The organism is Sphingomonas sp. CFBP 13720 (assembly GCF_014842075.1).
In the GTDB taxonomy this organism is placed as follows: Bacteria; Pseudomonadota; Alphaproteobacteria; order Sphingomonadales; family Sphingomonadaceae; genus Sphingomonas.
Genome location: NZ_JACYVA010000001.1, coordinates 740860 through 854892, shown reverse-complemented (window position 1 = coordinate 854892; position 114033 = coordinate 740860). Strand labels below are relative to the sequence as shown.

The 114033-nt window shown below is 65.7% G+C and carries 107 protein-coding genes and 2 pseudogenes (2 of these 109 cut by a window edge); 55 read left to right on the top strand and 54 right to left on the bottom strand.

Going from position 1 to position 114033, the window contains the following annotated elements:
* Together IFT55_RS04105 and IFT55_RS04100 are read right to left on the bottom strand one after the other, a co-directional pair.
* Positions 1-271, bottom strand: the beginning of a protein-coding gene (locus IFT55_RS04105; RefSeq protein WP_192089295.1) for a glycosyltransferase family 2 protein. The gene continues 500 nt to the left of window position 1, outside the view; only the first 271 of its 771 coding nucleotides appear in the window; the start codon lies at positions 269-271; its stop codon lies off the left edge, out of view.
* The gene (locus IFT55_RS04100; protein WP_192089293.1) at positions 268-1323 is read right to left on the bottom strand and encodes a glycosyltransferase; all 1056 of its coding nucleotides are present in this window, start codon (positions 1321-1323) and stop codon (positions 268-270) included. The genes IFT55_RS04105 and IFT55_RS04100 overlap by 4 nt, the downstream gene beginning before the upstream one ends.
* A 98-nt stretch (positions 1324-1421) precedes the next feature.
* Here IFT55_RS04100 and IFT55_RS04095 point away from each other — a divergent pair, with 98 nt between their 5' ends.
* Both IFT55_RS04095 and IFT55_RS04090 read left to right on the top strand, forming a co-directional pair.
* Positions 1422-2201, top strand: coding sequence for a glycosyltransferase family A protein (locus IFT55_RS04095; protein WP_192089291.1), 780 nt, complete (start codon positions 1422-1424; stop codon positions 2199-2201).
* Positions 2202-2203: 2 nt separating this feature from the next.
* Positions 2204-3193 carry a hypothetical protein gene (locus IFT55_RS04090; protein WP_192089289.1) on the top strand — a complete coding sequence of 330 codons (990 nt, stop codon included), beginning with the start codon at positions 2204-2206 and terminating at the stop codon, positions 3191-3193.
* Positions 3194-3199: 6 nt separating this feature from the next.
* On the opposite strand, the gene IFT55_RS04085 is transcribed toward IFT55_RS04090, so the two are convergent.
* A complete protein-coding gene (locus tag IFT55_RS04085; RefSeq protein ID WP_192089287.1) occupies positions 3200-3655 on the bottom strand; it encodes a hypothetical protein in 456 nt (151 codons plus the stop codon).
* A 77-nt stretch (positions 3656-3732) separates the two neighbouring features.
* Positions 3733-3906, bottom strand: a complete 174-nt coding sequence (locus IFT55_RS04080; RefSeq protein WP_192089285.1) for a hypothetical protein — start codon at positions 3904-3906, stop codon at positions 3733-3735.
* 172 nt (positions 3907-4078) lie between these two features.
* On the opposite strand from IFT55_RS04080, the gene IFT55_RS04075 reads away from it, so the two are divergent.
* The 3 genes from IFT55_RS04075 (at position 4079) to IFT55_RS04065 (ending at position 8287) form a co-directional block, all read left to right on the top strand.
* Positions 4079-6937, top strand: a complete 2859-nt coding sequence (locus IFT55_RS04075; RefSeq protein WP_192089283.1) for a M16 family metallopeptidase — start codon at positions 4079-4081, stop codon at positions 6935-6937.
* A gap of 11 nt (positions 6938-6948) precedes the next feature.
* Entirely contained in the window at positions 6949-7251 is a 303-nt protein-coding gene (locus tag IFT55_RS04070) for a hypothetical protein (RefSeq protein ID WP_192089281.1), read from the top strand.
* Positions 7252-7693: 442 nt separating this feature from the next.
* Positions 7694-8287: an opacity protein gene (locus tag IFT55_RS04065; RefSeq protein WP_192089279.1), complete on the top strand. Its 594-nt coding sequence runs from the start codon at positions 7694-7696 to the stop codon at positions 8285-8287.
* A 115-nt stretch (positions 8288-8402) separates the two neighbouring features.
* Here IFT55_RS04065 and IFT55_RS04060 read toward each other — a convergent pair whose 3' ends face one another.
* Positions 8403-8711, bottom strand: a complete 309-nt coding sequence (locus IFT55_RS04060) for a hypothetical protein (RefSeq protein ID WP_192089277.1) — start codon at positions 8709-8711, stop codon at positions 8403-8405.
* A gap of 189 nt (positions 8712-8900) precedes the next feature.
* Here IFT55_RS04060 and IFT55_RS04055 point away from each other — a divergent pair, with 189 nt between their 5' ends.
* A complete protein-coding gene (locus IFT55_RS04055; RefSeq protein WP_197976329.1) occupies positions 8901-9188 on the top strand; it encodes an HNH endonuclease in 288 nt (95 codons plus the stop codon).
* A gap of 675 nt (positions 9189-9863) precedes the next feature.
* Here the strand turns inward: IFT55_RS04055 and IFT55_RS04050 are convergent.
* Together IFT55_RS04050 and IFT55_RS04045 are read right to left on the bottom strand one after the other, a co-directional pair.
* Entirely contained in the window at positions 9864-10913 is a 1050-nt protein-coding gene (locus IFT55_RS04050) for a ribonucleotide-diphosphate reductase subunit beta (RefSeq protein ID WP_192089275.1), read from the bottom strand.
* A 133-nt stretch (positions 10914-11046) separates the two neighbouring features.
* Positions 11047-11244: a hypothetical protein gene (locus IFT55_RS04045; RefSeq protein WP_192089273.1), complete on the bottom strand. Its 198-nt coding sequence runs from the start codon at positions 11242-11244 to the stop codon at positions 11047-11049.
* 53 nt (positions 11245-11297) lie between these two features.
* Between IFT55_RS04045 and IFT55_RS04040 the strand changes: the two genes are divergently transcribed.
* Entirely contained in the window at positions 11298-11573 is a 276-nt protein-coding gene (locus IFT55_RS04040; RefSeq protein WP_192089271.1) for a DUF2171 domain-containing protein, read from the top strand.
* Between the two features lie 236 nt (positions 11574-11809).
* On the opposite strand, the gene IFT55_RS04035 is transcribed toward IFT55_RS04040, so the two are convergent.
* Positions 11810-13696 (bottom strand): ribonucleoside-diphosphate reductase subunit alpha, encoded by a 1887-nt coding sequence (locus IFT55_RS04035; RefSeq protein ID WP_192089269.1) that lies wholly within the window; start codon positions 13694-13696, stop codon positions 11810-11812.
* Between the two features lie 404 nt (positions 13697-14100).
* Here IFT55_RS04035 and IFT55_RS04030 point away from each other — a divergent pair, with 404 nt between their 5' ends.
* A complete protein-coding gene (locus IFT55_RS04030; protein ID WP_192089267.1) occupies positions 14101-15690 on the top strand; it encodes an amidase in 1590 nt (529 codons plus the stop codon).
* A 28-nt stretch (positions 15691-15718) separates the two neighbouring features.
* Here IFT55_RS04030 and IFT55_RS04025 read toward each other — a convergent pair whose 3' ends face one another.
* Positions 15719-16123: a DUF4345 domain-containing protein gene (locus IFT55_RS04025; RefSeq protein WP_342029225.1), complete on the bottom strand. Its 405-nt coding sequence runs from the start codon at positions 16121-16123 to the stop codon at positions 15719-15721.
* Positions 16120-16581 carry a DUF2721 domain-containing protein gene (locus IFT55_RS04020; protein WP_192089265.1) on the bottom strand — a complete coding sequence of 154 codons (462 nt, stop codon included), beginning with the start codon at positions 16579-16581 and terminating at the stop codon, positions 16120-16122. The genes IFT55_RS04025 and IFT55_RS04020 overlap by 4 nt, the downstream gene beginning before the upstream one ends.
* A 428-nt stretch (positions 16582-17009) precedes the next feature.
* Between IFT55_RS04020 and IFT55_RS04015 the strand changes: the two genes are divergently transcribed.
* Positions 17010-20180, top strand: coding sequence for an ATP-binding protein (locus IFT55_RS04015; protein WP_192089263.1), 3171 nt, complete (start codon positions 17010-17012; stop codon positions 20178-20180).
* Positions 20181-20187: 7 nt separating this feature from the next.
* On the opposite strand, the gene IFT55_RS04010 is transcribed toward IFT55_RS04015, so the two are convergent.
* Positions 20188-20814, bottom strand: coding sequence for a response regulator (locus IFT55_RS04010; RefSeq protein WP_192089260.1), 627 nt, complete (start codon positions 20812-20814; stop codon positions 20188-20190).
* A 386-nt stretch (positions 20815-21200) separates the two neighbouring features.
* Here IFT55_RS04010 and pncB point away from each other — a divergent pair, with 386 nt between their 5' ends.
* From pncB to IFT55_RS03985, 5 genes are all read left to right on the top strand, one after another.
* Positions 21201-22505, top strand: a complete 1305-nt coding sequence (pncB, locus tag IFT55_RS04005; RefSeq protein WP_192089259.1) for a nicotinate phosphoribosyltransferase — start codon at positions 21201-21203, stop codon at positions 22503-22505.
* A gap of 138 nt (positions 22506-22643) precedes the next feature.
* Positions 22644-23543, top strand: a complete 900-nt coding sequence (gene ubiA, locus IFT55_RS04000; protein WP_192089257.1) for a 4-hydroxybenzoate octaprenyltransferase — start codon at positions 22644-22646, stop codon at positions 23541-23543.
* A 38-nt stretch (positions 23544-23581) separates the two neighbouring features.
* A complete protein-coding gene (locus IFT55_RS03995; protein ID WP_192089255.1) occupies positions 23582-24928 on the top strand; it encodes a TldD/PmbA family protein in 1347 nt (448 codons plus the stop codon).
* Positions 24921-25706, top strand: a complete 786-nt coding sequence (locus IFT55_RS03990; protein ID WP_192089254.1) for a 3'(2'),5'-bisphosphate nucleotidase CysQ — start codon at positions 24921-24923, stop codon at positions 25704-25706. The genes IFT55_RS03995 and IFT55_RS03990 overlap by 8 nt, the downstream gene beginning before the upstream one ends.
* Positions 25707-26013: 307 nt before the next feature.
* The gene (locus IFT55_RS03985; RefSeq protein WP_192089252.1) at positions 26014-26754 is read left to right on the top strand and encodes an energy transducer TonB; all 741 of its coding nucleotides are present in this window, start codon (positions 26014-26016) and stop codon (positions 26752-26754) included.
* Positions 26755-26776: 22 nt separating this feature from the next.
* Here the strand turns inward: IFT55_RS03985 and IFT55_RS03980 are convergent, their stop codons facing one another.
* Genes IFT55_RS03980 through IFT55_RS03970 form a run of 3 tightly spaced genes read right to left on the bottom strand, consistent with a single transcriptional unit; the run spans position 26777 to position 29051 of the window.
* Positions 26777-27109 (bottom strand): hypothetical protein, encoded by a 333-nt coding sequence (locus IFT55_RS03980; RefSeq protein WP_192089251.1) that lies wholly within the window; start codon positions 27107-27109, stop codon positions 26777-26779.
* Between the two features lie 43 nt (positions 27110-27152).
* Positions 27153-27851: a hypothetical protein gene (locus IFT55_RS03975; protein ID WP_192089249.1), complete on the bottom strand. Its 699-nt coding sequence runs from the start codon at positions 27849-27851 to the stop codon at positions 27153-27155.
* Positions 27852-27854: 3 nt separating this feature from the next.
* Positions 27855-29051, bottom strand: coding sequence for a toxic anion resistance protein (locus tag IFT55_RS03970; RefSeq protein ID WP_192089247.1), 1197 nt, complete (start codon positions 29049-29051; stop codon positions 27855-27857).
* Positions 29052-29467: 416 nt separating this feature from the next.
* Here IFT55_RS03970 and typA point away from each other — a divergent pair, with 416 nt between their 5' ends.
* The 3 genes from typA to IFT55_RS03955 all read left to right on the top strand — a co-directional run bounded on the left by typA (position 29468) and on the right by IFT55_RS03955 (position 32436).
* Positions 29468-31312, top strand: coding sequence for a translational GTPase TypA (gene typA, locus IFT55_RS03965; protein ID WP_192089246.1), 1845 nt, complete (start codon positions 29468-29470; stop codon positions 31310-31312).
* A gap of 372 nt (positions 31313-31684) precedes the next feature.
* Positions 31685-32068 carry a hypothetical protein gene (locus IFT55_RS03960; RefSeq protein ID WP_192089244.1) on the top strand — a complete coding sequence of 128 codons (384 nt, stop codon included), beginning with the start codon at positions 31685-31687 and terminating at the stop codon, positions 32066-32068.
* A gap of 77 nt (positions 32069-32145) precedes the next feature.
* On the top strand, positions 32146-32436 hold the full coding sequence (locus IFT55_RS03955) for a DUF3297 family protein (protein ID WP_192089242.1): 291 nt from the start codon (positions 32146-32148) through the stop codon (positions 32434-32436).
* Here the strand turns inward: IFT55_RS03955 and trhO are convergent.
* The 6 genes from trhO to IFT55_RS03925 form a co-directional block, all read right to left on the bottom strand.
* Positions 32367-33368 (bottom strand): oxygen-dependent tRNA uridine(34) hydroxylase TrhO, encoded by a 1002-nt coding sequence (gene trhO, locus IFT55_RS03950; RefSeq protein ID WP_192089241.1) that lies wholly within the window; start codon positions 33366-33368, stop codon positions 32367-32369. The two genes, IFT55_RS03955 and trhO, sit on opposite strands and share 70 nt — an antisense overlap.
* On the bottom strand, positions 33368-34174 hold the full coding sequence (locus IFT55_RS03945) for a LytR/AlgR family response regulator transcription factor (protein WP_192089239.1): 807 nt from the start codon (positions 34172-34174) through the stop codon (positions 33368-33370). The genes trhO and IFT55_RS03945 overlap by 1 nt, the downstream gene beginning before the upstream one ends.
* Entirely contained in the window at positions 34171-35271 is a 1101-nt protein-coding gene (locus IFT55_RS03940; protein WP_192089238.1) for a sensor histidine kinase, read from the bottom strand. Before IFT55_RS03940 ends, IFT55_RS03945 begins: the two co-directional genes overlap by 4 nt.
* A 149-nt stretch (positions 35272-35420) precedes the next feature.
* Positions 35421-37967, bottom strand: coding sequence for a TonB-dependent receptor (locus tag IFT55_RS03935; RefSeq protein WP_192089723.1), 2547 nt, complete (start codon positions 37965-37967; stop codon positions 35421-35423).
* Between the two features lie 148 nt (positions 37968-38115).
* Positions 38116-40263 carry an NAD-dependent DNA ligase LigA gene (ligA, locus tag IFT55_RS03930; protein ID WP_192089236.1) on the bottom strand — a complete coding sequence of 716 codons (2148 nt, stop codon included), beginning with the start codon at positions 40261-40263 and terminating at the stop codon, positions 38116-38118.
* Positions 40264-40324: 61 nt separating this feature from the next.
* Positions 40325-42304: an EAL domain-containing protein gene (locus IFT55_RS03925; RefSeq protein WP_192089235.1), complete on the bottom strand. Its 1980-nt coding sequence runs from the start codon at positions 42302-42304 to the stop codon at positions 40325-40327.
* Between the two features lie 174 nt (positions 42305-42478).
* Here IFT55_RS03925 and IFT55_RS03920 point away from each other — a divergent pair, with 174 nt between their 5' ends.
* Positions 42479-43999: a fumarate hydratase gene (locus IFT55_RS03920; protein WP_192089233.1), complete on the top strand. Its 1521-nt coding sequence runs from the start codon at positions 42479-42481 to the stop codon at positions 43997-43999.
* 265 nt (positions 44000-44264) lie between these two features.
* Here IFT55_RS03920 and astD read toward each other — a convergent pair whose 3' ends face one another.
* Positions 44265-45689 carry a succinylglutamate-semialdehyde dehydrogenase gene (gene astD, locus IFT55_RS03915; RefSeq protein ID WP_249403547.1) on the bottom strand — a complete coding sequence of 475 codons (1425 nt, stop codon included), beginning with the start codon at positions 45687-45689 and terminating at the stop codon, positions 44265-44267.
* 36 nt (positions 45690-45725) lie between these two features.
* Positions 45726-47231 carry a protein adenylyltransferase SelO family protein gene (locus IFT55_RS03910; protein WP_249403546.1) on the bottom strand — a complete coding sequence of 502 codons (1506 nt, stop codon included), beginning with the start codon at positions 47229-47231 and terminating at the stop codon, positions 45726-45728.
* A 17-nt stretch (positions 47232-47248) separates the two neighbouring features.
* Here IFT55_RS03910 and IFT55_RS03905 point away from each other — a divergent pair, with 17 nt between their 5' ends.
* The 3 genes from IFT55_RS03905 to IFT55_RS03895 all read left to right on the top strand — a co-directional run bounded on the left by IFT55_RS03905 (position 47249) and on the right by IFT55_RS03895 (position 50815).
* Positions 47249-48127, top strand: a complete 879-nt coding sequence (locus tag IFT55_RS03905) for an alpha/beta fold hydrolase (protein ID WP_192089232.1) — start codon at positions 47249-47251, stop codon at positions 48125-48127.
* Complete coding sequence (locus IFT55_RS03900) at positions 48124-49260, top strand: glycosyltransferase (RefSeq protein WP_192089231.1); 1137 nt, start codon at positions 48124-48126, stop codon at positions 49258-49260. The genes IFT55_RS03905 and IFT55_RS03900 overlap by 4 nt, the downstream gene beginning before the upstream one ends.
* Before the next feature lie 151 nt (positions 49261-49411).
* Positions 49412-50815, top strand: a complete 1404-nt coding sequence (locus IFT55_RS03895; protein ID WP_192089229.1) for an NAD(P)H-dependent flavin oxidoreductase — start codon at positions 49412-49414, stop codon at positions 50813-50815.
* A 53-nt stretch (positions 50816-50868) separates the two neighbouring features.
* On the opposite strand, the gene IFT55_RS03890 is transcribed toward IFT55_RS03895, so the two are convergent.
* Positions 50869-51177, bottom strand: a complete 309-nt coding sequence (locus IFT55_RS03890) for a hypothetical protein (RefSeq protein WP_192089228.1) — start codon at positions 51175-51177, stop codon at positions 50869-50871.
* A gap of 14 nt (positions 51178-51191) precedes the next feature.
* On the opposite strand from IFT55_RS03890, the gene IFT55_RS03885 reads away from it, so the two are divergent.
* Positions 51192-51872 carry a glutamine amidotransferase gene (locus IFT55_RS03885; RefSeq protein WP_192089226.1) on the top strand — a complete coding sequence of 227 codons (681 nt, stop codon included), beginning with the start codon at positions 51192-51194 and terminating at the stop codon, positions 51870-51872.
* Positions 51873-52151: 279 nt separating this feature from the next.
* Here the strand turns inward: IFT55_RS03885 and IFT55_RS03880 are convergent, their stop codons facing one another.
* Positions 52152-52997, bottom strand: coding sequence for an NAD(P)H-binding protein (locus IFT55_RS03880; protein WP_192089225.1), 846 nt, complete (start codon positions 52995-52997; stop codon positions 52152-52154).
* A gap of 79 nt (positions 52998-53076) precedes the next feature.
* Between IFT55_RS03880 and IFT55_RS03875 the strand changes: the two genes are divergently transcribed.
* A complete protein-coding gene (locus IFT55_RS03875; protein ID WP_192089224.1) occupies positions 53077-53469 on the top strand; it encodes a winged helix-turn-helix transcriptional regulator in 393 nt (130 codons plus the stop codon).
* A 365-nt stretch (positions 53470-53834) separates the two neighbouring features.
* Here the strand turns inward: IFT55_RS03875 and IFT55_RS03870 are convergent, their stop codons facing one another.
* Positions 53835-54836, bottom strand: coding sequence for a 2-hydroxyacid dehydrogenase (locus IFT55_RS03870; protein WP_192089223.1), 1002 nt, complete (start codon positions 54834-54836; stop codon positions 53835-53837).
* Between the two features lie 99 nt (positions 54837-54935).
* On the opposite strand from IFT55_RS03870, the gene IFT55_RS03865 reads away from it, so the two are divergent.
* The 5 genes from IFT55_RS03865 to IFT55_RS03845 all read left to right on the top strand — a co-directional run bounded on the left by IFT55_RS03865 (position 54936) and on the right by IFT55_RS03845 (position 60965).
* The gene (locus IFT55_RS03865) at positions 54936-55415 is read left to right on the top strand and encodes an SH3 domain-containing protein (RefSeq protein WP_192089221.1); all 480 of its coding nucleotides are present in this window, start codon (positions 54936-54938) and stop codon (positions 55413-55415) included.
* Between the two features lie 30 nt (positions 55416-55445).
* Positions 55446-57665, top strand: coding sequence for a S9 family peptidase (locus tag IFT55_RS03860; RefSeq protein WP_192089219.1), 2220 nt, complete (start codon positions 55446-55448; stop codon positions 57663-57665).
* Positions 57666-57737: 72 nt separating this feature from the next.
* A complete protein-coding gene (locus tag IFT55_RS03855; protein WP_192089217.1) occupies positions 57738-59102 on the top strand; it encodes a DUF418 domain-containing protein in 1365 nt (454 codons plus the stop codon).
* A gap of 66 nt (positions 59103-59168) precedes the next feature.
* Positions 59169-60194 (top strand): aspartate-semialdehyde dehydrogenase, encoded by a 1026-nt coding sequence (locus IFT55_RS03850; RefSeq protein WP_192089214.1) that lies wholly within the window; start codon positions 59169-59171, stop codon positions 60192-60194.
* An 87-nt stretch (positions 60195-60281) separates the two neighbouring features.
* Entirely contained in the window at positions 60282-60965 is a 684-nt protein-coding gene (locus tag IFT55_RS03845) for a methyl-accepting chemotaxis protein (protein ID WP_192089212.1), read from the top strand.
* A 288-nt stretch (positions 60966-61253) separates the two neighbouring features.
* On the opposite strand, the gene IFT55_RS03840 is transcribed toward IFT55_RS03845, so the two are convergent.
* Complete coding sequence (locus tag IFT55_RS03840) at positions 61254-61961, bottom strand: YitT family protein (RefSeq protein WP_446740700.1); 708 nt, start codon at positions 61959-61961, stop codon at positions 61254-61256.
* A 53-nt stretch (positions 61962-62014) separates the two neighbouring features.
* Between IFT55_RS03840 and IFT55_RS03835 the strand changes: the two genes are divergently transcribed.
* Complete coding sequence (locus IFT55_RS03835; protein WP_192089208.1) at positions 62015-62776, top strand: alpha/beta fold hydrolase; 762 nt, start codon at positions 62015-62017, stop codon at positions 62774-62776.
* 108 nt (positions 62777-62884) lie between these two features.
* Here IFT55_RS03835 and IFT55_RS03830 read toward each other — a convergent pair whose 3' ends face one another.
* Positions 62885-63553 (bottom strand): glutathione S-transferase family protein, encoded by a 669-nt coding sequence (locus IFT55_RS03830; protein ID WP_192089206.1) that lies wholly within the window; start codon positions 63551-63553, stop codon positions 62885-62887.
* Between the two features lie 76 nt (positions 63554-63629).
* Between IFT55_RS03830 and IFT55_RS03825 the strand changes: the two genes are divergently transcribed.
* Positions 63630-64244: an exopolysaccharide biosynthesis protein gene (locus tag IFT55_RS03825; protein ID WP_192089204.1), complete on the top strand. Its 615-nt coding sequence runs from the start codon at positions 63630-63632 to the stop codon at positions 64242-64244.
* Between the two features lie 15 nt (positions 64245-64259).
* Here IFT55_RS03825 and yihA read toward each other — a convergent pair whose 3' ends face one another.
* The 6 genes from yihA to IFT55_RS03795 form a co-directional block, all read right to left on the bottom strand.
* The gene (gene yihA / locus IFT55_RS03820; protein WP_192089202.1) at positions 64260-64931 is read right to left on the bottom strand and encodes a ribosome biogenesis GTP-binding protein YihA/YsxC; all 672 of its coding nucleotides are present in this window, start codon (positions 64929-64931) and stop codon (positions 64260-64262) included.
* Positions 64928-66625 carry a membrane protein insertase YidC gene (gene yidC / locus IFT55_RS03815; RefSeq protein ID WP_342029222.1) on the bottom strand — a complete coding sequence of 566 codons (1698 nt, stop codon included), beginning with the start codon at positions 66623-66625 and terminating at the stop codon, positions 64928-64930. The genes yihA and yidC overlap by 4 nt, the downstream gene beginning before the upstream one ends.
* Positions 66626-66644: 19 nt before the next feature.
* Positions 66645-66857, bottom strand: coding sequence for a membrane protein insertion efficiency factor YidD (yidD, locus tag IFT55_RS03810; protein WP_192089718.1), 213 nt, complete (start codon positions 66855-66857; stop codon positions 66645-66647).
* 56 nt (positions 66858-66913) lie between these two features.
* The gene (gene rnpA / locus IFT55_RS03805; protein WP_249403545.1) at positions 66914-67195 is read right to left on the bottom strand and encodes a ribonuclease P protein component; all 282 of its coding nucleotides are present in this window, start codon (positions 67193-67195) and stop codon (positions 66914-66916) included.
* Positions 67196-67251: 56 nt separating this feature from the next.
* On the bottom strand, positions 67252-67386 hold the full coding sequence (gene rpmH, locus IFT55_RS03800) for a 50S ribosomal protein L34 (protein ID WP_192089196.1): 135 nt from the start codon (positions 67384-67386) through the stop codon (positions 67252-67254).
* A gap of 98 nt (positions 67387-67484) precedes the next feature.
* Positions 67485-67730, bottom strand: coding sequence for a hypothetical protein (locus IFT55_RS03795; RefSeq protein WP_192089194.1), 246 nt, complete (start codon positions 67728-67730; stop codon positions 67485-67487).
* 108 nt (positions 67731-67838) lie between these two features.
* Here IFT55_RS03795 and IFT55_RS03790 point away from each other — a divergent pair.
* The 3 genes and pseudogenes from IFT55_RS03790 to IFT55_RS03780 form a co-directional block, all read left to right on the top strand.
* Positions 67839-68483 (top strand): annotated as a pseudogene (locus tag IFT55_RS03790) (magnesium chelatase domain-containing protein); the annotation flags it as partial.
* 91 nt (positions 68484-68574) lie between these two features.
* The gene (locus IFT55_RS03785) at positions 68575-69213 is read left to right on the top strand and encodes a hypothetical protein (protein ID WP_192089191.1); all 639 of its coding nucleotides are present in this window, start codon (positions 68575-68577) and stop codon (positions 69211-69213) included.
* Between the two features lie 6 nt (positions 69214-69219).
* Positions 69220-69984, top strand: a complete 765-nt coding sequence (locus tag IFT55_RS03780) for a hypothetical protein (RefSeq protein ID WP_192089189.1) — start codon at positions 69220-69222, stop codon at positions 69982-69984.
* A gap of 15 nt (positions 69985-69999) precedes the next feature.
* Here the strand turns inward: IFT55_RS03780 and IFT55_RS03775 are convergent, their stop codons facing one another.
* The 5 genes from IFT55_RS03775 to IFT55_RS03755 all read right to left on the bottom strand — a co-directional run bounded on the left by IFT55_RS03775 (position 70000) and on the right by IFT55_RS03755 (position 75778).
* Positions 70000-70575 carry a recombinase family protein gene (locus IFT55_RS03775; RefSeq protein WP_192089187.1) on the bottom strand — a complete coding sequence of 192 codons (576 nt, stop codon included), beginning with the start codon at positions 70573-70575 and terminating at the stop codon, positions 70000-70002.
* Between the two features lie 615 nt (positions 70576-71190).
* The gene (locus tag IFT55_RS03770; protein WP_446740699.1) at positions 71191-71751 is read right to left on the bottom strand and encodes a virion core protein, T7 gp14 family; all 561 of its coding nucleotides are present in this window, start codon (positions 71749-71751) and stop codon (positions 71191-71193) included.
* Between the two features lie 756 nt (positions 71752-72507).
* Positions 72508-72690, bottom strand: a complete 183-nt coding sequence (locus IFT55_RS03765; RefSeq protein ID WP_192089183.1) for a hypothetical protein — start codon at positions 72688-72690, stop codon at positions 72508-72510.
* Positions 72691-73071: 381 nt separating this feature from the next.
* A complete protein-coding gene (locus IFT55_RS03760) occupies positions 73072-73848 on the bottom strand; it encodes a hypothetical protein (protein ID WP_192089181.1) in 777 nt (258 codons plus the stop codon).
* 352 nt (positions 73849-74200) lie between these two features.
* Positions 74201-75778, bottom strand: coding sequence for a recombinase family protein (locus IFT55_RS03755; protein ID WP_192089179.1), 1578 nt, complete (start codon positions 75776-75778; stop codon positions 74201-74203).
* A 65-nt stretch (positions 75779-75843) separates the two neighbouring features.
* On the opposite strand from IFT55_RS03755, the pseudogene IFT55_RS03750 reads away from it, so the two are divergent.
* Together IFT55_RS03750 and IFT55_RS03745 are read left to right on the top strand one after the other, a co-directional pair.
* Positions 75844-76719, top strand: a pseudogene (locus IFT55_RS03750) (YifB family Mg chelatase-like AAA ATPase); the annotation flags it as partial.
* Between the two features lie 60 nt (positions 76720-76779).
* Positions 76780-77223: a DUF805 domain-containing protein gene (locus IFT55_RS03745; RefSeq protein ID WP_192089177.1), complete on the top strand. Its 444-nt coding sequence runs from the start codon at positions 76780-76782 to the stop codon at positions 77221-77223.
* A 42-nt stretch (positions 77224-77265) separates the two neighbouring features.
* Here the strand turns inward: IFT55_RS03745 and IFT55_RS03740 are convergent, their stop codons facing one another.
* The 9 genes from IFT55_RS03740 to cyoA form a co-directional block, all read right to left on the bottom strand.
* Entirely contained in the window at positions 77266-77631 is a 366-nt protein-coding gene (locus IFT55_RS03740) for a hypothetical protein (protein ID WP_192089175.1), read from the bottom strand.
* An 11-nt stretch (positions 77632-77642) separates the two neighbouring features.
* The gene (locus tag IFT55_RS03735) at positions 77643-79139 is read right to left on the bottom strand and encodes a L,D-transpeptidase family protein (protein WP_192089174.1); all 1497 of its coding nucleotides are present in this window, start codon (positions 79137-79139) and stop codon (positions 77643-77645) included.
* Between the two features lie 114 nt (positions 79140-79253).
* Positions 79254-79790, bottom strand: coding sequence for a response regulator transcription factor (locus IFT55_RS03730; RefSeq protein WP_192089172.1), 537 nt, complete (start codon positions 79788-79790; stop codon positions 79254-79256).
* A complete protein-coding gene (locus IFT55_RS03725) occupies positions 79787-81082 on the bottom strand; it encodes an ATP-binding protein (RefSeq protein WP_249403544.1) in 1296 nt (431 codons plus the stop codon). Before IFT55_RS03725 ends, IFT55_RS03730 begins: the two co-directional genes overlap by 4 nt.
* Before the next feature lie 10 nt (positions 81083-81092).
* Positions 81093-81779, bottom strand: a complete 687-nt coding sequence (locus tag IFT55_RS03720) for an SURF1 family protein (protein WP_192089171.1) — start codon at positions 81777-81779, stop codon at positions 81093-81095.
* Entirely contained in the window at positions 81776-82138 is a 363-nt protein-coding gene (gene cyoD, locus IFT55_RS03715; RefSeq protein ID WP_192089169.1) for a cytochrome o ubiquinol oxidase subunit IV, read from the bottom strand. Before cyoD ends, IFT55_RS03720 begins: the two co-directional genes overlap by 4 nt.
* A complete protein-coding gene (gene cyoC, locus IFT55_RS03710) occupies positions 82138-82764 on the bottom strand; it encodes a cytochrome o ubiquinol oxidase subunit III (protein WP_192089168.1) in 627 nt (208 codons plus the stop codon). The genes cyoD and cyoC overlap by 1 nt, the downstream gene beginning before the upstream one ends.
* Before the next feature lie 2 nt (positions 82765-82766).
* Positions 82767-84767, bottom strand: a complete 2001-nt coding sequence (gene cyoB, locus IFT55_RS03705) for a cytochrome o ubiquinol oxidase subunit I (RefSeq protein WP_192089166.1) — start codon at positions 84765-84767, stop codon at positions 82767-82769.
* A gap of 10 nt (positions 84768-84777) precedes the next feature.
* Positions 84778-85932, bottom strand: coding sequence for a ubiquinol oxidase subunit II (gene cyoA, locus IFT55_RS03700; RefSeq protein WP_192089165.1), 1155 nt, complete (start codon positions 85930-85932; stop codon positions 84778-84780).
* Positions 85933-86064: 132 nt separating this feature from the next.
* On the opposite strand from cyoA, the gene IFT55_RS03695 reads away from it, so the two are divergent.
* Complete coding sequence (locus tag IFT55_RS03695; RefSeq protein WP_192089164.1) at positions 86065-87393, top strand: MFS transporter; 1329 nt, start codon at positions 86065-86067, stop codon at positions 87391-87393.
* A gap of 5 nt (positions 87394-87398) precedes the next feature.
* A complete protein-coding gene (locus IFT55_RS03690; protein ID WP_342029220.1) occupies positions 87399-88628 on the top strand; it encodes a hypothetical protein in 1230 nt (409 codons plus the stop codon).
* A gap of 4 nt (positions 88629-88632) precedes the next feature.
* Here the strand turns inward: IFT55_RS03690 and IFT55_RS03685 are convergent, their stop codons facing one another.
* A complete protein-coding gene (locus IFT55_RS03685) occupies positions 88633-89310 on the bottom strand; it encodes an SDR family NAD(P)-dependent oxidoreductase (protein WP_342029219.1) in 678 nt (225 codons plus the stop codon).
* Entirely contained in the window at positions 89307-89813 is a 507-nt protein-coding gene (locus IFT55_RS03680; protein WP_192089161.1) for a DUF427 domain-containing protein, read from the bottom strand. The genes IFT55_RS03685 and IFT55_RS03680 overlap by 4 nt, the downstream gene beginning before the upstream one ends.
* 63 nt (positions 89814-89876) lie before the next feature.
* Here IFT55_RS03680 and IFT55_RS03675 point away from each other — a divergent pair, with 63 nt between their 5' ends.
* The 4 genes from IFT55_RS03675 to IFT55_RS03660 all read left to right on the top strand — a co-directional run bounded on the left by IFT55_RS03675 (position 89877) and on the right by IFT55_RS03660 (position 93052).
* Positions 89877-90611, top strand: coding sequence for an NUDIX hydrolase (locus tag IFT55_RS03675; RefSeq protein ID WP_192089159.1), 735 nt, complete (start codon positions 89877-89879; stop codon positions 90609-90611).
* Complete coding sequence (locus IFT55_RS03670; RefSeq protein WP_192089756.1) at positions 90608-91348, top strand: extensin family protein; 741 nt, start codon at positions 90608-90610, stop codon at positions 91346-91348. The genes IFT55_RS03675 and IFT55_RS03670 overlap by 4 nt, the downstream gene beginning before the upstream one ends.
* A 45-nt stretch (positions 91349-91393) precedes the next feature.
* On the top strand, positions 91394-91876 hold the full coding sequence (locus IFT55_RS03665; protein ID WP_192089157.1) for a GAF domain-containing protein: 483 nt from the start codon (positions 91394-91396) through the stop codon (positions 91874-91876).
* Positions 91877-91984: 108 nt separating this feature from the next.
* Positions 91985-93052, top strand: a complete 1068-nt coding sequence (locus tag IFT55_RS03660) for an RcnB family protein (protein WP_249403543.1) — start codon at positions 91985-91987, stop codon at positions 93050-93052.
* Here the strand turns inward: IFT55_RS03660 and IFT55_RS03655 are convergent, their stop codons facing one another.
* Both IFT55_RS03655 and IFT55_RS03650 read right to left on the bottom strand, forming a co-directional pair.
* The gene (locus tag IFT55_RS03655; protein WP_192089156.1) at positions 93053-94342 is read right to left on the bottom strand and encodes a M20/M25/M40 family metallo-hydrolase; all 1290 of its coding nucleotides are present in this window, start codon (positions 94340-94342) and stop codon (positions 93053-93055) included.
* A 410-nt stretch (positions 94343-94752) separates the two neighbouring features.
* Entirely contained in the window at positions 94753-95208 is a 456-nt protein-coding gene (locus IFT55_RS03650) for a universal stress protein (protein ID WP_192089155.1), read from the bottom strand.
* A 125-nt stretch (positions 95209-95333) separates the two neighbouring features.
* Between IFT55_RS03650 and IFT55_RS03645 the strand changes: the two genes are divergently transcribed.
* The 6 genes from IFT55_RS03645 to IFT55_RS03620 all read left to right on the top strand — a co-directional run bounded on the left by IFT55_RS03645 (position 95334) and on the right by IFT55_RS03620 (position 100592).
* Positions 95334-96638 carry a pyruvate dehydrogenase complex dihydrolipoamide acetyltransferase gene (locus IFT55_RS03645; protein WP_192089153.1) on the top strand — a complete coding sequence of 435 codons (1305 nt, stop codon included), beginning with the start codon at positions 95334-95336 and terminating at the stop codon, positions 96636-96638.
* On the top strand, positions 96639-96857 hold the full coding sequence (locus IFT55_RS03640) for a hypothetical protein (RefSeq protein WP_249403542.1): 219 nt from the start codon (positions 96639-96641) through the stop codon (positions 96855-96857).
* A complete protein-coding gene (locus IFT55_RS03635) occupies positions 96847-97239 on the top strand; it encodes an acyl-CoA thioesterase (RefSeq protein WP_192089151.1) in 393 nt (130 codons plus the stop codon). The genes IFT55_RS03640 and IFT55_RS03635 overlap by 11 nt, the downstream gene beginning before the upstream one ends.
* Positions 97240-97385: 146 nt before the next feature.
* Complete coding sequence (locus tag IFT55_RS03630; protein WP_192089149.1) at positions 97386-97658, top strand: hypothetical protein; 273 nt, start codon at positions 97386-97388, stop codon at positions 97656-97658.
* Positions 97651-99063: a dihydrolipoyl dehydrogenase gene (gene lpdA, locus IFT55_RS03625; RefSeq protein ID WP_192089147.1), complete on the top strand. Its 1413-nt coding sequence runs from the start codon at positions 97651-97653 to the stop codon at positions 99061-99063. Before IFT55_RS03630 ends, lpdA begins: the two co-directional genes overlap by 8 nt.
* Positions 99064-99158: 95 nt before the next feature.
* A complete protein-coding gene (locus tag IFT55_RS03620) occupies positions 99159-100592 on the top strand; it encodes a porin (protein WP_192089709.1) in 1434 nt (477 codons plus the stop codon).
* Between the two features lie 9 nt (positions 100593-100601).
* Here IFT55_RS03620 and IFT55_RS03615 read toward each other — a convergent pair whose 3' ends face one another.
* The 3 genes from IFT55_RS03615 to IFT55_RS03605 all read right to left on the bottom strand — a co-directional run bounded on the left by IFT55_RS03615 (position 100602) and on the right by IFT55_RS03605 (position 102997).
* On the bottom strand, positions 100602-102053 hold the full coding sequence (locus IFT55_RS03615) for an AMP nucleosidase (RefSeq protein WP_192089144.1): 1452 nt from the start codon (positions 102051-102053) through the stop codon (positions 100602-100604).
* A gap of 68 nt (positions 102054-102121) precedes the next feature.
* Complete coding sequence (locus IFT55_RS03610; RefSeq protein ID WP_192089143.1) at positions 102122-102424, bottom strand: hypothetical protein; 303 nt, start codon at positions 102422-102424, stop codon at positions 102122-102124.
* A gap of 90 nt (positions 102425-102514) precedes the next feature.
* The gene (locus IFT55_RS03605) at positions 102515-102997 is read right to left on the bottom strand and encodes a peroxiredoxin (RefSeq protein ID WP_192089141.1); all 483 of its coding nucleotides are present in this window, start codon (positions 102995-102997) and stop codon (positions 102515-102517) included.
* Between the two features lie 115 nt (positions 102998-103112).
* Between IFT55_RS03605 and IFT55_RS03600 the strand changes: the two genes are divergently transcribed.
* The 8 genes from IFT55_RS03600 to addB all read left to right on the top strand — a co-directional run.
* Complete coding sequence (locus IFT55_RS03600; protein ID WP_192089140.1) at positions 103113-103673, top strand: YqgE/AlgH family protein; 561 nt, start codon at positions 103113-103115, stop codon at positions 103671-103673.
* Positions 103674-103789: 116 nt separating this feature from the next.
* Complete coding sequence (gene ahcY, locus IFT55_RS03595; protein WP_192089139.1) at positions 103790-105199, top strand: adenosylhomocysteinase; 1410 nt, start codon at positions 103790-103792, stop codon at positions 105197-105199.
* Positions 105200-105422: 223 nt separating this feature from the next.
* On the top strand, positions 105423-108440 hold the full coding sequence (locus IFT55_RS03590) for a TonB-dependent receptor plug domain-containing protein (protein WP_192089138.1): 3018 nt from the start codon (positions 105423-105425) through the stop codon (positions 108438-108440).
* A 131-nt stretch (positions 108441-108571) separates the two neighbouring features.
* Positions 108572-110923 carry a sensor histidine kinase gene (locus tag IFT55_RS03585; protein WP_192089137.1) on the top strand — a complete coding sequence of 784 codons (2352 nt, stop codon included), beginning with the start codon at positions 108572-108574 and terminating at the stop codon, positions 110921-110923.
* Entirely contained in the window at positions 110920-111366 is a 447-nt protein-coding gene (gene tsaE / locus IFT55_RS03580) for a tRNA (adenosine(37)-N6)-threonylcarbamoyltransferase complex ATPase subunit type 1 TsaE (RefSeq protein ID WP_192089136.1), read from the top strand. Before IFT55_RS03585 ends, tsaE begins: the two co-directional genes overlap by 4 nt.
* Complete coding sequence (locus tag IFT55_RS03575) at positions 111351-112322, top strand: aminoglycoside phosphotransferase family protein (protein ID WP_192089135.1); 972 nt, start codon at positions 111351-111353, stop codon at positions 112320-112322. The genes tsaE and IFT55_RS03575 overlap by 16 nt, the downstream gene beginning before the upstream one ends.
* A complete protein-coding gene (locus tag IFT55_RS03570) occupies positions 112319-113074 on the top strand; it encodes a nucleotidyltransferase family protein (protein ID WP_192089134.1) in 756 nt (251 codons plus the stop codon). The genes IFT55_RS03575 and IFT55_RS03570 overlap by 4 nt, the downstream gene beginning before the upstream one ends.
* On the top strand, positions 113067-114033 hold the 5' end (the start) of the coding sequence (gene addB / locus IFT55_RS03565; protein WP_192089133.1) for a double-strand break repair protein AddB. 2060 nt of this gene lie beyond the right edge of the window; the window shows 967 of its 3027 coding nt (coding positions 1-967); the start codon lies at positions 113067-113069; its stop codon lies off the right edge, out of view. The genes IFT55_RS03570 and addB overlap by 8 nt, the downstream gene beginning before the upstream one ends.

Below are 114033 nucleotides of genomic sequence, written 5' to 3'. Positions count from 1 at the left end.
TGTCGGCGTCGCCGAACGCGACCAGCTCGGTGGTCAGATGTGCCATCGCCGTCTCCAGCGCATGGATCTTGCCCGGACGCGCTTCGTGCAGCAGCACGGTTTCGATACCGGGCGCGGCAAAGGCGGCGGCGATATCGGGCGAAGCGTCGGTCGATCCGTTGTCGATCAGGATCAACCGCATCGGCTCACGCTGCGCCGCCAGCGCTGCCAGCGTCGCGGGCAGGAAATCAGCCTCGTTGTAATAGGCGATGACGAACGTCCAACGGTTCATTGGGCAAGCGCCATCAACAAATCGCACGCCACCGCCGACGAGCGCGGCCCGTGCGTCGCGACCGCATGCGCGCGCGCAGCCACGCCCATCGCCGCCAGCCGCGGGGGTTGGTTCAGCAGATCGGCGACGCGCGCGCGATAATCGCGATCGCGCAGCAACAGGCCGCAATCGGGTGGAATCACATCGGTCCCGATCCGGTCGTCGAACGCCGCGACCGGCAGTCCGCACGCCATCGCTTCGGGAATGGCACGCGGGAAATAATCGCGGCGGCCGGCATGCAGGAACATCCGCGCCTGCGTCAGCATCGCCGGAACCTCCGCATTGGGGACATGGCCCAGCCAGTCGACCTGCGGATAGCGTCGTCGCAGTTCCGCCGCCTGCGGTCCGTCACCGATTACCGCCACCCGGTGCCGATCCGCGAGGGCCGCAATCTCGACGAAGCGCTTGTACGGCGTAAGGCGGCTGGTCGCGATCACGTCCCACCGGGGCGGGGCGGGGCGGGGGGCGAAGCGATCGGTATCAATCGTCTTGGGCAGTCGCTGCATCCGCGCCGCTGGAACCGGCCGCCGCCAGAACCGCGGAAACGGGTGGGCAAGCGCCTGTTCCTGCACGGTCGTTTCAGGGAAGACGAAGGCCGCGTGGGATACGATCCGGCTCCAGTAATCGCCACCGATGATGACCGCGAACCGCCGCCTGTCGGGACGCAACACCCGGTCGAATAGGTCATACCCCGCGCCGCCGTTGCTGCCGACCAGCACGAACAGATCGGTCGGGTCGGCCCGCGCGGCGGCGATCATCGTCTCGCTGGTCTGCCGACGCGTAGGTATCGCTGGATCAGTGGGTGCGAACAGACGGATTGGATAGGGCGCGATCCCCGGAAGTGCCGAGACGGTGTCGATCGGCGTCCGTGCCAGCCCCCATAATTCGACATCGACGCCGCGTTCGGCGAGGATGCCGGGCATCCGCCGGTCGCGATTGTCCCAACGCAGCCATTCCGCCAGATCGGCGACGCCATGATGTGTGGGATAGGTGAGGACGAACCGGATGCGCATCGCGAAGCCGGGCTACCAGCGGCGGCGACCGGACGCTACCCGGTTGTCGCACGCGGCCCGAGTTGTCGCCGCGCGCGTCCCCCGCTAATGCAATTGCGATGAACTGGTCCGACAATGGCGCGCGTGTCAGCTGCCTGATGGTGACGGCGAATCGCGCTGCTCTGGCGCGGCGTGCGGTCGATTGTTTCCTGCGCCAGCGATGGTCCAATCGCGAACTGGTGGTCGTGGACGACGGCGATCAGGATTATGGCGCACTGTTCGTCGATATCCCGGCGGATCGTATTCGCTACGAACGGGTTCCCAAGACCCCGGACGTGACGCTGGGCGCGCTGCGCAACCGCACGCTGGACCTCGCGCGCGGATCGATCGTCGCGCAGTGGGACGATGACGATTGGTATCATCCCGACCGGCTGACGCGACAGATCGCCATGCTCGACGTGGGCAGGGATGCGTGTGTGCTGCGCGGTACGCTGATGCATCTGGATGCGCCGCGTTGGTTCGATCACCCCTATGTCGGGACACTGGAGCCCGGCGTGCCGGGCAGCATCGTCCACCGTGCCGACCCGGCGGTGCGCTATCCCGAAAAGCGGCGGGGCGAGGATACCGACTTCCTGCACCACTGGTCGCGCGACCGCATCGGCGTGCTCGACGCGCCGGGGCTGTTCGTTCGTGCCTTTCACGGGGCCAATACGTGGGAACGGACCCATTTCGAGCGCCGGGTACGTAACAACCCCGCCGCCGCGATCGAATATTGGCTGCGCGCGGTGCTGCCGGGCGGGATCTGGCGACATTCGCGTTTCCGGCTGGACACGGAGACGCGCGCTGCGTTCGATCGGTTTGTCGCCGATTCGCGTGACGCGGGCGTGTTCCCTGTATGACCATGGCCGACCGTATCGATGCGTTGCAGCGCTGGTCCGACACCCCGGCCGCCAAGCGTCTGGGCAAAGCGCTCCGCATGCTGTTTTTCGTCGGCATCCTGTTGTGGCTGGTGCTGAAGGTCCGTGCGATCGGATGGGGGAACGTCGCCGCCGCGCTGCCACGGACGCCATGGTTCTACCTGTTGTTCATCATGATGTTCCTGGCGCTGCCGGTTTCGGAAGTCTGGATATTCCGATTGCTGCTCGGTCGCCGCGTGCCGGGTGCGTTGCCGGTGTTCATCCGCAAGCGCGTCTTCAATTCGGCGTTCGTCGGGTATTCGGGTGAACTGTACCTGTTCGTTTGGGCGCGGCAGCGGCTGGGGATGCCGGCGAAGACGCTGCTGCTGGCGATCAAGGACAATGCGATCCTGTCGGCGCTGGCATCGGCGTCGATCACGTCGGCGTTACTGTGCGTGTTCATGGCCAGCGGACGCGCGAAATGGATCGCTGACTGGCTGCAGTCGTCCGGCGGTGTCATGATCGCGGCGCTGCTGGTGGCGGCGTTCCTGACGCCGTTGCTGCTACGGTTGCGCAGCCAGATATTGTCGGTGCGGTGGCAGACGGCGGCGACCGTCCTTGGCATCCATGTCGCGCGCATCCTGATCGTCGTGCTGTTGCAGGCGACGCAGTGGGCAGTGGTGCTGCCCGCCGAACCATGGACGGTGTGGATCACCTTCCTGACCGTTCAGATGGTCATCAGCCGCCTGCCGCTGGTTCCCAATCGCGACCTGTTGTTCCTGTCGGCCGCGCTGGAGATGAGCCATATCGTCGATGGGCCGCGCGCCGCGATGGCGGCACTGCTGCTCGCGGGCGGCGCGCTGACGCAGGGGAGCAACCTGTTGTTCTTCGTCCTGACCAGTTTCGAACGGCGGCGCAGCGGCGTGCCGGTGGCCGAACCCGACGCCGCGTTCGAAGATGTCGTCGCGACGCCGGCCGTACCGCCCGCTATCTAGCGATCGTCAGGCACTCTGCCGCGCGCAGATGAAGCGCGAGAGTTCCTGTCGCAGGGGAAGCCCTTCGGTCGAGCGTAGCGGGCCGTCATGCGCGGTATCGGTTTCGACACGGACGCGCGTATCGGCGACCCCGACGACATGGAACAACTGCCGGTCGCAATCGAGTTCGGTGCGGGCATAGGCGACACGTTCGCCGCGCTGCTGGCGCAGGATGGCGATGGTGGTGCCGGCGACGGTCCGGCGCTGCCGCAGCAGTTCGTATCGGGACTTCGGATCGGACGGTGTCGGTATCACCGTTCCTTCCAGCTTCAGCCGTTCGTTACCATCCCCCGCCACGTCGGTTTCGACCAGATGGCGCAGGTCGACCCGATTGCCTTCGCCCTCCGCGACCGCGTCCGTCGATCCGGCATTGCCGCATGCTGCCAGAAGGGCACACATCATGGTCGCAAAAATGGGGCGCATCGGCATTCCTCGCAGCTGTTTGATCTAAATGCTGCGACACGGAACGATCGCGACCGCGATGCGATCCATGATAAGGGTCAGCGGGACCGGATCAGTTGCACCGCGCCGATGACGCCGATCGCCATTGCGGCAAGGATAATAGCGCCGGTTTCTTCCCATCCGATCGCCAACAGGCGTTCGAAGCGGTCGGTTCGCACCAGCGAGCGTAGGCTTTCGATCGGGGTCATCATGATGCGGTGCAGCATAGCCACTTGGCTTCGAAAAGGAACCGTTTTTCGTCGTATCGGCGAAGCCGTTGGCCGCACTGTCAATTCCTCGCCGACAGCCCGTTCTCGGGTCAAAGCGCCTGCATTCGCCGCTTGCATGGTATCCACCGAAACCATAGACCTTCGCCATTCCGTTTATCGATACATAGGGGTCTGCATGTTTCGTACCGTGGCATCCGTTCTGCTGGCCTCCACCGCGCTCGCGAGCGCCCCTGCGCTGGCGCAGCAAAAGCCCGCTGCTCCCGCGCCGCTGAAGGCCGCTCCGCTGTCGGCGCTCGTCGCACCGGTGAACATTCCGTACGAGAAGTTCACGCTGCCGAACGGGCTGACCGTCATCACCCACACCGACCGCAAGGCGCCGATCGTCGCGGTGTCGGTATGGTACGATGTCGGGTCGAAGCACGAACCGGAAGGCAAGACGGGTTTCGCGCATCTGTTCGAACATCTGATGTTCAACGGTTCGGAGAATGCGCCGGGCGACTTTTTCGATCCGCTGCGTTCGATCGGCGCGACCGACCTGAACGGTACGACCAGCTATGATCGCACCAATTATTTCGAAACGGTGCCGCGTCCGGCGCTCGACCGCGCGCTGTTCCTCGAAAGCGACCGCATGGGCTATCTGCTCGGCGCGGTGACGCAGGACGTGCTCGATGAACAGCGCGGCGTGGTGCAGAACGAAAAGCGGCAGGGCGACAACCAGCCCTACGGCCTCGTCAAATACAAGATGACCGAAGGGCTGTTCCCGGTCGGCCATCCGTACCGCCATTCGGTGATCGGTTCGATGGCCGATCTGGACGCAGCCAGCCTCGACGACGTCAAGAACTGGTTCCGCAGCCATTACGGGCCGAACAACGCGATCCTCGTGCTGGCGGGCGACATCGACGCGAAGGAAGCGCGGCCGCTGGTCGAGAAATATTTCGGGTCGATCGCGAAGGGGCCCGAATCGGTCCTGCCGACGATCGCCGTGCCGACGCTGGCCGCGCCGGTGCGCGAGGTGATGAAGGATCGCGTCGCCGCGACGATGGTCATGAAGACGTGGGCGGTGCCCGGGCTGAACGACCCGGACGCACCCGCGCTCGACGTCGCGATGTCGGCGTTCGGCGGGCTGGCGTCGTCACGGCTGGAAAACGTGCTGGTGAAGCGCGAGAAGCTGGCAGTGCAGGTATCGGCGGGCGTTCAGTCGCTGACGCAGGCTGGCCTGCTGGTCGTGCGTGCGATCGTGCGGCCGGGTGTGGACGCCGCGAAGGTCGAGGCGCGGCTGGACCAGTTGATAGCCGAGTATCTCCGCACTGGTCCGACCGCCGACGAGGTCGCCCGCGTTGCTGCGACCAGCGCGTCGGGCACGATTTCGGGTCTGGAATCGGTCGGCGGATTCGGCGGCAAGGCCGTAACGCTGGCATCGGGCGAATTGTTCGCGGGCGATCCGGGCTTCTACAAAAAGGAGCTGAACGAGCTGGCGACGATGACGCCCGCACGCGCCCAGGCGGCGGCGGTGAAGTGGATGTCGCGACCCGGTTACACGCTGATCGTCGAACCCGGCGCACGCGAAGGATATGAGGAGGCCAAGGCCGTCCCGAAGGTCGCGGCGGCGCCCGCTGCACCTGCAGCGGCGCAGGCACCGGTCGCCGGCACGCGCGGCACGATGCCGACGGTCGCCGACGTCAGCGCGCTGCAGTTTCCCAAGGTGACTCGTTCGCGCCTGTCGAACGGGATCGAGCTGGTCTATGCACAGCGGACCGCCGTACCGGTGACGCAGGTGTCGCTGGCGTTCGATGCGGGCGTCGCGGCGGACGTGACCGGCAAGTTGGGCACCGCCGGCATGACGCTGACGCTGATCGACGAGGGAACCACCACCCGCGATTCGATCGCGTTGAGCGAGGCGAAGGAACGGCTGGGCATGTCGTTCGGCGGCGGTAATTCGCCTGATCAAACGACGCTGGGTTTCACCGTGCCCAGCGCCAATCTGAACAGCGCGGCGATCCTGTTCAGCGACGTGTTGCGCAACCCCGCGTTCGATCCCGCCGAAATCGAGCGGGTGCGCGGACAGGTGCTGGCGGCCATCGCACAGCAGCGCACCAACCCGCAGGGGCTCGCCGACATGACGCTGCCGCCGCTGTTGTACGGACCGCAGTCGCCTTATGCGAAGCTGGCGGCGGGCGCGGGCGACCCGGCGGCGGTCGCCGCACTGACCCGCGACGACCTGATCGCATGGCGCAACGCGTGGTTGCGGCCGGACAAGGCGAAGCTGTTCGTCGTGTCCGATCGCCCGCTGGCCGAGGTGCAGGCCGCGATGAACGCAGCACTGGGCAACTGGACCGCGACCGGTCCGGCGGGAACCAAGACGTTCCCGGCCGCCGTGACCACCGCCAGCCCGCGCATCGTGCTGGTCGATCGGCCCGATTCGCCGCAATCGCTGATCGTCGCCGCACAGTTGACGCCGATCAAGGCGAAGTCGGACACGCTGGCGGTCACCACCGCCAACACCGTGCTGGGGTCGGGATTCCTCAGCCGGATCAACATGGATTTGCGCGAAGCGAAGCACTGGTCCTATGGCGCGCGTGGCGGGTATCAGCTGATGCAGGGCGCGGTCCCCTATATCATCAACGCACCGGTACAGGCCGACAAGACGGGCCCGGCCATCGCGTCGCTTCGCGAACAGATCAGCGGCTATCTTGGTAAAAACGGCACGACCCCGGTCGAATTCCGTCGGACGATCGACGGCGAAACCCGGCAGCTTGCCGGTACGTTCGAAACCGCCGGCGCGGTGCTGTCGGCGATGCGCAGCAACGACTTCCTCGGTCGCCCCGACGATTATCAGGCGACGTTGCCGCAGAAGTACCGTGCGCTGACCGCCGCACAGCTGGACGCGGCGGCACGCGCGGCGATCGACCCCAACCGCTTCGTCTATGTCGTGGTCGGCAACGCTGCCACCGTCCGTCCGCAGCTTGACGCGCTGGGTCTGCCGGTGGAGGTGGTATCGGCGACCCCCGCCGCGACGACGGCAGGCGGCAAGTAAGGAGAGCGATCATGGCGAATGTGGACGGAAGCTGGGATACGGTGACCAAATCGCCGATGGGCGACCAGAAGGCGACTCTGACCGTCAAGAGCGACGGTAACAGCTTGACCGGGACCTATTCCGGCGCGCTGGGATCGACCGCAATCACCGATGGCAAGGTCGAGGGCGATACGCTTAGCTGGAAGGTGTCGATCGTGGTGCCGATGCCGATGACGCTCGATTGCGAAGCGACGGTCGAGGGCGACACGATCAGCGGAACCGTCGGCGCGGGTGCGTTCGGCAGCTTCCCGATGGCCGGATCGCGCGTCGGCTGACGATACCGGGGGAGGGTATGTCGCCGTGCGGCGTCGTACCCTCCCTTTGCCATTACAGCGGGCGTGCTCGTCCGCCTGTTCCGGTCCGGCGAAGATGCGCATTTGGCGACGCATCCTGCCGACAACGCCGTACGCCGCGTGGACCTGCACCCGATATGCTGCATGACGGCAACATATGTGACGTTTCGGTCGGGCGTGATTGACTGTCCCGTCCGGCCGTAACTGCGCGGGTTTCCGCCATGGTTCGACCGTAATCATGGCAAATCCGCCCTGCTTCGTTCATGTCGAGGCAAGATACCGTTGCTGCGTTGCAACACTCGGCTATTTCGTATGCAAAATGACTGAATCATTGCAACAACCCGGGCCGAAAGTGGTTCAGAGGGTCCACGGACGAACCGACGCGCTTTCGATGTCGGGCCCGTAAACGCTGATGAGGTCTTTTATGCGTACGCTTTTCGCCGCTGCCGTTGCAGTCGCCGCTCTCACCGCCGCTCCCGCATTCGCGCAGGACGCCGCTCCCGTCGTCGAGGCGCCCGATGGCACCAGCGGCATCGGTTTCGAGCCGTACGTCGCGGTTCTGGGCGGCTGGGAACAGTTCGATTCCGAAGTCACCGACGCCGGCATTCCGCTCGCCCCGCGCACCAACAAGCTGAACGGCAGCCTCGTCGAAGGCATCGTCGGCTTCAACGTACCGCTGGGTCCGGTGTTCGTCGGTGCCGAAGGTTCGGTGTCGAAGGGTATCTCGGGCGACATCGATTGGCAGTATGGCGCAGCGGGCCGTTTCGGCGTGCGCGCCGGTGACTCGGGCCTGCTGTACGGTAAGGTCGGGTATCAGTGGACCAACTTCGCGGTGCTGGGCAACGACAGCCGCGACTACCACGAAATGACCTACGGCCTCGGCTTCGAAGTCGGTCCGAAGGACATCGGTCTGGGCGGCATCACCGGCAACTCGGGCGTGCGTCTGCGCGGTGAAGTGTCGACCTTCGGTTCGGCACACAGCTTCCGTCCGATGCTGGGTCTCACCACCCACTTCTAAAGGCGTGACCGGGCGGGTCCAGCGTAACCGGACCCGCCCCTGTATCTGCGTAGCAAAAAGGCTCCGGGCGGCGACGCCCGGAGCCTTTTTCGTTACGCCACGGTGCGGGGAGGAATTATTCCTCCACCGTTACCCGGCCGCGGCGAATGACCATGCCGCGCTCGGCCATTTCCTTGCGGAAGTCGTGGCGCGCATCGGCGACCTCGCGACGATATTCGTGCCACGCATCCTCGCGCGACGCTGCGTCGTCGGCCCGCGCCAAATCCTTGCGCAGCTCGCGCTTCGCCTCGGACAGGTCGGTCTTGTAGTCGAGATAATAGGGGTTGGCGTCCGAATAGACCGGCACCGAACGCGGACGCGCCATCGACGGCGTGGTGGTGGCGGCAATCGCGGCAGCGGCGATCAACAAGGTCCTGATAGTCATGGCGCGCATACTCCGTTGAATAATGTCGGTCGTATCAACCGACGATTGCGAACGGCGTTCCTTCAACCGCAGTTCAGGTGAACGGTCGATGAAACAACTGCGCGATGTGCCACGTTATACTGGCAGGATGCGGAGCGGACGGTGACAGGACGGGTGCGGCGAAAGGCAGGACTGGCGACAGCACAGGCGTTGGCCGATCGACCGGTGCCATCCAGTGTCTGCGCGCTGTGCGGTCGTCCGCTCGGCAACCGGACCGAATGGCACCATCGCGTGCCCAAGAGCGAAGGCGGACGCGAAACCGTACCGCTGCATCCGGTATGCCACCGCACGATTCATGCGAACGCCAGCAACGCCGAACTGGCGGGGCCGCTCGCCGATCTGGACACGTTGCGGCAGGTGCCGGGCGTAGCGCGGTTTCTGACATGGGTGGCGGGCAAGCCTGCCGACTTTCGGGTGCCGGTTCGAAAGCGCAACTAGCCCATGATGCGGGCTAATTCTCCGTCTATGGTCTCAATCTCACGGTCCAACAACGCGTCGGAAACGTTGGTCGGGCTCCAGAATGCCTTTGCTCCGTGCGCATCTAATATGCCGAAACCTTCCGTACTATTGCCCCGATATGCTCGACGTAGAAGTATAATACCGGCTCCCGCCTTGTCACGATTCAGTCGTGGATCCTTCCGCGGGTAAACGGCGATAACTTTCCTCTCGGAGCCAGTTTCCAAACCGATTTCCGGTTCAATATGTACCGAAAATTTTCCGAGTGGAGATCGCCAAACTCCTCTTGATGGCGCAAAGCGAGCGCCCTTTTGCTTATCAAGCCAGTTCGCGGCATTCTCGAAGATATCGACATTATGTGCAATAGCGTTCGGTGGAGCAATCTTAGCAATATCGGAAGCAACGCGTATCCGATCTAATCCATGCGCTGCGTACTAGAATATGCCATCTCGGGAGGATCGGTAGAAGTCAAATCCGCCGGGCGTTGCATATCCCTCTAGCTGACGAATCTTATCGCCGGTATCAAGCGTCAAAAATTTCAGGAACGTTGAAAAATGCATAATAACCGGCATGCGAGTTTCCATTCCTGAAAGACCGATAGTTATTGCTTGGCGTCAAGTGCGAGGGCCAGCTTAGGCGGGCCCTCGCCGGTGCGGCTTACTCCGCTGCCACGCCCCCGAACATGTCGCCCATGCCGCTGGCTTCCTCGTTCGCCGGGGCGATGATCTTCGCCTTCTGGCGCTTGTCGAAGCCGTCCCAGACCTCGTTCCAGTTGCCGCGGGTCGCCGCTTTCGAATATTCGGTCGCGCGCTGTTCGAAGAAGTTGGCGTGCTCGACCCCGTTGAGCAGCGGGGCAAGCCACGGCAGCGGATGCTCCTCGATCAGATAGATCGGCTTCATCCCCAGCTGGCCCAGCCGCCAGTCGGCGATGTAGCGGATATACTTCTTGATCTCCTTGGCAGTCATGCCGTGGACCGGCCCCATTTCGAACGCCAGATCGATGAAGTTGTCCTCCAGCCGGACCGTCGTCTGACACATGTCGGCGATGTCGTCGCGCACCGACCGCGTCATGCAATCGCGTTCCTTGCAGAAAGCGTGGAACAGCTTGATGATGCCTTCGCAGTGCAGGCTTTCGTCACGGACCGACCACGACACGATCTGCCCCATGCCCTTCATCTTGTTGAAGCGCGGGAAGTTCATCAGCATCGCGAACGACGCGAACAGCTGCAGCCCTTCGGTGAAGCCGCCGAACATGGCCAGCGTCTTGGCGATATCCTCGTCGGTATCGACGCCGAAATTCTGAAGATAGTCGTGCTTGTCCTTCATCTCGCTATATTCGAGGAAGGCGCCATATTCGCTCTCGGGCATGCCGATCGTGTCGAGCAGGTGGCTGTACGCGGCGATATGCACCGTCTCCATGTTGGAGAAGGCGGCAAGCATCATCTTGACCTCGGTCGGCTTGAAGATCCGGCCATATTTCTCGTGATAGCAGTCCTGTACCTCGACATCCGCCTGGGTGAAGAAGCGGAAGATCTGCGTCAGCAGGTTGCGTTCGTGCGGGGTCAGCTTCTGCGCCCAGTCGCGGCAATCCTCACCCAACGGCACCTCTTCGGGCATCCAGTGGATCTGCTGCTGACGCTTCCAGAAATCGAACGCCCAGGGGTATTCGAACGGCTTGTACTGCTTGCGGGCTTCGGTGAGCGACATGAGGATTACTCCGGGAAAACTGAAAAAATGTAAACTGGTGGTGCTACCGTGCGGACGGGAATGTGGAATTGCGGTCGTCGTCGCCTGTGGCGGTGGACCCCGGTCTTCGCCGGAGTACGGCAGGGGTGGTGCCTCACGCCGACCCCCACGACCATTGCGCGACGCCGAATATGGCGAGGATCAGCCCAAGGGCCAGCCCCATCATCCCGACCATGCCATGGGCATAGCGCGACTGCGGCGTGGGTCGCGACCGCAACCGCGCGAGCAGCCACACGCCACCGCCCGCCGCAACCAGCGCGACGAACAGCATGATCGCGACATTCATCGTCATGCGACCAACTCCGGCACTGCGCGTTCCATCGCCGTACCCACAGGAGAACCACCATGGCCGATCTGAGCAACATCAACGAACATGCCGAAGTCATCGGCGCCGACGGCGTCCATGTCGGCACCGTCGACCGCGTCGAGGGCGACCGCATCAAGCTGACCAAGAAGGACAGCGGCGCGGAAGTCGAAGGAGCCGAAAGCGCACATGCCGGTCATCACCATTATATCGACGGCGGCCTCGTCGCCGAGGTCGAGGGCGACACCGTCCGCCTGAGCGCCAATGCCGATGTCGCAGTGACGTTCGAAACCGAGGAAGGCGGTTCGGACGTCTAAAGTCGGGAAAGGACCGGAGTGGCGGCGGTTGCCGTCGCTCCGGTTCGTCTCCCCATCCGTCACCCCAGCGAAGGCTGGGGTCCTTCCGTCGCGAGGCGAGCGCCCTGCCGCGAGCGATGCCAGCCTGCGCTGGCATGACGAGCGCGGCGAAAAGGCAACTGCGGCCAAGCCGTCAGACGGGATCGCTACGCGACCCCGCTGTCCGCCCGTTGCTTCCGCAACGGGCGTCGGTCCGCTTACTGACAGGCCAGACATTCGTCATAGTCGGTCGTCTCGCCCAGATCGAACTTCGCCAGTTCGGACGTGTTGTCCGCTTCCACCCCGCCGGCGAAACCGGCGCGCTGCACCGACTTCGACCGTAGGTAATAGAGCGACTTGATGCCCAGTTCCCATGCACGGAAATGGAGCATCAGCAGATCCCACTTCTCGACGTCCGCCGGGATGAACAGGTTGAGCGACTGCGCCTGATCGATGAACGGCGTGCGGTCGCCCGCCAGTTCAAGCAGCCAGCGCTGGTCGATTTCGAACGAGGTCTTGAACGTGTCCTTTTCCTCGACCGTCAGGAAATCGAGATGCTGGACCGATCCGCCGCGTTCGAGGATCGTGTTCCACACCGCATCGCTGTTCTTCGACTTCGCGATCAACAGCTTTTCGAGATACGGATTCTTGACCGACCACGATCCCGACAGCGTCTTGTGGGTATAGATGTTCGCCGGGATCGGTTCGATGCACGCGCTGGTGCCGCCGCAGATGATGCTGATCGATGCGGTCGGCGCGATCGCCATCTTGCACGAAAACCGTTCCATCACGCCCATATCGGCCGCGTCGGGGCACGGGCCACGTTCGTTGGCGAGGTGCATCGACGCCTCGTTCACCTGTGCGCTGACGTGACGGAAGATGCGCAGGTTCCACGCCTTCGCCATCGCGCCTTCGAACGGCAGGCTGCGTGCCTGCAGGAACGAATGGAAGCCCATGACGCCAAGACCGACCGAACGCTCCCGCGATGCCGAATAACGCGCGCGCGCCATTTCATCGGGTGCGCGGTCGATATAGTCGGTCAGCACGTTGTCGAGGAAACGCATCACGTCCTCGATGAAGCGCTTGTCGCCGTTCCATTCGTCCCAGGTTTCGAGGTTCAGCGACGACAGGCAGCATACCGCCGTGCGGTCGTTGCCGAGATGATCGGTGCCAGTCGGCAGCGTGATCTCGCTGCACAGGTTCGAAGTGGATACCTTGAGACCCAGATCGCGGTGATGCTTGGGCATCGCGTTGTTCACATGATCGCTGAACACGATGTACGGTTCGCCGGTGGCGAGGCGGGTTTCGACCAGCTTCTGGAACAGCGACCGGGCATCGACGACCGCGCGCTGCGATCCGTCCTTGGGGCTGCGAAGCACCCATTCGGCACCGTCGCGCACCGCTTCCATGAACGCGTCGGGGATCAGCACGCCATGGTGCAGGTTCAGCGCCTTGCGGTTGAAATCGCCCGAGGGTTTGCGGATTTCGAGGAACTCCTCGATCTCCGGGTGGCTGACGTCGAGATAGCATGCCGCCGACCCGCGACGCAGCGACCCCTGCGAAATGGCGAGCGTCAGCGAATCCATCACCCGGACGAACGGGATGATACCGCTGGTCTTGCCGTTCAGCCCGACCGGTTCGCCGATGCCGCGCACGCTGCCCCAATAGGTGCCTATGCCGCCGCCGCGCGATGCCAGCCACACATTCTCGTTCCACGTCTCGACGATGCCTTCGAGGCTGTCGGGAACCGAGTTGAGATAGCAGCTGATCGGCAGGCCGCGTCCGGTGCCGCCGTTCGACAGCACGGGGGTGGCGGGCATGAACCACAGTTTCGAGATATAGTCGTACAGCCGCTGGGCATGGGCCTGATCATCGGCATAGGCCGATGCGACGCGCACGAACAGATCCTGATAGGATTCGCCTGGCAGCAGATACCGGTCCTTCAGCGTATCCTTGCCGAAGTCGGTCAGCAGCGCGTCGCGCGAATGATCGACGTCGACGGCATAGAGCTGGACGTCGACCGTCTTGCTGTCGCGCGGCGCGGCCGGTGCGGCGGCGGGGGCTTCGACCGGCAGGTCGAGGGTGGGGGCGCTGGTTTCGTTCATGTCTAAATCCCTGAAGTCCATCCCGATTCCCTGTTCTTCATACGTTCTTGTCATGCCGGCCGCCAGCATCCTGCTGTCCCCGGTCGATAAAACGCCAAAACCCGTACGATGTCCGGTCCAGCCGCACGTCATGGATACACCATGTAGCGGCTGATCGAGAACGTTACCCACAAGACTTAGTTGCCGAACGGGTACGGATGCAAGCGGTCCGCTATGCCCCGATATCGGTATCGGATGCCGCAAACGGACGCGACGCGTGGGACTTCCACGCTTTCCGATCCGCGCAAGTCCGGAATTATTTTTTTCGCATCGGACGGTGCTGCGATGAGTCGATATCGACATATTGCATCCGTCGCCCGACTGCGCTCCAACCGGATCGGACCGGTGGAACAGGATTGCAATCGATGCGGCAAACGGGGTGGATGGCGGCGATGGCCGTGACGGTGGCTGCCCCGGTGGCGGTTCCGGCGGCGGCGCAATCCGGGCCGGTGGTCGAGGAACGCGGCGCGGCGCAATCGCTGTCCGACATGGCCGCCGGGCACACCACGGCAGAGGCGCTGACCGCCGCCTATCTCGCGCGGATCGCCGCGATCGACCGGCGGGGGCCGACGCTGCGCAGTGTGATCGCGATCAATCCCGACGCGCTGGCGCAGGCCCGCGCGCTGGACGCCGAACGCCGCGCCGGACGGATTCGCGGCCCGCTCCACGGGCTGCCGGTGCTGGTGAAGGACAATATCGAAACCCGTGAGAACGCGACCACGGCGGGCAGCCTCGCGCTACGGGACAATCGCACCGGTCGCGATGCGCCAGTCGTCGCCCGGTTGCGCGCGGCGGGCGCGGTGATTCTCGGCAAGACCAACCTGTCGGAATGGGCAAACATCCGTTCGAGCAGTTCGATGAGCGGCTGGAGCGCGGTCGGCGGACTGGTGCGCAATCCCTATGCATTGGATCGCAGTGCATGCGGGTCGTCTTCGGGAACCGGGGCCGCGATCGCCGCCAGCCTTGCCGCGATCGGGGTCGGCACCGAAACCGACGGGTCGGTCGTCTGTCCGGCGGCGATGAACGGTCTGGTCGGGCTGAAACCGACGATCGGCATGGTCAGCCGTGCGCGGATCGTGCCGATCAGCCATAGTCAGGATACCGCCGGACCGATGGCGCGCGACGTGCGCGACGCCGCGCTGCTGTTCGCGGCGATGGTCGGCAGCGATCCGGCCGATCCGACCACAGCGGGCGCCGATTCCCGCCGGCGCGACTATGCCGCCGGACTGTCGGCGAACGCGCTGAAGGGCGCACGGATCGCGGTGCTGCGGCCCGACATGCCCGATGCGCTGGCCGTCGTGTACGCTCGCGCACTCGACCGGCTGAAAGCAGCGGGCGCGATCCTGATCGACGTGAAGCAGCCCGACCTGCCGGGGCTGGGCGAGGCGGAGTTTACCGTGCTGAAGGCGGAGTTGAAGGCCGATCTGAACTCTTATCTAGCCACCACGCCGCGCACGGTGAAGACGCGGACGCTGGCCGATGTGATCGCGTTCAACACCCGTAACGCCACCACCGAAATGCCGTTCTTCGGACAGGAAACGTTCGTTGCGGCGCAGGCGATGCCGGAGCTGGACGACCCTGCCTATCGCGCGGCGCGCGCGAATTCGAAGGCCCAGGCGGCAGGGGCGATCGACGCGATGCTGGCCACGGCCGGAGCGACGCTGCTGGTCGCGCCGACCTATGGCACGCCGTGGCTGTCCGATCCGGTGCAGGGCGATCACTTTTCCGGCCCGTCGGCCAGCGAACTACCGGCGGTGTCGGGCTATCCGCATCTGACCGTGCCGATGGGACTGGCGCGTGGGCTGCCTGCCGGCCTGTCGTTCATCGGCCCCGAGTTCAGCGAGGCGCGGTTGCTGGGAGCCGGCTATGCGTTTGAACAGGCGGCGCGGGCGCGGGTCGCGCCGACGTATCGCGCCACGGTCGATGCCGGGCCGGCGCTGAACGGCACGCGCTGATCGCTGCGCCCGGCGGCTGCGGCGTACGTCATTCCCCGCGCATGCGGTACAGGTGCGCCACGCGCGTCTGCCAGCCGAGAATTGCGGGGACCACGCCCAGTTCGATCGCCAGCCCGGTCACATGCCCGATCGACGGCGTACCGATCTGCGACAGCGACACCAGCCGCGCCAGCCCGCCCACAACGACCATCGCGCCCAGCAGGCGCAACCGCCCGCTCTTGCGCTCGATCGCCGGCACGCAACTGGCGAAGCCCAGCCCCATCACTAGGAACAGCCCGGAAAGATACCGGAAATGGCTGTCCATATCGACCGCCGGAGCGGGTTGCAGCCAGCGCGCGCCCAATGCGATGCCGGTGATCGACGCGGTCAGCGGCACGATACAGGCCAGTGCGACAGCAAGCTGCAACAACGTGCGTTCGCGTCGCAGCGTCACTGTCGCGTCCTCTCCAGCAGTTCGGCACGCACGCGGATGGCGCGTACCGACATGCGCACCTCGACCAGGAACCACATCAGTCCGCCGATCAGCAGCACCATCGACAGGATGAACGCAATCGCCACCGCCTTGCCCAGCCGCAGGTCGAGCAGTTCGGCGGTGAACAGCATCGCGACGACGCAGCAATTGGCGACGGCGGCGAGCACTACCAGAAACACGGCGGTATTGATGACGTGGATGCGGCGGTCGAGCAGGCGCAGTTCGAACACGTGCCGCTCATGCTCCGGCCCGATCGAGGCGGGATGCAGCTTTTCGAGATCGCGCGCGCGATCGACGATCCGTGCCAGCCGCCCGACCATCACGTTCAGAATCGCACCGATCCCGGCGAGCAGGAACACCGGCGCGATCGCGGTCTGGATCGTCTTGGCGACGGTCGACAGGACGGGGGCGAATTCCATCGCCCGGCTATGCCGTTCCCGGCTCCCGGCGGCAAGCGGTACGCGCCAGCGACGGCAGTGAGCGTTTGCAGGCGATGCGAAGTCCGGCGCCAACGTTCCATGACAATGCGCGTCCGGTCCGCATCGTACGGTCCGTGCGGGCACCCGTCGCGACACCGCCCCCCATGTGCGTCATGCGCGCGGCCGGAAAACGCGTCCTGCCCGTGCGATAGTCCGGTCCGCCGCCGATTGGGTTTCGGCAAGCTACTGGTTTACTGTGAAATCTGAACCGCCATTCCATCTTTTGGACTATTGAGAGGCTTCCGGCGCGCGCGCACATCTTGGCGCGATGAGGTTGTAAAGCGCGGACGACCATCGGAACCGGTCGATCCGCATGGCGTCGGCCGGCGAGTATCGACCGCGGTTCCAATCCAATATGGGTCGCGAACATGTCTATCGCCTTCCGTTCCGTCCGCACCCAACTGACGATGATCGTGTATCTCTTGGGGATGCTTGCGCTGACGACGCTCGTCCTCGCCTATCTGCGCGGTCCATCGGGCAACGCGCTGATCTGGCCGGTCAACGCGATCGCGGTCGTAGTGCTGAAACGCCAGCCACCACGGCTGTGGCCGATCTGGCTGACCCTGACCGCGGCGGCTTTGCTGCTGGCGAACCTGTTCGTCGCGAATACCCCGTGGCTTGCGGTAAGCCTGACCGGCGTCGATCTGGTCGAAATCACGCTCGTCGCGTTCATGATCCGGCGATCGGGCGCGGATCCGCGTACGTTGCCGGGCTATTTCGTGATGATCGCGATCGCGTTCGCCGGTGCTTCCATCAGTACGCCGGTCGCGGCACTGGTCCTGTGGTCGGCGACGGGGTCGCTGTCCGCCGAAACCGCCCTCTACTGGTTCGCAGCCAGCGTGATGGGCCTGATCCTGCTCGTCCCCGCACTGACTGCGGTTCGACGCGATCGTCCTGATCGCGTTGGGCGGATGCTGCCCTGCATCCTGCTCCTACCGGTTCCTATCGCACTGATATCGACAGGGGTCTTCGTGTTCGGCGATTATCCCGTGCTGTTCCTGTTGATGCCGTGCGGCGTATTCGCCGCGTTCCGGTTTCGGTTCGCCGGCGCAGGCATATCGACGTTGACGATCGCGATCGTCGCGACGGTGTTCACGATCCGGGGTACGGGGCCTATCGCGGTCGCCGCCGAAGACCTCGAAGGCAGGCTCCTGTTCCTCCAGGCGTTCCTGACTGCGATCACGCTGACGGTGTTTCCCGTCGCCACTCTGCTCCATCAGCGATTGAAGACGCTGGCGACGATCCGATCGGCCGAACGGCAGCTTCGTCTGCTGACCGATCATTCGACCGACATGATCGTGCGCATCGATCTGGACGGCGTGTATCGCTATGCGTCGCCTGCCGCTGAACGGCTGCTGGGCTATTCCGTAGACGCGCTCATCGGGGAAAGCGCGTTTCTGCGCGTGCATCCCGATGACCGCTTCCGGGTGATCCGAGGCGCGCGCCGGTTGACCCATCACGGCGGCGAACTGGTCCTGTCCTATCGCCTGCAACATCGCGTCGGCCATTATGTCTGGATGGAAGGGGCGTTCCGCCTCGCAACCGATATGTGCGGCGTGGCCGAAGTCGTTGGAACGGTGCGCGACGTCGGTGCCCGGCAGGCGGCGGAACATGCGGCGGCGCTCGCCCATTCCCGGCTGGAAGACGAGCGAATGCTGCTGTCGATGGCCGAATCGGTGGCGCATATCGGCCATTGGCGCATCAACGTGGCCGACAACACGGTGTTCTGGTCCCCCGAACTGTTCCGTATCCACGGCATCGAACCGCGTGCCAACGTCACGCTTGAAGACGCGATGAAGTGCTATCACCCCGACGATCGCGCTGCGGTCGCGCACTGCGTGCAATCGGCCATCGACAACCGGACCGGCTATCACTTTCACGCGCGTGTCCTGCGGCCCGATGGTGAGATCCGCTGGGTCATGTCGCGTGGACAGATCGAATGGATGCCCGGCGCAATGGTCGAAGGTGTGTTCGGCGTGTTGCAGGACGTGACCGAACAAATGTCCGCGATCGCCGAGTCGCGTGCTGCGCGCGAGGCGGCGGAGCGTGCGCTGGACGCGAAGGCGGTGTTCACCGCGACCATCAGCCACGAGATACGCACCCCGCTGACCTCGATCCTCGCCACCGCCACGCTGCTGCGCCGGACGCCGGACTATGCCGAACGGATGCGGCATCTCGACACGCTCGAACAGGCCGGGCGCACGCTGGCAACGATCGTCGACGACGTGCTGACCTTTTCGAAACTGGAGGGAGGCCATGCGGAACGCGAGGCGGTCGCATTCGATCTGCGCGCCATCGCGACGACCGTGGCGGAGATGTTCGCTGCCGAAGCCACGGCGCATGGCGTGACGATCGAAATCGACGTACCGGCGGCGCGGCGCGTCGGCGATCCGGTCGCGATCCAGCGTGTGCTGACCAATCTGGTCAGCAACGCGGTCAGGTTCACCCGCGACGGTCGGGTGCAGATCCGGGCCGAGGACATCGGCGACGACCGTTGGCAGTTCGATGTCTGTGACAGGGGCGTGGGGATCAGGCCCGATCGGCTGTCCGCGGTCTTCGAACCATTCGTTCAGGCGGACGTTTCGACCACGCGCCGATACGGCGGTACGGGCCTCGGTCTCAGTATCTGCCGCATGCTGGTAGACGCGATGGGCGGCATGATCGAGGTCAAGAGCCGCCCGGGCGAAGGGTCGCGGTTCCGGTTCGTCCTGTCGTTGCCGCCCGTCCCGGCGACCACGGCGGTCCCGGTCAGGCGGCAAGCGACCCCGGTCGGCCGGTCGCTCACCGTTCTTGTCGCAGAGGACAATGCCACCAATCGCTACCTGATCTCGGAACTGGTGCGGCAACTGGGGCATCATGTGGTCGAGGTGGAGAACGGCGCCCGCGCGGTCGAGTATGTGACCGATCCGGCAGGGCATCCGCTGGACCTCGTGCTGATGGACGTACAGATGCCGGTGATGGACGGGATCGCGGCCGCCCGTTCGATCCGCGCATCGGGCGGGGGGGCCGCCATCGTGCCGATCCATGCGCTGACCGCCTATGTATCGGTCAAGCGACGGACGGAGATCGCCGATGCCGGGATCGATGGGGTATTGGCCAAACCGGTCGAATTGACGCGGCTGCGCGAATTGCTCGACGGGATTCAGTCCGCCGACGATGCCCGCATGCCGCCTATCGCACCCGTTCCGGCGATCGATCGGGCGCGGGTACGGGCATTGGGTGATACGCTGGGCGGCGCCGGGCGGGACACGCTGTTATCGCTGTTGATCGAGGATGCGCGGCGTGTCCCGACCCGGTTGCGCGAACTGGTGGCGGAGCGTCGAACCGACCTTGCCCGATACGAAGCGCACGGACTGCGCGGTGCTGCCGCCAGCGTCGGTGCGATCGGCCTGATGACGGTGCTGAACGCCATCGAAACCGGGGATCGGGGAACGCCGATCGATCCGGACCTGCTCGACGAACTGGACCGGTTCGCGCAGGACGTGATCGACGCCGTGCGATCGGTGATGGCGGCGTCAGACGAGGTCGCGGAAGCGTGACGCGGCGTCAGTCGATGTCGAACGCCTGAAGCGCCAGCACGGCCTGCGTCCGGTTGCTGACGCCCAGTTTGCGGAAGATTGCCGACAGATGCGACTTCACCGTGGGTTCGGCGAGTTGGAGGTCATAGGCGATCCGTTTGTTCTGATGCCCGTTGGCGATCGCGCGCAGCACGCGCATCTGCGCGACCGACAGCGTTCCCATCCGCGTAGCGATTTCGGCGCGCGGTTCGTCCGGTGTGGGCATCGCGCTGCCTTCGGGAAGCCATGGTTCGCCCGCCAGCAGGGTCCGGATCGCCGTGACCATCTGGTCGATCGGCGTCGATTTGGACAGGAACCCCTGCGCACCCAGTGCCACGGCCTGTGCGACGATGGTCGGTTCGTCGCGCCCGGATACGATCGCGATCGTCGCTTCGGGCCGCGCGGACCGCATCAGCGCCAGCCCGCCGAACCCCTGCACATCGGGCAGCATCAGGTCGAGCAGGATCAGGTCATGCGCCACGCCGCGCGCGAGCGTCACCGCTTCGGCCAGCGTCGTGGCGCTGTCGATCGCCATCGCGGGATCGACCACTCTTGCGGCCATTGCCAACGCGGCGGCACACATCGGATGGTCGTCGGCAACGAGAATGAGCGGCATGGTCGATCTTTCGCCCTTGGAACACGCTGGCTCATGCGAATAAACCGGCTCCGTAACCGTAAGCATAATACGAACGGTTGACCACATCCGTTCGACATTCCGCGATTTATCCGACCGAATATTTGTTAGACTGATTGCAACTGGTCCGGGGTTCCCGCGTAAATACTGGCTGCGTCGATCGTTCGAAAGCCGCGGATATCAACGGCGTCGATCGTTCGAAAACCGTGCTCCGCCCTGACGATCCCTCCGCACCATGCCCGCGCGGCGTGCCGCGCGGGTCTTTGCCGCACCCGCTACCGCCTCGGTCGCAGGTGGCGTGCCGGATGCGGACGTGCATCGTTGTGCAGGGAAGGGCAGGATGCCGTATCTTCAAAAAGGCACAATCGATGGTGATGACCGATATCGCAACGCGGGTGTGGAACCATGGCTGGCGGCTCGACCCCGTCGTGCGCAGCCTGCTGGACACCGATTTCTACAAGCTGCTGATGGTCCAGATGATCCGCGAGACCCGACCGGACGTGCGCGCGACCTTCGCCGTCATCAACCGTACGCGCACCGTCCGGTTGGCCGACGTGATCGACGAAGGCGAATTGCGCGCACAACTCGATCACGCCCGCACGGTATCGTTCGCGAAACAGGAACTGATCTGGCTGGCGGGCAACAGCTTCTACGGCGTCGACCGCATGTTCTCGCCCGCGTTCGTCGACTGGCTCGCCGCGTTCCGGTTGCCGGAGTACGAACTGACGGTGCGCGACGGGCAATATGAACTGCGGTTCGAGGGGCCATGGGCGGAAACGTCGATGTGGGAGATACCGGCGCTCGCCATCCTCAACGAACTGCGCGCCCGCGCCGCGCTGAAAGGACATGGTCGCTTCGCGCTCGACGTCACCTATGCGCGGGCGAAGGCGCGGCTGTGGGACAAGGTCGAACGGCTGCGCGACCTGCCCGATCTGGTCCTGTCGGACTTCGGTACGCGGCGGCGGCATGGCTTTCTGTGGCAGCGCTGGTGCGTCGAGGCATTGCAGGAAGGGCTGGGCGACCGCTTCATCGGGACGTCGAACGTGCTGCTGGCGATGCAGGCGGGGCTGGAGGCGATCGGCACCAACGCGCACGAACTGCCGATGGTCGAAGCCGCGCTGGCCCCCGATGATGCCGGGGTGGCGGCCGCGCCGTACCGCGTGCTGGAGGAATGGCGGCGGCATTATGGCGGCAACCTGCTGGTCGTGCTGCCCGATGCGTTCGGGACCACCCGCTTCCTTGCCGACGCCCCCGACTGGGTCGCCGACTGGACCGGCTTTCGCCCCGACAGCATGCCCGCGATCGAAGGCGGCGAACAGATCATCGCGTGGTGGCAGGCGCGGGGCCGCGATCCACGGACGAAGTTGCTGATCTTTTCGGACGGGATGGACGTCGACAGCATCACCCGCACCTATCGCCATTTCCATGGCCGCGTACGGATGAGCTTTGGCTGGGGCACCAACCTGACCAACGATTTCCGCGACTGCGATCCGCTGGGCGGCACCGCGCTCGAACCGATCTCGCTGGTCTGCAAGGTGATCGAGGCCGATGGCCGCCCGGCGGTGAAGCTGTCGGACAATCCGTCGAAGGCGACCGGCGACCCGGCGGAGGTGGCGCGGTATCTGCGTATCTTCGGCGATGGTGGCCGGGTGGACCGATCGGTGGCGGTATAGCGTCGCCGCCCAAGCGTCACCGCCCCCCGAAACGCTTGTCCCGAACGCCCCGCCCGTGGCAGCAGGGCGCATGCCCGTCACCGTTCCGTCCTTCGCCGTCCGTCGTCCCGGCTGCCCCTGTCATGCGGACGCGCGGTCATGAGCGTGGCCGACACCGAATATCGCGGGCTGCTCGCTATCCTGCCGCCGACGCTGCGTCCGTTCGCGCTGCTCGCGCGGTTCGACCGTCCGATCGGATGGTGGCTGTTGTTCTGGCCCGGCGCATGGGCGATCGCGCTGTCCGGCCGGGCGATCGACCGGTGGGACATGCTATTGTGGTTCCTGGTCGGCAGCATCGCGATGCGCGGCGCGGGCTGCGTCTATAACGACATCGTCGACCGCGATCTGGACCGGCAGGTCGCGCGCACCGCCGGCCGTCCGCTCGCCAGCGGTGCGGTGTCGGTACGGGCGGCATGGATCTGGCTGACGATGCTCAGCCTGATCGGGCTGGTCGTGCTGGTCCAACTCAACTTCACCGCCGCCGTGGTGGCGTTGGGCAGCCTCGTGCTGGTCGCCGCCTATCCCTTCATGAAGCGCATCACGTGGTGGCCGCAGGCGTGGCTGGGCATGGTCTTTTCATGGGCCGCGCCCGTCGCATGGGCGCAGACGGGTGGCGACGATCTGTGGCCGCTGGTCTGGCTTTATGCCGGGTCGATCGCATGGGTGGTCGGGTACGACACCATCTATGCGTGTCAGGATATCGAGGATGACGCGATGGTCGGCGTACGATCGTCGGCGCGGGCGATGGGCGCGCGGGTCCGTCCGGGCGTGACGCTGCTCTACCTGATCGCCATCGCGTGCTGGGCCGGGGCGGTGTGGCGGGTATTTCCGACGCCGCTGGCGCTGGCCGCGCTGCTGCCCGCCGCGCTGCACCTGCTGTGGCAGGTCGCGACGCTGGTCCCCGCCGATGGTGCTAACACGCTGCGCCGGTTCCGGTCCAACCGCGATACCGGCGCGCTGCTGTTTCTGGGGCTGCTGGTCGTCGGGCAGGCGGCTTGAACATTGCCGTCGGGGGTCGCGCTTCCCATGTCGCCACCATGCTGACCCCCGATACCGCCACCGATCGCGCGCAGGCCGCCATCGCCCGTGTCCGCACGCACGGCGCCGATGCCGCCGACGCGATCCTCGTCGCCGATACCGCCCTGTCCGTTTCGATGCGCCTCGGCGCGCTGGAGGATGTCGGTCGGTCGGAAGGCAGCGAGCTGGGCCTGCGCGCGTTCGTCGGCGACCGATCGGCCAGCGTCGCCACCTCCGACCTGTCCGACGCCGGGCTGGACGCACTGGCCGAACGCGTCGTCGCGATGGCGCGTGCCGCGCCGGCCGATCGCTGGGCCGGCCTTGCCCCCGCCGACCGGCTGATGCGCGGCGCGCCGCCGCTGCTCGACCTCGACGACGGGGCCGATGTCGCGCCTGAAGTGCTCCGCGAACAGGCGATGGCGGTCGAGGACGCGGCCCGCGCCGTCGCCGGGGTCACCAATTCCGAAGGCGGATCGGCCTCCAGTCATCGGGCGATCGTCGCCTTCGCCACCAGCCACGGCTTTGCGCACGGCTATGCCGTCACCAGCCATTCGCTGTCGGCCAGCGTGCTGGCGGGAAGCGGCGGCGACATGCAGCGCGACTATGCGCATCATTCCGCCCGCCACCATGGGATGCTGGAGGACCCGCAGACCGTCGGCACCCGCGCGGGCGAGCGGGCGGTGGCGCGGATGAACCCGCGTCGCATCGATGGCGGCGCGATGCCGGTGGCGTTCGATCCGCGCGTCGGCGGCAGTCTGGTCGGGCATCTGCTCGGTGCGATCGCCGGTCCGTCGATCGCGCGGGGCACGAGTTTCTTGCGCGATGCGCTGGGCACGGCGGTATTTCCGACCGGCATCGCGATCCATGACGATCCGCACCGCCCGCACGGGTTGCGGTCGCGTCCGTTCGATGGCGAAGGACTGCCGGTATCGCCAATGGCGCTGGTCGAAGGCGGCGTGCTTCAGACATGGCTGCTCGACAGCGCGTCGGCGCGGCAACTGGGGTTGGAGCCGACCGGCCATGCGTCGCGCGGGCTGGGCGGTCCGCCCGGCGTGACCACCGGCAACGTTCATCTGGCGGCGGGTGCCGTCACCCGCGACGCGCTGATCGCCGATATCGAACGCGGCGTGCTGATCACCGAACTGATCGGGCAGGGGGTGAACGGCGTCACCGGCGATTACAGCCGGGGGGCGTCGGGCTTCCTGATCGAACGCGGCGTCGTCACCCATGCCGTCGCCGGGATCACCATCGCCGGCAACCTTCGGGCGATGTTCGCCACGCTGGTCGCCGCCGACGATCTGGCGTTCCGGCAGGGCGTGAACGTCCCGACGCTGCGGGTAGAGGGGATGACGGTGGCGGGTGGCTGACACCGCGTTGCTCGACCGGGTCCGGCACATCGCGGCCGAAGCCGCCGCGATGGCCTATGCCCGGTTCGGCGGCAGCTATGCGACGTGGGAAAAAGCCCCCGGCAACCCGGTGTGCGAAATCGACCTAGCGGTCGATCGGTTGCTGCGCGAACGGCTGGAAGCGTTGCTGCCCGATGCCGGCTGGCTGTCGGAGGAAACCGCCGACGATGCGATCCGGCTGGCGCGGCGGCGGGTATGGATCGTCGATCCGATCGACGGCACCCGCGACTTCATTCGCGGACGCGACGGCTGGGCGGTATCGATCGCGCTGGTCGAGGACGGACACCCGGTGCTCGGCGTCCTCGACGCCCCCGTCCGCCGCGAGGTTTGGAGCGCGTCGGCGGGCGGCGGCGCATGGCGCGGCGACCGACGCCTCACCACCAGCGACCGCACCAATTTCGTCGGCAGCCGTACGCCGGTCGACGTCCTGCCCGCGCGGGACCGCGATCTCCTGGCGGTCGCCAAACCCAACTCGATCGCGCTGCGCATGGCGATGGTGGCCAGCGGCGATGCCGACTTCCTCGCCACGCTGCGCTGGGGCAATGAATGGGACGTCGCCGCCAGCATCCTGATCGCGCGCGAAGCTGGGGCAGTCGTCACCGACGCGATCGGTCGCAAGCTCCGCTTCAACCAGCCGCGCCCGCAATTCTTCGGGGTCATGGCCGCCGCGCCCGGCATCCACGCGGCGGCGGTGGAGCGGGTGCGCAGCCGCGCGATCGTCGCGCTGGGCAAGCGGTAGCTTCTGCCGCCGGGGTTGGCGTTCCGGCGATCATCGGCGGCGCGATCGTGTCATGGTCGATAAGGGGTTCACGCGGAGGCGCGGAGGGGGTTGCCCTCGTTACGACGGCGCCCGCGCCAGCAGCCTTACATCCGCTTCAACTGGACGAACGTCGCCCGTTCGCACGAGCCTCGCCCGATACGTAACCCCTCCGCGTCTCCGCGCCTCCGCGTGAACCCCATTTTTCTTCTTGAACCACCATCGCAGCCAGGCACACGGCACGGCCGGATCACCCGCCACTCAGCCGCGTTCTGCCATCACCATGGCGATGACGCTGGCCCCTCCCGACCGCACCCGCACCGGCGCGTTGCTGGTGACGATCGGCCTGCACGTCCTGCTCGGCTGGGCGCTGGTCGTCGGGCTGGGCGTCGACGTGCCGCGTGTGGCGCAGGGCGCGCTGGCGACGTTCGACATCCTGCCTGAAGCGCCGGAGCCCCCGCCGCCGCCGCCGGTCCCGCAAGTCGTGCGACAGGGCCGCCCCGAAGGCCGCGCCGCGCCGCCGAACATTCGCTCCAAGGCGACGGAGGTGGTCGCGACCCCGCCGGTCGTGCCGCTGCCCGTACCCCCGCCGGTCGTCACCGCGCCTGTTGCCGGTCCCGGCAACGACGCGTCGTCCGGCGCGACGGACATGGTCGGCCCCGGCACCGGCGCTGGCGGGATCGGCGACGGTCTGGGCAGCGGCGGGCAGGGGGATGGCGACGGCGGTGGCGGCGGCGACACGCCCCCGCGCCAGATCGGCGGATCGATCCAGGGCGCGGCGCTGCCGCCCGAACTGGAGGAACGCGGGTTCGAAGGTACCGTCGAGGTCCGCTATATCGTAGAGACCGACGGCCGTGCCACCGAATGCCAGATCATGCGCTCCAGCGGCAGCCGCGCGATCGACATCGCTACCTGTCGCCAGATCGAACGCCGCTTCCGGTTCCGCCCGTCGCTCGACGGTCGCGGACGACCAGTGCCCTCGGTCATGGTGCAGCGGCACGAATGGGTGGTCGATCGGGTGCGGGAGTAGGGGCGGGCGATGCCCGTTGGCGCTATTTCCCGGCGCGCTTCATCTGTTCGCGCACCGCGAACGTCGCCTGATCGATCGCCATCGCCGGATGCGACCGGCAGAACAGGGCGACTTCGCCGAAAATACCCGTCGCAGAGGTGCTATGCCCGACGATACCCGTCTTCGCGCGCTCGGCGACGTTCATTCCGCTCCAGAAGCCGATGACCCATTGGCGCAACCCTTCCTGAAACTCCGCCGGTGCGTCGGTCAGGTCGGCACAGACCGCCGGTTGCCCCGCCCGCAGGATCGGGAACGTACGCGCGTCCTGCGCCGCGGCCGGAACCGTCAGTGCGACCAGTGCGAGCGTCGACATCATGCGCAGCCCGGCCCGTTTCGCGAACCCCCGTTCGGCCAGGACGTCATTCCTCGCCCTGATACTTGATCTGCAGGAACCGTTCGCGCGTCGCGAGGCTGTCGAGGTCGCCTTGCGCCAGTTGCTCCGTCATCGCCGCGATCTCGCCGTCGATGACCTTCAGCCCGTCGACCAGTTGCTGGTCCGGCGTCCGTCCGTTGCGCTCGACGCGGCGCAGCGGTTCGGGAACGCGCTGGTAGCCACGAATCAGTTCGGGAAGCTGTTCGCCGACCAGCTTGCGCACTTCCGCTGCCGCCGGCTCCAGCTCGTTCAGTCCGGCGAGTTGCGTCGACAGCGTGTCCAACCGTACCCCGATCGAATCGGCGAGACCGATCGCGGGTGCGGGCAGGGCGGGGCGCTGGGTCGCCAGCCACCGCTCGGTCTGCGACGGCAGCGACTTCAGCGGCGCCTGCACCAGTTGCTCGACCGCGACCTCGCGCGTCACAGGCATCAACCCGAACAACAGCGTCGCGGCGATCAGCAGCGCCATCACGACCATCGCCCCGCCCAGACCCAGCGGCACGAACCATCCAACGACCAGCGCCGCGACGATGATCGCCAGATCGGCCGCCGCGATCCGCCCGACGCGGCGCAGCACCTCCGCCTCACGGCGCCGCCGCGCGCGCGGCGCGACCGCCCCGTGCCGCTCGCGCGCCCGTTCCAGCGTCATGCTGGCGCGTTCCAGCACCTCGTCGCTGCGCGACATGGGTTACATCGCCTCCAGCTTGAACGTCTCGCCGCCGCTCTCGCGGTTCTGCGACGCGCCCTCGGCCCGCGCGATATAGCCGCGCGACTTCTCGACCTCGTTCGACAGCGTGTTCACCGTCGTCTTCATCGAATCGAGCGCCTTCAGCTTGAACGTGTCGATCGCGTCCATCGTGTCGTACACATTCTGGAACGCGCGTTGCAGCACTTCGACCGGGATGGTCGATGCCGCCGCCTGTTCGTGGATCGTCGCGGTCTGGCTGCGCAGCAGCTTGCCGGTCGAATCGATGATGTTGGCAGTGGTGGTGTTCAGCGCGGTGATCTGTTCCAGCACCAGCTTCTGGTTGGTCAGCGCCTGCGCCACCGTCACCGCCGTACGCAGCGCGCCGACCGTGGTGGTCGATGCGCGGTCGACGCCCTTCACCAGCTCGACATTGTTCTTCTTGACCAGATCAAGCGCCAGATAGCCTTGCACCGTCACCGCCATCTGCGTCAGCAAATCCTGGCTGCGCTGCCGGACATAGAACAGCGCCGTCTCGCGGATCGCCCGGGCCTTCGCCGGATCGCTATGATCCAGTTCGTTGGCCTTGTTTTCCAGCGTCGCGTCCATCTCCTTCGACAGGTATATCATCTGTTCCAGCCGCCCCATCGCGGTCCACAGATTGGCGCGTTCGGTGTCGATGGCGGCGTTGTCCATCAACAGCTCGTCCTTGCCCGACGCCAGCCGCTTCAGGATCGAAGCGATGTGGCTCTGCGCGGATTTGTATCCGTCGAAATAGTCGCGGACCTTGCTGCCGAACGGGATCATGCCGAACAGCTTCTTCGGCTCCAGCAGATTTCCCTGCTTGCCCGGATCGAGATCCTCGATGGTCCGGCGCAACTGGGCCAGATCGGCGCCGACGCCCGATTCCTGATCCATCGCCCGTACCGGCCGGTCGAGAAAGCGGTTCGACTGGCCCGCCGCCTCTCGTATTTCGCGCGCACCCAGATTGCCGATCGCGTCGACCCGCTTGCCGAATTCGGGCGAGTTGACGTCCTGCGCCACCAGTTGGTCGACGAAGTCGCCGACCCGGGTCCGCAATTCGCTTTTCTTGACGTCGTCCACTGGCACGAGGCCGACTGCCTTCGCCGGGGCCAGCGTTGGCACCGGATCGGGCGGGGTCAGCACCAGCGCGGGTTCGTCGTTCGTCTGGGTCGCCATATATCCTCCACGGCACGCACCGTTCCTTGATGACGGCGAACGCCGTTCCGTTCAAGTGTAGCATTTAGGTAATACACGTTGGCCGGGCAAGGTTTGTATGGCGGCAGAAGCCGTTGTTCACGCAGACACGCGGAGGGGAGAAGCAAGGGCGCTTCCAGCCGTACCGGCTGCTACGCTCGCAAATCGATGGGGCAGGGGCTGTCGAAGACACCCGGCTGCTGCCGTCGAACTCCCGTTAGACCTCTACGACCCCGCGCCTCCATATGCGGAAACATTCTTCGTGCCTTCGCGCCTTCGCGTGAACCAAAGCCGTTCGTAAGAGAATGCCGCACCGCACAAACACGCCCTCTTCCGATTTCGCGCGAATTACGCTAAGGGCGCGGCCAACTGCACTCCCGCACGATCCAGGAAATCCCATGAGCCTCCGCAACGTGGCGATCATCGCCCACGTCGATCACGGCAAGACGACCCTCGTCGACCAGCTGTTCCGCCAGTCCGGCACCTTCCGCGACAACCAGCGCGTCGAAGAGCGCGCCATGGATTCGAACGATCTCGAAAAGGAACGCGGGATCACCATTCTCGCCAAGCCGACCTCGGTCGACTGGACTCCGCCGGGCAGCGACGAATCGATCCGCATCAACATCGTCGACACCCCCGGCCACGCCGATTTCGGCGGTGAGGTCGAACGCATCCTCAGCATGGTCGACGGCGTCGTCCTGCTGGTCGATTCGTCCGAAGGCGCGATGCCGCAGACGAAGTTCGTGACGGGCAAGGCGCTGGCGCTGGGCCTCAAGCCGATCGTCGTCGTCAACAAGGTCGACCGCAGCGATGCGCGTATCCAGGAAGTGCTGGACGAAGTGTTCGATCTGTTCGTGTCGTTGGACGCCAACGACGAACAGCTCGATTTCCCGGTGCTCTACGCCTCGGGCCGCAACGGCTATGCCTCGACCGACATGGATGCGCGCGAAGGCACGCTGATCCCGATGTTCGAAACGATCGTTTCGCACGTCCCCGCGCCGAAGGTGGAAGTGGAGGACGTTCCGTTCACCTTCCTCGTCACGCTGCTCGACCGCGACAATTTCCTCGGCCGCGTGCTGACCGGTCGCGTCAATTCGGGCACGATCAAGCTGAACCAGCCGATCCACGCGCTGGATAACGATGGCAGGATCGTCGAAACCGGTCGCGCGTCGAAGATCATGTCGTTCCGCGGTCTCGACCGCGTGCCGGTGGAAGAAGCCAAGGCGGGCGACATCATCTCGCTGGCCGGTCTTGCCATCGCGACCGTCGCCAACACGATCTGCGATCCGTCGGTCAGCGAGCCGCTGCATGCGCAGCCGATCGATCCGCCCACGCTGTCGATGCGTTTTTCGGTCAACGACTCGCCGATGGCGGGGCGTGAAGGCACGAAGGTCACGTCGCGCATGATCCGCGACCGCCTGTTCCGCGAAGCCGAATCCAACGTCGCCGTGAAGGTGACCGAGGCCGCCGATCGCGACAGCTACGAAGTCGCAGGTCGGGGCGAATTGCAGCTGGGCGTGCTGATCGAAACGATGCGTCGCGAAGGCTTCGAACTGGGCATCTCGCGTCCGCGCGTGCTGTTCGGGACCGACGAGAATGGCGGCAAGACTGAGCCGTACGAAACCGTCATCATCGACGTGGACGAGGAATATTCGGGCACGGTCGTCGAGAAGATGAACCTACGCAAGGCCGAGATGACCGACATGCGTCCTTCGGGCGGTGGCAAGACGCGCATCACCTTCTCCGCACCGTCGCGTGGGATGATCGGCTATCACGGTGAATTCCTGTCGGACACCCGTGGCACCGGCATCATGAACCGGCTGTTCGAGAAATACGGTCCCCACAAGGGCCAGATCGAAGGCCGCAAGAACGGCGTGCTGATCTCGAACGGTGCAGGCGAAGCGAACAGCTACGCGCTGGGTCCGCTCGAAGAGCGCGGCATCCTGTTCGTCGGACATGGTGAAGCACTGTACGAAGGCATGATCGTCGGCGAGAACGCGAAGCCGGACGACCTCGAAGTCAACCCGATGAAGACCAAGGCGCTGACCAACTTCCGCGCCAGCGGCGGCAAGGACGATCAGGTTCGCCTGACCCCGCCGAAGCGCGCGACGCTGGAACAGGCGATCGCGTACATCGACGACGACGAGATGGTCGAAGTCACGCCGAAGTCGATCCGCCTCCGCAAGCGTCACCTCGACGCGAACGAGCGCAAGAAGGCCAGCCGCGCCAAGCAGGCGGCCTAAGCAGCGGGGAAGGCGTAGCACCCGCTACGCTTCCCCCGACAGGGTCTGCGCTGCCTCTGTCGCCCATGTGTGGCATCGACGACGCGGCTCCGCCGCCCCGTTGCGCGCCATCGACAACAGAACGGCCCCGGAGCGATCCGGGGCCGTTTCTGCGTTTGCTGGCCGCACTACGTTGCGCTTCCCCGTTGCTACGACCTGTTGCCTTTGGCCAAGGCCGCGTTGCGACATAGCCGGATTGCATCGCCCGTCCGATAAACCCCCGCTTAACATGCGGTTCCGCACCCGTTCAGTCGCTCCGTGGCACAGGTCGCATCATCGGCGCACCCGCGTCGACCGTACCGGGGGTGTCCCGGATGGACAGGAGACAAGGTGATGAGGACCCTGCTGACCAAGGCCGGTCTGGGCATGACGCTGGCGGCGACCGCGTTGACCGCCGCCGCCCCGGCCGATGCGCAATGGCGTCGTGGCTATCATCGCGATCGCGGCAGCAATGGCGGCACGGCGGTCGTGGCGGGTATCGCGGGCATTGCGATCGGCGCGGCGCTCGCCTCGAATGGGCGCGACCGCTATCGGGATCGCTACTACGCCGATCACGGCTATCCGCGCGGATATGACGACCGTTATTATCGCCAGCGCGGCTATTACCCGAACGACGGCTATTATGCCGATCGCTACCGCGACTATCAGCGGTGCTGGGTCGAGCGCCGCTACGATCCCTATTACGATCAGACGGTGCGCGTGCGCGTCTGCAACTGATGCCGGGCGGGCGGGGGCGCGATCCCTCGCCCGTTTCCACTTGGCGAGCGCCGCGCTTTGCGGCATGGGCGCGAACCATGACCGACACGCCCCCCGATCGCCTTTCGATCAATCCACGCAGCCCGTTCTTCGACCAGCCGACGCTCGAGCGCGGCATCGGCATCCGCTTCAAGGGTGCTGAGCGCACCGATGTCGAGGAATATTCGATCTCCGAAGGCTGGGTCCGTGTCGGTCTCGGCAAGAAGGTCGATCGCAAGGGCCAGCCGCTGACGATCAAACTGGCCGGCCCGGTCGAGGCCTATTTCCAGAACCCGCCGGCCGATGCGGTCGATGGCGACGATGCTGCAGAGGGCGGTTCGGACGACTGACCCGGGGGCGCGACCCGCGCCCCGACATGCTGCTCGCCACGTGCGGCGGCCAGCGCGACCTGCCGGTGCCGTTCGGCCTTGCCCGCCAGCGTCGCGGCATCGCGCGTGCCGGCACAGGCAGGGCACTGTACCCCATCCTCGAACAACGGAGATGCGCGGTCCGCCGCGCTGACCGGCATCCGACATCCCCGGCACAGCGCGTGGCTGCCAACCGCCAGCCCATGGCCGACCGCGACCCGTTCGTCGAACACGAAACACTCGCCGTTCCACGCGCTCTCGGTCTCCTGCACCATTTCCAGATATTTCAGGATGCCGCCTTCGAGGTGGAAGACGTCTGCCACTCCTTCGGCCTTTAGAAACGCAGTCGATTTTTCGCAGCGGATGCCGCCGGTGCAGAACATCGCGACCTTGCGTTTGCCCGCCAGCAGCGTGTCGCGGTTGGCGCGGAACCAGTCGGGGAAGTCGCGAAAGCTGTCGGTGCCCGGATCGATCGCGCCGGCGAAGGTGCCGACCTTCACCTCATACGCGTTGCGGGTGTCGATCACGACCGTCTGCGGGTCGGCGATCAGCGCGTTCCAGTCGGCCGGCGCGACATAGGTGCCGACGATCCGGTTGGGATCGGTGCCGGGCACGCCCATCGTCACGATCTCAGCCTTCACCCGCACCTTCAACCGGTGGAACGGCATCGTATCGCTCTCGGCGAACTTCGGCATCAGATCGTCGCAGCCCGGCAGCGCGCGGATCGCCGCCAGCGCGGCGTCGATCCCGTCCGTGCTGCCCGCGATCGTGCCGTTCAGCCCTTCGCCCGCCACCAGCAGCGTGCCACGCACGCCGGCGCACGCCAGCACCGTCTCCAGACGATCGCGTACCGCCTGCGGGTCCGCGACGGCCACGAACCGGTACAGCGCCGCTACCCGAACCACCTCCGCCATCAGTGAACGAAGCGCGCCACCACGTCGCGATACGACCGGCTGACCTTCACCTGCGCGCCCGATTCGAGCACGAGGAAGCATTCGCCGTTGGTATGCGGCTTTACCTGCTTGACCAGATCGAGGTTGACGATGGTCGACCGGTGCACCCGCTGGAACCGGCGCGGGTCGAGCCGCTTTTCCAGATCCTTCATCGTTTCGCGCAGTACCAGCGAATTATCGCCGGTGTTGATGACCATATAATCGCCCGCCGCCTCGATCATTTCGATCGTATCGACGTCGACCCGGAAAATCTGCCCGCGATCCTTGATGTTGATGAGCTTTTCGAAGCGGTTGGCGCCCAGCGGATCGCTGCTCTCGTCCGCTTCCATCTCCGCCGCGGTGTCGGGGGCGACCTCCGCCAGCACTTCCTTCAGCTTTTCGACTTCGGCCTGTCCGCGCTTTTCGGACAGGCGCTGGCGCACGCGGTCCAGCGTGTCGGCCAACCGCGATTCCTCGACCGGTTTCATCAGGTAATCCAGTGCATCCGCCTGGAACGCCCGGATCGCATGATCGCTATAGGCGGTCACGAACACCACCAACGGCGGCTCCACCTCCATCAACCCCTGAACCACGGAAAAGCCATCGAATCCCGGCATTTGGATATCGAGGAAGACGAGGTCGGGCTTGTGGGTCTTGATCGCGCGGATCGCCTCGCGACCGTTCATGCACTTTTCGATGATCTCGACGTCGTCATGCGCCTGAAGCCGCAATTCGAGTCCCTGGATCGCCAGCGGCTCGTCGTCGACAAGGATGGTACGGATGGTCATGCAGCCTCTTTGGTAACGTCTTGCGTCTGGAATGGCAGTTCGATCTCGACCACGAAGCCGCCGCCCGTGCCCGACCGGGTGTCGAACCGGTGGTCGGGGCCGTAAGCCTGCGCCAGCCGGTCGCGGATATTCTGAAGTCCGACACCGGTAGACAGCGTCGGACGCTTCGGCCCGTCGATCAACCCGGGGCCGGTGTCCGAAACGGCGATCTGCACCCGGTCCCCGTTCAGTCGAGCGGTGAGGGCGATATCCGCCCCGTCCTCGCGCGGCGTGACGGCATATTTGATCGCGTTTTCGACGAGCGGTTGCAGCAGCAGCGACGGCAGCCGCGCGTGCATCACGCGGTTGTCGATATCGAAGCTGGTGCGCAGGCGATCCTCGAACCTCATCTTCTCGATATCGAGATAGAGCTTCAAGGTTTCAACTTCCTGCTCCAGCGTGACGTGCGCGGTCGGCTCGTTCGCCAGCGTGTAGCGCAGGAACGACGCGAGGCGGCTGAGCATCACGTTCGCCTTCTCGGTCTGTTTCAGCAGCACCAGCGTCGAGATCGAATTGAGCGTGTTGAACAGGAAATGTGGGTTCAGCTGATAGCGCAGCATCGCCAGTTGCGCCGACGATGCCTGCATCTCCAGCAGCTGCATCTCGTCCACCTGCTGTTCGACCACGAGGTAGAAATTGATCCCGAAATACAACGCGGACCACCCGGCCAGCACGGTGAAATTGATGAACAGCGTGCCCAGCACCAGCGAAAAGCTGATATCCGGCGATATGTTGCGGATGAAGGTGAAGACGAACGCATCGATCAGCGAATAGGCGAACGTCGCCGCCGACAGGGTGCACAGCGTCAGGAACATCGCCGGCAGGCGCGGCAGCGACCGGTAATAGCCGTAAAGCACGCTCATCAACAGCGTCAGGCAATAGCCGACGATGACCTCGACGATATTGCCCAGCACGTTCTTGAGCGACGCCGCGTTCGACAGCGTCGATACCGACCGCAGGATCAGGTAACCGGTCCACCCCGCCGCCTGCAACAGCCAGAAGGCGCGGTTCTTCTGTTCGAAGAACGGGCGCGAGAGAATGGCGGGCTTGGCGGTCATGCGCTCCGTCGCGTGGTTCGGCCCCGGTACGGCATGTACCGCGATCGGGGCGGGTTGGGAAAGAGGCCTTAGCCGAACCGGCCCCAAAACGAAAACCGCCGCCCCATTGCTGGGACGGCGGCCTTCGCGTGAACGGTGTCGCGTCGGGCTTAGAAGCCGATAACGATCGATCCGCTGACGGTGCGCGGCACGCCGATCTGAACGAACGGCACCGACGTATCGTTGGTCTGGCCGCTGACGTACCCGATGAAGAAGCTGTCGAGCAGGTTCGACACGTTCAGCTGGAAGTGGGTATTCCTCAAGCCGAACTGCGCCATCGAGAACCGCGCGTCGAGGTCGACGATATCATAGGCATCGGTCCGGGCCGGATACAACTCGGTCGTCGTAACAGTGGAGCCAGCAACGGTCCGTGCGACCAGCGGCAGATTGGAGTCATTTATATAGCGCGGGCCTGTACGCTTATACTGCGCGCCGACCTCGACCGGACCCAGCGTTCCCTGAATGCGGCCGCCGAACATATACTCCGACACGCCCGATTCCTGCTTGCCGGCGGTAGGGAAGAAATACTGCTGCGTGGTCGCGGTGCATCCATAGGCTTGCTGGCTGACGAGCGCCGTCGAACAGTTGCCGCCAAGCAAGTCGTCCTTGATTTCCGAGTTCAGGTACGAACCGAAGATATAGGCGGTCACTTCCGGGATGGGGTTGTACGACACGCTTGCATCGACACCCCAGCGGGTAACTTCGCCGATGTTACGCGAAACGCTTTCACCCAGTTCTGCGTCGAACGCGGTCGCGATACGGTTCTCGAACGTAGTGTAGAAGCCGCTGACCTGCGCCTGCATCTTGCCCGACCGATAGCGGACGCCGAGGTCGAAGCTGTCGGTGCGTTCCGGCTGCGGCTCTGCGCCATCGGTGCCGGGTGCGTAGAAGAAGGCGTTGTACAGCACGTCGGTGCCTGGCACCGACAGACCCTTGGCATAGCTGGCGAAGACGCTGGCCTGCGGCGTCAGGTTGAAGGTGAAGCCGACGTTCGGCAGTACTGCATCGTACTTGTATTCACGACGCTGCGGACGGGCGAAGGTCGGGTTCTGAGCCGCATAATCAGCCTGACGAAGGGACGGCACGCAGTCGACGAAACCGCCGGCTGAGGTCGTGAAGCAGTTCTGATCGAGCTCGCGCTTGAAGAACGGTACACGTACGCCAAGGTCGAGGGTGAGGTTGTTCGACAGAAATTCGCCGCGATACTGACCGGAAACCTGATTCAGCGTAGCGAACGACTTGCGGTCGCGCTTTTGGATCACGTTGCCATTGGCGTCGACGACCGGATCGTTGACCGAGAAGACGTCCGTCGGTTCGCCATTCGAGAATAGCTTGCCGACTTCGCCGGTCTGGCGATGGCGACCGCGATCGTAAGTGTACGCAAGGCGAACCGTCTGGTCGTCGGTAAGATCGTAGATCAGGTTGGCGATGACGATATAACGACGCGTCGAGGTCTGGCTCGGCGAAAGCAGCGATACGGTATCAAGTACGTCACCGTCCCCGTTCAAGTCGGTGCCGAAATAATAGTTGTTGCCTGAAAATCCGGTATAATTTTGCGTTCCGATCGTGCGGATCGTTTCGCGGCCAGTGATCGTGCCGCCACCGTTGGCTTTTACATATTGAAAGCTAGGGTCGATCGTCAGCACAAGGCCGTCGGTTAGCGTGAAGCGCGAGTTGCCGCGGATGTTGCCGGTGTTGGACGGGTTGTAACGACGATCGAATTCAGTGCCGCACGTATTTGCTACGTTGGCGACGCCAGCGATCGGCGTCGTTGTCGTGCAGGTCGTGTTGACCGTGTACGTCGCTTCATCGAAGTTGCGCGGGAAACGGTTGCCCGAACCGGTGCCGGGGACGCGCGTGCCATCGTCACGCAGCGGAGCCGAGCCGAAGAAGTTGTTGCGGTTTTCGTTATAGTTCCCTGCGATCGACAGGAAGTCGCCGTTCGCGCCCAGCTCCTGGTACAGGCGGGCATTGAATTGCTGTTTGCGGATCTTGCCGTAATTATTGAACGGGTTCTGATAGGTTGTCCACGATCCCGAAACGAACGCCTTCGTTCCTATTCCGGTGATATCGCCCGAATCGAGCATACCGAACACGCGGTGGTAGCCGTAATCACCGTATGATCCGGAGAACAGCGCCCCCAGTTCGTCGCCTGGAACACGGGTGCGAATGTTGATCGTTCCACCTACGGCCGATGCGGTCGGGCTGTCGACATCGGTCGCGCCCAGATTGACCGTCACGGATTCCAGCGTTTCCGAATCTTGCTGCTGGTTGGTGTAAATGGCGTAGTTGCCGGTGTCGTTGAGCGGAATGCCGTCCTGCGTCTGCGAGATACGCGACGAGTCAAAACCACGAATGCGGAAACCGCCGCCGCCCGACCCGTAGGGGTCGTTCGACTGGTTGCTGACGCCGGGCACTAGATTGATGATTTCGTTCACCGTCTGACCGGGGCGCTGGCGCTGGATGAGTTCCGCGCCGACCGTCACTTTTGCCTTAGGCTGATCGGGAACTTCAATCCCGCCGACTTCGCGGTTGGCAGTGCCGGTAACGACGATTTCGTCGTTGTCGATCTCGCTCGATGCGGTCGACTGTGCGAAGGCCGCGGCAGGCAGCAGGAGCGCGGCAAAGGCCACGCCGGCAAAAAGCTTCGTGTTCATAAGTCCCCTTTGAATCGCTGGTGTGGCGCGACTCGTCAGTTGGTCAGGCGGTGCGATCACCGTCCCGGCGCCAATGGGGCTGGCTTATTTCCAATTTAAGACAACGGGAAGGGGGCGGCTCAGTCAGTTTTGGTGCGTTGCAAAAAGATCACGATCCGGTCGCGCGGCTGGCGGCGACGATCGCGGCCCATCCGGCTTCGTCGACCACGCGGATGCCCAGTTCCTCGGCCTTGGCGCGCTTCGACCCGGCATCGCTGCCGACGACGACCAGATCGGTCTTTTTCGATACCGAACCGGCCACCCGCGCGCCAAGGGCGTCGGCCTGCGCCTTCGCCTCATCGCGGCTGAGCGTTTCGAGTTTTCCGGTGAATACAACGGTCTGGCCGGTCAGTTCGGATGCGACAGCCTTGTGCACCACATCGAGCGGACGAACCTCGCGCAACAGATCGGCCACGACATCGCGGTTATGCTGTTCGGCGAAGAAGGCGAGTAGCGCGTCGGCGACTTCGGGGCCGATGCCGGGCGTCTCGATCGCCGCGACCAGCGCGCGGCCGCGCCGCAACACGAATTTGCGCTCGCTTTCGCCCAGTACCGCGACGGTCGCGCGGCGCACGCGCAGGCCATGGCGGATCATCGCTGCGAGACCCCGGACCGAGCCGTGGCGCCGTGCCAGATCGCGGGCGGTGACCTCGCCCACATGGCGGATGCCCAGCGCGAACAGGAAGCGGTCGAGCGCGATATCCCGCCGCGCGTCGATCGCGTCGAGCAGCTTGCCGACGACCAGTTCCGACATGCGTTCGCGGGCGATCAGCACGTCGCGATGGGCGTGCAGACGGAAGATGTCGGCGGGCGACGCGATCAACCCGTCGCGAAAGAACTCCTCGACCCGCACCAGCCCCAGCCCGGCAATGTCGAACGCATGGCGCGACACGAAATGGATCAGCCGTTCGACGCGTTGCGCCGGACATACCAGCCCGCCGGTACAGCGAACGACGACCTCGCCTTCGCCGCGTTCGGCCAGCGAGCCGCATTCGGGGCAGGCGGTGGGGAACGCCCATGCGTCGCGCACGACGTCGCGCGTCAGGTTGTCGACGATCTGCGGGATCACATCGCCCGCGCGCTGTACGACCACGCGGTCGCCGGGACGCACGCCCAGCCGCTCGATCTCGTCGGCATTGTGCAGCGTCGCGTTGGTGACGACCACGCCGCCGACCGTCACCGGCTCCAGCCGCGCGACCGGAGTCAGCGCCCCGGTCCGCCCGACCTGGATATCGATCTCGCGCAGCGTCGTCTGCGCGCGCTCGGCAGGGAATTTATGGGCGATCGCCCAGCGGGGCGCGCGTCCGACAAAGCCCAGCCGCTCCTGCCAGTCGAGCCGGTCGAGCTTGTAGACCACGCCGTCGATATCGAACGGCAGGTCGGCCCGCGCCGCTTCGATCGCGCGATAGACCGCCAGCGCCTCGTCCACGCTATCGCAGCGGCGGAACGCTTCCGCGATCGGGAAGCCCCAGTCGCGCAATGCCGCGACCACGCCCGCCTGCGTATCCGACGGCAAGCCGCTGGTTTCGCCCCAGCCATGCGCGAGGAACCGGAGCGGACGGGTGGCGGTGACGGCGGCATCCTTCTGGCGCAGCGAACCGGCGGCGGCGTTGCGCGGGTTGGCGAACTGCCGCGCCTTGGCCGGATCGACCGCGTCCGCCAGCAGGCGTGCGTTCAGTGCGGCGAAATCCGCCTTGGCCATGTAGATCTCGCCGCGCACCTCGAAAACATCGGGTGCAGAGGCCGGCAATTCCTGTGGCACGTCCGCGACATGCGCCACGTTCGCCGTCACATCCTCGCCGATCGTGCCGTCCCCCCGCGTCAGCGCGCGGACCAGCCGCCGGTCCTCGTAACGCAGCGAACAGGACAGGCCGTCGATCTTCGGCTCGGCGGTCAGCGCTACCACGGCATCGTCGGACAGACGCAGGAAACGGCGGACGCTGGTGACGAATTCGACGATGTCGTCGTCCGAAAAGCCGTTGTTCAGGCTCAGCATAGGACGGGCGTGCGCCACCTTGGCCAGATGCCCCGTCGGCACCGTCCCGACCCGTAAAGAAGGCGAATCGGGCCGGACGAGTTGTGGAAACGCCGCCTCGATCGCACGGTTCTGCCGTACCAGCGCGTCATATTCCGCGTCGCTCAGTTCGGGTGCGTCGGCATCGTGATATTGGCGGTCGGCGCGCGCGATGCGTTCGGCCAGATCGGCCAGCGCGGCGCGGGCATCGTCATCGGTCGCGGGCAGGGGAGGCGTCGTCATTCCCCGTCGCTACCGCTCCCGCCACCGCCGATCAAGCGACCGGCGTGGCGCTACGATCCGATCAAGGTTTCCGGCGCGCGGTCGTACGGCGATCGACCACGATCGGGCTTAGAAACTGCAACCCGGCCCGTCCGTCTCCGGCCCAGCGAATCGTCGACGAAACCCATTCGCCATCGCCGACGTCGATCCGCACCGCCGAACCGATCCGGTCCTCGCCGAAATCGATGGTGTCGATCTGTGCGCCGGTGGTGGACAGGTCGCGGATGCGGGTCTGTCGCCGCTGTCCGTCGATCTCGATCGCCGCCGCCCGCAGCATGCGCGTGCGTTGCGCGCGGCTGCTTTTCAGGCCGACTTCCGCCGCGCCGGTCGCCAGCAGCCGCCCCGCCGCCGCCGTCGCGACGGGCGCGCCGTAGACGAAGCCCTGGATATCGGTGCAGCCCAGCGCGCGGATCGCGTCCGCTTCGTCGTGATACTCCACGCCCTTGGCCGTCGTATCGATGCCCAGCGCGTTGGCCAGCGTCGTGATCGCGCGGATCGCGGCGGCATTCAGTCCGTCGACATCGGCGACGCCGCGCACATACGACCGGTCGATCTTGATCCGGTCGAAGGGCAGCCGGCGCAGACCGTTCAGCGACGCCTGTCCCGCGCCGAAATCGTTGAGCGCGATGCGGACCCCGATCGCCTTCAACGCGGCGCATCGCGCTGCCGCCGCCGTCATGTCGCGCAGCACCGCCGCTTCGGCGACGTCCAGTTCCAGCCGGTCGGGTTGCAGCCTGGCGCGGGCCAGTGCGTTGGTGACGATCGCAGGCAGCGCGGGACTGCCCAGCTGCGCCGCCGCGATGTTGACCGACAGGCGGGGTTCGCCCGGCCATGTCGCGGCATCGGCACAGGCGGTGCGCAACACCCATTCGCCGATCGCTTCGATCAGCCCGCATTCTTCCGCGACGCCGACGAAATCGGCGGGTTGCAGCGTCCCGTGCACCGGGTGCTGCCAACGGACCAGCGCTTCGAAACCGGTGATCGATCCATCGCGGGTCGCCACGACCGGCTGGTACATGATCCGCATCTGATCGCCCGCGATCGCGCCGCGCAGTTCCTGTTCCAGACGCGAACGGGACCGCGAATGATCGCGCAGCGCGTCCCGGAAAAAACGATGGACGCCGCGCCCCGCGTCCTTTGCGTCATACAGCGCCAGATCGGCACTCGCGACCAAAGTGTCGGGGCAGGTGCCATGGTCGGGCGACACCGCGATCCCGATCGAACAGCCGATCGATACCGACGCGCCATTCAGGAAATAGGGCTGCGATAGCGTGGAGATAACCGCCTGCGCCAGTGTCGCCAGTTCGCCATGGTCCGCCGTGCGCGGCAACACGATCTGAAACTCGTCGCCGCCCAACCGCCCGACCAGCCCGGCATCGCCGACCACCTGCAACAGCCGCCGCGCCACCTGTTGCAGCAGCGCGTCGCCGGTCGGATGGCCCAGCGTGTCGTTGACGGCCTTGAACCGGTCGAGGTCGAGCAGCAACAGCCCGGTCCCGGCATAGCCACCCTGCGCCAGCGCCTGGTCGAGCGACCGTCGCAGCCGCTGGCGGTTGGCAAGGCCGGTCAGGCTGTCGAACAGCGCAAGGCGCGTGATCGCCGCATCCGAACTGCGGATCGCGGCTTCGTCGCTGCCGCTGCCGACGAATCCTTCGAACCGTCCGAACCGATCGCAGAACGGGCTGCCCGATACGGTCCAGCTATGCGCGTCGGGTCCGCCGACGGGACTGACGGCGTAATCGGTGAACGGCGTGCGTGCCGTCATATGGAATGCGATCGTGCGTTCGCCGCCGTCCTGCGCATCCGCCGGATCGCCCGCGATCCGCAGCAGGTCGCTGAGCGGCATGCCGAACGGGTCGATGCCGGCGTCGGTGAAGATCGTCGCGATCTTGGCGCTCAGATAGTCGATCCGGCCCTGCCGGTCGGTCTGCCAGAACCAGCTATGGCCGTGACTCTCCGCCTCGTGGATCAGGCGTGCGTGCAGATCGGAATCCGTGGACATCGGCTCGGTGGGGCGTTGGACCCATGACCGTAACGTCGCCTTCAACCCACCGCCCTGCAACGCCCGTCCCCCGTGCCATCAGGGCCGTCATAGCGCCCCAACGTGAACGAATTCTTTGCATGCGGTCGCCCGGACGCGATAGGGCCGGGGAAACAGACCGCGAATGGACCGCCGATGACCGTGACCATCACCGAAGCCGACCTGATCGACAGCGTCGCCGACGCGCTTCAATACATCAGCTATTACCACCCGATGGACTATATCCGCGCGCTGGGCGATGCCTATGCTGCCGAACAGTCGCCCGCCGCCAAGGACGCGATCGCGCAGATTCTGACCAACAGCCGCATGTGTGCGGAAGGGCATCGGCCGATCTGTCAGGATACCGGCATCGTCACCGTCTTCGTCAAATGGGGACAGGATTGCCGCCTCGCGTCCGACCGGTCGTTGCAGGAGGTCGTCGACGAGGGTGTGCGCCGCGCGTACCTGCACCCGGAGAACAAGCTGCGCGCGTCGATCCTCGCCGATCCCGCCTTCACGCGTCGCAACACGAAGGACAATACGCCCAGCGTGTTGCACGTCGAGATGGTGCCGGGATCGACGGTATCGATCGACGTCGCGGCCAAGGGCGGCGGATCGGAGAACAAGTCGAAGTTCAAGATGATGAACCCCAGCGATTCGATCGTCGACTGGGTGTTGGAAATGATTCCGCAGATGGGCGCGGGCTGGTGCCCGCCCGGCATGATCGGCATCGGCATCGGCGGCACCGCCGAAAAGGCGATGCTGCTGGCCAAGGAATCGCTGATGGGGCCGATCGACATGGCCCAACTGAAACGGCGCGGGCCGACGAACGACATCGAGGCACTGCGGATCGAGTTGATGGACAAGGTCAACGCGCTGGGCGTCGGGGCACAGGGACTGGGCGGGCTGTCGACCGTGCTGGACGTCAAGATTCTCGACTGGCCGACGCATGCCGCATCGAAGCCGGTGGCGATGATCCCCAATTGCGCCGCGACCCGCCATGCGCATTTCACGCTGGACGGGTCGGGGCCGGCCTATCTCGAAACGCCCAACCTTGCGGACTGGCCCGATGTGAACTGGACGCCGGACAAGGCGGCGATCCGCGTCGATCTGGACACGCTGACCCCGGAAATCGTCGCGACGTGGAAGCATGGCGACCGGTTGCTGCTGTCGGGCAAGATGCTGACCGGGCGCGACGCGGCGCACAAGCGGATCGCCGACATGCTGGCGAAGCGGGAGCCGCTGCCGGTCGATTTCCGGGGCCGGGTGATCTATTATGTCGGCCCGGTCGATCCGGTGGGCGAGGAAGTCGTCGGCCCCGCCGGCCCCACCACCGCGACGCGCATGGACAAGTTCACGCGGATGATGCTGGATCAGGGGCTGCTGGCGATGGTCGGCAAGGCCGAACGCGGTGCCGATGCGACCAGCGCGATCGCCGAGCGCAAATCCGCCTATCTGATGGCGGTGGGCGGCGCCGCGTACCTCGTCGCACGCGCGATCAAGGGGTCGAAGGTCGTCGGTTTCGCCGATCTGGGCATGGAAGCGATCTACGAATTCGACGTGCAGGACTTCCCGGTCACCGTCGCGGTCGACAGCGAAGGACAGAATGTCCACCACCTCGCCCCCCTCGTCTGGCGCGACCGGATCGCGAAGGAGCGTCTGCTGGAGGGCGCTTGAGGGTTCGGAAGACGGTCGGCCGGCTTGCCGGCCCGCCGTACATGGCCGGACGACGCGGGGGGATCGTCCCGACTCCCGCGATCACCGCGTAGTCACCCCGGACCCGTTCCAGCGTCCACGGTGCCGCCTTCGTTGGTGATCAAGCTTTTTCCGCATCGCTTGTGGTCAGGTGACCCCGGAACAGGTCCCGAGTGACGCTCGGCTGCTTGCTGGTGGGATGACAGGACGCCTCCCACAGTCCGGCGGAAGCCGGGCCGGTGCCTCTTTACCCGTCGCGCAGTCCGATACCGATCGACGCCCGCGCCTGATCGGCTTCGGCCGAAACCACCGGATAGGCGCAATAATCCGCCGCGTAATAGGCCGAGGGGCGATGGTTTCCCGACCAGCCGATGCCGCCGAACGGGGCCGCTGACGATGCGCCGTTGGTCGGCCGGTTCCAGTTGACGATGCCCGCCCGGATGTTCGCCCAGAAACCGTCGTACAATTTGGGGTCCTGACTGATGAGCGACGCCGACAGGCCGTAGCGCGTATTGTTCGCTTCGGCGATCGCGTCCTCGAACGTGTCGGCACGGAACAGTTGCAACAACGGGCCGAACAGTTCCACGTCGACGCGGTCGGTGGTGTCGGACATGTCGATGATTCCGGGCGTCAGGAACGGACGTCCCTCGACCAGTCGTTCCATGTGCCGCAGCGGGCGTCCGCCGCGGGCGGACAGCGTCAGGAAACTTTCGGTCAGCACGTCGGCGGCGTCGTTGTCGATCACCGGTCCCATGAACGGCGCGGGGCTGGCATGCGGTTCGCCGATCACCAGCCGGCCGCACAACTCGTCGATCGCGCGCAGCAACGGATCGGCCAGCCGCCGGTCGACGATCAGCCGGCGGGCGGCGGTGCAGCGCTGACCGGCGGAGGTGAAGGCCGATTGCACCACCAGCACTGCGGCCGAATAGATATCGGGCGAATCCCACACCACGATCGGGTTGTTCCCGCCCATTTCGAGCGCAAGGATCTTGTCCGGCGTCTCCGCGAACTGACGGTTGAGCGCGATGCCCGTGCGCGCCGATCCGGTGAACAGCAGCCCGTCGATATCGGAATGCCCGGCCAGGGCGCGCCCTTCGTCCGCGCCACCGATCAGCAGCCTGACGCAGCCGTCGGGAATGCCCGCCGCGCGATAGCAGTCGATCAGGAACGCGCCGCTGGCCGGCGTCTTCTCGGACGGTTTGAACACGACGGCGTTCCCCGCGATCAACGCGGGAACGATATGGCCGTTGGGCAGATGCGCGGGGAAGTTGTACGGCCCGAGGACCGCCAGCACCCCATGTGGCTTGTGGCGCAGCGCCATACGCGAATTGCCGGGTGAATCGAGCCGCCGCTGGCTGGTCCGTTCGCCATAGGCGGTGATCGATATCTCGACCTTCGCGATGACGGTATCGACCTCGGTCCGTGCTTCCCACAACGGCTTGCCCGTTTCGCGCGCGATGAGGTCGGCAAAGGCTTCGGACCGTGCGCGGACGACGTTGGCGAAGCGGCGCAGCGCCTCGATACGGAACGTCAGCGGGCGTGACGCCCATCCGGCCCATGCGCCGCGCGCGGCGGCGACTTCGGTATCGGCATCGCCGATCGCGCCGCGCCACAGGATCGCGCCGGTCGCAGGTTCAGTCGAGACGAGTTCGGCCATGGTCGTGTGCGTCATCCTTCGTGGAACCGCATGGTCTTGTACCAAATCCAGTCATGGCGCCAGCGCCTCGCCCATCCGCCGGATCGCCGCGATCTTGTCGGACAGCGGTTGCCAGTCGTCGCGGTCGGCGATCGCGGCCCAGATCGCCTCCACCTCGTCGATCAGCATCGAACACGGAGCGGGATCTTGCCAATAGGGGTGGCTGCGGTCCTTGCGCGGGCGGTAGTCGGCGATCAGCGCGCGTACTTCCTCGAACGCGTGCCATGCGTCGCCTTCGGGCAGCCAGCCGCCGAACGCGTCATGGTAGAACGCATCGATCGGCATGCGCGACGCGGCCAGCGCCGCCTGGATCGCCGTGACCAGTGCGCGGTCGGCGGCATCCTCGCGCGGCAGGACGCCCAGCCGCCACAGCATCGCGCGGGCCACGCCCTGCGCGTAACGTTCGGGAAACGTCTCCAGCGCGGCGATCAGCGGTGCGGCGTCGCTGACGGTCCGCAGCGCCACGGCCAGTTGCATGACGTTCCAGTGCATCGCATCGGGCTGTCGGCCAAACGCGTATCGCCCCTGATGATCGAAATAGGCGGCGGTGAAATCGGCGTCCCATGTCGGTGCGAACCGCCACGGGCCGTAATCGAAACTCTCGCCGGTCACGTTGATGTTGTCGGTGTTGAGCACGCCGTGGACGAACCCCGCCGCCATGAACCACCCGGCCAGCGCCGCGCTGCGCCCGACGACCTCGTCCAGCAGTTCCGCCGCCGGTTGCGCGTCCGGGACACGTCCATGCAGCCGGGTCAGCGTGTACTCGACCAGCGCGCGCATCGCGTCGTCGTCGCGCAGATAGGCCAGCCGCTGGAACGTGCCGATCCGTACGTGGCTGTGATTCAGCCGCACCAGCACCGCCGACCGCGTCGGGGACGGTTCGTCGCCCCGCTCCAGTGCCTCGCCCGTTTCGATGAGCGACAGGGTGCGCGAGGTAGGCACGCCCAGCGCCTCCAGCATCTCGGTCGCCAGTATCTCGCGCACGCCGCCCTTCAGCGTCAGCCGCCCGTCGCCGAACCGGCTGTACGGCGTCTGGCCCGACCCCTTGGTCCCAAGGTCCATCAACCGTCCGGCGGCATCGGTCGCCTGCGCGAACAGGAACCCGCGACCGTCACCGATGTCGGGATTGTAGCTGCCGAACTGATGCCCGTGATAACGCAGCGCGAGCGGATGGGGGAGGTTGCCGGGCAGAGGCGAGAACCGGCCGAAATGATCGAGCCAACCGGCATCGTCCAGAAGCAGGAGCTGCTTCCCCACTTCGTCATCCCGGTGCAAGCCGGGATCGCTTGCTGTAGGCGTGTCGCGCTCGTCACCGGGCGATCCCGGCGTTCGCCGGGATGACGAAGTAATAGCGGAATCTATTGGTACGATCCCGATCTGCGTCGCCGCGCGATCGTTGCGAAAGCGCAGGACGTGCGCCGGAAACGCCGCCGCCGTCACCGAATCATAAAAGCCGTCGCCCAAAGCAAGAATATCGGTGCGCGGACGATAGCGGGCGGGTTGCGGCTGGTCGGTCATGGGCGATATGTGGGGCGATGACCGCCGAGGACAAGCAACGTTTCACCGATGGCTACTGGTGGTCGAACGACGGCCTCCGGCTGCATTATCGCGACTATGCCGGACGGGCCGACCGCCCCGCCATCCTGTGCCTGCACGGGCTGACCCGCAACGCGCGCGACTGGCACGATGTCGCGATGCGGCTGGCGGGCGAATGGCGGCTGATCGTGCCCGAAATGCGCGGGCGCGGGGAAAGCGCCTATGCCCGCGATCCCATGACCTATGTCCCGCTGGTCTACATGCAGGACGTCGAGGCGCTGCTGAACCAGCTTGACCTGCCGCGTGTGGTCGCGTTCGGAACCTCGCTGGGTGGTATATTGACGATGCTGCTGGCGGCGACCGACCGCGATCGGATCGCGGCGGCGCTGCTCAACGATATCGGTCCCGAACTCGATCCAGTCGGGCTGGGGCGCATTCGCGGCTATGTCGGGCGGCAGGTATCGCACCCGACATGGATGCATGCGGCGCGGTGCATGGCGGAAGGCAACGGCCCCGCCTATCCAGGCTATGCGGTCGAGGACTGGCTGCACATGGCGAAACGGGTGCACCGGCTCAATTCGGCGGGGCGCATCCTGCTCGATTACGACATGAAGATCGCGGAGCCGTTCCGCGTACCGGGGAACGAGGCGGGACTGGACATGTGGAGCGCCTATGCCGCGCTGGCGGGCAAACCGGTCGGGATCGTGCGCGGCGACCTGTCGGATATCCTGTCCGCGCGCGTTGCCGATGCGATGGTCGCGCAGGGGCAGGGAGCGGAACTGTCGGTCGTGCCCGGCGTCGGCCATGCGCCGACCCTGTCCGAACCCGAAGGAGTCGCCGCGATCGACCGGCTGCTCGCGCGCGTGGTCGCGGCATGAGCGCGCCGGTCCGCATCCTGCATCTGCATTCGTCCTTCGCCTATGGCGGCAAGGAGGCGCGGGCGGTGCGGCTGATGCACGCATGGGGCGACCGCGCGGTGCACAGCATCGTGTCGGGCGTCCCTGACCGGGTCGAGGCGCAGGCGGCGATCGGCAAGCATATCCGGTACGAGATCGCGCAGAACCCGCCGCCGCTGACCGGCAAGCCCTCGGTCGCGCGGTACGAAGCGATCGCCGCCTATATGCGCCGGTTCGATCTGGTGCTGACCTATAACTGGGGTGCGATCGACGGGGTCATGGCGAAGCGGGTGTTCGCCAAGGGCACGCCGCCGGTGATCCATCACGAGGACGGCTTCAACGAAGACGAGGCGCGCCGGCTGAACCCGGTGCGCAACATGTATCGCCGCATCGCGCTGGGCGCTGCCGACGCGCTGGTGGTGCCGTCGCACAAGCTGCACGCGGTGGCCCGCGATGCGTGGAAACAGCCGGAGGCGCGGCTGCACCTGATCGGCAATGGCGTGGCGGTCGACCGCTATGCGAAGGACGTGCGGGTCGACGCGATCCCCGGTTTCCGCCGCAAACCGGGTGAAATCGTGATCGGATCGGTCGCCGGACTGCGCGAGGTGAAGGATCTGCCGCTGCTGGTTCGCGCCGTCGGGGGCATCGCGGTGAAGGTGCGGCTGGTGATCGTCGGCGAAGGGCCCGAGCGTCAAGCGATCCTCGACGCGGCGGAGGCGATGGGGATCGACGACCGGGTGCATCTGCCCGGATTCCTGCCGCAGCCATGGACGTATATGGGGCTGTTCGATATCTTCGCGCTGTCGTCGCGCAGCGAGCAGCAGCCGATTTCGGTGATGGAGGCGATGGCCACCGGCCTGCCGGTGGTGGCGCCGCCGCTGGGCGATATCGCCTCGATGCTGGCGGAGGAGAATGCGCTGTACATGGGGATCGACCGGCACGAAGTTCACCTGCGCGACCGGTTGCAGGCGCTGGCGACCGACGCGCCTGCACGCCGCCGCGTCGGCGCCGCGAACCAGGCAAAGGCGCGCGCCCAGTTCGACGAGGCGTCGATGATCGCGCGGTACAAGGCATTGTACGAAACGGCGCTGGGGCGGCCCGGCGCACTGGGCTGATCACGCATCCAATCGGCCCGATCGCGCGTAGATACGGGCGGGACATCACCGCCACGCAATTTGCTCGCGTTCGGGGTATCGTGCCACTAATGAACGCCCGATACGGTCGGCATGGTTGCCGCCGACTGGCGTCGTTCCACCGGAGGTCGTGTTGTTCAAAGGTCTGTCGCCCATCGTCTATAACGGCCGCGAAGTCTGGCCGCTGATCGAAGGGGGCAAGGGCGTGGCCGCGACCAACCACGCGTCGGCCGGCGCATGGGCGGCGGCGGGCGGTGTCGGCACGGTGTCGGCGGTCAATGCCGACAGCTACGATCCCGACGGCAAGATCATTCCGCAGGTCTATACCGCGCTGACCCGCCGCGAACGTCACGAAGAACTGATCGAATACGCGATCGAGGGTGCGGTGCAGCAGGTGCGGCGCGCGTGGGACATCGCGGGCGGCAACGGCGCGATCAACATCAACGTGCTGTGGGAAATGGGCGGGGCGCAGCGCATCCTGCATGGCGTGCTGGAACGCACGCGCGGGCTGGTATCGGGCGTGACCTGCGGCGCGGGCATGCCGTACAAGCTGTCGGAGATCACAGCGTCCTACGGCGTCAGCTATCTGCCGATCGTGTCGTCGGGCCGCGCGTTCCGGGCACTGTGGAAGCGCGCCTATTCGAAGGCGTCGGAGTGGCTGGCGGCGGTGGTGTACGAGGACCCGTGGCTTGCAGGCGGGCATAACGGCCTGTCCAATGCCGAGGACCCGTTGCAGCCGCAGGACCCCTATCCCCGCGTGAAGGCGCTGCGCGACACGATGCGCGAAGGCGGCATTTCGGACGACGTGCCGATCGTGATGGCGGGTGGCGTCTGGTATCTGCGCGACTGGAACCACTGGATCGACAATCCCGAACTGGGCAAGATCGCATTCCAGTTCGGCACCCGTCCGCTGCTGACCCGCGAAAGCCCGATTCCCGAGGAATGGAAATCGAAGCTGATGGACATCGAGGAAGGCGACGTGCTGCTGCACCGCTTTTCCCCGACCGGCTTCTATTCCTCGGCAGTGCGCAACCCGTTCCTGCGCCAGCTCGAAGGGCGTTCGGAACGCCAGATCGCATTTTCGAAGCAGGAGGCGGGCGACCACGTCTTCCAGCTCGACGTCGGCGTGAAGGGCAAGAATTTCTGGGTGACGCAGGGCGACCTGCTGCGCGCGCGCGAATGGTATGGCCATGGCTTCACCGACGCGCTCAAGACGCCGGACAACACGCTGGTGTTCGTCGATCCCACGGAAAAGGCCGATATTCGCAAGGATCAGGCCGACTGCATGGGCTGTCTCAGCCAGTGCAGCTTTTCGAGCTGGGCCGACAGCGAGACCAATTCGACCGGCCGGCTGGCCGATCCGCGCAGCTTCTGTATCCAGAAGACGTTGCAGGACATCGCGCATGGCGGCCCGACCGACCGCAACCTGATGTTCGCGGGTCATGCCGCATATAACTTCAAGCGCGACCCATTCTATTCAAACGGGTTCGTGCCGAGCGTGAAGCAGTTGGTCGACCGCATCCTGACCGGCGACTGATCGAGAAGGATAACGGGGCGGCAACTGCGCCGCCCCGCACCGGTCCGCTGGTATCAGTCGTCGACGACGGTGCCGACCACTGCGCCACCCGCGCCGCCGACGGCTGCGCCCTTTTCGACGCTGCCGCCGGTCGCCGCCGCAACGCCCGCGCCACCGACGGCACCGATGCCCGCGCCGCGCAGCGTCGAACAGGCGGTGAGCGAGGTGCCTGCCGCAACGGCGAGGAGGATGGTTGCGATCTTCTTCATGACGTGAATCCCATATTGAATACGGATATAGAAATACGCTGCGCTGCAACAGGTTCCGAAGCGCCGCTGCGGGTAACGTAAAGAAACATTGCAGGCATGGTTCAGCTTCTTCACGATAGGCTGTGCCCATGAAGTCTGCCCTGATCGTCCGTCACGTTCCCTATGAAGGCTGCGCCGGATATCGCGCCCCGATCGAGGCGGCGGGATATGCGCTCGACCGGATCGACGTCGCCGACCCGGCGTTCGCGACCGCCGATCTGACCGCGCCGGACCTGCTGATCGTCATGGGCGGGCCGATGGGCGTGTACGACACCGCCGAACATGCATGGATCCCCGGCGAGATCGCAGCGATCGCGCGGCGACTGGACGCCGACCGGCCGACATTGGGCATCTGTCTGGGCGCGCAGATGATGGCGGCGGCGCTGGGCGCGGCGGTGTACAAGGGACCGGAATATGAGATCGGGTTCGGTCCGGTCGATCTGGTCGCACACGCTGCGTCGCCGCTGTCGCATCTGGCGGGGACGCAGGTGCTGCACTGGCATGGCGACACGTTCGACCTGCCGCCCGGCACCGAATTGCTGGCGACCACCCCGGCGTACCGGCAGGGTTTTCGGCGCGGGGCGAACCTGCTGGCGCTGCAATTCCACGCCGAGATGGGCGAGGATGCGCGGTTCGAGGCGTGGCTCGACTATCTCGACTGTCCGATGCGGCGCGAAACGCTGACCGACCAGTATCGGCGGCTGGGACCGGCGGCAGTACGGGCCGGGCAGGCGATGATCGAACAGTGGCTGGCCGGGCTGGAAGCGTAGCGCTTTGCGATCGGGTGCCGCACGGTCTGCGGCGCGATCGATCTACAACGATGCGGGAAGGCCGGACGCAGGCACGCCTGGTTCCGCGTGCCCGAACCTGCCGTCGCAGGGGCACGAAACCTGAACGCGGTCACTGCTGCCACGATGATATCCGGGCCGGATCGACATGTATCTCGATCGTGTCCCGGTCTGCATGTCCATCGCCCGGACGTTGTCCGAGGTGACGGTGATGCAGGCCGCCGGGGCACCGTTGCGCTCGATATCGATCCGCCTTGAGGATCAGGAAAGCGCTGCCTCGACCACCGCAGCCAGCGGCGTGGTCGAACGACCGATCAGCGTCGAAAGCTGACGACCATCGTCGAACAACGCGCCCCTGGACGCGGCCACGTCCCAGCCGGCGATGGCGCCAGCGAGCGCGTCGGGAAGGCCAAAGCTGACCAGTATTGCGGCATATTCGGTCGCCGGAAGATCCTTGTAGGGAATGTCGCGTCCGGTCTGGCGCGAAACCTCGCCTGCCAGATCGGACAGCGTCCATGCGGTATCGCCGGCAAGTTCGTAGACTTTGCCATCGTGGCCCGTCGTGGTCAGCACGACCGCCGCCGCCTCCGCATAGTCGGCGCGCGCCGCCGATGCGATGCGGGCATCGCCCGCACTGCCGAGGAACACGCCTCCGGCCAACGCCCCCGAAATCGAACCGGTGTAGTTCTCGGTGTACCAGCCGTGGCGCAGGATCGTCACCGGAATGTCGGCTTGCGCCAGCGCGGCTTCGGTATCGAGATGCTCGGCGGCAAGGTTGAGTGGCGAAGTGTCGGCGTGCAACAGGCTGGTATAGACGATGCGGCGTACCCCGGCCGCTGTTGCCGCCGCGACCACGTCACGATGCTGGGCCGAACGCTGGCCAACCTCGCTGGACGAGATCAACAGTAGCGTCTCGACACGGGCCAGCCCCGGGACAAGGCTGTCTGTTTTGGCATAATCGAACGGGCGAACCTCCACGCCAAGATCGCCCGCCTTTTCCGGCGATCGGGCAAGCGCCACGATCTGTTCGGCGGCGGTGCGTTCCTTCAGTTTGGCGACGACGAGCCGGCCCAACTGGCCGGTTGCGCCCGTAACAGCGATAGTCATGATGTCCGTCTCCGATGGTTGATCCGCCACCGAGATACGGCCTTGCTTACCGATAGTAAGTACCTACATCGGAGTAAGTATGGAAATAAGCGAACCTCCCGAACCAGAATCGCTGTCGGTCCGATTTGCGCGGGGCGACGTGATGGTGAGCGCTTGTCCTTCCCGCACCGTGTTGAAACATGTGACAAGCCAATGGGGCGTGCTGGTTCTCATCGCGCTTCAGACGGGGACGCTGCGCTTCAGCGCGCTTCGGCGCAAGGTCGGGGGTGTCAGCGAGCGGATGCTGTCGCAGACGCTGCAATGGCTTGAGGCTGACGGGCTGGTGGATCGCGTCGCGTTCAAGGTCGTGCCGCCGCATGTCGAATACAGCCTTACCCCGCTGGGGCGCGAAGCTGCGGAGAAGGTCGCCGCGCTGGCAGACTGGATCGAGACGAGCATGCCCGCCATCCTCAACGCCCGACGAAGTGCTTGATGCCGTTCGCGCGTAGTTGACGCTGACGGATCGATCCGTCTGGACGGCACGTCCTTGCGCGGACCGGGTCGGAAACTGCGAACCGGAAACGCGCGTCGATCGGTCGGGCCGGATCGATATGTGTCGGAACAGTACCCCGGCGGCCTCCACGACCTTGTCCCCCGGATCGGTTCGAGGGCCGGCGTGCAAGGATCATCGGATCAAGCCGCTTGCCGCACCTCGAACAAGGCCGGGGTGACCACATACGGCTGATCGATGGCCGAATGTCGACCTGCCGCGCATCGCCAAATCGTGTGCGGTACGCGCTTTGGCGGGCGGTCGGGCGTCCGGGAGAGCAGGGGACGCCGAACCGATCCGTCGCGCCCTCATCGCAGGCCGTCGAGCACCTGATCGGGCGGACGGTGACCATCGGCCCACACCCGGATATTGGTGATGACCTTTTCGCCCATCGCGATGCGGCCTTCGAGCGTCGCTGACCCCATGTGCGGCGTCATGACGACATTGGGCAGCGCCAGCAGGCGCGGGTCGATCGCCGGTTCGTGCGCCCATACGTCGAGACCGGCACCGGCCAGCCGCCCGCCTTCGAGGGCGTCGACCAGCGCCTCTTCGTCGACGATGCCGCCGCGCGATGCGTTGATGAGATAGACGTGGCGGCGCAACAGCGCGATCCGGCGCGCGTCGATCAGGTTTTCACTGTCGGCGTTGCGCGGGGTATGGATGGTCAGCAGGTCGATCGCACCCAGCATCGCGTCCAGATCGTCGTGCCATGTCGCACCCAGTTCCGCTTCCACCACTGCGGGAAGGCGGTGGCGGTTGTGATAATGGATCGACAGGCCGAACGCGCGCGCCCGGCGTGCCACCGCCTGTCCGATACGGCCCATGCCGACGATGCCCAGCGCCTTGCCGCCGATGCGGTGACCCAGCATTCCGCCGGGGCTCCACCCCTTCCATTCGCCCGACCGGACCAGCTTTTCGCCTTCCGCCAGCCGGCGCGGCACCATCAGGATCAGCGCCATGACCATGTCGGCGGTATCTTCGGTCAACACGCCGGGCGTATTGGTGACGAGGATGCGCCGCGCGCGCGCCGCCGTCAGGTCGATATGGTTCACGCCCGCGCCGTAATTGGCGATCATCCGCAACCGGTCCGGCGCGGCGTCGATCAGCGCGGCGTCGATCGTGTCGGTGACGGCGGGCACGAGCACGTCGCAATCGGCCATTGCCGCCGCAAGTTCGTCGCGACTCCAAGCATGGTCGTCGGGGTTGGCGACCACGTCGAACAAGGTCGCCATCCGCGTGGCGACCGCCGACGGCAGCCGCCGCGTCACCTGGACTCGGGGATTGCGGACCGGCGGGGCGATGGCGGGCATGTGCCATGGCTTGGCGGCTTGGCCCGCATGCGTCAACGGCTTGCGGCATTGCCGGTCTTGCCGATAGGGACGTAGGACGAATCTTACGGGGACAGACACATGCGGTTCGCACGAAACGCCCTTGTGACGGCGGCGATCCTGACGCTGGCGACGACGGCTGCCGATGCGCAGCGCCGCAAGCCGCCCTATTATGCGTCGATCGCAGCGGGCGAGGCGCGGATGCGCAGCGGGCCGGGCAAGAATTACCCGACGCAGTGGGTGTATCGCCGTGCCGACCTCCCGATCCGGGTGATCGACATCTATCAGGACTGGCGCCGGGTCGAGGACCCCGACGGCACGACCGGATGGTTGCAGGTCGGGCTGCTGAGCGATCGCCGCACCGCCTATATCGGACGCGAGATCGTCGAGCTGCGCATATCGCCGCGATCGGCGGCGGGCGTGGCGTGGCGCGCCGCGCCGGGGGTAGTCGGGCGATTGTCGCGCTGTACCGCCGGCTGGTGCTATTTCGACGTGAACGGACGCGGCGGCTATATCGAACAGTCGCGGCTGTGGGGCGTCGATCCGGGCGAGACGTTGTGATCGGATGCGGGTTTTGGGAACGGGAAATCGATGGTGAAATGGTGGATGGGCGTGGCGTTGCTGGCATTGGGGCAGGCGGGCATGGCCGCTGAACCCGCCAAACCGGGCGATCTCACGCTGGAGCGGGTCTTCGCCAGTCCCGACCTGAACGGTACGCAGCCGCAAAGCCTGCGGCTTTCCCCCGACGGGCGCTTCGTCACGCTGCTGCGCAACCGCGCCGACGAACGCGAGCGGTTCGACCTGTGGGCGATGGATACCACGTCGGGCGAATGGCGGATGCTGGTCGATTCGAAGAAGGTCGGCACCGGCGCGGCATTGTCCGAAGCGGAAAAGATGCAGCGCGAACGCGACCGGTCGCTGACCGGCAAGCGCGGCATCCTGAATTACGACTGGTCGCCCGACGGCAAATCGATCCTCGTGCCGCTCGACGGCGACCTGTACCTCGCCACGATCGACGGCAGCGTCCGCCGCCTGACGCAGAGCGAAAGCGGCGAGCTGAACCCCGTCGTGTCCCCGGCAGGCGGCTATGTCAGCTTTGTGCGCGACCAGAATTTGATCGCGCTGGACCTGAAGTCGGGCCGCGAGACCGCGCTGACGACCGAAGGCCGCGACACCGTGCATTTCGGGGAAGCGGAGTTCGTCGCGCAGGAGGAAATGTCGCGCCGCACCGGATATTGGTGGTCGCCCGGCGACCGCATGGTCGCGGTCGAACGGTTCGACGAAGCGCCGGTCGGCATCGTCACCCGCTCCGCGATCGGGGCGGAAGGCACGACCGTCTATCAGCAACGCTACCCCAAGGCGGGGACCGCCAACGTGCTGGTCGACCTGTACGTCATGCGCGCCGACGGGTCGGGGCGGGTGAAGGTCGATCTGGGCAGCAATTCCGACATCTATCTGGCGCGGGTCGACTGGCTGCCGGACGGATCGGCGCTGCTGGTCCAGCGACAGAACCGGGCGCAGACGCAGCTGGACATGCTGCGCGTCGATCCCGCGACGGGGCGGTCGACGGTGCTGTTCAGCGAACGATCGGGCGAGAAAAGCTGGGTCAACCTGTCCGACGCCTATCATGCGATGAAGGACGGCAGCCTGATCTGGTGGTCCGAACGCGACGGCCAAGGCCATCTGTACCACTGGAAAGCGGGCAAATGGACGCAGCTTACCAAGGGACCATGGGCGGTCGGCGATCTGGCCGGAGTGGATGAGGGGAAGGGCCGCGTCTATTTCCTCGGCAACAAGGACGATCCACTGGAGCGCCAGCTGTACCGCGTCGACCTGGCAAAGCCGGGGGCGGTCACGCGACTGACCGAGGCGGGCTGGTCGTACGGCGCGTCGATGGACGCAAAGGCGACGCGGCTGATCGTCAGCCGGTCGAGTCCCGACCAGCCGCCGCAGACCTTCCTTGCCGATACGGCGGGCAAGCGTATTGCGTGGATCAACCAGAATGCGCTGACTGGGGATCATCCCTATGCGCCGTTCGTCGCCAGCCATCGCCCGACCAAATTCGGCACGATCAAGGCGCAGGACGGATCGACGCTGCACTGGAACATGATCACCCCGGCGATCGAACCGGGCAAGCGCTATCCCGTGTTCTTCTCGCACTATGGCGGTCCGCACAACCAAGTCGTGCGCCGGGCGTGGGGCGGGGCGTTGCGCCAGTATCTGGTCGATCGAGGCTGGATCTGGTTCGAAATCGACAATCGCGGATCGCCCGATCGCGGCAAGGCGTTCGAGGACCAGATCTATCACGCGATGGGCAGCGTGGAGGTCGAGGATCAACTGGCGGGGGCCGCCTTCCTGAAGACACAGTCGTTCGTCGATCCCGCGCGGATCGCGACCTATGGCTGGTCCTATGGCGGCTATATGACGCTCAAGCTGCTTGAAAAGGCGCCGGGCGTGTTCGCGGCGGGGATCGCCGGGGCGCCGGTATCGCGTTGGGAACTGTACGATACCCATTATACCGAACGCTATATGGGCGACCCCAGCATCGTGCCCGACGCCTATGCCGCATCGGCGACGGTGGCGGACGCGGCGAAGATCGCCGATCCGTTGCTGCTGATCCACGGCATGGCCGACGACAATGTGGTGTTGGAACATTCGACCGCGATGATGGCGGCGATGCAGAAGTCCGCCACGCCGTTCGAACTGATGCTGTATCCGGGACAGACGCACCGCGTCGGCGGCCCCGGCGTCAGCGAACATCTGTGGAAGACCATTCTGGACTTCCTCGATCGCCAAGTACCCGCCAAGTAATCGGTTAACTTATAGTTGACGTTCGACTTTCCCGGGCGCACCGTCACCGGTGGGCTTGGGGGAGTCGGGGGCATGACGGAACAAGGCGGGCGGATAGCGCCGGTAACGGGGCGGGCGCGGATCGACGTGCTCGATGTACTGCGCGGACTGGCGATCCTGGGCATCTTCTACATGAACGTGCCGACACAGGCGTCGTCGGTGACCAAGCTGTTCTTCGACTTCCGCCTGATCGGATGGACCCCGATCGACAAGTTCGTCTGGACCGCGGTCGATATCGTTCTTGAGGGAACGCAGCGCGGCGTGCTCGAACTGCTGTTCGGTGCGGGCTTCATGGTGCTGACCGCGCGGGCGATGCATCCCGACGGGCCGGTCGCGGTCGCCGACCTGTTCATGCGCCGCACGCTGTGGCTGCTGGCGTTCGGGCTGGTCAACGTGTTCGTCGTGCTGTGGGTCGGCGATATCCTGACCGTCTATGCGCTGGCGTCGCTGTTCCTGTTCCCGTTCCGCAAGCTGGGGCCGAAGGCGCTGGTTGCGATCGGCAGCCTGTTCGCGCTGGCCACGGCGGTGATGGGCAGCGTCGAATATGTCAGCCGCGTCGATCTGGTCGCGAAGGTCGAGGCGGCGCAGGCGCGACAGGGGGCGGGCGGCAAGCCGGGCGCGCAGGACGCGAAGCTGCTGGCCGACTGGCAGAAGCGGCAGGCGCGGTTCGTGCCGGACGAGAAGATCGCGAGGGATCTGGTGAAGGAGCGCAAGGCGCATGCCGGCGGCTGGTTCCCCTATGCCAGCTTCATGTGGGAAGCGTGGCTGAAGTTCATGGTCGGCAAGGGCATGCTGGGCATGGTCATCATCGAAGCGTTCTGCGCGATGCTGATCGGCGTGGCGCTGTGGAAATGGCGCATCATCCAGGGCGGGCGCAGCGCGCGCTTCTATGTGGTGCTGACGATCGCCGCCTATGGCTTCGGACTGACCGCGCGGGCGGTCGGCGTGTCGGAAATACTCGCGTTCGCCCCCATTCCGAAGACGATCTGGATCACGGAGGAAGCGGCGCGGCTGGCGGTGTCGATCGGGCATGTCGCGCTGGTCAATCTGGCGATGAAGTCGGTCGCGGGGATGCGCGTGCTGTCGCCGTTCAGGGCGGTGGGACGCACGGCGTTCTCGGTCTACTTCCTCGAACAGATCATCGGGTTGCACCTGTTGTTCGCGCCGTACGGCCTGAACCTATGGGACCGCTATGGCCATGCGGTGCAGTTCGCGATCGGCACGGGGGTGATCGTGGTGTGCACGATCGTTGCCAATCTGTGGCTGCGCGCGTTCGCCAACGGCCCGATGGAATGGGCGTGGCGCAGCCTGGCCTATTGGGAATGGCAGCCGTTCCGCAAGCGGCCCGTCGCCGCCCCGGCGGAGGTGCTGCCGGGACCCACCCTCGCCAGCGCCTGACCGCCCGGCTGGACAAATCGTGCGAAACGGCTATGCGCCACGCAAGATTGGTTCGCGGAGTTGGGTATGGGATATCGGGTAGTAGTCGCGGGCGCGACGGGCAATGTCGGGCGCGAGATGCTGAATATCCTCGCCGAACGCGAATTTCCGATCGACGATCTGGCGGTGCTGGCATCGTCGCGTTCGGCGGGCGAGATGGCCGATTTCGGCGAAACCGGCCGTCAGTACAAGATCCAGAATATCGAACATTTCGATCCCGCCGGCTGGGACATGGCGCTGTTCGCGATCGGCAGCGACGCGACCGCCGTCTATGCGCCCAAATTCGCCGCCGCCGGGTGTACCGTGATCGACAATTCGTCGCTGTACCGCATGGACCCCGACGTCCCGCTGATCGTGCCCGAAGTGAACCCCGAAGCGATCGACGGGTACAAGGTCCGCAACATCATCGCGAACCCGAATTGCTCGACTGCGCAGATGGTCGTCGCGCTGAAGCCGCTGCACGACGCCGCCACCATCACGCGGGTTGTCGTCGCGACCTATCAATCGGTGTCGGGCGCGGGCAAGGCAGGGATGGACGAGCTGTTCGAACAGAGTCGCAACATCTTCGTCGGCGATTCGGCCGAACCGCGCAAGTTCACGAAGCAGATCGCGTTCAACGTGATCCCGCACATCGACAGCTTCCTCGACGACGGGTCGACCAAGGAAGAATGGAAGATGGTGGTCGAAACAAAGAAGATCCTCGATCCGAAGATCAAGGTTACCGCGACCTGCGTGCGCGTGCCGGTGTTCGTCGGCCATTCCGAAGCGATCCATATCGAACTGAAGGACGAATTGTCCGCCGCTGACGCGCAGAAAATCCTGCGCGAGGCGCCGGGCATCATGCTGGTCGACAAGCGGGAGGACGGCGGATACGTCACCCCGATCGAATGCGTCGGCGAATTCGCGACCTATGTCAGCCGCGTGCGTGAAGACCCGACGGTCGAAAACGGACTGGCGCTGTGGTGCGTGTCGGACAATCTGCGCAAGGGTGCGGCGCTGAACGCGGTGCAGATCGCCGAACTGCTGGGTCGCCGTCATCTGAAAAAGGATTGAACGGGCGGCGGCCGTGACCGTACCGTGAAGCCAAGCTGCCCGAATCATTAACCTTCTCCGCATACGGCCGTATCGGAAGGCAGGGTGATGGCGCGCAACGTTGGTGAGCATGGCACATGGGATGCGATCTGCCGATCGCAGCTCGTCATCGAATTCGACCTGTCCGGGGTCGTGCTGTGGGCGAACGACCGGTTCCTCGATGCGATGGGGTATCGCATCGAACAGGTCCGTGGTCGGCACCACCGGATGTTCTGCACGGTCGCGGACGCGACGGCGCCAGCCTATGCCGCGTTCTGGCTTCAACTGGCGGCGGGTGCCTATGATGGTGGGCTGTACCGTCGCATCGGTTGCGACGGCCGCGAAGTGTGGTTGCAGGCGACGTACAACCCGATCCTCGACGGCACGGGGCGGCCGCACAAGGTCGTCAAGATCGCGACCGACAGCACCCGTCAGGTCGTGCTGGAACGCGAGGTCAAGCGGCGGCTGGACGAAGGGCGGCAGTTCCAGACCCTGCTCGAACAACAAAAGGACACGCTACAGGTCGCGATGAAGCAGCTGTCGGGCATCGTCGCGTCGATCGGCGACATCGCGGCGCAGACCCGCCTCGTCGCGCTCAACGCCACGATCGAGGCCGCACGCGCGGGCGACGCCGGTCGTGGCTTCGCGGTCGTCGCGGGGGAGGTCAAGAAACTGGCCGACGACACACGCCGGGCGACAGAACACGCGACGACCATGTTGCGCGATCACCGGGATATGGTGCAGACCCTATAGGCGGGTTCGCATCACGCCAGCCTCGTGCGACGCCAGCGTTGCCGTCTCCTCGGAACTGCCCCCCATGCCAGCGGCATGGCCGCAAGCCGGGATGTGGCTGTTGACGGCAGGGTGATCGATCGTGTGACGAAAGCCCTGTCCTACATGCGGCGACGCTGCCATCCTCCACAAAGTGCTTTTACGACCCTGTTTCCGGCCGTTTACGGCCATCGGACGACCGCATCGCAACAAATGTGGCGAGTGTGACCTTTGTGACTTTTGCCCGGGCGTATCGCGCCCGACCCGCGTTCAATATCCCGTATATCGCCCCGGACGATGCCATGCGATCAGGATGCCGCTGATCGCCGCCGCGCTCAGCGCCGACCATGCCACCTGCGTCGGGGCGACGACCGAGAACGATATCAGCAGGATGCCGATATCGATCGCGATCTGCGTCCGCCCGGCGTTCCAGCCGCGCGTGCGTTGCAGCCACAATGTGACCACGCCGGTTCCGCCGACCCCGGCATCGTGCCGCGCGAGCGCGAGGATGCCCATGCCAATCACCGTGCCGCCCGCGATCGCGGCGAACGCCGGATGGACGTCGACGACGCGCATGCCATAGCGCGCGATGCTGGAGAACAGGGCGATGCCCGCGTTGACCGCGATCGTGCGCCACATGAACCGGCTGCCCATCGCCTTTTTCGCAAAGAAAAAGAACGGGATGTTGATGATCGTGAACAGCACCCCGGTCGGCAGCGGCACCAGATAGGATACCAGCAGCGCCACCCCGGCGATGCCGCCGGTCACCAGCCCGGCCGCGCGCAGCAGCGCGAGGCCGAGCGCGATCATCACGCAGCCGACGGCGATGGCATAAACGTCTTCGGAACGGCTGTGGGGGACGGCGGGGGCGATGGCATGAATCTCCGGTCGACCGGCATCCTCTCCCCCATCATCGTATGTTTGTTGCGTGGCCGTAGCATTGGATTGCGCAGGCTGGAAGAGGCCGGCGCTCGACACGCGCGGTCACCCCGCATAGGGGGGCGGCAGACACCCGCGACAAGGCAGATATCGTGACCGATTTCCCGACCGCAACGCATCGCTTCGCCGGGTTCGACGGCACCGGACTGGCATGGCACGAACTGGGCGAGGGCCGCCCGGTCGTGCTGATTCACGGCTATTTCAGCGACGCCGCGACGAACTGGATCCGGTACGGTCATGCCGCACGGATCGCGGCGAACGGATACCGGGTCATCATGCCCGACCTGCGCGCGCATGGGCAGAGCGACCGGCCGCATGGCGCGGCGGCCTATCCACCCGATGCGCTGGCACGCGACGGGCTGGCGCTGGTCGCGCATCTCGGGCTGACCGACTATGACCTTGGCGGATATTCGCTGGGCGGACGTACCGTGGTGCGGATGCTGACGATGGGGGCGACGCCGACGCGGATCATCGTCGCGGGGATGGGGCTGGAAGGCCTGCTCGACACCGGTCATCGCGCCGCGCATTTCCGCAACATCCTGACCAACCTCGGCAGTTTCGAACGCGGAACGCCCGAATGGAGCGCCGAAGCGTTCCTGAAGACGACCGGCGGCGATCCCGTCGCGTTGCTGGGCATTCTGGACACGTTCGTCGACACGCCGCGTGCCGACATCGCGGCGATCACGCAGCCGGCACTGGTGCTGGCCGGGCGCGATGACGACGACAATGGCAGCCATCAGGCGCTGGCCGACCTGCTGCCCGATGCGCGACTGGTGGAAACGCCCGGCGGGCATATGAGCGCGGTGGTAAAGCCCGAACTGGGGCAGGCGATCGCGGACTTCTTGCGCGGATAGGCGTGGTTTGCGGCGCGCTGCCGCGCCGGTGTTCCGTCGAGATCGCGATGCGAACGGCAATTGCCGCCCCGTCCGCGTCGCCGCTACCGGCTCGACCCGGCGCGCAGGCTATGCCGCCGGCTGTTCATATTGTTCCAGCACCCATTCCTCTTCCTGTGCGCCGGCGATCCAGTCCTGCATCCACGGATGATTGATGAGCGTGATGATGTACCCCATCGCGAAGCGCGGGCAGGGCAGCGAGTAGGTGACGATCCGCGTCGCGACCGGCGCGAACATGATGTCCGCCGCGCCGAACTCGCCGAACAGGAAGTCGCCGCCATGCCCGAACCGCGCCCGTGCCTGCGCCCATAGCTCGTAGATCCGGGTCAGATCGGCTGCCACGTCGGCGTCGGGCGGCGTGGGCTCATAGACCTGCCGTACGTTCATGCTGTGTTTGCGGCGCAGCGCGGCGAAGCCCGAATGCATTTCCGCCGCCATCGACCGCGCCATCGCACGCGCGGCGGAATCGGCGGGCCAGAAGCGATCCCCGCCCGATTTCTCGTTCAGATATTCGACGATCGCCAGACTGTCCCACACGACGATATCGTCGCCATCCCACAGGATCGGCACCTTGCCCGACGATGGCGCGAACTCGTCGCCCTCACGCCGCCGGTCCCAGTCCGCATCGTAGAGCGGGACGACCACTTCCTCGAACGGCAGCCCGGCAAGCTTGGCCGCAAGCCAGCCGCGCAGCGACCATGAGGAATAGGCTTTGTTTCCGAGGATAAGCTTCAGCATGGGCGCGGTGGTGCCACGGCCCGGGCGGCGTGTCGACCGTTTCGGAACCGGGCGGGGGGCAATCCGTTCGATCCCGATGGCTGGAATCGACACGGGCGATGACCCGCACAGCGTCGGCGACGTGCTGGACCGTCTTCGGGAACTCGGCTGCAAGGCCGGGGACGACAAGGCGGAATTGGGCGACATGCTGGAAGCACTGGGCAGTCGTGCCTATGGCCCGTTCTTCATCATACTTCCGTTGGTGGACATATCCCCGGTGGGCAGCATTCCCGGATTGCCGACGGCGATGGCGGTAGTGATGATCCTGCTGGCGATCCAGCTTGTGCTGGGCCGCGAGCATCTCTGGCTACCCGGCTTCCTGCGCCGTCGTGGGCTGAAAGGCGACCGGCTGGTCAAGGTCGCGGACAAGACCCGCCCGATCGCGGACCGGATGGACCGGTGGTTTCACGGCCGGCTGCCGATGCTGACGCGTGGGCCGATGGTCAAGGTGGCAGGGATCGCGGTGATGCTGCTGTGCCTGACGGTGCCGCCACTGGAGCTGCTGCCGCTTGCCAGTACCGCGCCGATGGCGGCGATCATGGCATTCGGCATCGCCCTGCTGGTGCGCGACGGCGTATTGATGCTGTTCGCATGCGCGCTGGCGATCGGCGCGGTCGCGGTGGGCGCGGGACTGTTCGCGGCGCGCGGGTAAGCGCCGCGTCCGGCCTCACCCGATCGATTCGATTACCGCCGCGCGCAATTCGGCGATGCCCATGCCCTTTTCGCTCGACGTCGAAATGACGTCGGGATGTGCGGCGGGACGCTTGCGGACCTCGTCCGACACGGCGTGATAGACCGCGTCGAGTTCGGTCGCCTTGATCTTGTCGGTCTTGGTCAGCACGATGCGATAGCTGGTCGCCGCCTTGTCCAGCATTTCGAACACGTCGCGATCGACGTCCTTGATGCCGTGGCGCGAATCGATCAGCACCAGCGTGCGCTTGAGTACCTGCCGCCCGCGCAGGAAGTCGTTGACCAGATAGCGCCACTTGCGAACCATGTCCTTGGGCGCCTTGGCAAAGCCATAGCCCGGCATGTCGACCAGCCGCAGCCGCAGCGGTTCGCCCACGTCGAAGAAGTTCAGCTCCTGCGTCCGGCCCGGCGTGACCGAGGTCCGCGCCAGGCTGGTCCGTCCGGTCAGCGCGTTGAGCAGCGACGACTTGCCGACGTTCGACCGACCGGCGAACGCGATTTCGGGCACCGCCGGATCGGGCAGATATTCGAGCGCGGGGGCCGATTTCAGGAAATTGATCGGCCCGGCGAAGATCTTGCGCGCCGCTTCGATCAGTTCGGGATCGAAGCGGTCTTCGTCACCGGGCGGCGGGGGCGGAAGGTCGCTCACTTGGCTGCCGCCTGCCGCAGGGCCGGGTGGCGCGAATAGAGCAATTGCTGCTGCGCGATCGTCAGGATGTTCGACGTGATCCAGTAGACCTGCAATCCGACCGCGAACGGGGCCATGATGAACATCAGCACCCACGGCATGATCCCGAACACCTGCTTCTGCATGTCGTCCATCGGCGCCGGGTTCAGGCGGAACTGGAAGAACATCGAAATGCCCAGCAGCACCGGCACGATGCCGATCGCGAGGAAATGCGGCGGGGTGAAGTCGAGATAGCCGAACAGGTTCAGGATGGTTGCCGGATCGGGCGCGGACAGATCCTTGATCCACCCGACGAACGGCTGGTGCCGCATCTCGATCGTCAGCAACAGCACCTTGTACAGCGCATAGAACACCGGAATCTGGAGCAGGGTGGGCAGGCATCCGGCGACCGGATTGACCTTCTCCTCCTTGTACAGCTTCATCATCTCCTGCTGGAGACGCGGCTTGTCGTTCTTGTACCGCTCCTGCAGCGCCTTCAGCTTGGGCTGGACGGCGCGCATCGCCGCCATCGACGCGAACTGACGCTGCGCGATCGGGAACATCAGCAGGCGGATGGTGAAGGTCAGCAGGATGATCGCGACGCCGAAATTGCCGACGAGACGGAACAGCCAGTCGAGATAGACGAAAATCGGCTTCTCGACGATGCTGAACCAGCCCCAATCGATCGCGTTGCCGAAGTGCGCGACGCCCTGTTCCTCATAGGCGTCGAGCCGGTCGGTTTCCTTCGCGCCGGCGAAGAAGCGCGCGGTCTGCGTCATCGTCTGCCCGGGCGCGACCGCGGTCGGCGTGGGCGAGCTATAGTCGGCCTGATGCCGCTGGTCGCGGCCGTGCAGCTTCAGCGTGTGCTGCGTCCGGGGATCGGGGATCAGCGTGGCGAGCCAGTAATGGTCGGTGAACCCGACCCAGCCGCCCTCGGTCGAGAAGCTTTCGGGCTTTTCGTCGATATCGGTATAGTTGACGCCGAACTTTACGCCGTTGCCGGCTTCGTAGATCGGGCCGACCTGGATCGTCATCGTATCCTTGTCGACCGGCGCGCCGCGGCGGCTGAGCAAGCCGTAGGTCGCGACCTGCACCGGCTGTGACGCGGTGTTCAACACGCTCTGGCGGACGGTGAACATGTACCCGTCGTCGACCGAGATCTGGATTTGGTAGCGCTGGCTGCCGGCCTGTGTCGTCAGCGTGACGGGGGTCTGCGGAGTCAGCTTGCCGCCACTGGCGGTCCACAGCGCGTCGGCAGGGGGCGTGGCGACGCCGGTTCCGCTCCAGCCGAACTGCGCGAAATAGGCGTCAGCCGTACCGGACGGCGACAGCAGGCGGATCGGCGGCGAATCCTTGGCGATGGTTTCGCGATGCCGGACCAGTACCAGATCGTCGATCCGCCCACCGCGCAGGTTGATCGACCCACGCACGGCGGGGGTTTCGATCGCCACGCGCGGCGTTTCGCGCAGGACGACCATGCGGTCGCGGATGGCATTGGCGTCGTCGGCGGCAGGATCGGCGGCCGGATTCGGCACGACCTTGCTCTTGCCATCCTCGACCTTCGTCACCGGCGGGTTCGCCGTCGGGAAGAAATGGTTCGCGATATACGGCCAGCCGAACAGCAGCAGTGCGGCAAGCACTGCGAACAGCAGGAAGTTCTTCTGATCGTCCTTCACGCAAACCCCTGCGTCTGAATCATGGCACCGGATCGTGGCCGTGCCCGCCCCACGGATGGCATCGCGCGATACGTTTCGCCGCCAGCCACCCGCCCTTCGCCGCGCCATAGCGGGCAATGGCAGTGATTGCATAGGCCGAACAGGAAGGCTGATACCGGCACGAGGGCGGCAGGACCAGCGAAGGCCCCAATTGCCAGCCGCGCGCGATCAGCATCAGCGCGCGCGCGGCGATGCCGGGGGGCGGGCCGGCGCGGGGACCGGGACGGGGGTTCGCACCCTTCGTCACGGTCAGCGCGCGACCTTGCGCAGCGCCTTGGCCATATCCGAACGCAGATCGTCGAACGGCCGTTCGATGCCGCTGGCGCGACCGATCAGGACATGGTCGGCACCCGCGATGCCGATCTCCGGCAGCATTTCGGCGGCGAGCGCGCGAAAACGCCGTTTCATCCGGTTGCGGACGACGGCGTTCCCGACCTTCTTCGATACCGTGATGCCGATTCGCATCGCCTGATCGGCGGAAGCGAGTTCGCCGGCTGCGCGTTTGCGCACCAGCAGGACGAAACCGGGCATCGGTGCCCGTCGTCCTGCATTCGCCGCCAGATAATCCCGGCGGCGAACCATCTGGATCAGGCCGACAGCTTCTTGCGACCCTGCGCGCGGCGCTTCCGGATCACGTTGCGACCGCCCGGAGTCGCCATCCGCGAGCGGAAACCGTGGCGACGGGCGCGTACCAGGTTGCTCGGCTGAAAAGTCCGCTTCATCACTCATTCCCCGGGTATTCGAACTGCTGTAAAACGTAAAAAGCCGCCAGTGACGGCGGCCGCGTGCCGTGCGCCTTTACGGGGGGACCGCCGCGAAGTCAACGCGCCGCGCGCACCCGACGCCGCTTCGCACTGGGCCGGCGCAGGGCGCGATCCGCCAGCCCGCCGATCCGTGGATAGCGCCGCATCGTCCGTGCGAAGCGGTGGCGCGCCCGACGCGAGTTGCGCAGTACCAGCGCCAGTCCGGCGGCGAACGTGAAGATCCCACCGGGTCCCGGCAGCAACGCCGCGACCGGCGTGACGAGGATCAGTAACGCGCCGAGGACGAGAAGGATGATCCGCATCCACGGGTCATGCCAGCCGTGTATTGCGGTTGCAAGACACGCGGGCGGCATTCCCTCCGCCGTCAAACCCGCTATGCACGCAGGCGGGGACGGGCAACAGGGGCGGACATGGTCGCGATCGTATCGACGGCGGCGTATCTCGGGCTGGAGGCGCGGCGGGTCGAGGTGCAGGTGCAACTGGCACCGGGGCTGCCCGCGTTCGTGCTGGTCGGGCTGCCCGACAAGGCGGTGGGCGAGAGCCTCGAACGGGTGCGTGCCGCGATCGCCGCGATCGGCCTTGCGCTGCCGCCCAAGCGGATCACGGTGAACCTGTCGCCCGCCGACCTGCCCAAGGAAGGATCGCATTACGACCTGCCGATCGCGCTGGGGCTGCTCGCGGCGATGGGGGTGGTCGATGCGGAGGGGCTGGCCGATCATCTGGTGGTCGGCGAACTCAGCCTCGACGGGCGCATCGCTGCGTCGCCCGGCGTGCTGCTGGCCGCGATGCTGGCGGCGCAGGATGGCGTCGCGCTGATCTGTCCGGCGGCGCAGGGGGCAGAGGCCGCATGGGCCGGCACACCGGTGGTCGCGGCGCCCGACCTGCTGGCGCTGCTCAATCATCTGAAGGGCGAGCAGATTTTGGGATCGCCGGCGCCCGGCGGCGCGGAGGATTTCGTCCACGGCACCGATCTGCGCCAGGTGAAGGGGCAGGAAACCGCGCGGCGCGCGCTGGAGATCGCGGCGGCGGGCGGGCACAATCTGTTCCCTTGCGGGACGTAAAGGACCAATCACCTTGCGCAGCGCAAGAGTACCGCTAACCTACTGGAGGGGGGCGCGCTTCGCGTAAGATTGGAATGGGGGAGCTATGGTTGCTAAACTGCGAGTGAGCCTATCGGAGGGTATGTTTGAAGCCGAGGGCGACGACGCCTTCATCAAAGAAATGCACTCGGAGTTCCGGGAGTACGTAGGCAAGTTCTTCGGCGGGGCGGTTTCAAGTTCGGCCGATGCGCGCCCCGCTGCGCCGCCGCTCGCTGCGGCACAGGACGAGACTTCGTCCAACGACGCAGAGGTCGACGCGGAACCGCAAGAGGCCGACGATCAGCTTAGTAAAGGGCGCCGCTCCCCGCCTCGCCGCCGTCGCGCAGCCAATCCGATAGAGGGGGCTGCTTCAAAGAAGGCGAAGTATGAACCCCGCGTCGACCCTGACCTGAAGCTGCCTGGCCTGGTTGAAGCGTTCGACCTGTATGCGTTGAAGGGGCATCAGGAAACGGTCTTGTTCTTTGGTCATTACCTAGCCCACGATGCAGGTATTAATCCGTTTACGGCCGACCAAATATTTACTTGCTATCGTATCGTGAAGGTTAAGCCGCCGAAAGCATTTGCGCAGGCCCTGTACGACACGCGAGCCAAGCGGCACTTCATCAAGTTCGAGAAACTGGATGCTATTTCCATAACGCATATTGGCGACACACATTATGAACACGATTTGAAGAAGAAGGACTGATAGGATTTGGGTAGCGCGAGCGGCTTCTACAGTTCCCTTCAGGGGGCCAGCAACCTTGCAGCCGGAGAGCGTATAGACGCGTTTGCCTACTACCTCACGGAGATTGCAGGGGCGGCTAGTGCGACTGCGGCCAAGATTAGCAACTGCTTTCGCGATTGCGACCTGGCGGTGCCTGCATCGATCTCCCAGTATCTCTCGAAAGGGCTGAAGGGGAAGCCGCCGAAGTACGTCAAGGTTGGCACGGGCGGTTACCGGCTGGAACGCCATGCCAGGGAGCGGCTTGCCGGGTTGATCGGCTTAGAAACGGCCGTGCTGGACATCCCCGCCGACTTACAGCGGTTGGTCGACGAACTGCCCGAAGGTGCTCGGAAGGAGTTCTTGAGAGAGGCACTCGCCTGCTTCGGGGTCCACGCCTACCGTGCGACCATCATCATGGCGTGGCTGTTGACCCTAGACCACCTTTTCGAGTTGATCCTAATCAAGCATCAAGACGCCTTTAACAAGGCTCTGGCGGCAAATACTGACAAGCGGGTCAAGGTGACGGAAGTCGCTGTTCGCGATGACTTCGGGGAGATGCCAGAAAATAAGTTCATAGAGTTCTGCCGCTCTGCGGGCGTCGTCTCGAACGATGTTCGGAAGATACTTGATGAGAAGCTTGGAACCCGCAACAGTGCAGCGCATCCGTCGGGTGTCGTCTTTAGCAGGGCGAAGGTGGTTGCCTTCGTAGAGGACCTTTTCGCAAACGTAATCCGTAAGTACCCGCTTAAATGAAAAAAGCAGGGCCTATCAGGCCCGCTTCTCTATGCGTTGGATCGCGGCGCGGCTGACCCCGAACTCCTTTGCTAGGACCCCCAGGGACGTCCCAGCGGCCCGCCGAGCCCTCACGGTCTCCTGCTGGTCCACCGTGAGGACCGAGGGACGCCCCAGGGCCTTGCCCTCTGCCTTTGCGCGGGCCAGTCCTGCCTGGGTCCGCTCGATCAACAAGTCCCGCTCGAACTCTGCAACGGCCGATAGGACGCCCATAGTCATCTTCCCGGCTGCGCTGGTGAGGTCGACGCCTCCCAGGGCGAGGCAGTGAACCCGAACCCCGTCCGCTGCCAGCCGTTCGACGGTGGCGCGCACGTCCATCGCGTTGCGGCCCAGCCGGTCCAGCTTGGTGACGATTAGGACGTCTCCTGCCTCCAGGCGATCAACAAGACGGGCGAACGCGCCGCGTTCCATAGCTGCCACCGAACCGGAGACAGTCTCTTCCACAACCCGCTTGGGCTCGACGGCGAACCCGGCTGCGGCAATCTCACGGACTTGGTTGTCCGTGGTCTGATCGGCAGTGGAGACGCGGCAGTAAGCGAAGGTGCGAGCCATGGATTGAACTCCTGTAACGAAACCGTGGCTCGTTATTAGGAGTGGATCGGAATGGCTGTCAAGCTACATTCCGATACAGCTGAACGGGCTGTACCTAAACCGAACGATTTAGATACAGCCCGTGACGGGTTAGGAGGACGTCCAGACCGGCGCGGGGTAGGCGGCTGCCTCCCGGCGTCGCGCTGCCCGCATTGCCGTGCGATGGACCGACGGGCGACGGTCGGCATGTCGTTCGGTCACCCGCTTAGGTTTTGCCTCGGATGCTTGTAGTTCGTGCCAGCGCGAAATGAGCGGGAGAGCATCTGGACCCGCTTCAGCACTCGCAATAGCTTCGCTCGCGAGCAGTCGACGGACCCGGAAGCGAACCGCAGTGACCCGCAGGCCAGGATGGTCGGCAAGCATCTCCGCCGTTGTGTTGTACTCGTTACTGGTCATGAGACCCCCCTTCTGTGGAGTCCCTCCTTAGTGCGAACTACGGGCTAAGTCACTGAAAACAAACATCCATTACCGTGAAGATCAGGCCAATGGAACGGCGGTAGGGCACCCCCATGGGGGGTAGGGCGGAATTGCGCGATGCGTTATCCCGCTTCGGATTTTTGCAGCTAGACTAAAGCTCTATTTCGCCTTGCGGCGCTTTGGCAGTGTCTTCAGCCAATCGTTAACGTCGTCCATGGTGGTGAACCCTAGGTCGACGTTACTCGGGCGGGTGCGGATTTTAGCGTTCTCAACGCCAGCCCAGCCGCTAGCGGCCGCTGAAGCGATCTGAAGGCCTGCACCGAGGGCTGTTGGTTTCTGGATACGCGACAGCATAGAGTCCGCGTCCGCCTCGTTCGCGCGGTGACGGCTTTCCATGTTGGCGATGGTTCGGTCGTTGGCGAGTTCTGTTTGCATCGCACTATCCAGCAATAGGCTTTCGATGGACCCGCCAGAGGACAGTGACAGCCCGGCCTCGCCGGATGCTGCGCGTATCTTGGCCTGCTCTCGTCGACCTTCGCGCATGCTGTCGAACAGTTCCGCTGATGCTTTCTGGCGCGTTTCCTCGCGCACGACGGTGCGTTGCGCGTTGATTGCTTTCGTCTGCGCGTTTGCGCTTTTGATCTGCGCCGACACATTGGCGGCTGCGGTAGCCGTCGACATGACGCCAACTACTACTGCGGCAGAAATAGGATCGCACACGTTACGGGACTGGACTGGTAAGGAAGCGGCGGGGCATTGTGTTGCTCTCGCTAGGGGTTCAGGCGGGCATAGGTCTCCGCCAGGATGGTCTTGATGGCGCGGCGCTGTCGTTGTTTCGCTGCGGTGCAAGGGCGGCAGGCGTAGCTGCGACCGTCGGCGGTCCTACGGTCCACTGGGAAGCTCTGAACTGGCAGCGCGGCGGCGCATTGAAAGCACCACTTGGACCCCGATGGAACCGGGGCAGGGACATTGCGGCGTGGCATGGTCAGGATGCGGGCGTAAGGGGCCCAAAGCGGCATGTAGGGAGTCGAAGGGCTGTGGTGAGGTAGTCTCACCTACCTTGGCCCCTCGACACCGATTTTCAGGCCGCTTTGTAGCCTTTACGCTGCATGGCTCCGGGGGACCGGGCGGGCAGGGTACAGGGGACAGTTCACCCCACTGCACCGGGCGACCTGCTCGCGCCACGTTCCCGGTGCACCCGGATCATGGATACATTCACGGCACTTCGCATCTATGAGCGAGCGGAGAGACGTTCTCACGGTCACGCCGCCAGTTGACGCTTCAGACGCGCCCGCCGCTGTTTAGTGCGGACGAGGCGCGCAGCGTGATCGCAGGTGCGGCAGATGATACGCTTGCCATCGTGGCGGTTCCGATCAACCGCGAAGGACGCAGCCGGTAGGACGGCTTCGCAATCAAAGCAGTATTGCGAGCCCTCGGGCACGATCAGGGGCGGTTGTTTGCGAGGCCGTCCCATGGTCAGCTCACCTGGTTGAAGGACGCGGCGGGGGTGTCGACGTAAGTGACCTGCGTCAATCCGCCCCCCAAGTCAGTCTCGATGGCATCGTCAGGCGGAAGTTCTCCACGGAAACGGGAGAAGTCGTCAGCTTCAAGGTCGCGGGGGATCGCAGCCCAAGCTTCGACATGCGTCAAAGTCGTCATGATGGTTTCCTCATAATCGGGATTGTGCAGGGCTGGGGTGTCATCGTCCGTCGCGATTGAGGCCCCAAGGCTCTTTGCCCGAAGCGGCTCGCGCTGGTTTCGGCGGAACCGGCATAGGTTCTTCGGGGGCATCGAGGGGTTCGGTGCGAGTTGTAGTGGGGCGAGGGGCGGGAGCCTTCTCCAGCTGCCGCTTTCCCTCACCCGGCAGGCGGACCACGGGTGCCCCGATGTCGACCTGGACTATGCCGCTCCGCAGGACCGTGGTGGTCTCACGGTTCCGGTCGGAATAACCGGGAGCGTCCGGTCCATACGGGTCAGGACCGGACGCTCGTTCATACCGCACCCCGTGCCAGCGTCTTCCGCTAACGGAGTACCGCGCCATTAGCCGATATGGTGACGGCGGTTGGCAGCGAAGGCTGCGGCCAGATGCTCGACTTCCTCGCGTTCGAGGATTTCATCAGCCATGGCGCGAGCCTTCGACATTCGAGCAACCTGCGCCTGGGACTGCTTTGCGCTCTCGACTGCCTCGAACAAAGCACGCTTGAGGCGGCGTTCGCCTTCAATGCCTTCGAGTGCCGCGAGCTTCCGCATCAGGTCGGCATGGCGCAGCTCAAGGCCGCGCCGGTTATCGCCTTCGACACGATAGACGGTCTTCGTCAGCTGCTCACCGGTCACCGGATCAACGCCGGTCACGTCGAGGCGGACGACTTCGTTCAACGAGTTCATGATCTCCGCCGCATCCGCTTCGACCTTTTCCAGGTCGCGCTGGAGTGCAAAGGTTTCTCGTTGGTACTGATTTGCACCGGCACCGAGGCCGAGGCGCACACGCACGCCGAGCGAGTTCTGTCGGAGAGCTGCGACGGTGAACTCATGTTCCTTCTGGTCGCGGCTTTCCCCAGCGGGCATCCCGACAATCTTCAGCTCTACCTCGCGACGCATAGCGTCGGGAAGGGCACGAGCCGTAAGCCGGGCAGGGGCGCGGAAGTCACCTTCGATTTCGATAGGGCTTGGCGTCGCGTGCGGGTCGAAGTGGCTGATCGAAGTGGCCAGTTCTTGGTCTTCGGGATCGATGTCGTAGGACCGGAGCTTGTGGAAGGTCTCCGAACTGCCGGTCGTGTCCGCAACCAGCGGAGTCGGTGGGGTCATGAGGTCGGGCATCACTGTTCTTTCGTTAGGGGCGCTGGAGGGGCGCAAGGATGCTGGCAGGACGCCAGCGGTCGACCGTCGGACCATGGAGGGGCACGACGGGGCTTTTGGTCACTCTGACCAAAACTGAATTGGGAGGGTGGCGGTGGTGCGCCTCGCTACGCCCCTCCCGGAAGCAAGGCGCACCACAAGGGACCTCGACCCGCTACGTCAGCCGGGAGGTCACCTGTCTGGGGAAGAGGGAATGGTGGAGGTGGGCGGGCCTGAAGGTGTCCTTCAGTTACACCTAATAGTTTCCCACCTCCGAGGGTGGGTGTTAATTGCGGATGGGGCACGCGCTAGGCGCTTTCCCCACCTCGCTTTGCTAGTCGACCCAAGCGTACAGCAACGCTGTCTCTCCTCCCTGCCGCCACTGAAACCGCAGGCGACCCGTACCAAAGTCGACCACGACACCGGTTAGCAAGACCTTCAGCGCGGCATTAATAGCGGCGCGGTCGGGACCGTCCTCATGCTCTATAAGGTCCTGAAGGTTGCCCAGCCGAGTTTCTATTAGGCCCCGGTCGGCCATCGCGCGCTGTTGTTCCAAGGCTTCAAGCTCCGTTCGCATAGAACGAAGCTCCGCCTGCACCCTTCCCATTTTACGCATGGTCGCTTGCAACGGCTCGCGTTTCAAGGCGTCGGACAGGTTCTCTAAGTGGTCCTCCGTTCCCCAGATTGCCGCTTCTAGGTTCCGCCGCTGTTCGTCACAGTCATGCCCGCCGTTCGCGGTAGGGTATCCGTCCAGGAGCGCCGCCCAGCCCTGAAGGAACGCGGCTTCCACCTGTTCAGCCGGGACGGAAACATAGCGGCAACCGGCCTTCGCCTTCGCGGAGCTACAGACGAGCTTGGGAACCCCAGCTTTGCCCGGTGCGCCCTTGTTCACTCGACCCATGGCCGAGCCGCAGAGGGGGCAGCGAGCCAATCCAGCGAACACATGGGCAATCGTGCGGCCTGCGTTGCGGCCACGGGGCGCGTGGGCGTTGCCGTCCTTCAACGCCCGTACCGCCAGCCAATCGGCTTCCGTCACCACAGCCGGGAAGGCTCCAGGCACGGCCTGTTCGTGAACGCGCACGCGCTGTCCATCCATGAACCGAATTTGGCCGGGGATCAGGGTTCCGATAACGGCCGGGTTCCGCAGGACTTTGGACACGGTGGATCGGTGCCAGTGCTTGCCCCTGCCCAGCATGGGCACGCCTTCCAGCTGCAACGTGGCGGCAATGCCATGTTCCCCTATTCCCTTCAGGGCCATGGCGAAGATGCGGCGGACAACGGCAGCTTTCGGTGCGTCGACGGCCCACCTCCCGTCATCGGTTGGGATCAACCATGACGGGCCCCGCTTAGTGAGCCGTTCGGCGGGGTTGGCGCGAACCCTTTGCCGCTTGGCGTCCCATGCTTCCGCCACCCGCCGTCCCTTTGTCTTACTCTCCTCATGAGCCCTCCAGGACACCATAAGGGCAATCAGTAACGCCGTGGGGTCGGTGTCCAGGCGCTCGGCGGTGTAGTGTTGGTCGTCCGAGAGGGTGACAATCGTGACACCATTGTCGACGATGTCGTCGATGAGCCGCTGCGCCTTGCGGGGTGCCATGCGGCTAATACGATCCAGACTTTCTACCAGGAGAAAGGAACCGTCCTCGATCAATCCGCGTCGGCACGCTTCCAGGAACCGGCTCAATCCACCGTCGACCGCATTGGTCCCCCTGAACGCCGAGACGCCTTCGTCGGTGATGCTAAGGCTTAGGTCCAGTTGGTAGCCATGCCGGGCTGCCCAGCGGTCGGCCGCGTCCGCCTGCCGACGGCTGCTATCGCCCTTGGATTGCTCCGGCGTTGACCAGCGGGAATAGCTGTAGACCTTCGGTTGTGACGCGGGTGTGCGGGGAGCGGGATTGATCGGCTGGAGGTACATAGCGGGTCCTTCGGGTTTCCATCTGTCGATGGTGGGGGCTAATTGCGGTCCCCGAAGTCCTCTAAGTGTTGATGGTCGGGCCGCCAGGGGCGGGCAAGTCGTTGCTCGCGTCGTGCCTGCCCGGCATCCTGCCGCCGCTCGACGCCGCCGAGGCACTGGAAGTGTCGATGGTCCAGTCGGTGGCCGGGACGCTGACCGGTGGACGGATGACCCGCGTCCGGCCGTTCCGTACTCCGCATCATTCGGCGTCGATGGCGGCGCTGACCGGCGGCGGATTAAAGGTCAAGCCGGGCGAGGTCAGCATGGCGCATCTGGGCGTGCTGTTCCTCGACGAGCTGCCGGAGTTTCAGCGGGCCGTGCTCGATTCGCTGCGCCAGCCGCTGGAGACGGGGCAGGTCAGCGTGGCGCGGGCCAATGCGCACGTCACCTTTCCGGCGCGGGTCCAACTGGTCGCGGCGATGAACCCGTGCCGTTGCGGGCATCTAGGCGATCCGGCGCTCGCCTGCGCCCGCGCGCCGCGTTGCGCTGCCGATTATCAGGCGAAAGTGTCCGGTCCGCTGCTCGACCGGATCGATCTGCATATCGAGATGCAGGCGGTCAGCGCCGCCGATCTGGTCCTGCCGCCGCCCGCCGAAGGATCGGCGGAGGTGGCCGCACGCGTAGGGGCGGCGCGGATGGTGCAACGGTCGCGCTATGCCAACACCGCCACCCGCACCAATGCCGAGGCGGACGGGCCACTGCTCGATACGCATGCCACGCCTGACGATGCGGGACGCGCGCTGCTGGCGCAGGCGGCGGAGACGATGCGGATGTCGGCGCGCGGCTATACGCGGGTGCTGCGCGTGGCGCGGACGATCGCCGATCTGGATGGCATCGAGCGCGTCGGGCGGATGCAGATCGCGGAGGCACTGAGCTATCGGCGGCGTCCGCCGGTGAGTTGAACGGTTGCAACCGTCCCGATTTAACGACAGTTTCGGTAGTGCAACGATAGGAGCATGAAGATGGAATGGATGTTCTTGCCGTTTAGGCGGTTCGCCGATTTTTCCGGGCGGTCGCGGCGCATGGAATACTGGATGTTCGCGCTGCTGAATATTCTGGTGGCGTTCGCCTTTGTCATGGTGGCCATATTGGTCGGCGGCGGTCTGAGCGCGATAGGGCAGATGGAGCGCGGCGCCGGGGCGGGTCTGATCGTCCTTGCGCCGTTCGGCCTATACTATGTAGCGATCTTGATACCGTCGCTGGCGGTGCAGGTCCGGCGGCTGCATGATCGCGACATGAGCGGCTGGTGGCTGTTGCTGTTTTATGTCCTCAGCCTGATCCCGGTGGTCGGGTTCTTCGCGTCGATCGCGCTGCTGGTGCTGGCGTTCCTGCCGGGTACCGAAGGGGACAACCGCTTCGGACCCGATCCGAAGAATCCGCAAGGTCCGCTGAACGTATTCGATTGATCGTGACGTCGCGCCTTCGGTCGAAGGCGCGACGTCCGTTTCCTACTGTTCCTGTTCCTGCTGCGTCTGATCGCTGGCGTCTTCGGTGCCGGTGTCCTGCGTCTGTTCGCCGCGGGTCGAGCGCGACGTCATGCCGGTCGCCGAGGCATCGTCGAGCACCTGTTCGTCCGGCGCGATCGGCGGCGGTGGGGGAAGGTCGTCGGCGGGGGCCACCGCCGACAAGTTTTCCACGACCGGCGGCGGCGCAGGCTCGAACGTCGGTTCGGGCGAGGGCGGCGGTGCTTCCTCGTCGAACGCGCTGTTCTCGATCGGGGCGCTTTCCGGTTCGGGATCGGAGCACGCGCCAAGTCCGGTCGCCAGCAGCAGTGCGCCGCCCGCCAGCATCATCGTCCGCATCCGGTCGGTCATCGTCATCCCCCTCATTTCGCGGCCAGTTCGCTGCGCGCGGAGCGTGCCGCGATCTTGTTCGCCAGCACGCCGTCCCATTTATACGGGTCCTCGCGGAAGCTCATCGTCCCGTTGGGCGTCGCGAACGCGGTCCAGTACAGCAGATACACCTTGACCGGGGTCGCGACCTGCGCCCGCACCGTCTTGCCCGACGCCAGCACGGTATCGATCTGCGTATCGGGCCATTCGGGCGTGGTCTTCAACAGCAGCCGGGCCAGATCCTCCGGCTTTTCCAGCCGGACGCAGCCATGACTGGCGAGCCGGTCGAACCGTCCGAACCCCGCCTGTGCCGGCGTATCGTGCAAATATACCGCGAACGGGTTGTCGAAATCGAACTTGAACCGGCCGAGCGCGCTCTGTTCAGACGCCTGTTGCAGTCGCTTGCCGCCGTTGCCGGTATCGATCACGCGGAAACCGTTGCGCCGCAGATAGCCAGGATTGGCGCGCTCCTTGGGCCACAATTCCTTCTCGGCGATCGACGAGGGCACGTTCCATGGCGGATTGAGAACGATGCTGTGGATCGTCGAGGTCAGCATCGGCGTCTCGTCGCCCGGACGGCCCGTCACCGCCTTCATCGACGTGACCGGCGAATCGCCGTCGAACACCGTCAGCACGGCGGCGGCGATATTGACCTGAATACGGTCCTTTTCGAGCTGGGTCGGCAGCCAGCGCCACCGTTCCATGTTCGCCTTGATCTGCTTGATCCGCTCGCCCACCGGCACGTTGAGCGATGCCAACGTCTGTGCACCCACCTGTCCGGCGGGGTTCAGCCCATAGCGGCGTTGCGCCCGGCGTACGGCGTCGAGCAGTGATTGGTCGAACATGTCGCCCGTCGCCGTGACTGCCGTATCCTCGACCGCGAGCCGGCGTCGCAGCGCCGCGACCTGCGCGCCACGACCGCCCAGCCGCAGTTCGGAGCCGAGGCCGACGGGTTGCCACCCCCCTGCCGCCGCGATCTTTCGATAGCGGGCCAGTCCGGCGACCAGCGTGTCATAGCCGGCATAGGGCGGCGGCAGTGACGCGACCCATGCCGCCAGCCGTCCCCGCGCCACGGCGTCGCGGAACGAGGGCAGCGGATCGAACGGTTGCGGGCGCATCGCCCAGTCGGTCTGGAAATCGGCGGTATCGAGCCGCCCGGAGCGGACCGCATGGGCGTGGTCGAGCGCGGCCTGCACCAGCGCCGGGCCGGTCAGCGTCGCGATGGCTTCGCGGTCCTTCAACCCCTGCGCGACGGCGTCGCGCGCCAGCAGGCGGATGAGTTCGCTTTCCTGCGTCGCGGTCAGCACAGGCAGCGGCTGAGCCGCCGGGACGGGCTGTACCATCGGCGTGTTCGGCGTGATCGTTGGTACGACCGGCGGCGGCAGCACCTGTGCCGATCCGGTCCCTGCGGCGGTCAGCACGATGCCGGACAGCAACGTGGCGCGCAGGGCGATGGCGAAGCGGTGGCGGGTATCGAAAATCGCTGTCATCCTCACAAAGATCCGGTGGGGGTCATACCTATACGGAATCAACCTGCTCCACGATGAACCGTTCCCCCGTTGCCGGCATCCTAGCACAGGGTGGGGGCAGATTCGCACCCCCATTCACGACAGGTGCCGCTTGTCCAGTTTTCGCGCCAGCGTGCGGCGGTGCATGCCCAGCCGCCGTGCCGCTTCGGAGATATTGAATCCGGTATCGGCCAACGTCTGGTGAATATGTTCCCATTCCAGCGTCTTGATCGATGTCGGCGCGGCCGTCAGATCGGCCTGCGTATTTCCTTCGACCTTTGCGAAGGCGGCCTCGATCTCGTCGGTGTTGGCGGGTTTGGTCAGGTAGTTGGTCGCGCCCAGCTTGATCGCCTCGACCGCCGTCGCGATGCTGGCGAACCCGGTCAGCACCACGATCCGCATCGTCGGATCGATCGCCGACAGCGCCGATACACATGCCAGCCCCGATGCGCCGCCCAGCCGCAGGTCGACGACCGCGAAGCCCGGTGCGAACCCCCGCGCGACATCGTCCAGCCGATCGGGGCGGCCGATCACCTCGACGGCATAGCCGCGCCGTTCGAACGACCGGCACAGCGTGCGGGCAAAGGTGGCATCGTCCTCGACGATCAGCAGGCGGGGGGCAGGGGCGGTCATCGCGTCTTCTCCAGCGCCAGCGACTCGACCGGCAGGACGAGGCTGGTTTCCGCGCCGCCGCCGTCGCGGTTCAGCGCCTCGATCGTGCCGCCCAGCGGACGCAGCACGTTGGTGACGAGATACAGGCCAAGACCCGCACCCTGCCGATCCTTGCTGGTATTGTATGGCTTGCCGAGGCTCGACAAGATGCGGTCGGCGAAGCCGTTGCCGTCGTCGCGCACCGTCAGTCGCAGCATCGGCCCGTCGCGCAGCGCGATCAACGCGATCGATCGCGCGCCTGCCTCCAGCGCATTGTCGAGCAGGTTGGTCAGTGCCTGCGCCAGTGCGCGGTCGGCGACGATCGGAATATCGGGACCCAGCCGATCCTCGAACGTCGCGCGGCCCGGGTCGCTGCCGCGCCAGCGATCGAGCGTGTGGGTCAGGAAGGTACGCAGCGTCGTCCGGGTCGGCGCCTCACCCGTCACTTCGCCCGCCGCGAACAGGATGCCCGAGACGATATCCTTGCAGCGCGCGACCTCCGCCCGCATGTCGTCGACCTCCGCTGCGAAGCGCGGATTGCGGCGGATCGCCGGCTCGTTCTTCCAGTCGCCTAGCAGGACCGAGATCGACGACAACGGGGTGCCGAGTTCGTGCGCCGCGCCACTGGCGAGCAGGCCCATGCGGACGATATGCTCCTCTTCCACCGCACGCTGATGCAGATGCGCGACCTTCGCATCGCGATCGCGCAGGTTGGCCGCGATCCGCGTGACGAAGGCGACGAGCAAGGTCGCCGCCAACACGAAGTTGATCCAGTTGCCAATCAGGAACGCGTCGGACAGGCTGCTGGCATAGCCCGGCGGCAGCGTCAGCGGGCGATGGAACGGTCCAAGAAGTGCGAACGCCGCGCCGGTAATCGCAACCAGTGCCCAGCTGGACCAGATGTCGAGCAGGATCGCGCCGATCACGACCTGAAGCAGGTACAGCGACACGAACGGATTGCCCGCCCCGCCCGACAGATAGAGTTGCGCGGTCAGTGCCGCCACGTCGAGGACGAGGGCGAGGAACAGCGGCAGGTTGGTGTCGCTCCATCGCGAACGTCGCGCGAGCGTGGCGAGGTTGAGGAGCACCAGCGCGGCCAGCACGCTCGCCATCGGCACCAGCGGCAGGCGGATGCCGAGCAGACCGTCGACGACGAGGATCGTCGCCAGCTGTCCGCCGACAGCCAACCAGCGCAGTTGCACCAGCAGCCGCATGTTGCGGCCCGCACCTTCGGACGGCAAAGGCCGGGGCGGTGGGGCTGGGGAAAGCTGCATCGGGCGCATGCTACGCCTCCGCGCGCCGCCGCGACACCATCCATGTCATGCCGGCAAGCAGCGCGGCGAGGCCGAACCATGTCAGGGCATAGACGAGGTGGCTGTTGCGGAAGGTGACGACGGTCAGCCCGCCGCGCGGCCATTCTAACCCGGGGGCGGCGGCGGCGTCGATGAAATATGGGGCGACGGTGCCCAACCGCTGCGACCCAGCGATCGCGGCGACGTCGCGCGAATACCAGCGGCCGCCCGCCGGGTCGTTCGATCGAAGGAAGCCGCCGCCCGGTTCACTGACACGCAGCAGTCCGCGAACGGTCACCATGACGGGGGGCGGGTCGACCCGGCCACGCCGGTCGGGCGGTACGAACCCGCGATTGACCAGCACGGTGAAGCCGCCGGTATCGAGCGGGGTCAGTACCCAGAAGCCGCCACCCAGCGCGGTCGCCGCCTGGACATAGGTATCGGCGGCGGGGCGGTAGCGCCCGGTGGCGATCACCGGGCGATAGACGTCGTTCGCACCGATCGCCGGCCACGCCGCAGGGGGCGGGGCGGGGACGGGCGGCTGGCGCAGCATCGCCTCGGTCCGGGCGATCAGGTCCAGCTTCCACGTCCGCCGCTGCAACTGCCAGACGCCCAGCGCGACCAGTCCGGCGATGACGAGGCCGATCAGCCCGCCGATCAGGACGCGCCGGGTGGTCACATCGCGCTCATGTCTCCGCCCATCTGGGGCATCATGTTGAGGTTCATATGATACATGACCCACAACGACCCGGCGAGGACGATCACGACAAGGATCAGGGTGAAGATCAACGCCATCAGCGTCCAGCCATTCTCCGACTTCGTGTTCATGTGCAGGAAGTAGATCATGTGGACGACGATCTGAACGACGGCGCAGACCATCACCAGCCCGGCGGTCAGTCGCGGATCGGCGAGCACGCCGGTCATGACCAGCCCGAACGGGACCGCCGTCAGCAGCACCGACAGCAGGAAGCCGATGACATATTGCTTGCGCGACCCGTGCGCCGGGCCGTCGGCGTGATGCGATGCGTGGCCGGCCATTACAGCACTCCCAGCAGATAGACGAAGGTGAAGACGCCGATCCAGATGACGTCGAGGAAGTGCCAGAACAGCGACAGGCACATCAGCCGGCGCATATTCGCGGGCTTCAGACCGTGGCGTGCGACCTGCACCATCAGCGTGACGAGCCAGACGATACCGAAGGTGACGTGCAGTCCGTGCGTGCCGACCAGCGTGAAGAACGCCGACAGGAACGCGCTGCGCTGCGGCCCGGCGCCTTCGTGGATCAGGTGGCTGAATTCGTACAGTTCGATGCCGAGGAACGCCAAACCGAACAGTCCGGTGATCGCCAGCCAGCCGAGCGTCGACGACTTCTTGCCTTCCTCCGCCGCGATCATCGCGAAGCCGTAGGTGATCGACGAGAACAGCAGCATCGCGGTGTTGATCGCGACCAGCGGCAGGTCGAACAATTCCTTGGCGTCGGGGCCACCGGCGGTGCTGCCCGAATAGACGCCGTAGGACGCGAACAGCATCGCGAAGATGAGACAGTCGCTCATGAGATAGAGCCAGAAGCCGAGCATGGTGCTCGACCCCTCCGCATGCTCATGCTCTTCCTCAAGATGCCAGACGCGGCCTTCCGCGCCGGCGGGAACCTGTGACGAACCCATCGTTATGCCCCCGCCGCCTGGAGATCGGCGCTACGCCGCCGCTCTGTTTCGACGACTTCCTCGACCGGAATGTGGAAGTCGCGGTGATAGTTGAACGTGTGGTAGATCGCGACGCCGATCACCGCCACGAAGCTGAGCGCGGCAAGCCACCAGATGTACCACACCATCGCCAGACCAAAGACGGTCGACAGCCCGGCCAGCGCGATGCCTGCCCATGTGTTGCTGGGCATATGGATCGCGGTGAAGCCCTTCTCAGGCCGCGCGTATTTGTGGCTCTTCATGTCGTACCACGCGTCCAGATCGTGCACTACCGGGGTGAACGCGAAGTTGTAGTCCGGCGGCGGCGACGAGGTGGCCCATTCGAGCGTACGTCCGCCCCATGGATCGCCGGTGAAGTCGCGCAGCTTCTCGCGGTTCATGATGCTGACGGCGATCTGCACAAGGAAGGCAGCAATGCCGACCGCGATGATCGCGGCACCGACGGCGGCGATGATGAACCAGATCCGCAACGACGGATCGTCGAAGTGGCGCAGGCGACGCGTGATGCCCATCAGTCCGAGGACATAAAGCGGCGTGAACGCGACCCAGAAACCGACGAACCAGCACCAGAAGCTGACCAGCCCCCATTTGCGGTCGAGCTTGAACCCGAACGCCTTGGGGAACCAGTAGTTGATGCCCGCGAACATCCCGAACACGACGCCGCCGATGATGACGTTGTGGAAATGTGCGACGAGGAACAGCGAGTTGTGCAGCACGAAGTCGGCAGGAGGCACCGCGAGCAGCACGCCGGTCATGCCGCCGATCGTGAAGGTCAGCATGAACGCGATCGCCCACATCATCGGCAGTTCGTAGCGGATGCGGCCCTTGTACATCGTGAACAGCCAGTTGAAGATCTTGGCCCCCGTGGGGATCGAGATGATCATCGTGGTGATGCCGAAGAAGCTGTTGACGCTCGCACCCGAACCCATCGTGAAGAAGTGGTGCAGCCACACAAGGTACGACAGGATCGTGATGACCAGCAGCGCGTAGACCATCGATGTATAGCCGAACAGGCGCTTGCCCGAGAAGGTCGATACGATTTCGGAGAACACGCCGAACGCCGGCAGGATCAGGATGTAGACTTCCGGGTGACCCCAGATCCAGATCATGTTGACGTACATCATCGGGTTTCCACCCAATGTGTTGGTGAAGAAATTGGTCCCGACATAGCGGTCGAGCGACAGCATCGCCAGCACGGCGGTCAGCACCGGGAAGGCGGCGACGATCAGGACGTTGGTGACGAGCGCCGACCAGGTGAAGATCGGCATCTTCATCAGGCCCATGCCGGGCGCGCGCATCTTGACGATAGTCGCGATCAGGTTGACGCCGGACAACAACGTGCCGACACCGGCCAACTGCAAGGCCCAGATATAATAGTCGACCCCGACATCGGGCGAATAATCCAGTCCCGACAATGGCGTGAATGCCAGCCAGCCGGTACGGGCGAATTCGCCGACGAACAGGCTCGACATGACGATCACCACGCCCGACGTGGTCATCCAGAAGCTGAAATTGTTCAGGAACGGAAACGACACGTCGCGCGCACCAATCTGGAGCGGGACGATGTAGTTCATCAGCCCGGTCACCAGCGGCATCGCCACGAAGAAGATCATGATGACCCCGTGCGCGGTGAACACCTGGTCATAGTGATGCGCGTTGAGGAAGCCTTCGTTCTGGCCGAACGCCAGCGATTGTTGCGCACGCATCATGATCGCGTCGGCGAAGCCGCGCAGCAGCATGACGATGCCGAGGATCATGTACATGATCCCGATGCGCTTGTGATCGACCGTGGTGAACCATTCCTTCCAGAGATAGCCCCACAGTTTGAAATAGGTCAGCGCCGCCAGCACCGCAGCGCCGCCGATGGCGACCGCGATGAAGGTCATCACGATGATGGGTTCGTGGATCGGGAAGCTTTCGAGCGTAAGTCGCCCGAAAATAGTCTTGATGAGGGTGTCGGACATGATGTCGGTCTCAGCCTTGCGCCGGAGCGGGGCGGCCCGGCAGCGCGGGCGGCGCGATGCGGGTCATGTTGCGATTGGCGTCGTTGCCGGGATCTTCCTTGCCCGGCGCGCCTGCCGAACCTTCGGGAGCGCTGCTGTGCGGACTGGTGCCGATTTCGTCGGCATTTTTTTCCAGTGCGCCTTTGGTGCGGTCCTGCGATTGCGGCAGTCGGTTGTTGGTTGGTCCCCCAAGCGCACCGTCCTTGCCGCCGTGATGCATGCTTTCGGTCATGCACGGCGTGCCGGGGCGGACGCACATCTGGACGATGCGGTCGAAGATGCCGCGTTCGATGCCGCCGATCGCGATCGGCTTCACGTTCTCGCTGGGCTTTTCGAGTTGCAGGTAGCTTGCGGTCGTCAGCCGGGCCGGCGCGGCCCGCATCTGCGCGACCCAGCGGCCAAAGCCCGCATCGTCGGTCGCGGTGACCGGGAAGTTCATTCCCGAAAAACCCGCGCCGCTATAATGCGCCGACATGCCGCGATAGTCGCCGGCCTTGTTCAGGACGGCGTGCAGCTTGGTCTCCATCCCCGGCATCGTGTAGATCATGCCGGCCATGGTCGGTACGTAGAAGGTGTTCATCACCGACGACGACGACAAGCGGAAGCGCACCTGCCGATCGACCGGTAGCACGAGCTGGTTGACCGTCGCGATCCCCTGTTCGGGGTAGATGAACAGCCATTTCCAGTCGAGCGAGACGACCTGTATCTCAAGCGGCTGCTGCCCCTTGGGCACCGGCTTGCCGTCCGAGATCTGGCCGATCGGGCGATAGGGGTCGAGCAGATGCGTGCTGATCCACGTCAACGCGCCGAGTGCAATGACGATCAGCAGCGGACCCGACCAGATGACCAGTTCAAGACCGGTCGAATGGTCGAATTCGGGATCGTATTTCGCCTTTTCGTTGCTCGCCCGGTATTTCCACGCGAACCACACGGTCAGCAACATCACCGGAACGATGATGAGCAGCATCAGGCCAACGGAGATAAGGAGCACGTCCGCCTGTTGACGGGCGACGTCGCCGGCGGGGTTCAGCACGACCATGTCGCACCCCGCCAGAAGCGGCAGGATGCCGAGCGGCAGGAGCGAACGCAGTGGCCGGTGCCACGGAAGCGAGCGAGGCTGGATCATGACGGCGACCTATGCCTGTCGATGCTGCACTGCGATAGGACATTTTGTCCTATCCCGAAGTTTGGTGCAGTGCGATAACGGGTTTCATCATCTTATCCCGCGCGTGTCCCGCGCCGTACCCTGGAGTTCCGTATGGCCGAGGCCGTCGTCCATTCCCGTGAAGTCGAGGCCGATGCCCGGGCCGTCAACACAAGCGGTGACATCAACGTCCAGTCGGAGGAGATCGCGATCGGGGTCATCATCGGCCGTACGTCCGAGTTCTTCGACTTTTTCGTGTACGCGATCGCATCGGTGATCGTGTTCCCGCAGTTGATGTTTCCCTATGTCGACCGGCTGACGGGCACGCTCTATTCCTTCGCGCTGTTCCCGCTGGCGTTCTTTGCCCGTCCGTTCGGCACGCTGCTGTTCATGTGGGTCGATCGGCGGCACGGGCGCGGCACCAAGCTGACGATCGCGCTGTTCCTGCTGGGCACCTCGACCGTGGCGATGGGCTTCCTGCCGGGCTATGCGCAGGTCGGCGCGTGGTCGGCGATCCTGCTGGCGGGGTTGCGGATCCTGCAGGGGCTGGCGCTGGGCGGCGCATGGGACGGGCTGGCATCGCTGCTGGCGTTGAACGTGCCGCAGGAACGTCGCGGCTGGTACGCGATGATCCCGCAGCTGGGCGCACCGTTGGGCCTGATGGTCGCCAGCGCGCTGTTCGCGTTCTTCACCGCGTATATGAGCGCCGAAGACTTCATCGCATGGGGCTGGCGCTATCCGTTCTTCGTCGCGTTCGCGCTGAACGTCGTCGCGCTGTTCGCACGTCTGCGCATCGTGGTGACGCCCGAATACACCGCGCTGTTCGAGAATCGCGAACTGAAGGCATCGGCAGTGCTGCCGACCGTGAAGCGCGAATGGAAGACGATCCTGATCGGCGCGCTGGTGCCGTTGGCCAGCTTCGCGCTGTTCCACATGGTCACCGTGTTCCCGCTGTCGTGGATCTTCCTGTTCACCGAACAGACGGTTGCACGGTTCCTGTGGATCGAGACCGCCTGCGCCGTCTTCTTCATCTTCGCGATCATCATTTCGGGCGTGCTGGCCGACCATGTCGGACGGCGGACGCTGCTGGGCATCGGCGCGGTCGCGATCGCATTGTTCTCCGGCCTTGCGCCGCTGTTGCTCAACGGCGGAGATGCGGGCGAGATCGCGTTCATGATCACCGGTTTCATCCTGTTGGGCCTGTCGTTCGGCCAGTCGTCGGGGACCGTGGCGTCGAACTTCGCCAAGGATTCGCGCTACACCGGCGCGGCGCTGACGTCGGATCTGGCATGGCTGTTCGGGGCCGGTTTCGCGCCGCTCGCCGCGCTGGCGCTGGCGGGCAAGCTGGGCCTGTTCGCCGCTGGGCTGTATCTGGCGTCGGGCGCGATCGTCACGCTGCTCGCGCTGCTGCTGAACAAGGAACTGGCGCGCCGCAACGATTGATCGCGGTGCGGTCGCCGATCCTAGCGCTTGCCGCCGCCGTCGTCGCCATCGCGCCGGCGGCGGCGCAGCCGATGCTGGCCGACCCGGTCGCGACGGCGGTGCTGTCGCCCGACGCGGCATTGGCGCAGGACGCGACCGAAGTTGCCCGCATCCGTGGCATCAGTCCCGAACAGGCGTTGGCGGACCTGCATGCGGAAGAGGCGACCACCGGGCTGACCGAATGGATCGAGGGACGGTATCGCGACCGGCTGGCCGGGATCGCGATCGACCGAACATCGGGCTTCCGTATCGTCGTCCGTCTGACCGGCGACAAGCCTGTCGCCGATGCGGCAGTGCGCGTCGGCGATGCGACGGTGCCGGTCGAGTTCCGTACCGGTGCTGGCGCAACCCGCGTAGCGATGCTGGCGGCGATCACACAGCATCAGGCGACGATCCGCGCGATGGTGCGCCGCCCGCCCGCGATGGGGGTCGATCAGCGGCACGGCGCGCTGGTCGTGCTGATCGGAGCGGTCGATGCGCGCGGCGACGTCGCTGCGTTGCGTCGTAGGATCGCGGCGTTGACCGGCGTGCCGGTGCGTATCGCCACATCCGACCAGCCCGACATCGATCTGATCGACGAGGTTGCAGGGGGCGGTCGGGTGGTCGGCACGCACCCGGTCGATGGCCGCCGCTATGCCTGCACCACCGGGTTCGTCGTGGCCGCCGGCATCCGTACCGGAATCGTCACCGCCGCGCATTGTCCCGATGCGCTGTCCTATATCGACGGCGATCGACGTGCGACGCCGCTCGACTTCGTCGGGCAATGGGGCTGGGGCTTTCACGACGTACAGGTGAATGCGAGTGCCCAGCCGCTGCGTCCCGTCTTCTATTCGGACACCGCGCGCACGGTGTTGCGCCCGGTGACCGGACAACGCAGCCGGGCGTCGACCCGCGCGGGCGACATGGTGTGCCATCGTGGCGAGCGCACCGGATATAGCTGTGCCGAGGTCGAACTGGTCGACTTCGCGCCCGGCGGCGATCTGTGCGGCGGGGCGTGCCTGCCGACATGGGTGACGGTGGCAGGCCCCGGATGCAAGGGCGGCGACAGCGGCGGGCCGGTGTTCATGGGCACGACGGCGATCGGCATCCTGAAGGGCGGAAGCTACCGCGCCGACGAATCATGCGCATTCTATTATTACATGTCGCTCGACTATCTGCCCGACGGCTGGACGCTGTTGCGCGAACGGACGGGGTAGGCTTTCAGGGGACGATGCGCTGACCGTCCCACGCGAAGCAGCCGCCGCTGTCGCCCGTGCCCAACCCGTCGAGGACCGCCAGCAATTTCGCCGCGCTGTCGGCGGGTGTGAACAGGCGATCGGCTGGCACCCGCGCCTTAAACGGACGGCTGAGGCCGGTGTCGACCGTACCGGGATGCAGCCCGACGCACCGTGCCTCCGGACGGCTGCGCGCCAGTTCGATCGCGGCGCAGCGTACGATCATGTTGAGCGCGGCTTTCGACGCACGATAGCCGTACCAGCCGCCGGTGCGATTATCGCCGATGCTGCCGACTCGCGCCGACAGCACGGCGATCGTCGCAGGCCGGTCGCGCGCCAGCAACGGCGCGAAGTGTTTGAGCACTAGCGCGGGTCCGATCGTGTTGACCGCGAACAGGCGTGCGAGCGTCGCGCCGTCAAGTTCCTTCAGCGCGCGTTCCGGCATGGCGTCGCCTTCGTGCAGCATGCCGGTGGCGCAGATCACGGTGTCGACCGGCTGGCTGATCGTGCCGGCGGCGGCGGCGAGGCTGGCTTCGTCGGTGACGTCGACCGACGGGTTACTGCCACGGGACAGCGCGTGGACGTGATCGGCGCGAGCCGCCAAGGCGTCGACCAACGCCGTGCCGATGCCGCCGGACGCCCCGATGACGATGGCGACGCTCACCAGCCCATCGACCCCGGACCGCCCTTGAACGGTCCGGCAAGGTCGGGCGCGATCCAGCCGCCGTAGAATTCGCCGGGCTGTGGCGTGACGCGTACGCCGTCGACGAAGCATCCGTCCATCGCGCGGGCGTAGAAGGCGACATGGTCGCGCAGTATTGCAAAGCTCGGGGTAGGGGAGGGATAGGACCATGCGGCGCGCGGACGGACGATGTCGGCGACGGCGACGTCCCAATAGACCGCCGACCCTTTCCATTCGCAGAACGATCCACCGCCTGCGCGGCGCAACACGTCGGGTGCGATGGCATCGGGCGGCAGATAATAGGTCGGCGGATGGCTGGTTTCCAGCGTACGGACCGCGTCGCGCGTTTCCGCGATCACCCGTCCACCGAGTTCGATCCTGATATGACCCGCAAACGGCTGCGCGATCGCCGGACGTGGAAAGTCCCAGACGCTGGTTTGTCCGGGAAGGGCGGGGTCGCGACGGGGCACGCCCTTCCCAAGCATCGTTGGGGACGATGGTTCCGTACCGGGCTTCACATCGGTGCGGACGGTGCCCAACTGGGCCGGATGAGCCTTCCCGACACCGCCGCCCCGCCTGCCATTCCCGCCGCCACGTTGATCGTCCTGCGGGATAGAGCCGATGGGCCACCGGCCATATTGATGGTCGAACGCGCGCAGGCGATGGCATTCGCGGGCGGGGCGCTGGTGTTCCCGGGTGGGCGGATCGACCCCGGCGACCATGCGTTGGCGGTGACGATGGGCGATTCCGACCTTGCACCGCGACTGGCGGCGATCCGCGAGACGATCGAGGAAGCGGGCGTCGCGATCGGCGTATCCGGCGACGTCGCCGCGATGCGCGGGAAACTTGCCGATGGCGCGACGCTGGGCGCGATCGGACCGGTCGATGCGTCGGCGCTCGTCCCCTATGCCCGATGGCAACCCGACCGGGCACACGCGCGGGTGTTCGACACATGGTTCTATCTGGCGCGCTGGCCCGACGGGGCCGCCGATCCGGTGGTCGACGCGACCGAGAATGTCCGCGTCTTCTGGACCACGGCGCAGGACGCGATCGATGCCGCCGATCGCGGTGAGGCGTCATTGGTCTTTCCGACGCGCCGGGTGCTGGAACGGCTGGCGACGCATAGCGACAGCGCCGCCGCGTTCGCCGCCGCCGCCGCATGGCCGGTGCGCAAGATCACGCCGTGGACCGAAACGCGCGAGGGCTGCGACTGGCTCTGCATCCCCGACGACATGGGCTATCCGGTCACCGCCGAACCGGTCGCGCGGGTCGTGCGCGGGTGAGAGCGCTGTCGGCGGGTCTGCGCACGCTGGTCTGGCTCGCCGTCCTCGCCGCGATCGGCTTCGCACTCTACGCCTTTGCTCGCAGCCGGCCGCAGGACGTGCCGTGGACGCCGCTCGACCTGTCGCAGCCGGTGGGGATGTTCACGCGCGGCAAGATCGGCGACCTGCGCGGCGATTTCGCCGGATGCCGGGCGCTGCTGGACCGCGCCGGGGTGCGGTACACCGCGCTGCCGGTGCGCGATGCGGCGGGGCAGTGCGGCTATGACGACGCTGTCCGGCTGCGTGGTGGCGGCGCGCGCAGCATCGCCTACGCCCCCGCCGATGTCGGCGTGACGTGCCGGGTCGCGACCGCGCTGGCGCTGTGGGAGTGGCAGGTGGTGCAGCCTGCCGCACAGGCGAGATTCGGCAGCGAAGTCGACCGGATCGAACATTTCGGCAGTTACAATTGTCGGCGGATGTACGGCCGCGATTCGGGGGCGTTCAGCGAACATGCCACCGCCAACGCGCTGGATATCGCCGCGTTCGTGCTGGCGGACGGACGCCGGATAAGCGTCGTCGGCGACTGGACGGCGGGGTCGGGACGGGGCGATGCGGACAAGGCGGCGTTCCTGCGCGAGGTGCGCGATGGGGCGTGCAGTGTGTTCTCCACGGTGTTGTCGCCGGACTATAACGCCGCCCATCGCGACCATTTTCATCTGGATCAGGCGAGCCGGGGCACGGGCGGCGCCTGTCGATAGCAGGCAGGGATGGTCAGCGGCGCGCGAACCCCTACATAGCCGCGCATGTACCAGTTCGATATTTCCGCCGGCGCGAAGCGCGACCTGTACCGCGACCTGTCGTCCGCGCTCGACGCGCTGACCGCCGACGAACCGGATGCGACCGCCAACATGGCGAACGCGTCGGCGCTGTTGATGCAGTACCTCCCCGATCTGAACTGGGCGGGATTCTATCGCGCAGTCGATGACGTGCTGGTGCTGGGGCCGTTTCAGGGCAAGGCCGCGTGCATCCGCATCGCGATGGGCAAGGGCGTGTGCGGCACCGCCGCCGCAACGCGCACTACGCAACTCGTGGCCGACGTCCACGCCTTTCCCGGTCATATCGCATGCGACGCGGACAGCCGCGCCGAACTGGTCGTGCCGATCGTGGTCGGCGACCGGCTGGTCGGAGTACTCGATCTGGACAGTCCGGTGCAGGGACGGTTCGACGAGGACGATCGCGCGGAATGCGAGGCGCTGATGGCGGTGCTGGGTCCGCGGATCGCCTGACTCGGTGCGGGACAGCATGTGCCCCGTATCGTCCGTTGGCGCGGAACGACGGGCGGTGATACGGTCGGCGCGATCCATGCGTTGACCCGAAACGGAGCAGCCCGGCCGATGCCCTTCCCGTTCCCATCCGTCGCGATGGCGTTGGCGACCCTCGTCACCCCCGAAGCGGCGTTCGCCGCACCCGCCGAATCGTTCGTTCAGGCACCGCGATCGGGGCGTCCGCTCGTCCGGCCCGGTCAGCGGCGCGTGAACCTGCCTGGCCCTCGCTGGGGAGGGCGGGTGCAGGGACGCTGGGTTGGCGGCCAATATGCGCCGGGCGGCTGGGCGGCGTATCGCGTGCCGATCCGGGGCGGAGTCCTGCCGCGCTACTGGATCGCTCCCAGCTTCCATATTCCCGACTGGTCGATCTATGGCCTTGTTCGGCCAATGCCGGGATATGACTGGTATCGCTATTATGACGACGCCGTCCTCGCCGACCGGTCGGGGCGGGTTTTCGATCATCGCAGCGACATCGACTGGGATGCGCGCGACGACGGGCGCTATGTCCGCGACGACGATGCCGATGACGTGCGCTATCAGGACGATGGTCCGGTCGCGCGGCGGGACGACGGGGTAGGCGGCGCGGTGATCGGCGGCGTGGCCGGGGCGGTCGCGGGCAATGTCATCGCCGAACGCGGCAACCGGCTGGGCGGCACCGCGCCGGGCGCGGGCGTCGGAGCGCTGGCCGGGACGGCGATCGATCGCGCGGAAGATCGCGGGCGCGACGTGCCGCAGCGATATGATGACGGGTATGACGGCTATGGTGCGTCCTATCCGGTTCCGGATTACGACGTGCCGGTCGCGCCGGACGACGGTGACCCCTATGATCGGCGCGGGCCGGATATCGTCTATGCGCCCTATCGCGAACAGGTGCAGCCGACCGGGCGTGCCGCCGGACCGGTGCGGGGCGGCTATGTCGAAACCGTTCGTTCGCCGGGATATTCGACCACCACCACGCATAGCGGCGGCGGGTATGTCGCGGACGGCTACTATTATCCGCCCGCGACGGTCACGACGGTAACGGTGGGTTCGCCGGTCGTCACGACGACGACGACCGAGGAAGTCGTGACCTATTCGACGCCGCGCACCGTCCGGCGACGCGCGCCGGTCCGGTCGAAGACGCTGTGTCGCTGCTGATTATCGCGGGGGTCGTCCGGCGAAGGTCGTGATGCTTTCCGCGCCGCCAGCCGACAGCGCGGATACGCCGACGAAATGGTCGTCGACGATGATGCCGGGCAATAGCGCCTGCGTCCCCGTCACGTCGCGATGCGCGGTCCAGTCCTGCGCGTCGTTGCGCCGCCACCGGATGCGATAGCCCGCCGCGCCCGGCACCGCTGACCAACGCACCGTCGTATCGGTCGCCAGCGCACCGTCGATCGATACCCCGTCGGGCGCGGCCGGCGCGGCAGCAAGCCGGGCGATCGTCGCGACGTTCAGCGCGGTCACCTTCGCCAGATAGGGGAAGTCCATCCGGTCGATCGTGTCGCCAAGGACACGTCCGCCAACGGTGCGCAGATCCTGATGCTGTGCATCGTAATTCTCGACCCCGACCGAAAAGCGGATCGCGGGATAGCCGAGCTTCAGAAACGGTTCGTGATCGCCGCCGCGCCCGAATCGGTCGGGCCGGCGATCGAGGAACGCGTCCAGCCCGCCGGGGATCGTCGCTGCGATCGAATCGACTGCTTTCGCCAGCGCCCGCGACGGCCCGTCGTCCTCACCGCCCGCCGCGCGTCGCGCCACCTGCTGTTCGATCGTTTCCGATGCACGGATACCTTCGGAAAAGACGCGCACCCGATCGGCGACGCGGCGTCCGTCCTGCCCGATCGTATTGCCGACGATGTCGTTGTTCAGCACGGCGGTCACCGTCCAGCCGCGTTCGCGCGCGGTTTCGGCGAGCAGCTGCGCCCCCCACAACCCCTGTTCCTCGCCCGACAGTGCGGCATAGACGATCGTCGCATCGAAGCGCTGTTTCGACAGGATACGCGCGGCCTCCAGCACCAGTGCGACGCCTGATGCGTCGTCATTCGCGCCGGGGGCGTCGGCGGTAGCGTTCATCACGTCGCTGACGCGGCTGTCGATATGGCCCATCACGATCACGACGCGTTTCGGATCGCGCCCCTGCTGGAACCCCAGCACGTCGACGATGTTCACGCCGCCCGGCGCGCGGGGGCCGGTGAAGCCCCGCGCGATGTTGGCCACGGTGATGCAGTCGCCGCACCCATTGCCGATTCGCGTCAGTTCCGCCGCGAACCAGCGGCGGGCAGCGCCGATGCCGCGCGTCGGATGGTCCGGATCGGACGCCGTATGGCGCGTGCCGAAGCCGACCAACCGCTCCACATCGGCGCGCAAGCGCTCCGGTCTGGGCGTCTCGCGCGCGGTTGCGGGAAGGGCGACGGCGAGGAGGGGGAGCAGGAAAAGATAGCGCATCCCGGCAGCATGATCGCCAAGCCACGGTTTCTCAACCGCTTTCCTACGGAACGCATTCCAACGCAAAACCCACTCGTCCGATAGGTTTATTGCAGAAATAGAATGTTTGGTTTCGTTTTTTGCAATTGCTAACCATCCGGGTGCAGTGCACAACGACTGTGCCTTTCAGGCATCCTCTCCTAAAACTTTTCGGGGTCGGCGCTGCCGGCCCTTTTTTTTGTCCGGCGACCGCGCTAACGGCAATCCAGCCAGCGCTGCGCTGATGATAAAGAGGACGCTGCCGGGAACCCGGCGAACAGCAGCAGCCGCGGGGGGATGAGCGCGTATGATCCGCCGCTCTCCCCCGCACGGCACCTTCGATCCAGCGATGACATGCGTGCCGCCCCCGACTGCGGGGGTATGCGAACCGTTCAGCTCAACCGATCGATCGCTGCGCTGTCGAGACTGCCGGGGACGATCATGACCGGGACCGGCACCGCACCGGCATCGGTCCCGGCGAAATGGCTGACCAGCGGACCCGGCGCGCCGGTCGCGGCGGCACCCAGCACGAGTGCGGCAATAGCGGGATTGGCGGCGATCATCTCGCGCACGATGCGCGGGCCGTCGCCGACCCGGACCGTGACATGCGGTTGCAGCCCCGACTCGGCGATCAGCGTACCCGCCGCAGCCTCGACCAGCGCCTCGGCACGTTCCATCGCCTCTTCCTCGATCGTCGCCTGTACGCCGCCCCATGGCGCGAATTCCTGCGGTTCGACCAGCGCGAGCACTTCCACGCCGCCATGCGTCTTGACCGCGCGGCGTGCCGCGAAGCGCAACGCGACCGCGCTTTCCGGGTTCTCGTCGACCACCACCAGATATGTCCGCATCGTCATCCCCTTCGATCGTGGTCATGCGCCGTTGTACCGGCGTCGTGCAAGTCGGGTGCGCGGGGGTTGACCCGGACGCGCCCGGCGGCGAAGAGGCGAGGAGCCTGAGAGGACCAATTTGCCCCATGCCGATCGAGATCAAAATGCCCGCCCTGTCCCCCACCATGGAAGAGGGGACGCTGGCCAAATGGCTGGTCAAGGAAGGCGATACCGTCAAGTCCGGTGACATCATGGCAGAGATCGAAACCGACAAGGCGACGATGGAATTCGAAGCCGTGGACGAAGGAATGATCGGCAAGGTGCTGGTCGCCGAGGGTTCCGACAATGTGAAGGTCGGCGCGGTCATCGCGATCCTGCTCGAAGAGGGCGAGGATGCATCGGCGATCGGTGCCGCACCGGCCGAAAAGCCCGCCGCCGAAGCGCCCAAGGCCGAAGCGGCAGCACCTGCGCCCGCCGCTTCGCCGGCACCTGCCGCCGCCAATGCTGCACCGGCCCCCGCTTCGGGCGATCGCGTGAAGGCAAGCCCGCTGGCGCGCCGTATCGCCGCCGACAAGGGACTGGACCTGTCCGCGTTGTCGGGCAGCGGCCCCAACGGGCGCATCGTCAAGGCAGACGTCGAAAGCGCCAAGCCGGGCGAGAAGCCTGCGCCCAAGGCCGAAGCCGCGCCCGCGCCGGTCGCCGCCGCACCGGCGCCCGCCGCCGAAGCGCCGAAGGCCGCCGCACCGTGGTTCGACGATTCGATTCCGCACACGGTCGAAAAGCTGTCGAACATCCGCAAGACGATCGCGCGTCGCCTGACCGAATCGAAGCAGCAGGTGCCGCACATCTACCTGACGGTCGACGTCCGGCTGGACTCGCTGCTCAAGCTGCGTGCCGACCTGAACAAGTCGCTGGATGCGCGCGGCATCAAGGTGTCGGTCAACGACCTGCTCATCAAGGCGCTGGGCGTCGCGCTGGAAGGTACGCCGAAGTGCAACGTCACCTTCCTCGGCAACGATATGGTCCAGTATTCGCGTGCCGACGTGTCGGTCGCGGTGTCGACGCCGACCGGCCTGATCACCCCGATCGTGCGCGATGCGGCGAACAAGGGCGTCGCGAAGATCAGCACCGAGATGAAGGAACTGGCCGGACTGGCCAAGGAGAACAAGCTGAAGCCCGAACAATATCAGGGCGGTACGGCGTCGCTGTCCAACATGGGCATGTTCGGCATCAAGCAGTTCGAAGCCGTCATCAATCCGCCGCAGGGCATGATCCTTGCCGTTGGTGCCGGTGAGAAGCGGCCCTACATCGTCGATGACGCGTTGGGCGTCGCTACGGTGATGACCGCGACCGGCAGCTTTGATCACCGCGCGATCGACGGCGCGGATGGCGCGCAGATGCTGAAACTGTTCAAGGCGCTGGTGGAGTCGCCGCTCGGCCTCGTCGCGTAAATGCGTGCGCGGCTGCTGACCGAAATCGTCTATGTCGTCGCGGGACTGCTGGCGGCATGGACGATCGGAACGCTGTCGGCATGGTCCTATCCGCTGGGGCGGCGCGACATCTGGCTGGTGACGTGGGTTTCGATGGTGGTCGTCGCGGTGCTGGGGGGGCGTCAGATCCAGCGCGCGATGGCCGATGAACGTGCAAAAGGGGCGGTGGATGATCGTTGAGGACGCAATTTCCCCGCCACCCGGCCAGCCCGCGCTGCGCGTCACGGCGATGCCGGCGGACACCAATCCGTATGGCGATATCTTCGGCGGGTGGATCATGAGCCAGATGGACATGGCCGCCGGCCTCGTCGCTGCGCGTCATGCGAAGGGGCGGGCGGTCACGATCGCGGTCGATGCGATGCAGTTCCACGCGCCGGTCGCGGTCGGTGACGAAGTGTCGGTCTATACCGAAATCGTGAAGGTCGGTCGCACGTCGATGACGATCGAGGTCGAGGCATGGCGCCGCGACCGCTTCGGCGAGGCGACGTGCCGGGTGACGCAGGCGAAGTTCGTGTTCGTGGCGATCGATGAGCAGCGCAAGCCGCGGGTCATCGGGGGGTGAGGAGGTACGGATCGTTTTCCGTTCAGGCGGGAGCATTCGCGATCTGCGCGCTGGCGGCATCGTTCGTTGCCGGCCTTACCCTCCTGACCATTTCCGGTTCATGGACTTACGACCTTGGCAGTATGCTACTGGGGATCGGGGCGACCATGTTGTTGGCCGCACCGGTCGTAGTACTGGCCGGCCTGTTCGTCGCAATGCCACTGCATCACTTCGTGTTGTCCGGCACGTCGTTGCCGGTTTACCTGACGCTATCCATATTGGTTGCCGCAATGGCCGGATACGCTGCGGAGACCATGATTTTTGGTCACCTGTTTGTCGTGACGGGTTCGTTCGTTATCCCTGCCGCGGTTGCCGGTGGCGTCAGCGCCGGTCTGTGGCATCGTCTGGTTCGCAAGAAGAAAGTTTCAACGCATGGCTGATACCTACGACCTCATCGTGCTCGGCTCCGGCCCCGGCGGCTATGTCGCGGCGATCCGCGCGAGCCAGCTTGGCCTGAAGGTCGCGATCGTCGAGCGCGAGCGGCTGGGAGGCATCTGCCTCAACTGGGGCTGTATTCCGACCAAGGCGCTGCTTCGTTCGGCCGAAGTCTATCACTACATGACCCATGCCGCGCAGTACGGCCTGTCGAACGAAAAGCCCGCATTCGACCTGTCGAAGGTGGTCGATCGCAGCCGCAAGGTGGCAGGCCAGCTGAATGCTGGCGTCAAGGGTCTGATGAAGAAGAACAAGGTCGCGGTGCATGAAGGCATCGGCACGATCACCGCGAAGGGCAAGCTGTCGGTCAAGCAGGGCGACAAGACGGTCGAACTGGAAGCCAAGCACATCATCATCGCGACCGGCGCGCGTGCCCGCGACCTGCCGTTCGCCAAGGCCGATGGTGCCAAGATTTGGACCTATCGCCATGCGATGGTGCCGCCCGAAATGCCGACCAAGCTGCTGGTCATCGGTTCGGGTGCGATCGGGGTCGAATTCGCCAGCTTCTATCGCGACATGGGCGCCGAAGTGACGATCGTCGAGATGCTCGACCGGATCATGCCGGTCGAGGATGTCGAGGTCAGCGACTTCATGCTCAAGGCGTTGACGAAGCAGGGCATGACGATCCGCACCAAGTCCGGCCTCGAAAAGCTGGAAGTCGCCGGATCGGGCGTGAAGGCCGCGATCAAGGGGCCGGACGGCAAGGTCGAGACCGTCGAGTTCAGCCATGCGATCGTCGCGATCGGCATCGTGCCGAATACCGAAAATATCGGGATCGAGGCGCTGGGCATCGAAACCGATCGCGGCCACATCAAGACCGACGGCTATGGCCGGACCGGGGTGGACGGCATCTGGGCGATCGGCGACGTGACCGGCGCACCGTGGCTGGCGCACAAGGCGAGCCATGAAGGCGTGATCGCCGCCGAATCGATCGCACAGGCGCTGGGCAACAAGGACGTCCATCCGCATGCGATGGACAAGAACAACATTCCCGGTTGCACCTATGCCCGTCCGCAGGTCGCCAGCGTCGGCTATACCGAAGCCAAGGCGAAGGAAGCCGGGCATGAGGTCAAGGTCGGGAAATTCCCGTTCATCGGCAACGGCAAGGCGATCGCGCTGGGCGAGGCGGAGGGCTTCGTGAAGACGGTGTTCGACGCGAAGACCGGCGAATTGCTCGGCGCGCACATGGTCGGCGCGGAAGTGACCGAGATGATCCAGGGCTATGTCATCGCGCGTCAGCTCGAGACGACCGAGAAGGAACTGACCGAAACGGTGTTCGCGCATCCGACCATTTCCGAATCGATGCACGAATCGGTACTGGGCGCGTACGGCCGGACGCTGCACATGTGATCCGCGCGGGCGGCGCCGTTCGATCGGTGCCGCCCGGCGTTACGACAGGGTGTCTCTTGACCAATCCCACCGTCTTGTTCGCGGGTATCGGCGCGATGCTGCTGCTGCCCGCCCCCGCCATGGGGCAGACGGTGCAGGAGTTGCAGCGCCAGATCGATGATCTGAAGGCGACGATCGCCGAAATGAAGGCGGCGCAGACGGGGGCTGTACCCGCCGCGTCGTCGCCCGCTACGACGGCGACCGCGCCGGTTTCGGTTCGGACGCCCCCCGCCGTGCCGGCACAGGTCGCTATCACGCCGGTCGCGCCGCCGTCCGCCCCGGCGGTGGATGGGACACCCGCCGCGCCGGTACAGGTCGCCGCTGCGCCGGCCCGCGCCGAACGCTGGTACGATCGGATCAAGGTGCGCGGCTATACCCAGTTGCGGCTGAACGAGATCATCGCGGGGGATCGCGCCGCGCCCGATGGAATATCGCGGCTGCGATCGGTGCATGATAGCGGGATCGGCGACGATACCGGCTTCACCTTTCGCCGTATCCGGCTGGTGTTACAGGGTGACGTCGGCGACCGCATCTCGTTCTACCTGCAACCCGATTTTGCGACCGCCGTGTCGGGCCAGTCGGTCGGCGAACGGCGGGAGGGGTTTCTGCAACTGCGCGACGCCTATGTCGATGCGTTCCTCGATCCCGACAAACGCTTCCGCCTGCGCTTCGGTCAGTCGAAGGTGCCGTTCGGATGGGAGAACATGCAGTCGTCGTCGAACCGCCTGACGCTGGACCGCAGCGACGGAATCAACAGCGCGGTGCCGAGTGAACGCGATATCGGCGTGGTCGCCTATTACACCCCCGATCGGGTCGACGCAGTGTGGGCGCGGCTGGCCAAGGATGGCCAGAAGCTGTTCGGCAATTACGGGGCGTTCGGCGTCGGCGTCTTCAACGGACAGGGTTTCGCGCGGGGCGAAACCAACGACAACGTCATGACCGTGGCGATGGCGACATGGCCGTTCGAACTGGACGCGCTGGGGAACGGGATGGCGGGGCAGGTGCTGGAGATTGGCGGGGCGGCAGTGCGCAACCGCATCCAGCCGGAAATCCGCACCGGCGGGGTCAGTCCGACGTTGTTCGCCGACGACCGGATCGGCGTCCACGCGATGCTGTATCCGCAGCCGATCGGGTTCCAGGCCGAATGGAACTGGGGACGGGGGCCGGAATATGATCGCGACCTGCGCGGCATCACCACCAAGCCGCTCAACGGCGGCTATTTTCAGGCCATGGGTCGGATCGTGCGGTCGCCGCTCGGTCCGTTCATGCCCTATGCCCGCTGGCAACATTATCGCGGTGGGTGGAAGGCGGCGGTCAATGCGCCCCGGCTGGAAACCGACGAGTTCGAAATTGGCATCGAATTCCAGCCGGTCGAGCCGCTGGAGCTGACGATCGCCTATGCGCGGATGCACCGGACGGAAGCGGACGAGCGGCGGTCAGGCCGGGCGGAGGGTGATGTGTTCCGCACGCAGTTGCAGCTGAACTACTGAACCCGAGCATCACCGGAACGGCGGTTCGTTGAACGCCCGCAACTTGCGGCTGTGCAGCCGTGCGCCTTCCTGCCGCAATTGTTCGCACGCTTCGATGCCGATGCGCATATGTTCGTTGATGGCGCGTTCGTAGAAACGGTTGGCCTGTCCGGGCAGCTTCAATTCGCCGTGCAGCGGCTTGTCCGACACGCACAGCAACGTGCCGTAGGGAACGCGGAAGCGATATCCCTGCGCAGCGATCGTCGCCGATTCCATATCGATGCCGACCGCGCGGCTGAGCGAGAAGCGCAGCGCCGATTTGCTGAACCGCAATTCCCAGTTGCGATCGTCGGTAGTGACGATCGTGCCGGTACGCAGCCGCCGCTTCAGCTCGTCGCTCGACTGGCCCGACACGATTTCCGCCGCACGCGCCATCGCGACCTGAACCTCCGCGATGGCGGGGACCGGAATCTCGGGCGGCAGCACGTCGTCCAGCACATGGTCGTCGCGCAAATAAGCGTGGGCGAGGACATAGTCGCCGATGCGCTGGCTGGGGCGCAGACCGCCGCAATGGCCGATCATCAGCCATGCCTCCGGCCGCATCACCGCCAGATGGTCGCAGATCGTCTTGGCGTTCGACGGGCCGACGCCGATGTTGACCAACGTGATGCCGGTGCCGTCGGGCGCGACGAGGTGATAGGCGGGCATCTGGTGCCGCCGCCACGCGCTGTCGCTGACCATCCGCTCCGCATCGTCGTCCGCCGACACGAGTACGCCGCCCGCCCCCGACAGCGCGGTATAGCGGCTGGGCGTGCCATCGGCGGCGGGTTTGAGCTGTTCACCCGCCCAGCGGACGAATTCGTCGACATAGCGGTGATAGTTGGTGAACAGTACATAGCGCTGGATATGTTCGGGCGGGGTGCCGGTGTAATGCCGCAGCCGCGCAAGCGAGAAATCGGTGCGCAGCCCGTCGAACAGTGCCAGCGGGCGGCTGTGATCGCTGGCGCTCCACAATCCGTCGGCGATCTCGTCACCGATATGCGCCAGTTCGGTCGCCGGAAAGAAGCGCGCGAGTTCGGTCGCCGACACTTCGTCGAGTGCCAGCGCATGGCCGGCATCGAGCACATAGGGGAACGGTATTTCCTGTCGTCCCGCCACCGCTTCGACCGTGACGTCGTGGTTCGCGATCAGCAGGTCGAGCTGTTCGGTCAGATAGGCGGCGAACATCGCGGGCTTGGTGACGCTGATGCGATATTCGCCCGGCGTGTTGAGCCGGCCATAGGCGCGCAGCGGCACGGGGCGGTCGACGCCGCCGCGATAGGTCAGCCGGATTTCGGGATAGGCGAACGAGCCGTCGACGCGGGCGGAGGAGGGCGGCGGGGTCGCGTCCGACAGATAGCGGATCAGCGCATCGCGCAGTCGGGCGACGGAGGCGGTGTAGAGCCGATCGAGTTCGGCGACGATATCGGAAGCCTGTGTCATCGTCTGCGGCTAAGGTGTTCCGAACGCGGGAGCAAGGCCCGGCGCGCATCGCACGCCGGGCCTGCCGGTCAGTTCTTGGGCGTTGCCGGAACCTTCGGCGCTTCCTTGTTCTTTTCGATCAGCTTGGACGCGCCGAACGCGGCACCGGCGATGGCTGCGGCGGCACCGGCGACGATCGCGGCGGTGGCGGCCGGGTGCGCCTTCACCGTTTCCGCCGTCGAACGGGCGGCACCGGCGACGGCATCCTTCGACTTGGCAGCGGCGTCGGCCACGGTTTCCTTTGCCGTGGCATAGGTCGCCGTAGCCTTGTCCGCGAAGGTTTCGTCCTTCGGCAGATGATTGGGGGTCGCCGGGGTGGTGGTGGCGTTCATGGCACTGCCCTTTCTATTCGATATGGTTGCGTAACCATTCCGTAACTCGAATGAACCGGGCGGGTTCCGTACCCGACGCCACCGGCGGGATCAGATGGTCGACAACAGGTGTTCGGCCGAGCTGACGCGGAACTCGCCCGGCTGTTCGACGTGCAGCGCCTCAACTACGCCGTCGTTGACCAGCATGGCGTAACGCTGCGACCGCGTGCCCATGCCGTAGGCGGAGCCATCCATGGTCAACCCGATCGCGCTGGCGAAGTCGGCATTGCCGTCGGCCAGCATCGTCACCTTGTCGGTCGCGTCGCCGGCCTTTGCCCATGCGGCAAGGACGAAGGCGTCGTTGACCGCGGTGCACGCGACTTCGTCCACGCCCTTCGCCGCGAACGCTTCGGCCTGATCGACGAAGCCGGGCAAGTGGCGCGCGGAACACGTCGGGGTGAACGCGCCCGGGACGCTGAACAGCGCGATCTTGCGCCCGGCGAAATAATCCTCGGTCGCGATCTGATCCGGCCCGTCGGGCGTCACCTTGACGAGGGTGGCGGGGGGCAGGCGGTCGCCGACTTGCAGGGTCATGAGGATCTCCGGGGAAAGTGCATGATGCACGATATGTCCGGCAAAGCGTGGGGCGTGATCGTACTATTTTCAAGCATGGCGGAACGTCGTCGGGGCGATTAGCGTCGAAGGGATGATGGATGAAACCCGATTCCTTTCCGGCCAAATCCTGCTGGCGATGCCCGGCATCGGCGATGCCCGTTTCGATCACGCCGCCATTGCGATCTGCACCCATGACGAATCCGGTGCGATGGGCGTGGGCATCGGTGAGACGATCGACGGACTGACGCTGCACATGCTGCTCAAGCAGCTCGATATCGAACCGGGCAGCGCACCTGACGTCGCGATTCATCTGGGCGGACCGGTGGAGACGCGGCGTGGATTCGTGCTGCACGATGCCGGATGGGGCGGGCAGGATACGGTCGATGTCGCCGGCCGATGGGCATTGTCGGGATCGATCGATATCCTGCGCGCCATCGCCGCCGGAACCGGCCCCGAACGCTTCCTGATCGCGCTGGGCTATGCCGGATGGAGCGAGGGACAGCTTGAAATGGAAATGTCACGCCACGGGTGGATGAACGTCGCGGGCGATGCCGAACTGCTGTTCGCGGTGCCGACCGACGCGCGCTGGCGTACAGGCTTCGGACGCGTCGGGATCGACCCGCGGATGCTGGCACCGGCAGGCGGAACCGCCTGACGGGCGAGAGCGGCATATAAAGAAAGCTTTATATAGCATTTGCGTTTTAGGCCTGCGCTTAGTAGGGCGCATGCATCCGCCATGGCTGCGTCCATGGCCCAGCTTCAGGAGTTTTCATGGCTACCGCCATCGCTACCCAGCCGACCGACTATGTCATCAAGGACATTTCGCTTGCCGCGTTCGGCCGCAAGGAAATCGAGATCGCCGAAACCGAAATGCCGGGCCTGATGGCGCTGCGCGAGGAATTCGGCGCGTCGCAGCCGCTGAAGGGCGCGCGGATCACCGGTTCGCTGCACATGACGATCCAGACCGCCGTGCTGATCGAGACGCTGACCGCGCTGGGCGCCGACGTCCGCTGGGCGACGTGCAACATCTTCTCGACGCAGGACCACGCTGCCGCAGCGATCGCGGCCAAGGGCATTCCGGTGTTCGCGATCAAGGGCGAAAGCCTCGCGGATTACTGGGACTATGTCGGCGATATCTTCAATTGGGGCGATGAAACCGCCAACATCATTCTCGACGATGGCGGCGACGCCACGATGTTCGCGCTGTGGGGCGCCAAGCTCGAAGCCGGCGCGACGCTGGGCGAGCCGGAAAACGAGGAAGAGGTCGAGTTCCAGCGTGCGCTCAAGGCATATATCGCCAAGCGTCCGGGCTATCTGACCGAGACGGTCAAGAACCTGAAGGGCGTTTCGGAAGAGACGACCACGGGCGTGCATCGCCTGTATGAAATCGCCAAGAAGGGCGAACTGCCGTTCCCTGCGATCAACGTGAACGACAGCGTCACCAAGTCGAAGTTCGACAATCTGTACGGCTGTAAGGAATCGCTGGTCGACGCGATCCGTCGCGCGACCGACGTGATGCTGGCGGGCAAGGTCGCCTGCGTCGCGGGCTTCGGCGACGTCGGCAAGGGCAGCGCCCAGTCGCTGCGTAACGGCGGCGCGCGCGTGATGGTGACCGAGGTCGATCCGATCTGCGCACTGCAGGCCGCGATGGAAGGATTCGAGGTCGTGACGATGGAGGAAGCGGTGACCCGCGCCGACATCTTCTGCACCGCGACCGGCAATGCCGACGTCATTACCGCCGAGCATATGGCGGCGATGAAGCCGATGAGCATCGTGTGCAACATCGGTCACTTCGACAGCGAGATCCAGATCGCCGCACTCAGCAACTATGAGTGGGACGAAGTGAAGCCGGGCACCGATCTGGTCAAGTTCCCCGACGGCAAGCAGATCATCGTGCTGGCCAAGGGCCGTCTGGTGAACCTCGGCTGCGCGACCGGCCATCCGTCGTTCGTCATGTCGTCGTCGTTCACCAACCAGGTGCTGGCCCAGATCGAACTGTGGACCAAGGGCGAGAACTACCAGAACCAGGTCTATGTCCTGCCGAAGCATCTCGACGAAAAGGTCGCGGCGCTGCACCTCGAAAAGCTGGGCGTGAAGCTGTCGAAGCTGACCCCGAAGCAGGCCGGTTACATCGGCGTGCCGGTCGAAGGACCGTTCAAGCCGGATCATTATCGCTATTGATCGCGGGCGGACCGTGGCCTGAGCCGGCGATGCCGGAAGGGCGGCGGGACGATCGTAATCGTGAAACGGGCGGGCCATCGATCGCGATGGTCCGCCCGTTTTGTTGCCGCCCTGCAACACCTTAGCCGCAATATACTTTGCCGGGACGGTCCCGGGCTTGCGCCGGGCGGCGTGAAGGTATCCCAGCACATACAGTCGTATGTATGCGTAAAAGGGGTATCTCATGGCTTTGTTTCAATCGCGTCTTCGTGCCGGCGTCGCGCGTAGTGCCATTGCGATAGCGGCGCTGGTCGCCGCCGGATCGGCGATGGCGCAGACCGCCGCGCCGGGCAGCACGGACAACCTGCCGATCCCCGCCGACCCCGATGCCCAGACGGCGGAAGACGCGAGCAACGGCGAAGAGATCGTCGTCACCGGCACGCGCATCCGCCGCCCCGATTTCGATTCGCCCAGTCCGGTCATCACGCTGAGCGCCGCGACGATTCAGCAGTCGGGTTCGACCAACCTGACCGATTTCCTGACCGGTTTTCCGGCGTTGCAGGGATCGTCGACCTCCGCCGACAATTCGGGCAGCGGCGCGGGGATCGGCTATACGGGACTCAACCTGCTCGACCTGCGCAACCTCGGGACCGAGCGGACGCTGGTGCTGGTCGACGGACGGCGGCATGTTGCGTCGGTGCCGGGCAGCCAGGCGATCGACATCAACACGATCCCGACCGATCTGGTCGAGCGGGTCGACGTGCTGACCGGTGGCGTCTCGGCCATCTATGGCGCGGATGCGGTGACCGGCGTCGTCAATTTCGTGCTGAAGAAGGATTTCGAAGGGCTGACGGCGCGGGCGCAGGCCGGCACGTCGGAATATGGCGATGCGGGCAAGCGCCTGATCGCGGTAACGGCAGGAAAGAACTTCGCCGATGGCCGTGGCAACGTCGCCATCGCGTATGAATATGGTGACGAAAGCCGGCTGGAGGCGCGCGACCGCAGCCGCCTGCGCGGGGCCAACCTGACCGGCTTCTATCGCAATCCGAACGATCCGGAATTTCAGGCTGGATACACCGGCGGTGCCGACAACGGCATCCCCGACAACGTGCCGACGCGCGACGTCCGCTACAACGACACCGCACGCGAAGGCGGGATCGACGTCGATTTCGACGGCCAGCCCGATTATGTCGTCGATGCCACCGGACGGCTGGTGCCGTTCTCGCTGGGCACCGTGCTGCGTCCCGGCTTTTCGCAGGGGGGCAGCGGTACGCGGGTCGCCGATTACGCCAACGACCTGTTGCCCGATATCCAGCGGCATATCGTCAACGCCCTCGGGCATTTCGACATCGCGCCCGGCCTGACCTTCTTTGCCGAAGGCAAATATGCGCGGAACAAGGCGTTCACGCTGGGTCAGCCGTCGTTCGACTATTACCTGTTCGTCGAGGACGGCAATCCGTACCTGCCCGCCGGCCTGCCCGACCTGGGCAATGGCGGCGTCCTGGTGACGCGCGACAATTTCGATATCGGCCAGCGCGGGGAGACGGTCACGCGCGAAACCTATCGTGCGGTCGGCGGGCTGCGCGGCGATATCAACCCGCACGCCAATTACGAGGTGTCGTACACCTTTGGCGAATCGAACATCACCAACAACTACGTCAACGACACCTATAACGACCGCCTGTTCGCCGCGATCGACGCGGTGCGTGATCCGGCGACCGGACAGGTGACGTGCCGCGTCAACCTCGACCCGAATTGGTCGCCCAACCAGCCCTATGCCAGCCGCGCGTCGTTCGATCCGACCAGCTTCCGTCCCGGTGAATGCTCGCCGATCAACCTGTTCGGCGACGGGGCGCCCAGCCAGGCCGCGCTCGATTTCGTCCGCGCCAACACCACCGACCGGTCGCGTCTGCGTCAGCAGGTCGTGTCCGGTGTCCTGTCGGGCGATTTCGGGCAGTTGTTCGAGCTTCCCGGCGGACCCATCGGCTTTGCCGTCGGTGCCGAGTATCGCAAGGAGGAAAGCCGCTTCGTCCCCGATCCGATCGCGGCGCAGGGGCTGACCTTTGGCAACGCGCTGGGCCGGGAAGAGGGCGAGTTCGACGTGAACGAGCAGTTCGCCGAACTGAGCGTGCCGCTGTTCCGCAACCAGCCGTTCGCGCATCGCCTCAGCCTTGGCGCGGCGGTCCGCTTCTCCGACTATTCGACGATCGGCAACACCACGACGTGGAAGGTCGACGGCACCTATGCCCCGGTGCGCGACATCACGTTCAACGGCACCTATTCGAAGGCGGTGCGTGCGCCGAACATCGGGGAGCTGTTCGCGGGACAGTCGCAGACCTTCGCCTTCATTACCGATCCCTGCGATACGGGCGAATTGCAGAACGGCACGCAGTTCCGCGCCGCCAACTGTGCCGCATTGCTCAGCGGTCTCGGCATCGCCAACCCCGCCACCTATACCGACGCGCGCACGACGAACATTTCCGGCCTGTCGGGTGGCAACCCTGCGCTGCGTGAGGAAGAGGCGACGACGTGGACGGCAGGCGTGGTGGTGCAGCCGCGTTTCATCCCCGGACTGTCGCTGCGCGCCGACTGGTATGACATCAACCTCAGCGGGGCGATCAACACCGTCGCCGCGAACCAGGTCGCCGAGCTCTGCGTTGATCAGGCGACGCTGGACAACGTGTTCTGCCGCTCCATCACCCGGACCAACGTTGCGTCCGGAACGGCGGAACAGGGCAACATCACCGGCTTCGTCGTCGCGCCGCAGAACGTCGCGCGTTTCAGCACCGCCGGGCTCGACCTGAACGCCAACTACACGATCGACACTGGTTCGTTCGGTCGGTTCAACCTGCGCGTCGTGGGCAATTATCTCGACAAGCTGGAATTCATCGGCACGCCGGGTGCGGACGTCACCAACAGCCGGGGAGAGGCGCGTGCGCCGAAATATACCGTCAACGGCGATCTCGGCTGGTCGATGGACAAGATCACGATCAACTACGGCCTGACGTGGTTCGATCGCACGCTTCGCAACACCAACCAGGTGGATCAGAGCAATCCCGACGTGGTGGCCCCGGAGTACAAGTATCTGAAGGAACTGTGGCAGCACGACATTTATATCAGCGTCGACGCCACCGACCGGTTCCAATTCTATGGCGGCGTGAACAACGTGTTCGGCCAGAAGCCCGAACTGGGGACAGATACCTTCCCGGTGCCGTCGATCGGCCGCTACATGTTCGCCGGCGCGCGCGTGAAGCTGTTGTAATCCCGGCTTGCAGGTCGACATGCGGGGGCGGCACCATCCGGTGCTGCCCCCTTTTTTATGGCGCGCATAGCGACTAGGCAGGGACAGGGTGCGTATCTGCCATTCCTGTCGCTGCCCGGTGGAGGGGCCTGTTGATCGCGATTTCGACCTTGGCCGCGGTGCTGTGCGGCGTGTTGCTGGCACTTGTGCTCGGGTTCGGAGGCTGGGCGCTGCACGCCGGGCTGACCGCGCGGCGGGAGGCGGACGCGCGCGGCGACGCGTTCGCCGCGCTGGCCTCGACGCTGGCGGCGTCGCCCGCGCAGTCGATGATCGTACGCGCCGATGGCCGGCTCTATCTCGGCAGGGCGCTGGCCGATCGGCTGGGGCGGGTCGACGTGCCTACGACGCTGGGCGAACTGGCGGAAGAGGATAGCGGGCTGGAGCCGGCAAGCGCGGAGCGGCTGGTCGAAGCGATCACCGCCACGCAACGCGGTGGCAAGCCGTTTCGTACCGTCATTCGCGCGACCGGATCGGCGCGGTCGCTGTTCGCGATCGGCGATCGTGCGCCCGACGCGCTGAATGCGCCCGGCGGGGTGCTGATCTGGTTCTTCGACGCGACCGAGTTTCACGACGAGATCGCGACGCTGGGCGAGGAGGCGGAAGAATATCGTGCGGCGTTCGAGGCGCTGTCGAGCCTGATCGAGGCGGCGCCGATGCCGATGTGGTATCGCGACGACACGTTGCGGCTGGCGATGGTCAACACCGCCTATGTCCGCGCGGTCGATGCGGCGGACGCGGCGGAGGTGATCGCGCGGCAGGTCGAACTGGTCGAAGGCACTGGCATGGGCGGGCCGCTGGCCAGCGCTTCGATCGCGCGCGACACCGGACAGCCACAGGCGGCGGCAATGCCGGCAACGATCAACGGCGCACGCCGGATGCTGCGTGTCCACGACATGCCGCTGCGCGACGGCGGCACCGGCGGCTTCGTCATCGACGTTCACGAGATCGAGGAAGCGCGCGGCAAGCTGAAACGCGCCGGGGAAGCGCAGCGCGACATGCTCGACCGGCTGTCGGCGGGAGTCGCGCAGTTCGCCGACGATCGCACGCTGGTATTCTGCAACCAGCCGTTCCGGCGGGTGTTTGCGATGAAGCCCGAATGGTTGGCGGACCGTCCTGAATTCGACCGCGTGCTGGAGCGGATGCGCGAGGCCAAGCGTCTGCCGGAAGTCCGTGATTTTCCGGGCTGGAAGGCGGAGCGGCGCGACTGGTTCCATGCCCCCGAGGACGCGATCGAGGAGCAGTGGCATCTGCCGGGCGGCACGCATCTCCGCGTCGTGGCGCAGCCCTTGCCCGAAGGCGGATTGCTGCTGATCTTCGAGGATCGCACCGAACAGGTACAGTTGGCCAGCGCGCGCGACACGCTGCTGCGCGTGCGTACCGCCACGTTCGACAATCTGTTCGAGGCGCTGGGCGTCTTCGCCGCCGATGGCCGGTTGCAGATATGGAATTCCAAATTCCGGCAGGTGTGGGGGCTGGACGATGCGTTTCTCGACACGCATCCGCGCGTCGACGCATTGGCCGAACAGGTCGCACCCAGCCTTGCCAATCCGGGTCGGGCGACGCTGATCCCCGAACTGGTCCGGTTCGCCACGCAACAGCGGATGCAGCGGTCGGGCCGGTTCGCGATGGCGGACGGGCGGCATTACGAATTCGGCGCGGTGCCATTGCCCGACGGCAATGCGCTGCTGACGATGCTCGACATTTCGGACAGCCGTCGTGTCGAACAGGCGCTGCGCGACCGGAACGAGGCGCTGGAGGCGGCGGACCGGGTCAAGACCGCGTTCGTCGCGTCGATGAGCTATGAACTTCGCACGCCGCTGACGTCGATCAAGGGGTTCGCGGAGATGCTGCATGGCGGTTATGCCGGCACGCTGAGCGAGGACGGCGCGCAGTATATCGACGCGATCCTCGTTTCGGTCGAGCGGTTGAGCGGGCTGATCGACGATACGCTGGACCTGACGGCGAACGAGACGACGCCGGTCGCAAGGGCTACGGTGCCGTTGCGCCTGATCGCGGCGGAAGCGGCGGAAGCGGCGCAACCGGCGGCACGCGCACGCGGCGTCGAACTGGCGGTCGAGATCGCACCGTCGGCGGGCGTCATGCTGGGCGACGCTCGGCGGTTGCGGCAGGCGGTCGGGCATCTGCTGGACCATGCGATCGGCGGGTTGCGGAGCGGCGGCCGCGTGCTGTTGCATGTCGACGGGGATGTGCAGCAGGTGCGGATCGTTGTGTCCGACGACGGTCCCGGTCTGTCCGCCGACGCCGTAGCCCGCGCATTCGACCGGTTCGCGCAGGCGGGAGTCGCGCGGGTCGGAGAGCGCGCGCTCAGCCTCGATCTGCCGCTCGCACGTCAGGCGGTCGAGGCGCATGGTGGCACGATCGCGCTGGAGTCCGAACGGGGCATGGGCACGCTGGTCACGATCGACCTGCCGCGCGAACCATGATCCACCTGCCCGACGAAGCCGCGCAGCATGCGTTCGGCATGGCGCTGGCGCGGGTGCTGCGGCGGGGCGACGTCGTCGCGCTGTCCGGTCCGCTGGGGGCGGGCAAGACCAGCATCGCACGCGGCGTGCTGGCTGCGCTGGGTCTTACGGGAGAAGCGCCGTCGCCCAGTTTCGCGATCGTCCAGCCCTATGATCCGCCCGAAGTGCGGTTGCCGGTGCTGCACGTCGACCTGTACCGGATCGAGCATCCCGACGAGGCGGACGAACTGGGACTGGACGATGCGCGCGACGATGAGGTGCTGCTGGTCGAATGGCCCGAACGGCTGGGCGACGATGCGTGGGACGATGCGCTGTGGCTGACGCTGACGTTCGCCGACGATGGCGGGCGCGACTTGACAGCGCGGGTGCCGACCGCTTGGGAAGCGCGATGGCCGCTGATTTGAATCCGCGCGAAGCGGCACCCGATTTCCTGCACGCCGCCGGATGGGGCGGGGCGCAGATTCTGCCGCTGGCGGTCGACGCATCCTTCCGCCGTTATTACCGGGTGATCGACGAGGGGCGCAGCGCGGTGCTGATGGATGCACCGCCGCCGGAGGATACGCGCAAGTTCGCACATATGGCGCAATGGCTGACCGATCGCGGCTTTTCCGCGCCCGCGATCCTTGCCGACGACGCGTCTGCCGGCTTCATGCTGTTGCAGGATTTCGGAGACATGCGGATGCGCGAGACGGTGGATGCCGCGCCGGAAAGCGAGGCCCGGTTGTATGCGTCGGCGGTCGACCAGTTGCTAAGGCTGCAGCGGCATGAGGCGGCACCGGTCCCCCCATACGATCGCGCGTTCATCCTGCGCGAAGCCGCGTTGCTGATCGAATGGTATTGCGATGCGCTGGGCCTGTCGGTCGATGCGGCGGGGTATGCGGCGGCGTGGAACGCGGCATTCGATGCGCTGGACGACATGCCGGTCGTCACCGTGCTGCGCGACTATCATGCCGAAAACCTGATGCTGCTCGACGATACGCGGCTGGGACTGCTCGATTTCCAGGACGCGCTGGCGGGGCATCCGGCCTATGATCTGGTGTCGTTGTTGCAGGATGCGCGGCGCGACGTGCCCGCGATGATCGAAGCATCGATGCTGGCGCGATATCGCGAATCGACCGGGGTCGGGTCGGGGTTCGATGCCGCCTATCACCTATTCGGCGCGCAGCGGAACGCCAAGATCCTCGGCATCTTCACGCGGCTGTGGCGGCGTGACGGCAAGCCGCGCTATGGCGCGCTGTGCCCGCGCGTCTGGCGTTATCTGGAACGCGATCTGGCGCATCCCGCGCTGGCCGGACTGGCGGGCTGGTTCGACGACAACATCCCTGCCGACAAGCGCGGCGACCCGCAGGAACTCGCATGACCCGCCTTCGCTCGATCCGTCCGAACCCGGACGCCCGCGTGCCCGAAACCGCGATGGTGATGGCGGCGGGGCTGGGCAAGCGGATGCGCCCGCTGACCGCGATGCGGCCCAAACCGTTGGTCGAGGTCGCGGGCAAGCCGTTGATCGACCATGTGTTCGACCGGCTTCGCGCCGCGGGGGTCCAGCGCGCGGTGGTCAACGTCCATTATCTGGCCGATGCGATGGAAGCGCATCTGAAGCACCGGGTGAAGGGTATCGAGATCGCGGTATCGGACGAACGCGCGAAGCTGCTGGAAACCGGCGGCGGACTGGTCAAGGCGCGCGACCTGATCGGCAACGATCCGTTCGTCTGCGTCAACAGCGACAATCTGTGGGTCGACGGGCCGGTCGATTCGATCCGGTTGCTGGCGGCGTTGTGGGACGATGCGCGGATGGACGCGCTGTTGCTGCTGGTGCCGTTGTCGCAGGCGCAGAGCCATCGCGGGCAGGGCGACTTCCATCTGGACGCGCACGGGCGGATCACCGGGCGGCGCAAGCCGGGGCGGCTGGCCCCGTACGTCTTCACCGGGGTCCAGATCCTGTCGCCGCGCATCATCGCCGATTGGCCCGAAGGCGCGTTTTCGACCAATCTGTTCTGGACCCGCGCGATCGAGGCGGGACGCGCGTTCGGCGCGGTGCATCAGGGATTGTGGTTCGATGTGGGCACGCCCGCCGCGATCCCGATGACGGAGGCGGTGCTGGCGGATGGCTGACGCGCCGTCGGCGACCGCGCAGGACGCCCGGGCCGACGGCGGTTCCGGCCCGCCCCGCGTGGCGGCGAAACGCCTTGGCCTCTACACGATCCCAATCCACCGCGCGTTCGCCGACGCGCTGGCAGTCGGGCTGGTCCGCCGGTTCGGTGGCGACCGGATGCGGCTGGCGCAGGGCGTGGTGCTGGTGCCGACCAACCGGGCCAAGCGGACGATCCAGGACGCGTTCGTACGCGCCAGCGGCGGCGGGCTGTTGCTGCCGCGGCTGGTTGCGATCGGCGACCCGGAGGTCGAGGAGGCGGCGGGCGCCTTCGCCGATCCGGCGGACGACGCGCCGATCCCGCCCGCGATCGAGCCGTTGGCCCGCCGGATGATCCTTGCCCGACTGGTGGCGGAGGAACGCCAGCGCGCCGGACGACCGATCGACGGTGGCGAGGCGGTGCGGCTGGCGGGCGACCTTGCGCGGACGCTCGACCAGTTGCTGGTCGAGGAAGTGCCGCCGCACCGGTTGCGCGACATCGTGCTGGACGAAACGCTGTCGGCGCATTGGGAACGCTCGCTCGAACTGTTCCGCGTGGTGCTGGATCGCTGGCCGGGCGAACTGGCGGCGCTGGGCCGGATCGATCTGGCCGACCGGCGGACGCGGCTGCTGCGGCGGCTGTGCGCGCGGTGGTCGTCGCATCCGCCGCGCGGGTTCGTGTGTTCGGCGGGCATCACCACCACCGCCCCGGCGGTCGCGGGGCTGTTGCGCTGTATCGCGGGCATGGAGCGCGGGATGATCGTGCTGCCCGGACTCGACACCGCGATGGCGGACGAGGAATGGGCGATGCTGGGGCCGCACGATCCCGACCCGGTGACGGGGCGGCGCAGGCGGTCGATCGAGACGCATCCGCAATTCCATATGAAGGTGCTGCTGGACCGGATGGGCGTAAACCGCGCCGAGTTCGTCCGGTGGCAGGCGG

Bases quoted from the DNA above. Each gene is read 5' to 3' on its own strand.
- IFT55_RS03665 (WP_192089157.1), top strand. From the start codon at position 91,394: ATGTACCAGTTCGATATTTCCGCCGGCGCGAAGCGCGACCTGTACCGC.
- IFT55_RS04040 (WP_192089271.1), top strand. From the start codon at position 11,298: ATGGCCGATCTGAGCAACATCAACGAACATGCCGAAGTCATCGGCGCC.
- IFT55_RS03870 (WP_192089223.1), bottom strand. From the start codon at position 54,836: ATGCCCGCCATCGCCCCGCCGGTCCGCAATCCCCGAGTCCAGGTGACG.
- IFT55_RS03735 (WP_192089174.1), bottom strand. From the start codon at position 79,139: ATGACAGCGATTTTCGATACCCGCCACCGCTTCGCCATCGCCCTGCGC.
- IFT55_RS03905 (WP_192089232.1), top strand. From the start codon at position 47,249: ATGACCGCCGAGGACAAGCAACGTTTCACCGATGGCTACTGGTGGTCG.
- IFT55_RS03860 (WP_192089219.1), top strand. From the start codon at position 55,446: ATGGTGAAATGGTGGATGGGCGTGGCGTTGCTGGCATTGGGGCAGGCG.
- ligA (WP_192089236.1), bottom strand. From the start codon at position 40,263: ATGACGACGCCTCCCCTGCCCGCGACCGATGACGATGCCCGCGCCGCG.
- cyoC (WP_192089168.1), bottom strand. From the start codon at position 82,764: ATGGGTTCGTCACAGGTTCCCGCCGGCGCGGAAGGCCGCGTCTGGCAT.
- IFT55_RS03730 (WP_192089172.1), bottom strand. From the start codon at position 79,790: ATGACCGCCCCTGCCCCCCGCCTGCTGATCGTCGAGGACGATGCCACC.
- IFT55_RS03765 (WP_192089183.1), bottom strand. From the start codon at position 72,690: ATGACGACTTTGACGCATGTCGAAGCTTGGGCTGCGATCCCCCGCGAC.
- IFT55_RS03980 (WP_192089251.1), bottom strand. From the start codon at position 27,109: ATGATGTCGACGCTCGCACTGGTCGCACTGACGGTTCCGGCCGCGGCG.
- IFT55_RS03635 (WP_192089151.1), top strand. From the start codon at position 96,847: ATGATCGTTGAGGACGCAATTTCCCCGCCACCCGGCCAGCCCGCGCTG.
- IFT55_RS03570 (WP_192089134.1), top strand. From the start codon at position 112,319: ATGACCCGCCTTCGCTCGATCCGTCCGAACCCGGACGCCCGCGTGCCC.
- IFT55_RS03645 (WP_192089153.1), top strand. From the start codon at position 95,334: ATGCCGATCGAGATCAAAATGCCCGCCCTGTCCCCCACCATGGAAGAG.
- IFT55_RS03865 (WP_192089221.1), top strand. From the start codon at position 54,936: ATGCGGTTCGCACGAAACGCCCTTGTGACGGCGGCGATCCTGACGCTG.
- IFT55_RS04010 (WP_192089260.1), bottom strand. From the start codon at position 20,814: ATGCCGCTCATTCTCGTTGCCGACGACCATCCGATGTGTGCCGCCGCG.
- IFT55_RS03985 (WP_192089252.1), top strand. From the start codon at position 26,014: ATGACGCTGGCCCCTCCCGACCGCACCCGCACCGGCGCGTTGCTGGTG.
- IFT55_RS04060 (WP_192089277.1), bottom strand. From the start codon at position 8,711: ATGACTATCAGGACCTTGTTGATCGCCGCTGCCGCGATTGCCGCCACC.
- IFT55_RS03945 (WP_192089239.1), bottom strand. From the start codon at position 34,174: ATGACCATCCGTACCATCCTTGTCGACGACGAGCCGCTGGCGATCCAG.
- cyoB (WP_192089166.1), bottom strand. From the start codon at position 84,767: ATGTCCGACACCCTCATCAAGACTATTTTCGGGCGACTTACGCTCGAA.
- IFT55_RS04015 (WP_192089263.1), top strand. From the start codon at position 17,010: ATGTCTATCGCCTTCCGTTCCGTCCGCACCCAACTGACGATGATCGTG.
- IFT55_RS03600 (WP_192089140.1), top strand. From the start codon at position 103,113: ATGGATGAAACCCGATTCCTTTCCGGCCAAATCCTGCTGGCGATGCCC.
- IFT55_RS03590 (WP_192089138.1), top strand. From the start codon at position 105,423: ATGGCTTTGTTTCAATCGCGTCTTCGTGCCGGCGTCGCGCGTAGTGCC.
- IFT55_RS03775 (WP_192089187.1), bottom strand. From the start codon at position 70,575: ATGGCTCGCACCTTCGCTTACTGCCGCGTCTCCACTGCCGATCAGACC.
- IFT55_RS03680 (WP_192089161.1), bottom strand. From the start codon at position 89,813: ATGCTTGGGAAGGGCGTGCCCCGTCGCGACCCCGCCCTTCCCGGACAA.
- IFT55_RS03610 (WP_192089143.1), bottom strand. From the start codon at position 102,424: ATGAACGCCACCACCACCCCGGCGACCCCCAATCATCTGCCGAAGGAC.
- IFT55_RS03695 (WP_192089164.1), top strand. From the start codon at position 86,065: ATGGCCGAGGCCGTCGTCCATTCCCGTGAAGTCGAGGCCGATGCCCGG.
- cyoA (WP_192089165.1), bottom strand. From the start codon at position 85,932: ATGATCCAGCCTCGCTCGCTTCCGTGGCACCGGCCACTGCGTTCGCTC.
- IFT55_RS03850 (WP_192089214.1), top strand. From the start codon at position 59,169: ATGGGATATCGGGTAGTAGTCGCGGGCGCGACGGGCAATGTCGGGCGC.
- IFT55_RS03755 (WP_192089179.1), bottom strand. From the start codon at position 75,778: ATGTACCTCCAGCCGATCAATCCCGCTCCCCGCACACCCGCGTCACAA.
- IFT55_RS04045 (WP_192089273.1), bottom strand. From the start codon at position 11,244: ATGACGATGAATGTCGCGATCATGCTGTTCGTCGCGCTGGTTGCGGCG.
- IFT55_RS03760 (WP_192089181.1), bottom strand. From the start codon at position 73,848: ATGCCCGACCTCATGACCCCACCGACTCCGCTGGTTGCGGACACGACC.
- pncB (WP_192089259.1), top strand. From the start codon at position 21,201: ATGGTGATGACCGATATCGCAACGCGGGTGTGGAACCATGGCTGGCGG.
- IFT55_RS03900 (WP_192089231.1), top strand. From the start codon at position 48,124: ATGAGCGCGCCGGTCCGCATCCTGCATCTGCATTCGTCCTTCGCCTAT.
- rnpA (WP_249403545.1), bottom strand. From the start codon at position 67,195: ATGCCCGGTTTCGTCCTGCTGGTGCGCAAACGCGCAGCCGGCGAACTC.
- IFT55_RS03605 (WP_192089141.1), bottom strand. From the start codon at position 102,997: ATGACCCTGCAAGTCGGCGACCGCCTGCCCCCCGCCACCCTCGTCAAG.
- tsaE (WP_192089136.1), top strand. From the start codon at position 110,920: ATGATCCACCTGCCCGACGAAGCCGCGCAGCATGCGTTCGGCATGGCG.
- IFT55_RS04090 (WP_192089289.1), top strand. From the start codon at position 2,204: ATGGCCGACCGTATCGATGCGTTGCAGCGCTGGTCCGACACCCCGGCC.
- IFT55_RS03725 (WP_249403544.1), bottom strand. From the start codon at position 81,082: ATGCAGCTTTCCCCAGCCCCACCGCCCCGGCCTTTGCCGTCCGAAGGT.
- IFT55_RS03785 (WP_192089191.1), top strand. From the start codon at position 68,575: ATGGTTGCTAAACTGCGAGTGAGCCTATCGGAGGGTATGTTTGAAGCC.
- IFT55_RS04100 (WP_192089293.1), bottom strand. From the start codon at position 1,323: ATGCGCATCCGGTTCGTCCTCACCTATCCCACACATCATGGCGTCGCC.
- rpmH (WP_192089196.1), bottom strand. From the start codon at position 67,386: ATGAAGCGGACTTTTCAGCCGAGCAACCTGGTACGCGCCCGTCGCCAC.
- IFT55_RS04095 (WP_192089291.1), top strand. From the start codon at position 1,422: ATGAACTGGTCCGACAATGGCGCGCGTGTCAGCTGCCTGATGGTGACG.
- IFT55_RS03655 (WP_192089156.1), bottom strand. From the start codon at position 94,342: ATGCGCTATCTTTTCCTGCTCCCCCTCCTCGCCGTCGCCCTTCCCGCA.
- IFT55_RS03910 (WP_249403546.1), bottom strand. From the start codon at position 47,231: ATGACCGACCAGCCGCAACCCGCCCGCTATCGTCCGCGCACCGATATT.
- ahcY (WP_192089139.1), top strand. From the start codon at position 103,790: ATGGCTACCGCCATCGCTACCCAGCCGACCGACTATGTCATCAAGGAC.
- IFT55_RS03825 (WP_192089204.1), top strand. From the start codon at position 63,630: ATGGCTGGAATCGACACGGGCGATGACCCGCACAGCGTCGGCGACGTG.
- typA (WP_192089246.1), top strand. From the start codon at position 29,468: ATGAGCCTCCGCAACGTGGCGATCATCGCCCACGTCGATCACGGCAAG.
- IFT55_RS03925 (WP_192089235.1), bottom strand. From the start codon at position 42,304: ATGTCCACGGATTCCGATCTGCACGCACGCCTGATCCACGAGGCGGAG.
- IFT55_RS03745 (WP_192089177.1), top strand. From the start codon at position 76,780: ATGGAATGGATGTTCTTGCCGTTTAGGCGGTTCGCCGATTTTTCCGGG.
- IFT55_RS04065 (WP_192089279.1), top strand. From the start codon at position 7,694: ATGCGTACGCTTTTCGCCGCTGCCGTTGCAGTCGCCGCTCTCACCGCC.
- IFT55_RS03660 (WP_249403543.1), top strand. From the start codon at position 91,985: ATGCCCTTCCCGTTCCCATCCGTCGCGATGGCGTTGGCGACCCTCGTC.
- IFT55_RS03935 (WP_192089723.1), bottom strand. From the start codon at position 37,967: ATGAACACGAAGCTTTTTGCCGGCGTGGCCTTTGCCGCGCTCCTGCTG.
- IFT55_RS04085 (WP_192089287.1), bottom strand. From the start codon at position 3,655: ATGCGCCCCATTTTTGCGACCATGATGTGTGCCCTTCTGGCAGCATGC.
- IFT55_RS03830 (WP_192089206.1), bottom strand. From the start codon at position 63,553: ATGCTGAAGCTTATCCTCGGAAACAAAGCCTATTCCTCATGGTCGCTG.
- astD (WP_249403547.1), bottom strand. From the start codon at position 45,689: ATGACGCACACGACCATGGCCGAACTCGTCTCGACTGAACCTGCGACC.
- IFT55_RS03960 (WP_192089244.1), top strand. From the start codon at position 31,685: ATGAGGACCCTGCTGACCAAGGCCGGTCTGGGCATGACGCTGGCGGCG.
- IFT55_RS03795 (WP_192089194.1), bottom strand. From the start codon at position 67,730: ATGCGGATCATCCTTCTCGTCCTCGGCGCGTTACTGATCCTCGTCACG.
- cyoD (WP_192089169.1), bottom strand. From the start codon at position 82,138: ATGGCCGGCCACGCATCGCATCACGCCGACGGCCCGGCGCACGGGTCG.
- lpdA (WP_192089147.1), top strand. From the start codon at position 97,651: ATGGCTGATACCTACGACCTCATCGTGCTCGGCTCCGGCCCCGGCGGC.
- IFT55_RS03620 (WP_192089709.1), top strand. From the start codon at position 99,159: ATGCTGCTGCTGCCCGCCCCCGCCATGGGGCAGACGGTGCAGGAGTTG.
- IFT55_RS03575 (WP_192089135.1), top strand. From the start codon at position 111,351: ATGGCCGCTGATTTGAATCCGCGCGAAGCGGCACCCGATTTCCTGCAC.
- IFT55_RS03845 (WP_192089212.1), top strand. From the start codon at position 60,282: ATGGCGCGCAACGTTGGTGAGCATGGCACATGGGATGCGATCTGCCGA.
- IFT55_RS03970 (WP_192089247.1), bottom strand. From the start codon at position 29,051: ATGGCGACCCAGACGAACGACGAACCCGCGCTGGTGCTGACCCCGCCC.
- IFT55_RS03995 (WP_192089255.1), top strand. From the start codon at position 23,582: ATGCTGACCCCCGATACCGCCACCGATCGCGCGCAGGCCGCCATCGCC.
- IFT55_RS03615 (WP_192089144.1), bottom strand. From the start codon at position 102,053: ATGACACAGGCTTCCGATATCGTCGCCGAACTCGATCGGCTCTACACC.
- IFT55_RS03885 (WP_192089226.1), top strand. From the start codon at position 51,192: ATGAAGTCTGCCCTGATCGTCCGTCACGTTCCCTATGAAGGCTGCGCC.
- IFT55_RS04020 (WP_192089265.1), bottom strand. From the start codon at position 16,581: ATGGAATTCGCCCCCGTCCTGTCGACCGTCGCCAAGACGATCCAGACC.
- IFT55_RS03740 (WP_192089175.1), bottom strand. From the start codon at position 77,631: ATGACCGACCGGATGCGGACGATGATGCTGGCGGGCGGCGCACTGCTG.
- IFT55_RS03875 (WP_192089224.1), top strand. From the start codon at position 53,077: ATGGAAATAAGCGAACCTCCCGAACCAGAATCGCTGTCGGTCCGATTT.
- IFT55_RS03675 (WP_192089159.1), top strand. From the start codon at position 89,877: ATGAGCCTTCCCGACACCGCCGCCCCGCCTGCCATTCCCGCCGCCACG.
- IFT55_RS04035 (WP_192089269.1), bottom strand. From the start codon at position 13,696: ATGAACGAAACCAGCGCCCCCACCCTCGACCTGCCGGTCGAAGCCCCC.
- IFT55_RS03920 (WP_192089233.1), top strand. From the start codon at position 42,479: ATGACCGTGACCATCACCGAAGCCGACCTGATCGACAGCGTCGCCGAC.
- IFT55_RS03940 (WP_192089238.1), bottom strand. From the start codon at position 35,271: ATGACCGCCAAGCCCGCCATTCTCTCGCGCCCGTTCTTCGAACAGAAG.
- IFT55_RS04050 (WP_192089275.1), bottom strand. From the start codon at position 10,913: ATGTCGCTCACCGAAGCCCGCAAGCAGTACAAGCCGTTCGAATACCCC.
- IFT55_RS03975 (WP_192089249.1), bottom strand. From the start codon at position 27,851: ATGTCGCGCAGCGACGAGGTGCTGGAACGCGCCAGCATGACGCTGGAA.
- IFT55_RS03955 (WP_192089242.1), top strand. From the start codon at position 32,146: ATGACCGACACGCCCCCCGATCGCCTTTCGATCAATCCACGCAGCCCG.
- IFT55_RS03640 (WP_249403542.1), top strand. From the start codon at position 96,639: ATGCGTGCGCGGCTGCTGACCGAAATCGTCTATGTCGTCGCGGGACTG.
- IFT55_RS04070 (WP_192089281.1), top strand. From the start codon at position 6,949: ATGGCGAATGTGGACGGAAGCTGGGATACGGTGACCAAATCGCCGATG.
- trhO (WP_192089241.1), bottom strand. From the start codon at position 33,368: ATGGCGGAGGTGGTTCGGGTAGCGGCGCTGTACCGGTTCGTGGCCGTC.
- IFT55_RS03880 (WP_192089225.1), bottom strand. From the start codon at position 52,997: ATGACTATCGCTGTTACGGGCGCAACCGGCCAGTTGGGCCGGCTCGTC.
- IFT55_RS04075 (WP_192089283.1), top strand. From the start codon at position 4,079: ATGTTTCGTACCGTGGCATCCGTTCTGCTGGCCTCCACCGCGCTCGCG.
- IFT55_RS03630 (WP_192089149.1), top strand. From the start codon at position 97,386: ATGTTGTTGGCCGCACCGGTCGTAGTACTGGCCGGCCTGTTCGTCGCA.
- ubiA (WP_192089257.1), top strand. From the start codon at position 22,644: ATGAGCGTGGCCGACACCGAATATCGCGGGCTGCTCGCTATCCTGCCG.
- IFT55_RS03650 (WP_192089155.1), bottom strand. From the start codon at position 95,208: ATGCGGACATATCTGGTGGTGGTCGACGAGAACCCGGAAAGCGCGGTC.
- IFT55_RS03855 (WP_192089217.1), top strand. From the start codon at position 57,738: ATGACGGAACAAGGCGGGCGGATAGCGCCGGTAACGGGGCGGGCGCGG.
- IFT55_RS04030 (WP_192089267.1), top strand. From the start codon at position 14,101: ATGCGGCAAACGGGGTGGATGGCGGCGATGGCCGTGACGGTGGCTGCC.